Here is a 111,139-nt window from a genome sequence, read left to right on the forward strand (position 1 = left end):
GCGGGTTCGGTGCCAAGAGGGGCGGAAAAGACGGGTTCTGGTCCGATATGTGACGAATTCGGCCGCAAATGCCGGTTTCCGGAATCGCCAAATCCTGCAGTTCAGCCGCACTTTTTTATTTATCGACTGTGGTCAAAGGGCCGCACTTGACTTAAGTCATTGAAAACGCTGCAAACATGCTTCTTCCTGTTGCCGTTTAGGCAGTTGATAGGTCGCATCCGCTCTGCTAGACCCACGCTGATTTCAACGCCCCGCTGCCAATGGGGGATGACTCACGCCCCCGGACGCCGCCTGTGGCCGGGTACGCCAACCGGGGCCAATAACATATCGGAAGGGTGGACGTGTCCGAACCAGCTTCGATTTCTGCAGGCATTGCCGCGCGCTATGCCACGGCGGTGTTCGACATCGCGCAAGAAAACAAGGCGCTCGACAGCCTTGAAACCAGCATCAATGACCTGGCAGCCGCGCTGGCTGACAGCGACGATCTCAACAGCCTGATCCAGTCGCCGCTGGTGTCGCGCGACGAGCAGGGCGCCGCAATCACTGCGGTGGCTGACAAGATGGGCCTGGATCCCGTCCTGCGCAATACCCTGGCTCTGATGGCCGACAAGCGCCGCCTGTTTGTGGTGCCCGCGCTGATCGACGCGCTGCGCGCCCGCCTGGCTGAAGCCCGCGGCGAAATCACCGCCGAGGTGGTGTCCGCCAAGGCGCTGACCAAGACCCAAAGCGAAAAGCTGGCCAAGACCCTGGCCGAGCGCGTGGGCAAGAAAGTTACCATCAATGCTTCCGTCGATGCCTCCATCATCGGCGGACTTGTCGTTAAAGTGGGCTCGAAGATGATCGACAGCTCGATCCGCTCCAAGCTCAACTCCCTACAGAATGCAATGAAAGAGGTCGGATAAATGGGTATCCAAGCAGCAGAGATTTCTGCGATCCTGAAAGACCAGATCAAGAATTTTGGTCAAGAAGCAGAAGTGGCTGAAATCGGCCGCGTGCTGTCCGTCGGTGACGGTATTGCCCGCGTTTACGGCCTCGACAATGTTCAGGCCGGTGAAATGGTCGAATTCCCCGGCGGCATCATGGGCATGGCGCTGAACCTGGAAAGCGACAACGTCGGTATCGTGATCTTCGGCTCCGACCGCGACATTAAAGAAGGCGACACCGTCAAGCGCACCAACTCCATCGTGGACGTGCCGATCGGCAACGGCCTGTTGGGCCGCGTTGTGGACGGTCTTGGCAACCCGCTGGACGGCAAGGGCCCGATCGAAGACGTGACCCGCGGCGTTGCGGACGTGAAGGCGCCGGGCATCATCCCGCGTAAGTCGGTGCATGAGCCGATGGCGACCGGCCTCAAGTCCGTTGACGCGATGATCCCGATCGGCCGCGGCCAGCGCGAGCTGATCATCGGTGACCGTCAGACCGGTAAAACCGCCGTGGCTCTGGACGCGATCCTGAACCAGAAATCCTACAACGACGCCGCCGGCGACGATGAGAGCAAGAAGCTGTACTGCGTTTACGTCGCGGTCGGCCAGAAGCGTTCCACCGTGGCCCAGCTGGTGAAGAAGCTGGAAGAAACCGGCGCGATGGAATACTCCATCGTTGTGGCTGCAACCGCATCCGACCCGGCACCTCTGCAGTTCCTGGCGCCTTATGCCGCGACCGCAATGGCGGAATTCTTCCGCGACAACGGCCGCCACGCGCTGATCATCTATGATGACCTGTCCAAGCAGGCTGTTGCTTACCGCCAGATGTCGCTGCTGCTGCGCCGTCCGCCGGGCCGTGAAGCCTATCCGGGCGACGTTTTCTACCTGCACTCCCGCCTGCTGGAGCGTTCGGCCAAGCTGAACGAAGACTTCGGTGCCGGTTCGCTGACCGCGCTGCCGATCATTGAAACCCAGGGCGGCGACGTGTCGGCGTTTATTCCGACCAACGTGATTTCGATCACCGACGGCCAGATCTTCCTGGAAACCGAACTGTTCTACCAGGGCATCCGCCCCGCCGTGAACACCGGTCTGTCGGTTTCGCGCGTTGGCTCCTCGGCCCAGACCAAGGCGATGTCCTCGGTGGCAGGCCCGGTGAAACTGTCGCTGGCCCAGTACCGCGAAATGGCTGCATTCGCGCAGTTCGGCTCCGACCTGGACGCCGCCACCCAGCAGCTGCTGGCCCGTGGCGCCCGTCTGACCGAGCTGATGAAGCAGGCCCAGTACTCGCCGCTGACCAACGCCGAAATCGTCTGTGTGATCTTTGCCGGCACCAACGGCTACCTTGACAAGGTCGACGTCAAGGAAGTCGGCCGCTACGAGGAAGGCCTGCTCAGCCACCTGCGCGGCAAACATGCCGACCTGCTGGCGGACATCACCAACAACGACCGTAAGGTGAAGGACGAGCTGGCGGACAAAGTGAAAGCTGCGCTGGACGAGTTCGCCGCTAGCTTCGCTTAAGGGGGATCCCAGGCAATGCCGAACCTTAAGGACCTTAAAACCAGGATCGCGTCGGTCAAGTCGACCCGCAAGATCACAAAAGCCATGCAGATGGTGGCCGCGGCGAAACTTCGCCGCGCCCAGGAAGCTGCCGAGGATTCCCGTCCCTATACCAAGCGGTTCAATGCCGTGATGGCAGGGCTGGCGGCCTCGGTCGGCGGCAGCGAGTCAGCGCCCAAGCTGCTTCGCGGCACCGGCAGCGACCAGACCCATCTGCTGGTCGTCATGACCGCCGAGCGCGGTCTGTGCGGCGGCTTCAACTCGAACATCGCCAAGCTTGCCCGCCAAAAAGCGGCTGAGCTGAAGGCTGCGGGCAAGACGGTCAAAGTTCTGACCGTCGGCAAAAAGGGCCGTGATGCCCTGAAACGCGACCTTGGCGGCGATTTCGTCGGTCATGTGGACCTCAGCGAAGTCAAGCGCGTCGGCTATGCCAATGCGCAGGGCGTCGCCAAGGACATCCTGACCCGTTTCGATGCTGGCGAGTTCGATGTTGCCACGATCTTCTTTGCGGAGTTCGTCAACGTCGTGACCCAGATCCCGACCGCCCAGCAGATTATCCCGGCCTCTTACGAGGGCGGCGAAGCTGAAGGCAGCTCTGCGGTTTATGACTACGAGCCCGGCGAAGAGCAGATCCTTGCGGACCTGCTGCCGCGCGGCGTGGCTACGCAGATCTTCTCGGCGCTGCTGGAAAACGGTGCATCCGAACAGGGTGCCCGGATGAGCGCGATGGACAACGCCACCCGCAACGCGGGCGACATGATCGACAAGCTGACGATCCAGTACAACCGCTCGCGCCAGGCCGTGATCACCAACGAGCTGATTGAAATCATTTCGGGCGCTGAGGCGCTCTAAGAGACAACCGGAGACCAACAAATGGCACAAGCAAAAGGTAAGGTGACCCAGATCATCGGCGCCGTTGTGGACGTCCAGTTTGACGACCACCTGCCCGCAATTCTGAACGCCCTGAACACTGAAAACGACGGTAAGACCCTGGTTCTGGAAGTATCCCAGCACCTCGGCGAAAACACCGTCCGCTGCATCGCAATGGACGCGACCGAAGGTCTGGTCCGCGGCCGCGAAGTAACCGACACCGGCGCACCGATCTCGATCCCGGTCGGCAACGCCACCCTGGGCCGCATCCTGAACGTCGTCGGTGAACCCGTCGACGAAAAGGGCCCGGTGAATGCAACCGAGACCCGCGCCATCCACCAGCCCGCGCCCGAGTTCAACGAACAGTCGACCGAGTCGGAAGTTCTGGTGACCGGCATCAAGGTTATCGACCTGCTGGCGCCTTACTCCAAAGGCGGCAAGATCGGCCTGTTCGGCGGCGCCGGCGTGGGCAAGACCGTTCTGATCATGGAACTGATCAACAACATCGCCAAAGTGCACTCGGGCTATTCCGTGTTCGCCGGTGTTGGCGAGCGGACCCGTGAAGGCAACGACCTGTACTGGGAAATGATCGAATCCAACGTGATCAAGCCGGACAACCTGGAAGAATCGCAGGTTGCCCTGGTCTACGGTCAGATGAACGAGCCTCCGGGTGCGCGTGCCCGTGTTGCACTGACCGGCCTGACCCTGGCCGAACAGTTCCGCGACCAGTCCGGCACCGACGTTCTGTTCTTCGTGGACAACATCTTCCGCTTCACCCAGGCGGGTTCCGAAGTGTCCGCGCTTCTGGGCCGTATCCCGTCCGCTGTGGGCTACCAGCCGACGCTGGCAACCGACATGGGTGCGATGCAGGAACGCATCACCTCCACCAAGAACGGCTCGATCACCTCGATCCAGGCCGTCTACGTTCCTGCGGACGACCTTACCGACCCGGCACCGGCAACCACCTTTGCCCACCTGGACGCGACCACCGTTCTTAACCGTGCGATCTCGGAACTCGGCATCTACCCCGCTGTGGACCCGCTCGACTCCTCCTCGCGCCTGATGGACCCGCAGATCGTTGGCGAAGAGCACTATGCTGTGGCGTCCGACGTTCAGCAGATCCTCCAGCGCTACAAGTCGCTGCAGGACATCATCGCGATCCTCGGCATGGACGAACTGTCGGAAGAGGACAAGCTGACCGTTGCGCGTGCGCGTAAGATCCAGCGTTTCCTCTCGCAGCCGTTCGACGTGGCAAAAGTCTTCACCGGCTCTGACGGCGTTCAGGTTCCGCTGGAAGACACCATCTCGTCGTTCAAGGCTGTTGTGGCCGGCGAATACGACCACCTGCCCGAAGGCGCCTTCTACATGGTTGGCGGCATCGACGAAGTGATCGCCAAAGCCGAGAAGATGGCTGCGGAAGCCGCCTAAGACTGGAACTCCCCTGCGCGCAGCCCGTGCAGGGGAACCCTGAAAGGAGGCCCCAATGGCACAAACGATGCAATTCGACCTCGTGAGCCCCGAGCGGAGCCTGGCTTCGCTGCAGGCCAGCGCGGTCCAGATCCCCGGTGCGGAAGGCGACATGACGGCAATGCCGGCCCATGCGCCCACCATCACCACCCTGCGCCCCGGCGTGCTGAAGGTCGAAAGCCCGGAAGGCAACGCGGAGTATGTGGTGACCGGCGGCTTTGCGGAAATCGGCGGCGACAGCCTGTCGGTTCTGGCCGAGCGTGCGATCCCGATGGCGGAAATGACCCGCGATCAGATGACCACGCTGATCGAAGACGCCCGCGAGATGTACAAGACCGCAAAAGAGGAAGACCAGCCGCACGGCCTGGTCGAGGACGCAGCCAAACTGCTCGCCGACATGGAAGCCCTGGGCACCCATATGTCCCTCTGATCCAACCCGCGGATTGGACGATTTAGAAACCGGCTCCCCTTGGGGGCCGGTTTTTTTGGGGAATGCTGTTTGGATAGGGTTGCCTGCAGTGGGAAATCGCACGCCGGAAAGGCAATTCAACCTAGCCAACTATTGAAAAACGGTTCTACCGCTGCCCGAGCGGTATACAAGGACGAAACCTGCACGCGGTATTGGCGCTTGAGGCGTGTGGTGCGCACTGATTTGATCTGTGGATTAGGCGGATGGGCGTGCCTGTCTGACGATTGGGACTTTCTTAATCTGATGACAGGAGGTTTCGATGTCAGATCAATATGTTCCTGCGCTGCGCCAGCAGTTTCCCGAAGATATGCGGATCAAGGGTCTGCAGCAGGAGACGATGCATCTGCGGGCGAAGCGTGCGGTGCTGAGCGTTGAGGAGGCCGCGGGCATTCACAAAGCGGCACCCGGTCCCGGGCTGAGATACCGGGCGGTGTTCAGTGTGGCCTATGGCGGCGGACTCCGGGCGAGCGAGGTCACGCATCTGAATGCCGGTGATATCGTGCCGGAGGCGCGTCTCCGGCACGACGCTGGAAGCGCGCCTCCGGCACGACAGTGACCGCATGCTGATCCGGGTGGACCAGGGCAAAGGCCGAAAGGTCCGCCACGTGATGTTGTCGCCGGGCTTGCTGGATCTGCTGCGCGGCTAATACCGCGAAACGCGCCCGGCCGGATGGTTGTTTCCGGGGCGCGACCGGGTCGATCCGATCCCGACGCGGCAATTCAACCGGGCGTTCGGGGCGGCTGGCGACTTTGCCGGGATCAAGAAAAGGTCTCGCCCTGCACGCCGTGTCGAAGACGCGCCGGCGGCTTGCCGGCGGATGGCACCCGCTGGATCGCTTGCCGCCCCGGTTTTTTGCTGCCGGTGAAGGTTCTGCCGCATCTGTTCCGGCGTTTGTTCCTCGAAGGGCTGGCCAGGCTGCACAAGGCGGGGAAACTGACGTTCTTCGGCAATCTGTCAGCGCGGGATGGGCCGTGTCTGCCAAACCACCCTTCGGCGGACCCGAAACCGTGCCGCCCTGTCTCAGCCGCTGCCCCCGCCGGGCCGTCATCTCCAGCCACCGGCTGATCAGCACCGAAGGCGGCATCGCGGCGTTCCGATGGAAAGACGGCCGGATCAAGCGCGGCGATCCGCTGCCCGGCAGCGGTTTGCCTGCAAACCATGAGAGGGGGATGAAGATCATGCGCCTGCCCACGGCCGCGTTCACTCGCAGGTTTCTGATCCGCGTCCTGCCACCTGGATTCCATCGCATCCGCCACGCCCGGCTCCTCGCCGGTCACTGCCCGGCAGGGCATTGCAAAGCAATGTCCCGAGGGGTGCATCCGCCGCCGCAGGATCGGGACGATCCGGTGCCTAGTCGATGCAGAGCCAGAACCTGGCACTGCGCCGGGTGCAGGGGAACGTGGCAATCCCGCTGATCCGGTTGCCCGCAAGCCTAGCCCGAAGTGCGGCGGTGCCATGATCATCATCAAGACCTTCAGCCGCGGCCAAACGCCCAAATCCCGCGCCCCGCCATGGCAGGGGGCGGCATGATCCAACCATCACACCCGGCCCAGCCATCCCGAGGCGCCGGACCAGTCATTGCGGCCAGTCCACCAAACCCGGCGCAGCAACAGGCCCAAGGCGCCGGAGAAAAGGGCTGACCGGCGGTATCGGACCGGAAAAACCAGCCTGCCCGCGCTGATCGGCGCCGCAGGCTTCGCAGCTCAGCCCATCGGCTTTCCAAGCCCTGAACCGCAATCCCCAAAGCACCGGAATCCGCTCGCGCATTCCTTATTGTCAGATTTATCGCCGCTGCAGCTCACGCTGACAGCAGCCACAAACCTTAGACACGGACGAAACCGCTCACGCGGTCTTGGCGTTTGTGGCGGTTGGATCGCGCTGATTTGTACTGTGGATTTGGCGGGTAGGCGTGCCTGTCTGACGATTTGGATCTTCTCAATCTGATGACAGGAGGTTTCGATGTGAAACCAATATGTTCCCAAACTACGCCAGCGGTTTGCCGAAGACGTGCAGATCAAGGGGCTTCAGCCCAAAACACAGAAGATGTATCTGCGTGCGATGCCTGACTTCACGCGGTTTCCGAGGCGCGCGCCTGATAGCGCAACGCCGGAGGAATTGCGCGCCTTTCAGCTGGATATGAAGGAGCGCGGCGCCGGCCCGGCGGCCTTCAACAACCGCCTGACGGTTCTGAGCTTCTTCTTCGCGACCGCGCCCGGAGATGAAGCGGCACATGCGCTATCAGCGGGCGGCGAAGAAGTTCCCCGTGGCGCTGAGCGCTGAGGAGGTCGCGCGCATTCTTCAAACGGCACCTGGTCCCGGGCGGAGATACCGGGCCGCGTTCAGCGTGGCCTATGGCGGCGGGTTGCGCACCAGCGAGGTCACGCATTTGAAGGTCGGTGACATTGACAGCGACCGGATGCTGATCCGGATCGAGCAAGGGAAGGTTCGCAAGGACCGCCATGTGATGCTGTCGCCGAGCTTGCTCCACCTACTCCGCAACTACTACCGTTAGGCACAGCTAAAAGGATGGATGTTCCCAGGCCGCAACCGGATCGAGCCGATCTCGACGTCAGTTCAACCGGGCTTTTTGGGGCGGCATGCGATTTTTCTGAAACCGGTAAAAAGGTCTCGCCCCATACACTGCGGCATAGCTTTGCCACCCATCTGCGGGAAGGCGGAACCGGCATACCCATGATCCAATGACCGGCAGCCGGTTGCGATGCAATCGGCGAGAGGGGAGGTGTTGCTTGAGCACGCCAAATTAGAAACGACGACGGTCTGCACGAAGGTGGCAACCAAGACGATCCAGGACGTGACCAGCCCGCTTGAACTGCTGGTGAGCCGGGAGGCCGGGGCCGGACAAACCCGGCTCCGATGTCCCTCCCCGGACTGGAGGTCGCGGATATCTTCCGCGCGCATGGGCCTGCCTATCGCAGGGACCATACCGGGCATTTTAACCTGCCGCAGTTCAAAGTGATGTCCGCGATTGAGAACTGTCGAACGGCCACGCTCGGCGGGCATGTCGCGGCTTGCGGCAAATGCGGCCACGTGCACATCGCCTACAATTCTTGCCGCAACCGGCATTGCCCGAAGTGCCAGGGTGCCGTGGCTCGGGACTGGATGCAGGCGCGGATGGAATATCTTTTGCTAGTGGAGTACTTCCATGTGGTCTTCACCCTTCCAGCCCAGATCGCCGGCATTGCTTATCAAAACAAGTCAGCGGTTTATGGCCAGCTGGTTATGTTGTCAGCACAGATGCTGCTGACCATTGCCGCCGACCCCCGGCGGATGGGCGCGCGGATCGGCATGACATCGGTCTTGCACACATGGGGGGCTGCGGTGACCCATCGCCCGCATGTCCATGTCATCGTGCCGGGCAGTGGGTTATCGTCGGCCGGCAATTGCTGGGTCGATTGCCACCAAGGTTCTTCCTGCCCGTGAAAGTCCTATCCCGGCTGTTCCGGCGATTGTTCCTCGAAGGGCTGGGCAAACTGCACAAGGCAGGCAAACTGCGCTTCTTCGGAAATCTGGTGAAGATGAAGCGCTTGCCCGCGGCTGAGTTCATTCGCCGGGTCCTGATCCATGTCCTGCCCTCCGGCTTCCACCGTATCCGCCACGCGGGCTTCCTCACAAATGGCATCCGGCGCGACAGGATCGCACAGATCAGACAGTTGCTGAGTGCCGGGCCAGAGCCCGATCAAACGCCGGATGAGGAAACCAGCGCCGAATGCGGCGATCCGCACGTGCAACAGCCTTGCCTCAAATGCGGAGGTGCGATGGTCATCGTTGAGGCCATCCTGCGCGGCCAAACCCCGAAGTCCCGTGCTCCACCATGGGAGGATGCCACATGTTAAAACGCGAAAAACCGACCCTGTCTTGTGCAGACGCCGGGCCATTCAGTGCGGCCTTTTCAGACAATCCTGCGCCACATCAGGTCTATAACAGTATGATCGAAAGCCAGTCAGCCATGCCGTGCCAGGAAAACCAGCATGTTTGCACTGCCTGTCGTCACACAGTCATTCGGATTGCCCATCACGCGATGCAGCCCTGAACTGCAATCCCCATAGTGCCCAGACCAGCCCGCGCTTTCCTCCTTGTCGGATTTGTCGCCGCTGCATCTCACGATGACCGCAGCCACTAACATTAGACGGAGCCGCCGTTTCATCCTCCGGCAGACACATTCGTCCTTCAGGAACCGCCGTAACCGCTCAACCGTCCGGTTGCCGATCCAACGGCCCCGGCGCATCCACTGCCCGGCAGGCGATTGCAAAGCAATCTGCCGAAAGGGGGATACAGCTGATACCGGCGCACCAGACCTGGCTGGGGCGGCTGATGGCCAGCACCTTCAAAAGCTACGGCCAGATCTTGTGCTGCGGGTGCTTCCTGCTGGTCTTCGGCGTCTTACAGACCGGAGCAAGGCGCATGAGCCGCATCAGGCGGCGCGCAGGGTGACGGCCGCATTATTGGCCCTGCCGCTGCAAATAGCGGGCCATCTGGCGGGAGCCGTACCACGGCGTCTCAAGAAATGGCCTGTCCCTCCCGGCGGATTTGCGGCAGCAAACCGCCTGCCGGGCAGCGGATGATTGCCATGAACCGCAGGTTCCCGGCGCTCTCGCCCTTTGGCGTGTGATACAGGTTCGAACAGGCCGGCGACAGTATCTGGCACTGACACTGACGGCGAACGCTGATCTTCGGATGGTCATTTTCAATGCACATCCGCCTGCGATCCTTGCTTAACGATCCCGGGCGCGTTTCAAAAAACCGCGTTCAGCCACAGGCTGGCCGGTCTTGGAATGCAGCTTGCCGATCTCAGCCCCGTTGGATTTGGCCGCAGCGCCGGTCCTCTTGGAAAAGGCCCAGGCCATGTTCTTGACCGCCGCCCGTTTCCAGCCGCTGGCCATGTTCGGATGCGCGCCGGACGTCTTCGATAACTCTGCCAGTATCCTCTCCTCGCGGATCGCCTCAAGCGCAACTTTGGCTTTGAGTTCGGGAGAAGGGTTCTTGCGTTTCGTCATTTTGGATCGTCACTTTCATCATGCGATCCATATTGGCAACTGGTCTGAATTCCCGCGACCACCTCTGACGGTGCCGGGCCGATTGCAGCTCTGACCTTCAAGGCCGCTGTCGGTGACTCCACGCGGTTCAAAAGGTCGCGGACTGCTGGCGCGCCTTTTGGCCTGACGCCGAGACGGTATCGGTCATGTGAGCACGGCAATCCCGGCCGAAAATCAAAAGCAGGCGATCGGGGATGTTCGCGCAACATTATACGCAACCGCCAACGCTTTGCTCAGGCGAACAATGGCAGGGTCGCAGATCAAATCGCGGGGCATGCGGGTGATGCGCGTAAAAGGGCGTCGTCGCGCTGTTGCCGCTGTCGCGCGCAAACTCGCCGTCTTGCTGCACCGCATGTGGACAGACAGCACTGAATTCCGTCAGGAACCAGTGGAGGGCACTGCATGATCTAAACGCCCGATACTTGACCCAAACACCCACTTAGAGAAATCGCCTTTACCCAAGCCGCAGCCAACACTATGGGCCTCAACACTGGCCGCGCCGCCGGGGTATTATTTCAGCAGAGCAGGCATTCACCTTCCCGTGAATTACCCCCGATCTGCGCCCTATTAACCCTATTCTCATTAAATTTTCCGAAATTGCCCTGCATGACATGTTCCTAACCAGCAGGATTCCCCGTGACCGATTGGACCTCCGGCTATGTGGCCGGCATCGACTATACCCATGATTTCCACAGCCAGCTGACGCCCGCCCTGCTGGGTTTCGGCGTGATGAGCCAGGGCCACCGGCACAGCTTGCAGGGCGACGGCAGCACCTATTGCGAACTCGGTTGCGGCCAGGGGTTTTCCGCCAATCTGCTGGCGGCGGCCAACCCGCATGTTGAATTCCACGCGATGGACTTCAGCCCGTCGCATATTGCCGGCGCCAGGGAACTGACGCAGGAAGCGGCTCTGGACAACATGCATTTCCACGAACGCTCCTTTGAGGATTTCGACACCGCGCCGGGCCTGCCCGAGGTGTTTGACATCATCGCCCTGCACGGTGTCTTCAGCTGGGTTTCCGCGGAAAACCGCCAGCATATCATCCGGTTTATTTCGCAGCGGCTGCGGCCGGGCGGCCTGGTCTATGTCAGCTATAACGCCCAGCCCGGCTGGGCTGCAGCGATGCCTCTGCGCCGCCTTCTTGCGGGCCGGGCAGAGCAGGGCAGCGGGCCGCTGACAGACCGGATTGGCGATGCGATGGCCTTTGCGCACCAGCTGGGCGCAGCGGGTGCGGCGTACTTCGGCAAGAACCCGGCTGCAGCCAAGCGTCTGGATCATATGAAATCAATGCCGGCCAATTACCTGGCGCATGAGTATTTCAACAAGGATTGGACCCCGTTTTATTTCGAGGATCTGGCGGGCGAACTGGCCGGGGCCAAGCTGGATTTTGCAGGCTCCGTGCATCCGCTGGACAATCTGGACTGCATCCGCTTCACGCCGGAACAGCAGGCCCTGCTGAAAAGCGAGGGGGACCCCGGCTGCCGCGAAGGCCTTCGCGATGTTCTGCTGAACGAGCATTTCCGCACCGATATTTTTGTGAAGGGCAAGCTGTCCCATACCCCGCGCGGCGAAATCGGCGCCTGGTTTGCGACCCCTTTTGCTTTGACCCGTCCCTATAGCGGCGGGACCTTGAAATTCCACCACCGGGGCAGGGAGGTGCCTTTGGAGCAGGAGCAGTACGCGCCTGTGCTGAAGGCGCTGGCCGAGGGGCCAGCAACAGTGCGCAGCCTGCTGGATCACGGGGTGTTCGGCGCCATGGACTGGGGCAGCATCGCCCGGATGCTGACGATACTTGCCGGCACCGGCTGCGTCACCCCCTGTCTGCCGCAGGAAGGGCTGGCACAGCGGGCGGCTGCTTGCCGTGCCTTCAATCTGGCGGTTTGCAAACGGGCCGAGGACAGCGATACACTGCGCTTCCTAGCCTCGCCTGTCACCGGCGGCGGAGTTGAGGCGGACCGGTTCGAACAGCTGTTCCTGCTGGCCCGCAGCGAAGGCCAAGAGACACCCGCCGGCTGGGCCGAGCTAGCCTGGCGCATCCTGGCGCCGCAGGGACAGCGGCTGCAGCACGAGGGCCGGGTGCTGGAAACCGAGGAGGAGAACCTCGCCCTGCTGGGGGCCAGGGCCGGCAATTTCGCGGCCCGCCGCCTGCCGCTGTTTGAAAGCCTGGGCCTGACGCTGGAGGACACCAGGACGGGCACCGGGCAGGACACTGGAAAGGACCAGACAGGGGCCTTGGCACAGGGCACTGCGGCGTGATCCCGCCGCTTTCGGGGGGGCGGGCGGCCGGGCCGGGCCGGCAGCTTGGAAAACCGCTCTCTTGTGTCGCCCCATTAGCAATTTGAAAAGCTGTGCCGCTTAAACAGAAAGCGGCCCCTTACCCTCACTGACAGGAACTCACACGTGTCCTTTGAAGACCGCACGCTGACCGCTCCAACCAGGGGCAGAGAAGCTCCCTTTGCCCTGGACGAAGTGTTTTTTTCCCGCACCGACTCCCGCGGTGTGATTCAGGCCGGCAATGCTGTGTTCAGCCGTGTCGCCAAATACGCGATGGAAGATCTGCTGGGGGCACCGCACAAGGTGATCCGCCACCCGGACATGCCACGCGCGGTGTTCCAGCTGCTGTGGGACACGATCAAGGGCGGCGGCACCGTTGGCGCCTATGTCAAGAACCGGGCCAGCGATGGCAGCTATTACTGGGTTTTTGCAGTCGTCACCCCCTGCGAGGGCGGTTATCTTTCGGCGCGGATCAAACCGACCAGCCCGCTGCGCAAGACGGTCGAGCGGGAATACGCCCTTCTGCGCCAGGCCGAACGCGACGAAGGGCTAGACCCCGAAGCCAGCGCGGCGTTGCTGCTGGCCCGCCTGCAAGGGCTTGGCTTTGCCACCTACAACGATTTTGCCGGCCACGCCCTGGCAGAAGAGCTCATGGCACGCGATGCAGGCTTGAAACGCCCCGCGGACGCCCGTCTGGCGGAACGCCGGGCAATGCATTCCGCAGCCGGGGATCTGGTGCAGGAGACCGAGGCGCTGGTGCAGGAATTCGAATCCATGCGCACCATCCCGCATAACCTGCGCGTCATCGCCTCGCGGATCGAACCGGCCGGCGGGCCGGTCACCGTTCTGTCCGAAAACTACAACTCCATGTCGCGCGATATGTCCAATTGGTTCGAGGCCCATGTCTGGGGTAAGAACAGCAATTTCCGCGCCATCAAGGGCACCGTGACAGCTGCCATTTTTGTCGAAGGGCTGGCGCGCATCCTCACCGAATGCGGTCATCAGCTCAATCAGGAAGACGGCGCTGCGGCCATTGATATCAATCGCGAACAGGCGATCCTGACGCAGTTGACCGAGGATCAGTTCACCAAGGCCAGGGCCAGCCTGCAGGACGTCCGGTTCGAGGCCGACCGCATTCTCAAGGCCTGCCTGACCCTGCACCGCCACTTCATGGCGCTGACCACAACCCGGGTGCTGTGCAAGATCGAATGCGCCCGGCTGGGGAGTGCCGGGGAATCGCTGAATTCGATCATTGATGAGCTGGGCCAGTTCCAGGACCGGATTTCCGTCCGTCTGGAAAAGATCACGGAACTCAGCAAAGCACTTGCATCCGAGGGGAAGTAACCCGTGTTCCGGCCTATTCCCTTGCCGCCGTTTCCGTCCAGCTTTTGCGAAAGGACGCAGGCGACTGGCCGTAACGTTTCTTGAAACGGATCGACAGCTGCGTGGCACTGCTGAAACCGGTGGCGGCGGAAATCTCTGCCACCGTCATATTGGTCTCGTTCAGCAGGGCCAGCGCCCGGCCCACCCGCAGTTCAATGTAAAACTGCACCGGCGAGGTGCCGACATAGCGCTGGAACAGCCGTTCCAGCTGGCGCCGCGAGATCTGCGCCCGGTCCGCCAGCACGCCGATTTCCACCGGCTCCTCGATGGTGTCATGCATGAACTGCATGGCGTTGATCAGATGCTGATTGCGGCTGCTCAGCGCAACGGAATAGGCTGATTTCTGCAGCGCTTCGCGGTTGTTGGAGCGGAAGTGGATGCACATGTCGGATACAATCACCGCCAGGTCCTTGCCATGGTCGGTCTCGATCATCTCCAGCATCATGTCAGTGGCCGCATTGCCGCCGCCGCAGGTCATCAGACCTTTGTCGATCTCATACAGGTTTGCCGAGGGTTCCAGTCCCGGAAAATACTCCGAGAACGACGGCTGGTTCTCCCAATGCAGAGTAAAGCGCTGGTCTTGCAGGATGCCGGCCTGCGCCAGCGCAAAAGCTCCGGTGCAGATGCCGCCGAACCGGCCGCCATGGGCGTTCTGCCGCCGGATCCAGGCGAGGGTGCGGGGATTGGCACTGTCCGAGGGTTCAATGCCGGAACAGACAAAGGCATAACTGCCGCGGGGCAGGTCTTCCAGCGGAAGATCGGTGTTGATGCCGATGCCGTTGGAACAGCCCACCGGTGCGCCGTCCTCGCTCATCAGGAACCAGCGGTACAGCTCCTTGCCGGTGACCTGATTGGCAACCCGCAAGGGTTCCACCGCCGCGCTGAAGGCCAGCATGGTCAGCTTCGGCAGAAGCACAAAATAGATGTCTTTAGGCGGCCCGTCGTAATCAACCCGGAAACTGGCCGCACCCTTCGGGACAAAGCTGCGGAGATTCATGATCTTACCCTAACAGATGGGATGGTTACTGCAAAATGCGCGCCGCAGGCCGTTGCCCGCGGCGCGCTGTTTTCTCAGGCGGTCAGCTTGGCCACCGGCTCGCCGCTGTCTTCCCAGGCGGCGATTTCTTCCTCGCTGGCCTTAGGCGAGAACAGCCCGGTCATCGCATAGAAGATACCGATCAGCGGCGACAGCCAGCAGGCAAAGGCCAGCGGGATGTACAGCAGGTTCTCGAAATTGCCATCCGATATCCCCAGCGCCAGCGCCGAGATCACAAAAGCACCGCCTGCGTTCCAGGGGATCAGCGGTGACACCAGCGTGCCGCCTTCCTCAATCGCGCGCGACAGGTTCAGGGGCGAATATTTCATGCCGCGATAGACAGGCGCATACATCCGGCCGGGCAGGGCGATGGACAGATAGGGATCGCCGGCCACGGTATTGGTCGCAATCGAGGTCAGGATTGCAGAGGTCTGGATGCCGGCAAACGACTTCACCCGCGCAATGATCACCTCGATGATGGCCTGCAGGCAGCCGGTCCGCTCCAGCGCGCCGCCAAAACCCAGCGCCAGCAGCACCAGTGAAATGGTCCACATCATCGACTGGATGCCGCCGCGGTTCAGCAGCGGGTCGATTTCCGGCACGCCGGTTTCAATCGCATAACCGCTGTTGGCAAAGGTAAAGGTCTCATGCAGGCCTGCGCCCTGGCACGCTATCGCCATGATGCCGCCGACGACAGCACCGGCAAACAGCGACGGGATCGGTGGCTGTTTCTTTACCGCCAGCGCGATGACCAGCAGCGTCGGCAGCAGCATCAGCGGCGAGATCCAGAATGCGCCATCCAGTGCCGCGGTGATCGCGTCAATCCGCTCAAACGACACTTGCGAGGTATCGATCAGGGTGAAGCCCACAACCAGATAGATCACCAGCGCAATCAGCATCGACGGCACGGTGGTCGGCAGCATGTTGCGGATGTGGTCGAACAGGTTGGTCCCGGTGACGGCAGGGGCCAGGTTGGTGGTGTCCGACAAAGGTGAGATCTTGTCACCGAAGAACGCACCGGACACCACGGCGCCCGCGGTCCAGTACATCGGAATGCCAAAGCCCGCGCCAATGCCCATCAGCGCCAGGCCAACGGTGCCAACAGTGCCCCAGGAGGTGCCCAGCGACACCGACACGATGGAACACAGCACCATGCCCGCAGCCAGGAACAGCTCGGGCGACAGGATTTTCAGCCCGTAATAGATCAGCGTCGGCACGGTGCCGCTGGCAATCCAGATACCGACGATCATGCCGACAGTGATCAGGATCGACACCGACGGCAGTGAGATGTTGATGACGTGGAACACGCCCTCTTCGATGTTGTCCCACTTGTGGCCCAGCTTCAGCCCCACCAGCGAAGTGATGGCGATGCCGATGGCCAGCGGGATATGCGGGGTGAAGTCCCCGAAATAGAACAGCTGGACGCCTAGAACACCCAGCGTCAGCACGATGGGCAACAGCGCCATCGCCAGGCCGGGCTTTAGGATATGCGGATCATTTGGTGACACGGGTATCTCCTCCCTAGGGTCAAATCGCCTGTCAAAGGCGGATGCGGATACACACCAGAAATCGGCCCCGGGGACTCGTCGCCGCCGCGCCGGAATGCACAGCGTTTGCGACAATCGGGGAAATATCCCCGTTCGGGGAAAGGTAGGGCCTTCGGGGGATTTCTCCCCGCTCGTGAAGGCCGGACAAGCCTGCCAGGCCTTCAGAAATGGCAGCTTGCCAAGCCAGTGCCGCCTTGCCTAAAGGCAACAGCCGCCGGGTCTTTATGGCTGGTTTCTGGATAATCCTGCTGTATGGCTTAATCTCAACACTGACTAACCGCTTGGGAACCGGAATGAAAAGACTGCGCAACCCCCGTACAGGGGTAGATCAGGGGGATGCCGAGGTCTTTTCGGATTTCGAGGACAACGGCGAGATGTGGACCGGCTCCGGCCCGCGCGAGCGGCGCCGGGCCGTAAGTTTCAGCGCGGCATTTGCCAGCCCGCCATCGGTGCAAGTGTCGGTGTCGCTTTGGGATATGGACACTTCCGCCGCGATCCGGGCCGAGCTGGTGGCGGAAAACATCACCTGCGAAGGGTTCGAGATCGTCTTTCGCACCTGGGCCGACAGCCGCGCCGCCCGGTTGCGCGCGGGCTGGCTGGCCATTGGTGATCTGCCCCATGCCGACGACTGGGATGTTGATTAAGCCGTGGCGCTAGACTGGGACAGTCAGGCTTCCGGCCCGCAGCAGTTTTTGAAATTTGGGACACTCCAGATGGCTGGGCGCCGGGCAGTCCGCCACATGCCGCAGCGCGTCCTTCAGCGTGGTCAGCTCACGGATCTGCGCCTCCAGCGCGTCGGCGCGGGCGTGCAATTGGCTGCGCGGCAGATCCGGCTGGCCGTCCTTGCCGAACATGCCGGCAATCTCCTGCAGCGAAAACCCCGCCGCCTTGCCCAGCGTGATCAGCGATAGCTGCAACAAAACCTCCCGCCCGAACTGCCGCCGCAGCCCCTTGCGCCCGGCTGAGGTGATCAGCCCGATTTCCTCGTAGTACCGCAGGGCCGAGGCGGCGACGCCCGAGCGTTCGGCAACGTCGCCGATATCCAGAAGTTTCATTCTTGACCTTAAGCTGACTTGAATTGGCAGGTTGCCAGTCCGGAACAGTTTGAACAAGGAAATTCCCGGATGAACACGGAAAAAACACCCCTTTGGCAAGAGCCTAAGGCCATCGCGCTGTTGATGGCCGCCAGTCTCACAGTGATGGCCAATGCCACCATCAGCCCGGCGCTGGCGGGGTTGGAACAGGAATTTGCAGGCGTGCCCGATGCGGGCTTTCTGGTACGCCTGCTGGTCACCGCGCCGTCGCTGGGGGTGATGCTGACCGCGCCGCTGGCGGGCTGGCTGACAGACCGCGCCGGGCGGCGGGGCGTGCTGCTGGCGGGGATCTGGCTGTTCATGCTCTGCGGCACGGCCGGTTTTTACCTGCCGGATTTGCAGCTGATGCTTGTCAGCCGCTTTGGCCTGGGGATCGCTGTGGCGCTGATCATGACCGCGCAAACCGCGCTGATCGGCGACTATTTCACCGGCGCGCGGCGCCAGGCATTGACCGGGCTGCAGATCTCGGCCCGAAACTTCGGCGGGCTGGTCTTCATCGGCTTTGCCGGGCTGGCCGCCACCCTGTCACCGCGGCTGCCGTTTCTGATCTACGGGCTGGCTGTCCTGTGCCTGTACGCCGCCTGGCGCCATGCGCCCGAACCGGCCCGGCCCCAGGCGGGGCAAGCCCAAGCTGAGGGGGCAGGGCACCCGGCCTGGCTGGTGCTGGTAATCGCAGTTTCGGCCTTGCAGATGCTGACCAACGGGCTGTTCTTCATGATGCCCACCCAGCTGCCGTTCTTCTTTGCGTCCCAGGGCCTCAACAGCGCGCTGATGACGGGGGCCGGGCTGGGGCTGCTGTCGCTTTGCGGCGGGATCACTGCGCTGCTGTATGCCCGTTTCAAAGGCGCGTTGCCGCATGCCGCCATCTTTGCCCTGGGTTATGGCGCGCTGGCGCTTGGCTTTGCGGTTCTGGCGCTGGAGGGCAGCGCGGCGCTGTCCTTGGCGGGCGCCATGGCGGTTGGCATTGGCTATGCCACGGTCTCGCCTGGCTTCGTCGCTATCACGCTGGCACTGGCCCCGTCCGGGCGGCGCGGAACAGCAGGCGCGATCCTGACAGCATCAGTGTTCTGCGGCCAGTTCCTGTCGCCCTTTGCCAGCACGCCTGCCATCAGCCAATGGGGCTATGGCGCAACGTTCGGCGCCGCAGCAGCAGGTCTGGCGCTGATGGCTTGCATGGCGCTGCTGACGGCCCTGCTCACAGTGCGCCGCCGCCGTGCCGCCCTGTAAAAGGCAAAAGCCCCGCCGTGTGGCGGGGCTTTTCAACTTGCGGAAAACAGCGGGTTCAGCTGCCGCTTGAGGTCAGGCTCTCGTAGATCGGCACCAGGGTCTTGTCCTCGAACAGCGACGACACTGATGTGCCGTGCCAGATGTTCAGAATGGCTTGCGTGAACAGCGGCGCAGTCGGCAGGATGCGGATATTGGGTGCGGCGGCGACGGCCTCGGTCGGCTGGATCGAGTCGGTCAGTACCAGCGACTTCATCACCGAATTGGTCACCCGCTCCACCGCCGGGCCGCTCATCACACCGTGGGTGATATAGGCGTGGACTTCCCTGGCGCCGTTGTCCAGCAGCACCTGGGCTGCCTTGCACAGGGTGCCCGCGGTGTCGCACATGTCGTCGATGATCAGGCAGATCTTGTCTTTGACATCGCCGATCACGGTCATCTCGGCCACTTCACCGGCCTTCTCGCGGCGCTTGTCGACGATCGACAGCGGTGCATTGATCCGCTTGGCCAGCTCCCGCGCACGGGCCACACCGCCCACGTCCGGAGACACCACCATCAGCTCGTCCATGTTGTCCTTGAACTGGTTCTTCACATCCAGCGCAAAGATCGGCGAGGCATAAAGGTTGTCCACCGGGATATCAAAGAAGCCCTGAATCTGCGCGGCGTGCAGGTCCATGGTCAGAACCCGCTCAATGCCGGCACCGGTCAGCATATTGGCCACCAGCTTGGCCGAGATCGGCGTGCGCGCCTTGGTGCGGCGGTCCTGGCGGGCATAGCCGAAATAGGGGATCACTGCAGTAATCCGCTGTGCCGATGACCGGCGCAGCGCATCAGATATGATCAACAGTTCCATCAGGTTGTCATTGGCCGGGTTCGAGGTCGGCTGAATGATGAACATGTCCTCGCCGCGGACGTTCTCATAGACTTCGACGAAAATCTCGCCGTCATTGAACCGCTCGACGCGGGCGTCCACCAGCCCCTGGTCAACACCGCGGTGCATGCTCATCCGGCGGGTGATGGCTTGGGCAAGAGGGAGGTTGGCGTTCCCAGCGATAAGCTTGGGTTCGTTCAAAGTCGGCATTGGCTGATATCCCCAGGCAGCAATGGCAATGTGTCAGATTCGTGATATTGAACCCCGCTTAGCATGCACTTACCCTCGCGCAAAGTTCTAAGCGGGAGATACAGCCTATGGCAGCGTTCGATTTCTACTTCTCAACTTTATCGCCCTTTACCTACCTGGCCGGCACAAAGCCGTGGGAGATTGCCGCCCGTCACGGGGCCGAAGTGATTTGCAAGCCTTTGGACATCCTGGCGCTGTTTGGCCGCACCGGCGGCACCCCTCCGGGCGAACGCCATCCCGCACGCCAGGAATACCGCCTGGTTGAGCTGGAGCGGCAGGCGGCCAGGCTGGGTATGCCCGTCAATCTGAAACCGGCGTTTTGGCCGGCCAATGCCGCGCCGTCCTCATACGCCATTATCGCTGCGCAAACCGCAGGCGGCGGCGATCTGGGGCAGCTGGTGCATTCGATCCTGCGCGCCTGCTGGGCCGAGGAGAAGAACATCGCCGAGGATGCGGTGATCCGCGCCTGTCTCGACGGCGCCGGCTTCGACCCCGCGTTGGCGGACAGCGGTCTTCTGGCCGGCGCGGAGACCTATGCGCAGAACCTCGAGGACGCAGTCAATGCCGGTGTGTTCGGCGCGCCGTTCTGGCTGACCGCAGATGGGGCAAAGTTCTGGGGGCAGGACCGGCTGGATGACCTGGACGCGCATCTGGCGGGGCAGGCTGCGTGACAGGCGACCAGACCGGCTGGCCCGAGGGGATCTTTTCGCGCAGCTTCGGCCAGGGCCCGCGCAATGTGCTGGCGGTGCATTGCTCGCTGGCCCATTCCGGCGCCTGGCGCCGTCTGGCCGGGGAGATGGCCGAGGGCATCTCCCTGACCGCTTTCGATATGCTCAGCCATGGGCGCAGCCCGGATTGGGACGGCACCGGCAATTATCAGCTGCTGAACGTTGACGCAGGCCTTGCCTTGCTGACCGAACCCGTGGATCTGATCGGGCACTCCTTCGGCGCCACTGTGGCCCTGCGCATGGCAATGGCTCGGCCGCATCTGGTGCGCAGCCTGACGCTGATCGAACCGGTGCTGTTTGCCGTGGCCAAATCCGACGCCCCGGCGGCATTCGCCACCCTCGAAGCCGCCAGCCGGCCAATCGATGCGGCCTGGGCAGCCGGGGATCTCGCACTGATGGCGCGGCTGTTCAACCGGATGTGGGGGCCGGGAGAGCCAAAGTGGACCGACCTGCCCGAACAGGCCCGTGCTGCTATGATACGCGCAATTCCTGTGGTGCCGGCCTGCCACCCGACGCTTTTTGACGACGAAAACGGCACCCTTGCCCCCGGCGCTCTGGATCCTGTTGCCATGCCTGTGCTGCTGCTTCACGGCAGTGAAAGCCCGGGCGTGATCGGGGAAATTGTCCGAGGGTTCAACCGCCGGCTGGCCAATGCCCGTGCCGGATCCGTGCCAGGCGCGGGCCATATGCTGCCAGTGACACACCCGCAGCAAACGGCGCAGCTGCTGCGGCAGTTCTGGCAGGCCTGCAACTGACAGGCCCCAGACCCGCGGCTGGCCCGCCCCTGACCCGCCCGTGACCAGCCATTGGCCCGCTCTTGACCTGCGGCTGGCCTTGTGCGGTCCAGTTGCGTTTCGCTTGCACCGCAGGTCTGATGCGCCGCCGGGAGGTCAGATTTCCGTCACTGTTGTCACCACCTCGCGGAAGAAATCCATCTTCCCGTCTTCCTGATGGGTGGTGATAAAAGTGACGCTCTCTGCCATTGCTGCACTCCGGGCATAGAAGAACCGCTGCTCGAACCGGGTCAGAAACCAGCCATTGCCAAGGTCCTGCGTGTCCGCCGCAAGGATCTGCGTGCCCTGCGGAAACACTTCCTGGCCCAGCCGGGTCAGCACCTGGGCAAAACCTTCGATATCCGTGGCGCTCTGCCAGGCGATATCGGCGTCATCCTTGTAGTGATCAATGCGGAAATCGATATCCGCAGCAATCAGCCCCATGATCGCCGGATCCCCGGCTTCGAAATGTTTCAGAACCTGCGCGATGACGGGGTCCGTGGTCCCGGCCCCTTGCGTAATGCCCGCGTCCTTCATGGTGTTGTCCTTCTGTGCTTCTGTTTTCGCAGACATCTAGCCACGCAGAAGTACCAAAGTTAATTGCTTTGATGCCTATTAATGGCATAGTCTTTGGCTATGATGGACCTTGCCCCGCTCCGCTATTTTCAATCCGCCTATGACACCGGCACCTTCAGCGCCTCGGCCCGGATGAACGGGGTCAGCCAGCCGTCGGTCTCGGCGGCGGTCTCAAAACTTGAAGAACACTATGGCGGCGCCCTGTTCCTGCGCCGCCGTGACGGGCTTGCGCCAACTGCGCTGGGGCACGAGCTGTACCGCCAGTCGGGCGCCGTGCTGGCGCAGCTCAGTCTGCTGGAGCAGCGGATGACCGGACGGGCACCGCAGGCGGTGCGGGTGCATTGCCAGCCGGATATTCTGGTGGCGTCCTTTCAGGCCGCATTGTCCGGCCTGCGCCGGGACAATGCGGCGCTGACGTTCCAGTTCACCAACAGCCGCGAGGATGCGGATATTCTGTTCTGCTCCGATGGCTGCGTGCCGCGGGGCTGCACGTTCCAGGCCTTGTGGCAGGAAACCTATGGCGCCGCATTGCCCCGCGATCACCCCCTGGCCGCGCAGGCGGCGCTGACCCTGGCCGATCTGGCGGGCGAGCCGCTGATCGCAAGGCCCTATTGCCCCGGAGCGGATCAGTTGCTGTTGCAGGAGCAGGCGCTACCCGCCATCGTCGCCGAAGCCGCGCATGACGCCCAGCTGCTGGATCTGGTGGCCGCCGGATTGGGCGTGGCGCTGGTGCCCATGGGCCATGCCCGCGCGCAACAGGGGATCACGGTGCGGCCGCTCAGCACGGACACCCCCGTGCAGCGCCAGGTCGGGGTGGCCCACCGCAAAACCCAGTTTGCGGCCGCCATCGCCAAAAGCCTATGCGCCTTCTGGCAGCACCCGGCTGATTTCGTTGAAAAACTCCTCTTTGATCGGATGCCCATTCGCTGATTCAATTTCCCAATTGGTCGGGGGGTGAGCGATGATGGAACCGAAGCAGGAAGCGCAGGCGGCGCTGTTCAACGAGTTCTCTTTGGAAGATCATATCCCGCAAGACCATCTTCTGCGCTCGATTGACCGGTTCGTCGACCTGGATGACATCAGGCAGTATTTGGCAGGCGCTTACAGTCATACGGGCCGCCCCTCCATTGATCCTGAGCTGCTGATCCACTGCCCGGCAGGGCATTGCACAGCAATGTCCCAAGAGGGAGGATGCTGTTGGTTGGCTATTGCTTCGGTATCAGATCAGAGCGCCGTTTGTGCGATGAATGCATCTGAACCTCGTATACCGCTGGTTTTGCCGCCTTGATTTGTCCGATCCGGTGCCAAACCATTCATCCTTTTCCAAGAACCGGCATGGGCGTTTCCGTGAGAGCAACTGTTGCGGCATCTGTTCGAGAAGTCTGTCGTACGGTGCATTACGGATGGCTTGGTGAGCGGCCAGCGCCTTGCGGCAGATGCCAGTCTGATCGAGGCTGATGCGACCAAACAGAACTCCACACCGAAGGAAGATTGGGATCACAGTGCCATCGATCCAAGCGATGCACCGCGCGCCGTGAAGGAGTATCTGGATGTCTTGGATGACGCGGCATTCGGTGCTGCGTCCACCGTGGAACCTAAGTTTACGTCCCATTCGGATCCATCCAGTCTGTGGATAGCGGCTCGTAAAGGACCAGCGTTCTTTAGCCATTCCACCAATTACCTAATTGATACCGATCGCAGCGTGATCGTCGATGCGGAGGGCACATGATCGATCCGACAAGCAGAAGCTGTGCGCACAATGTTGGACCGGATCAAGGAACAGCATGATATTGACCCAGAATAGCTTATTGCAGACAGCGCTTATGGATCAGGGCCAATGCTGGGATGGCTCGTAGATCGTGACATCAACCCCCACTTACCAGTGCTGGACAAAGCAGGCCGAACTGACGGCACATGGAGCCGCACCGAATTCGAATGGGACCCAGAGAACAACCAATACATCTGCCCTGAAGGTGAGCCGCTCAAACAGTTCCGCCACAACTGTTCTGATCCCAATCGCAGCCCCAGCGGCAAGGGTGCCGCCAAGTGCCAAGCTTTGAAACACACCTGCCAAGCCTGCCCGTCAAAGATGAATTGCTGCCTGAACGTAGATGCGCGCAAGATCACCCGCGAAGAACATGAAGACGCCCGTCAGGTCGCCCGCGACATCGCCAAGACCAAACAATATGCGATCTCGATGCGTCTGCGGAAGAAGGTTGAGATGCTCTTCGCCCATCTCAAACGCATCCTCGCGTTGGGTTGGCTGCGATTACGTGGTCCGTGCGGAGCAAACGACGAATTCCCTCTCGCCGCAACCGCTCAAAAGCTCCGCAATCTAGCAAAGATCTTTCCTGCACCGCAGCAAATGCGCAAAGCCCGACACGAAAGGCACCCGCGCCGCTTTCAGGGCGTCACTTTCTGCGCTCGCAGCACGCTGTTTTTCCACAGAACCAGCCCCATAACGAAGCCTGCTGCACTCCAGCTCTTTACAGCAGGTTGAGGAAGGCGCTGATCTGCTCTTCGGTTACGGACCAGTCGCAGACAAACCGGGCGGTGACCAGCTCTTGCTCCGGCCCGTGCAACGGCCCGTCCCACAGATGATAGACTGCGCCCGCTGCAAACAGCCGCTGATGGGTGCTGCGGGGCAGGGCGGCAAAGATCATATTGGCCTGGGCTGGATGGGTGAACCGGGCGCCCGCGGCCTGCAGCCCTTTGGCCAGCATCGCGCAATTTGAGTTGGCTGTGCGGGCGTTGTCCAGCCACAGGTCATTGGTCAGATAGGCCAGCATCTGCGCCGACAGATAGCGGTGCTTGGAAAACAGATGCGCGCCGCGCTTGCGGCGGTACTCGAACTCCTGCGCGTGGCCGGGATCAAAGAAAATCACCGCTTCCACTCCCAGGCAGCCGTTCTTGGTGCCGCCAAAGGACAGTGCCGACACGCCGGCCTTCCAGGTCATCTCAGCCGGGGTGCAGCCTAGCGGGATCAGCGCATTGGTGAACCGGGCGCCGTCCATATGAACCGGGAGCGCGAATTCGCGGGCCACCGCTCCCAGTGCTTCAATTTCCGGAACTGAATAGACCGTGCCGAATTCAGTGACCTGCGACAGCGACACCGGTCCCCGCTGCGGCCCGTGGACACCGCGGACTTCCTCGCCTTCAATCGCGGCACGTAAAGTTTCCGGTGTCATCTTGTCCGCATCCGTCACCGGCGTCAGCTTGGCGCCGCCGGTATAGAATTCCGGTCCGTTGCACTCATCCTGCAGGATATGCGCCGGGCGGGTGCAGAACACCGTCTGCCAGGGCTGCGTCAGGGTCGACAGCGCCAGCACATTGGCTGCCGTGCCGGTGGCAACCAGATGCACCGATGCCTCCGGCGCCTCGAAAATCGCGCGGATCTTTGCCGTCACTTCGGCCATTTCCGCATCCGCGCCATAGCCCATGGCATAGCCCTGGTTGGCCTTGGCCAGGGCATCCAGGATCTGCTGCGGCACCGGGCCGGAATTGTCAGAGGCAAAGTGCATAAGCGGGATCCTTCTTTCTGCGGAGCGGGCATTGCAATTCCTGCCCGGCCTGCGCGGCCCTCCAGGCTGCCGTCAGCCCAGCGGCTCTTCGATGATGTGGTCTTCCCACTCGTCTTCGGAAATCTCAAATTCGGACACTGTCCAGCCGCGCACCGACACGCCGGCCTCATGCACGCTGTCGGGCGTGCCGGTCAGCAGCGGGTGCCATTCCGGCAGCGGCTTGCCCTGCCACAGCAGCCGGTAGGCGCAGGTTTCCGGCATCCAATAGGCGTGGGTATCCAGGTTCTCCGGCTTCAGCACGATGCATTCGGGCACAAACTGATGGCGGATCGGATATTGGGCGCAGCGGCAGCTGTCATCATCCAGCAAGCGGCAGGCGACACGGGTCAGGGCGACCTCGCCGCTCTCCTCGTCCTCCAGCTTGTTCAGGCAGCATTTGCCGCAGCCGTCGCACAGCGCTTCCCATTCCTTTTGGTTCAGCTTGGCCAGCGGTTTCTTCTCCCAGAAACGCTTGCCCAGACCCGAACGGTCAATCACGTCTTTCTCAGGTTTCATAGCGCCACCAGGATTTCGCGGGACGTGGTGCAATCCGCGTCCATCTGTTCAATCAGCGCCTCCAGCCCGTCAAACTTCAGCTCGGGCCGCAAAAAGGCCACCAGCGCAACCGACAGCGTCGCGCCATAAAGATCGCCCGAGAAATCAAACAGGAAGGTTTCGATGTTGGGCACCACACCGTCAAACATCGGCCTGACCCCGATCGAGGCGGCACCCAGATAGCTGCCCGCATGCGGCCCGTCCAGCACATCCACCAGCACCGCATAGACACCAAACCGCGGCTGGTGCAGCCCCTCAATCGACATGTTCGCGGTCGGAAAACCCAGTTCCCGCCCGCGCTGCTCGCCGCCGATCACCACGCCCTCAATGCGGTGCCAGTGGCCCAGCATCTCCTTGGCATCCGCCGGCCGGCCCTCGCTTAGCGCGTTGCGGATCGCGGTCGAAGACACCGCGTGTTCAGAATACTCCATTAAAGGCGCAATAGTAACGCCAAAGCCGTGCACCGCGCCGAACCGCTGCAGGTCATCCGCATTGCCCGCACGACCCTTGCCAAAGCAGAAATCGGCGCCCACCACCACATGTGCCAGCCCCAGTCCGCCGGCAATCACGTCACGGGCAAACTCTTCCGGTGTCAGGCTGGACAGCGCGGTGTTGAAGTTCAGCTCATACAGCCGCGTAACCCCCAGCTTCTCCAGCCGGTGGGCGCGGGTCTCGGCCCGCATCAGCCGGAAGGGCGGCGCCTCGGGCGCAAAATACTCGCGCGGGTGCGGCTCAAACGTCATCACCCCCAAGGGCGCCCCGGGGGCTGCCCTGCGGGCCAGTTCGATCACCGACTGATGGCCCAGATGCACGCCGTCGAAATTGCCGATGGCGACAGTGGCGCCCCGGTCCTGGTCTTCGACGAATTCATAATCTCTGACGATACGCATGGCGCATCCGTAGCGCCATGCGCCGGGCGGTTCAAGCGGCCAGTGGCGGCGGAGGGAACCGGCTGGCCGGGCGCCTGCCCGTGGGGGGGCGCAACAACAGGCCGGTGCCTGCCGTTTTATCCGGGCAAAGCATTTTCCCAGTTGCGGGGGACTGTGCCAGATCCAAAGCGCCGGCCCGCCAGGACGGGCAGGCGCTTGCCCTGCTGCGCGCAAGGGCCAATCGGCTGCCAATGCGCTTCTTTCTGGTCTGAAATACCCTGGGGGTGAGGGGCGTCCCGGAAATAATCCGGAGGATCATTTCAGACCCGAACGGGCGAAGCCCGGCCCGGCAGGCGCCGAAGGGGCAATGCCCCTTCTACCGCGGACCCGTCTGAGCCCGCGGCGCCAGCTTGCCTGCCGCAGCTTGCGGTGTCAGTCGAATTTGCGCGACGGCGCCATCACCATGGCCTCGCCGACCAGCACCTTCTTGCCGTCGACGATGCAGCGGCACTCCAGCTTGACCCGGCGCTTGTCGATCACGATGTCGGTCACCTCGACCTCGGCCAGCACCATGTCGCCGGGGCGCACCGGGGCCAGGAATTTCAGCGACTGGCTCATGTAGATGGTGCCATGGCCGGGCAGCTGCTCGCCGATCACTGCCGAAATCAGCCCCGCGGTCAGCATCCCATGGGCAATGCGGCCCTCGAAAATGGTGTCCTGGGCGTATTCGTCATCCAGATGCACCGGATTGCGGTCGGTCGAGACCTCGGCGAACTTCTCGATGTCCTCATCGGTGATGACCTTGCGCAGGTAACGCACCATCCCCATTTCGATGTCTTCAATGCAAATGGTTCCGCGCGGCAGGTTATCCAACATCTCATCCTCCGTTCGCCTGGTCCTGATCTTCTTGCCCGATCATCTATCCTGATCGCGTTGCTTGACCGTCTGGCGTTGTAACTTTTGCGCGCCGGATTGGCCGCTTGCGCAACTTTATTACTTTGCAACTGCAGAAAATCAAGACATTTCTCACATAACAAAACCCCGCCGGTTCGGGCGGGGTTTGTTCAAAACACAGGGTGCTCCGTGCCGGGCAAGGGGCTGACGAAGGCAGGTTTACCGCAAAAAACCAATGGCATAGCTGGGTGCGGACTGCTCCTGCGCCAGATAGGCCTCAAGCGCGTCCGGGTCCGGCTGGACCGATGTCTTTGTCTCTCTGGCCGCAAGCCCGCCGGTGATGAACAGGGAATCGATGCTTTCGCCCATGGCGCCGGCAATATCCGTATGCGGCCCGTCGCCGATCGCCAGAATCTCGGAATCGGCAAAATCATGCCCCAGTTCGGTCAGGCGCCGCCGTGCCAGATCATAAATCGGCGGATGCGGCTTGCCGAAATACAGGCTCTCGCCGCCCATCTCAGTATAAAGCCGCGCCAGCGCCCCGGCGCACCATTCGCGCGTCTCGCCGCGGTCGACCACGACATCCGGGTTGGCGCAGAGCAGCTTCATGCCCATCTGCTTGGCGTAAAGGAAATCCGCCCGGTTCACCTCCGGATCCGCCATAGTGTCAAACGGGCCGCAGCAGACAATGCCCTCGGCCTCGCGCAGCGGCACCCTTGTGATCTCCACCGGTTCATGGATCACATGCAGCGGCTCGAAAAACCCCGCATCCCGCTCCCATTCGCCCATGAAATAGACCGATGTGCCGACAGCACCCGTGAACATCGCCGCCCGGGCGCTGTCACCGCTGGTCGAGATGGTGTCATAGGCATCATCCGGCACGTTGAACTGCCCCAGCTGCGCCGCCACGCCTGCGCGCGGTTTCGGTGAATTGGTCACCAGCACCACGATGCCGCCCTGCTTCCGGTAGGCTTGCAGCGCCGCAACGGCCTCGGGGAATGCGGTGATCCCGTTATGCACACAGCCCCAAAGATCGACAAACAGCGCTTTGTAGCGGCTGGAGACTTCGGACAGGGAGGAGATGATCTGGGTCATGGCCGGGCCTTCGCGCGTGTGAATGTATGCGCCACAGCTATGGCAGAGGCCGCAGGAAATGGCCAGCGGCGCAACGGCTGGAAACAACCCGTCGTCAGCAGTTGACGGTGCAGCGGTTTTCTCAATGATACCTTTCTCAATTGAACGGAGATTACATGAAACCGATTTTTCGAACCCTGGCGGCATTGGCTTTTGCAGCCGGATTGGGCGCTTGCGGCACCACTTTTCAGTTGCCTGAACCGGGCCAGGCGCAATCCCAGGCGGCAACCCGGATGTTCGCTGACGCCCGCAGCCAAGGCCCGCGTAAAACCCTGTCAGCCGCCGCCGCAGAACGCCGGTTCAAGCGGGTCGCGGCCCGGATCAGCCCGGTGGGCCGGAAATACTGCGAAACCCTGACCGCCGAGCGCAGCAACTTCGATTGCAACGTCAATATCGGCATTGACCGCAAGATGGAGCAGCGCAACGCCTATTTCACTTATCGCGAAGACAAGCCGGTCATCCGCATCTCGATGCCGATGCTGCGGGATTCCGCCAGCGATGACGAGGTGGCCTTTATACTCAGCCATGAATACGGCCACTTGCTGGGCCGCCATATCGAGAAACAAAAGCAGCAGGCGCTGGCCGGGGCGCTGATTCTGGGGGTGATAACAGCTGCCGCCACGGCGGACTCCGGCTATTATGATCCTTCGCTGGTGAGCACCAGCATGGATGTCGGCGCAGCGGCCGGCTCCACTGCATATTCCCAGACCTATGAATTGGAGAGCGATACTCTGGGCACAAGAATTGCCCATGCATCCGGCTATGACCCGGTTGAGGGCGCCAGATTCTTTGCCCGGCCAGAAGCCGCGCGCACCGAAGCGGGCAGGCTGTCCTTCTGGGGCACGCATCCGCCTGATGCCAAGCGTCTGGCAACGGTTCTGGCCACGATGGAGCAGATCGACGCCAAAGTCGAACTTCAAAAAGTGCAGTAAATCCCGTAACCTAAGGTCATTTTGAGCGCCTGCCGCCAGGGGCGGCCTGCGGGGTGGTTCCTTTTCGTTCCGCCCCGCACCGGCGCCGCCGCATCTGCTGCGCAAGGGTCCCGGATCCATTTTGGTGCCACCCGTTGGGCTCGCGCTGCTGAGTGTCCAAGGCTTTTTTAACGACTCTCTCATAGGGTGAATGGAAAGCAACTCAATGGTGTGTTAGCGATGTTCCGTAATCTTCCGATAAAAACACGGCTGGTCATTTCCGGTGTGGTTTCCACTGTTTCAGTCCTGGTGCTTGCGGCGATGTCCGTCTACAGCCTGTGGCAAAGCGAGCTTGAACTGGAACGGCAAATCAATGCCACGGCGGTCATCCGCCATGAGCTGATGGCCGACAAGATGCACGATGCGATTGAGGCCGGCGCGGTCCACGCCCTGCTGGTCGGACCGGACGGGCCCGCCGCCAAAAAGGAGCATTTGCAGGCCAAGCTTGCCCGCGACATCCAGAGCCTCCGGGATGCAGTCGCGGCCTTGCAAAAGGTCGAAATGTCCGATGCAATCCGCCAGAAAGTGGCAGAGCTTGCTCCGGCGGCAGAGACTTTCATCCAGGCGGCTCAAGCTGTTGAAGGGCTGGCCTATACGGATCAAGCCGCCGCTGAGGCCGCGCTGCCGCCGCTGCAAGAGCAGTATGAGGCTCTCAACCGGCTGCTGGCGCCGCTGGGTAAAGAGATAAAAGCGTTTGCTGAGCAGACTGCGCAGCAGGCGCGGGCACATGACATGCAGCTGCTGTATATGCTGATCGGGTTCTCAGTGGCGGCACTGCTGGTGATTGCTCGCAACGCGCGGCAAGTCACCCTGACGATTGTGCGCCCGATTGCCCGGCTGCGCGGGGCTCTGCGGGAAGTGGCCGAGGGCGATCTGGGGCTTAAGGTTGCTGACCGGATGCGCGCCGATGACTTCGGCGAAATTGCCAAGGACATCGATGCGGTGTCGGGCCGGGTTATTTCCGCGCTGGACGAGCAGAACGCCCTGCGTGAGGAAAGCGAAAAGGTCATCGACCGGTTGCGCAGCGGTCTTAAACGGTTGTCCGAGGGCGATCTCAGCGACCGGATTTCTGAACAGTTCAGCGCTGATTACGATCCGCTGCGGGTGAACTTTAATGAAACCGTCGACAAGCTGAATGAGCTGATGGCCGACGTGGTCCGGGCTGGCGCGCGCATTCAGCGGCAGTCCAATGAAATCCAGACCGCCTCTGAGGATCTGTCGGGCCGCACTGAAAGCCAGGCTGCCACACTGGAAGAAACCGCAGCAGCGCTGGAAGAAATGACCGCGAGTGTCAATTCATCGGCGCGCAACGCGCAGGAGGTGCAATCCGCGGTGGAAACCGCGCGTGCGGATGTCGAACACAGCGGCCGTGTGGTCGAAGGTGCAATTGCCGCTATGAACGAGATTGAAAACTCGTCCATCCAGATCTCGCAGATCATCGGCGTGATTGACGACATTGCCTTCCAGACCAACCTGCTGGCGCTGAACGCCGGGGTTGAGGCCGCGCGGGCAGGCGAGGTCGGGCGCGGCTTTGCGGTGGTTGCCTCCGAAGTGCGGGCGCTGGCGCAGCGGTCCTCGGACGCGGCCAATGAAATCAAGACGCTGATCGGCGCCAGCACGGCGCATGTGAAGGACGGGGTGCAAAAGGTGGACGGCGCGGGCAAGGCGCTGACGACCGTCGTCAGCCAGGTGACCAATATTGCCGATCTGGTGTCTGGTATCTCCAGCGAGTCCGCCGAACAGGCGCAGGGGCTGAACGAGATCAACATCGGCGTTTCCCAGCTGGATTCGGTGACGCAGCAGAATGCCTCCATGGTTGAGGAATCCGGATCCGCGATCCGCGCCATGAACAATGAGACCGTGGGGCTGAATCAGGTGGTCGGCCAGTTTGTCCTGCGCGACGGCCCGCCGGCGGCGCAACCGGCTCGCCCGGCGGATCAGCCTGCTGCCGTGGAACGGGCGCCAGCGGATCCGCCGCAGCCGGTATGGGAAGCCAAGGACACCGGCATTGACGGTGCGCGCTGGGAAGACTTTAACGACGGCAGCGAGGCTTGGCCCCCGGCCGGGGACGCGTCTCAGGCGCAATCTGCCTGAACCCGGTCCAGGCTCCGCCGCGGCCGCTGCCTTTGGGCCGCCGGCGCCATGTATTGAGTGCCCGCCCGCCAGGGCCGGAGTTACAGCGGGACCGAAGTTGCGCAAAGGTTGGGCCGCTGTTTAAGGACAGGCCGCTGTTTCCGGCAGGTGCGCAGGTAAAGGAGTGAGTGGTGGCAGCGCCGTTTCGACGGGGCACCGCAGCCGGAGAGGGTCCTGCCGCAATGAAAAAAGGCGCCCTGCGGGCCAGCCCCTGACGGAAAATGTTGATCCCGCTATTTCGATGGCGGGATCATTTTTCATTCTATTCCTTGAACCAATTTCCTGGGCCTGCACAATAGAAGGTTGTGATGAATCGGTTTGATGCAGTTCTTGAAGATTGGCCGGCAAATGGGGAAGTCCCTACATGCGAAGGGTTCTTCCCTTATCTGTGTTTTCAGCTATGGGGGCTTTCGGAGAAAGGTCATGCCAGAGCTCAGGGAGCTGAGTATATGTTTCTCTGTGAGAGCGTTTGCTTTCACCGGGACGAGAAAGTCCTCCATGTCGAAGTAAAAGGGAAATCGGTCCCTGCTTATGAAACTGGGCGATGGATACTTTTTTCCGGTTTGACGACATCGCTTGGATCGAGGTTCGGAACTACAAAAACCTCCCCAAGTAACGCTGATACAGGCTTACAAAAAGTCCCTTTCATAGATGCGCCCGCGAGCAAGCCCGAGCTTCATCGCGGGCGTTTCTTTTGAACCGTATCCAACCGGGGTCATCCCCCCGATCTTAAGGGGATGCGGAAGTAGAATTTTCTCGGCAGGGTGAACGAGGGGCTTCCGATGAAGAAGACACGTTTCACAGAAGCCCGGATCTTGGGTGTGCTGCGCCAAATGGAGGGCGGTGTGCCTGCCGCCGAGCTGTGCCGTGAGCACGGGAGTGAGGCGGAAACGGAATTGATCCAGTGGATCAATTCCCCGCCGAACCGGCGCCACGCTGTACAAGTGGCGGGCGAAGTATGGCGGCATGGACGCCAGTCTCATAAGTGAGAGCGAGCTATTGTCCGCCATTGGTCCGAGGGCAATGGCGAGCGGCGCTGGCCGAGGAGAACCGGCGGCTGAAGCGCATGCACGCTGACGTCAGCATGCAGAACGATCTCCTGAAGGAGGCGCTCGGAAAAAATGATCCGGCCACCCACTGCCCGGCAGGGCATTGCGCAGCAATGTCCCGAGAGGGTCAGCGCCGGGAGTTGGCTGTGAAGGCGGTGGCGATGAAGGGCGTCAGCATAGCGCTGGCCTGCCGGGCATTCGATGTCAGTGAGACATGCTACCGGTACAGCCCGAAGCTGGACGGGGAGAACGAGCAAATCGCCGACCTGCTCCTCGGCCTGACGGCGGCAAGGAAGACCTGGGGCTTTGGCCTGTGTTTCCTGTATCTGCGCAACGTGCAGGGTCATAGGTGGATCCACAAGCGGATTTACCGGATCTGCCGCGAGCTGGAGCTGAACCTGCGGAGTGAGCCATTGAGGCGCCATTGGTTCAAGCCCATTGGCGAACGCCGCGCAAGCGTCTGAAGCGGGAAAAGCCGGACGAACTGGCTGTGCCTGAGGTCCCGAGGTCTGGTCGATCCCTGCCCGGCAGGCGATGCCAGCATCGCCGATAGGGGACTTCATGGCCGACAGGCTGGGGGTTGGACGGCAATTCCGGCTGCTGAACGTTCTGGACGACTTCAACCGCGAAGGACTGGGCATTGAGATCGGCTTCTCACTGCCTGCGGAACGGGTTGTTCGAGCCCTAACCAGATCATCGAATGGCGTGGTGCCCCTGCAACAATTCGAGTCGACAACGGCCCGGAATACGTCAGCGGCACCCTCATGGAACGGGCCGGGAACCGGGGCATTGCCTTGGCATATACCCAGCCCGGAAAGCCTCAGCAGAACGCCTATGTCGAGCGCAACAACCGGACGGTCAGGCACGAATGGCTGGACTTGGACATTTTCGAAAGTATCGAGGAGGTCCAGCAGATTGCCACCGAGTGGCTCTGGTCCTACAACCATGAACGCCCCAACATGGGCAACGGCGGGATGACGCCTGCACAGAAACTGAAGATGGCCGCGTAAATTCTACGACCATGCCCCCGCAAAAACGGGGGGGGGTACCAACCCCGTTGTGGCGGAAGCGGCAGATCTCGGTGAGCTTCACCATGATCTCGGGTTTGTAGAGATAATACTTGTTCCAGGCCTTTCGGGTGTTGGTTTCCTAGACCTGCGGCCTGGTTGCGAACCGGAGGTTGCTCCGGAACTTGTTGAAGTAGGAATCCACGCTGCGCAGAGTGGCCAAACGAAGCAGCCGGGCGGTTGCTCTATAGTTCCGCCCAGGAAGGTCTGTGAGGAGCTCTATGTGTCGGTCTGGCTCTGATTTGGTGTGGTATGGCCAATGGAATCCCATCCTGAGATCCTGGCCGTTGATTGAAGCAGCAATCTCGGCGTCCACCAGGTCGGCATAGTCCTCATCGGAGAGCTTGTTGATCTGCGAGACGCTCAGGCCCGTCTAACCAGCCAGAATGCTGCGCCCGGTTGACCATGCGGCATTCCGAAGGTCGTTGTTCATCTTCTTGTTGAAGAACACCAGGGCGATGTCAGCCCTGTCCTGCTTGATCAAATCCGCCATCACCGCACAGAACGCAGCCTTCAGCCCGGCATCACCATCCGTCACGAACACGAACTTGCCCTCTGCGTCTCCGAACATGTCTCGAAGGCGGAAGGCATGTGCAAACTGCATGATGTCGTAGCGCACCAAAGCCCCGCTGTGCGGGAGCTGGAAGAGTTCTTCTTCCTTGATCCGCTTCTGCTTCTGGAGCTTCGAAATGTAATCCTCGAACTCGGTCTTGGACCAAAGCCTGCCATGTTCCCGGAAGCACTTTGACAGCAGGTCCTCGCCGGCCAATACCATCTGGGCTTCGACCTTGTCATGACTGGCTTTGTCGTCAGATTGCAGGGCGGCCTCCATGATGTATCCGCTTCGGGCATGGGCGGTCCAGAGATGCTGAACGATGATCTGGGTGCGCTCCCGTTGGGTGGGCCGATTCATCTTGAGCGACTGGGAGTCTGTTGCGAAACGCGAACTGGCTTTCATCCAGTCGATGCCACCGAAGGCCTCACGCTCAGCCCGGAAGGCGCGGACTTGGTCGTAGATGAAGTCGATCTTCCGGTAGATGTCGTGATACGACATCTGAGCGATGGAACACATCTTCAGGAATGGCCCCCCCTTGACCATCATGCGATAGTGAAGAGGGTTCTTGTCACTGCGCTTCTGGCGTCTCGTTGCCCGGCCGATGGAAAAGGTTTTCTTGCAGCATTTGCATTGGTATCTGGGGTCGCCGCCAGCGGTCTTTCCGAAGCTGCGGTATTGATCCGGGTGCACCGCCAGCGATTACCCCAGATTCTCGCACTCAGGATTCCTGCACCCCGGTGCAATCGGATAGACCCGTTGCAAATCCTTGATTCTGTTTTGTTATTCGGTAATCGCCTTGTTGTTTTTCAGGCGGTGATTGGTGCTGCATGTCGAACAGGTGAAAAACTCACTGTGGCGACTGCCGGCCACTACGCCGCGAATTTCTCCGGGCGGTGCCGCTGGGCTACCCAAAGGCCGCTTGTATGGATCTGGAGAAAGTCCCAGCCCTGAGCACTGCGGGTTCCGGCGGAAATTGACATCAACACCCTCGAAGGGGAGAGGCAGCCGGCGCTCAAGGCCGAGGTCTCTCGAAGATATCTTCGAGAGGTCGTTCATGTGGAAACCCTCCAAAATCCCCCAAGGAGACGTTCAAGAGAGTTTCTAAGAGGTAGATTGGCCATTTTGTGGCCAACCGAGGTCTTTTTTTCAACATTTACCGTCAGGGGCTGGGCCCTACGGGGCGCCTTTTGCGGTCCGGGCCGGCAGCGGCGCTTAGACTTTCAGGTTCGGGATGATCTGCTTTTTGCGCGACATGATGCCCGGCAGCACCACGGTGTCGCCTGCCGCATCGGCGCCAAAGCTTTTGGCGGCCACGGTCTTCACCAGATCGTTCGGCACCAGAAGGGTGGCTTCCTCGTTCAGGATGTCCACGACGAACAGCAGCACCTGGTCAACACCGTCCTCTGCCGCGACGGAGGTCATGGTCTCCATCAGCGAGGCCTTGCGGTCCAGCACCACGCCCGGCGCGGTGGTTTCCAGCACGGAGACGCGGAATTTGGTGCCCTCGACGGCGTATTCCTTGGAGTCCATGCGGAGCAGTTCCGCGTCCGAGAAAGAAGAGACGTCGGATTTGGCGGCAAACATTTCAGCGGCGTAGTCCGCGATATTGATGTTCAGATCGGCGGCCAGCTTTTCGGCCACGGCCTTGTCATGCGCGGTGGTGGTCGGCGAGCGGAATTCCAGCGTGTCGGACAGGATGCAGGTCAGCGCTGCACCCTTGATCGCGTCCGGCATCTTGGCGGCGTCATCGCCCATCAGGTCGTGCATGATGGTGGCGGTGCAGGCCAGCGGACGGATGGTGATGTCGATCGGGCCTTTGGTTTCCAGGCCGCCGACCAGCTTGTGGTGGTCGATGATCGCTTGCACATCGGCGCCGTTGATATTGGCAGGCAGCTCGGCGGGGTTGTTGGTGTCAACAATGACCACAGCCGCGTCATCGGCCACGTCGGCGATGATCGCGGGCTTCTCGAAACCCCAGCGCTGCAGCATGAAGGCCGCTTCGGTGTTCGGTTCGCCCAGCAGTTTGGGCTCGGCTGCGGCACCCTTTACCTCGTTCAGATACCAGGCCCAGATGATCGGGGAACCGGTGGAATCGGTGTCGGGGGATTTATGGCCGAAAACTTGGATGGTCATGGGGCAGTCCTGTTCACTCAAGAGGTCCGAAGGGAGATTTGCGCGCCTTATAGGGCTGGCGCGCAGGCTTGTCACCCCGCAGCCGCTGCAATGCGGCGTTGTGCCTAGAACGGGGCGCGTTCCAGCCTGTAGCCCTCTTGCCGCAGAAGGTTCAGCAGGCCGGCCCTGCCTGGCAGATGCAAGGCGCCGGCGGCCACCACGATGCGGTCGCCCCTGGCCGCTTCGATCACCGGGATCCAGTTGCGGTTGCGCTGGTCGAGCAGCCCGTCCATCGCCTCTGCCCACAGGGTTTCGCGCTCTGCCCTGGTCAGGGCGCCGCTTTGCAGGAAGTCCCATTCGCTCAGGAAAAGCGCGCTCAGCGCTTGCTGGTCGAAATAGGCCTCAACCGTGGTGATGAAACTGTCCTGGCCGCCGCCCATCATGGCGGTAAAGGCGCGCAGCTGACGGACCTGCTCTTCCAGCGGATCGGCGTCCATCATCCGGATAACGCTCATCGGATCTTCGAGCGACTGCAGGGCAACACCGGCGTCTTCGGCCAGCTTGCTGAGCCGTACATCAAGGCCCCGTTTGATGTCCTTGTCCTGGCGCAGGCAGGGCGGGAATGACATTGCCATCGCCAGGAACCAGGGCCGCATCTTGGCTGCCATCCAGGGGGCCATGCCATGGCTGCGGACCTTGGCGGCCAGGGCCTCCCACTCATCGGCGGGCAGGCGGTCGATCAGGCTGGGGCCGTCGGTGATCAGCATCAGCGAGGGCGTGCGGCCCAGTTCGGCCTCGAACGCCGTCTTGTCGGCGGGGCTGGCCTCCATCAGCAGAAGGTCTGCCTGGCGTACCAAGGGGGCCAGCCGGGCGGTGATGGCCTCCATCCGCGGATCGTTGATGTGCAGGGTGCCGATCACATGCAGCGTGCGGGTGCCGCGCCGGGCGATCCAGTGGTTGCCTTCGGCAAAGGGCACAGCGGCGGTGCGCGCCTCGATGCGGGCGCGGTCCGGTGCGGCGAGGGCGGTGCGCAGGTCGGTGCCGGTGCAGGCCGCCCACAATGAGGCGGGCAGCAAGAGGAAGAACAGGCAAAGGAAAAGCCGCATAACGGGAGGGTCCTAAGATCTGAGTGCGGGCGGGAGCCGCCTTACCACGGCGCCGGAGCGAGGCTGAAGCCCTTGGCTTTCAGCAGGTTCAGAACACCGTTTTTGCCGGGCAGATGGGCAGCCCCGACGGCGACGGCAATCCGGTCCTGCCGGGCGGCCAGGATGGGTGTCATCCAGCGTTGGTTGCGCTGATCCAGCAGGCGGCGGTTGTACTGCCGCCATAGCCGCGCGGTTTCGGCGCCGGAGAAGCTGCTGTACTGGGCACTGATCCAGGGGGCGAGGACAAAGGAAGTCCAGACACTTTGGTCGAAATAGGCTTCAACCGGGGTGGCATCCTCGGGCTTGCCGGATTGCACCAGTTCCAGTTCCAGCGCCAGCATCCGGGCCTGATCGCTGAGCGGCAGGCTGGCAATTGCTGCCAGCGCCTGTTCCGGGGTTTCCAGCGCCCCCAGCGGGATCCGTTTGCGCCGGGCAAAATCGGATATCCGGTCATCCAGCCCGCGCCGCAGGCCAAAACCGTAGGGGCGGCAGCCGCTTTGCACCACAAACATAGAAATCGCCCAGGGCTGCATCCGGTTCATGGTCTCTGGATTGACGCCGGTCACCTGGGCCGTCAGCTGGAACCGCTCCCAAGCGTCGCGGGGCAGCAGGTGCCGCAATTCCTGGCCTTTAGGCAGCAGGAAACTGCGGGCCAGCTCATCAGGCATCCGGTCCAGGCGTTCCAGATCGGAGTCGGAGGTTTCCAGATAAATGGCGCCTGCTTGCGCCAGCACCGGGCGCAGGGTGCGCATCACCTTGGCCATGCGGGCATCGCCGCCATGCATAGTGCCGATCACATGTATGGTGCGGTTCCCCTTGGTGGCGACCCAGTGGTTGCCGCGCGAATACGGGGTGGCGGCCATCTCGCGCTCCAGCCGTGCCTCGGTGGCGGCGGGCAGATGGTCGCGGTAGTCGATGCCGCGGCAGGCGGCCATGGCGGCAGGGGCCTGCAGGGCCAGGCCAAGTACCAGCCCAACTGCCAGGGCGCGTGCAAGTGCTATCGGTTTCATTCTAAGCCCTCTCACCGGTTCCGGAACAGCAGCCTGGATGTATGACCCTAGGGTGCGGCGCCGGGGGCGGCAATGCAAAACCCTGCGTCTGGGCCGCAAATTCGTGCCGCGGATTGCCATCGGCAGCGCGACCTGCCAGTCATGGGCGATGGAACGCGAGGATCAGCTGTATGCGCCGGTAAAGGCGCTGCTGGAAGGGCAGGGCTATGAGGTGAAGGGTGAGGTGGGCGCCGCCGATGTGGTGGGTGTCCGCGGCGCGGAGCCAATGGTGATTGTCGAACTGAAGCTGAAGTTTTCGCTGTCGCTGTTTCACCAGGCGGTGGCCCGGCTGGCGGTCAGCGACCTTGTCTATATCGCGGTGCCGCGGCCCGGAGGGCGGCAGGCGCGGCGGATGATGAAGGACAATCTGGCGCTGTGCCGGCGGCTGGGACTGGGGCTGATCACGGTACTGGCGGACGGCCGGGCCGAGGTGCATTGCGACCCCGGCCCTTATGCCCCGCGAAAGTCGAAGAAGAAGCAGGCGCGGCTTTTGCGCGAGTTTCAGACATTGCGCGGCGATCCCAATGCGGGCGGCGCCACCCGGCATGGCATAGTTACGGCCTACCGCCAGGATGCGCTCGCCTGTGCGGCGCATCTGGCCGATGCGGGCGCCTGCAAGGGGGCCGTTGTTGCCAAAGCCACCGGTGTTGCGCGCGCGACGCAATTGATGGCCAGCAACCATTACGGCTGGTTCGAGCGGGTGGCGACCGGCATCTATCAGCTGACGGATGCGGGCCGTGCGGGACTGGTGCATTGGGCCGGCAGCTGGGAGGATGAGGCGCCGAAAGAGTCATCAAGGTGAATTCTATCCTCGCATCTAAGCCTAATACCGCCTTTATTGCATCGCTTGTTACGCGGTTCAGATGAATTGAGGTCAACTCAGTTGTGATTTTTCCCTGTTGAGCCTGCGCGCCTCTAGGCCGATGACAGGCCCAGCTTTGCATGAGGGGGAGACAGCAATGGCACATCAGGACATCGACCGGCTGCAGGACCGGCTGCGGGCGCAGCGGCAATCCTTCGACAAGATCCCGGTGATCGACATCAGCGCGCTGAACAGCGGCGGCAGCCTGTTCGAGGTGGCCAAGGAAATCCGCTGGGCGCTGACCAATGCAGGATTTTTTTACGTCAGGAACCACGGGGTACCCGAGGCAGTGGTGAACGGCGCCTTTGATGAGACACGGGCGTTCTTTGATCTGCCGCTGGCGGACAAAATGGACCTGCATATCTCCAAATCCGGGCTGGCGTTGCGCGGCTACATCGAGATCTTCGGCGAAAACACCGACCCCAAGAAGACCAAGGATCTGAAGGAATGCTTTGACATCGGGCCGGAATGCCCCGGCGGTACCGCGCCGTTTTTCGGCGCCAACCTGTGGCCGGCGGCGCGGCCTGCATTCGAATGGGCGGTCTATGGCTACCATCAGGAGATGAAAGGCCTGGCAGAACGGCTGATGCGGGCAATTGCGGTCAGCCTGGATCTGAAGGCGGATTTCTTTGCGCCCAGGATGCAGGACCCGATCACCATCCAACGGTTGCTGCATTACCCGCCGCAAGAGGGGCAGATTGATGAGAGCGTGATGGGCATCGGCGCCCATACAGACTACGGCAGCCTGACAATTCTGGCGCAGGATGACGTGGGCGGGTTGCAGGTGATGAACCGTGATGGGGATTGGGTCGAAGGTCCGCCGATCGCCGGGACTTTTGTGATCAACATCGGCGATCTGATCCAGCGGCTGACCAATGATCTGTATCTCGCGAACCTGCACCGGGTGGTGAATGCCTCGGGGCGGGAGCGCTATTCGATCCCGTTCTTCATTGATGCGGATGCAGATGCCGTGATCCAGCCGCTGGACAGCTGCGTCAGCGCGGAAAACCCGGCACGGTATCAGCCGGTGACCTGCGGCGCGCATAAGTTCAGCCGCTTCAAGGACAGCTTTGCGCATTTGAAAGACAAGGCGGCTTAAGCGGAATTTCCGAAGACAGCAGAGGGCGCGCCGGCGCCCTCATTTTTTTGCCGATTCCGTGTTGACAAGGGAGGGGGGCATTCCTAGCTTCCCCTCGTTAGCACTCAGCAGATGTGAGTGATAACTGCCCTGCCAGGGAGCGGGGCAAAGGATAACAACCTTTGAGCCTTTAAGGAGCTGCAAAGATGGCATTGAAACCGCTTCATGACCGCGTACTGGTGCGTCGCACCGAAAGCGAAGAAAAAACCGCGGGCGGTCTGATCATCCCCGAAAGCGCAAAAGAAAAGCCGAGCGAAGGCCAAGTCGTCTCGACCGGCGAAGGCGCGCGCAAGGACAGCGGCGAGCTGATTGCGATGGCTGTTTCGGCTGGCGACAAGATCCTGTTCGGCAAGTGGTCCGGCACCGAGGTCACCGTCGACGGCGAAGAGCTGCTGATGATGAAAGAAAGCGACATCATGGGGATCATCGAGTAAGCCGCCCGGCTTCTCTGACCCCCTATTATCGCTGCCAAACAGAAATTCTCGAGGAGAATGAAATATGTCTGCTAAGGACGTCAAATTCGCAACCGACGCACGCAACCGCATGCTGAACGGTGTCAACATTCTGGCTGACGCCGTGAAAGTGACCCTGGGCCCCAAAGGCCGCAACGTGGTTCTGGACAAATCCTTTGGCGCGCCGCGCATCACCAAAGACGGTGTGTCGGTTGCCAAGGAAATCGAACTTGAAGACAAGTTCGAGAACATGGGCGCCCAGATGGTGAAGGAAGTTGCTTCCCGCACCAACGACGAAGCCGGCGACGGCACCACCACCGCCACCGTGCTGGCCCAGGCCATCGTCAAAGAAGGCCTGAAGCAGGTTGCAGCGGGCCTGAACCCGATGGACCTGAAGCGCGGCATCGACCTGGCGACCTCGACCGTTGTTGCCGGCATCAAAGAGATGGCCCGCGAAGTCAAAGACTCCGCTGAAGTTGCCCAGGTCGGCACCATCTCTGCCAACGGCGAAGCTGAAATCGGCCAGCAGATTGCTGACGCGATGCAGAAAGTCGGCAACGAAGGCGTGATCACTGTCGAAGAAAACAAGGGTCTGGAAACCGAGACCACTGTTGTCGAAGGCATGCAGTTCGACCGCGGCTACCTGTCGCCCTATTTCGTGACCAACGCCGACAAGATGATTGCAGATCTCGAAGACTGCATGATCCTGCTGCACGAAAAGAAACTGTCCTCGCTGCAGGCCATGGTGCCGCTGCTGGAGCAGGTGATCCAGTCGCAGAAGCCGCTGCTGATCATTGCAGAAGACGTCGAAGGCGAAGCGCTGGCAACCCTGGTTGTCAACAAGCTGCGCGGCGGCCTGAAAATTGCTGCTGTCAAGGCACCGGGCTTCGGCGACCGCCGCAAGGCCATGCTGCAGGACATCGCAATCCTGACCGGCGGCCAGGTGATCTCCGAAGATCTGGGCATGAAGCTTGAGTCCGTGACCATGGACATGCTGGGTTCGGCCAAGAAGATCGAAATCACCAAAGACGAAACCACCATCGTCGACGGTGCAGGCCAGAAAGCCGAGATCGAAGCCCGCGTTGGCCAGATCCGCGCTCAGATCGAAGAAACCACATCTGACTACGACCGTGAGAAACTGCAGGAACGCGTTGCCAAACTGGCAGGCGGTGTTGCCGTGATCCGCGTCGGCGGCATGACCGAAGTCGAAGTGAAAGAGCGCAAAGACCGTGTGGACGATGCTCTGAACGCAACCCGCGCAGCTGTGCAGGAAGGCGTGATCGTCGGCGGCGGTGTTGCTCTGGTTCAGGCCGGCAAGGCGCTGGAAGGCCTGGAAGGCGCCAACGCCGACCAGAACGCCGGTATCGTGATCGTGCGCAAAGCGATTGAGGCGCCGCTGCGCCAGATCGCCGAAAACGCCGGTGTTGACGGTGCTGTTGTGGCCGGCAAGGTCCGCGAAAGCTCCGACAAGAACTTTGGCTTCAACGCTCAGACCGAAGAATACGGCGACATGTTTGCCTTTGGTGTGATCGATCCGGCCAAAGTGGCGCGTACCGCTCTGGAAGACGCCGCATCGGTTGCCGGTCTGCTGATCACCACCGAAGCCATGGTTGCCGACAAGCCCGCCAAAGAAGGCGCAGGCGCCGGCGGCGGCATGCCCGACATGGGCGGCATGGGCGGCATGGGCGGCATGATGTAATCACAGATCCCATCGGGATTTGTGATGAGGCGACAGGCGATTGACCGTTAAGGCCAAGCTGCCGGAAGCTGCACCGCTTATGACTGCAAGAATTTGGGGCTGCCTTTGGGCGGCCCCTTTTTGTTTTGGCGGGTACAGAAGGCCCGCCTTGCGGGCCTGCCTCCGGCGGGAGTATTTGTGCAAAGGTGAATGCGGGAGGATTGGAGTGGTTGTCGGGCCGGATACGTTGAACGAGGTGAAGGAAGAGCATTTTGATGAGGTCGAGGCGGTTTTGCTGACCGCCTTTCCCACTGATGCCGAAGCGCGGCTGGTGCGGCAGCTACGGGCGGACGGCGACATGCTGTATGAGTTCCAGACACCCTGGAAGGGCAGGATCGGCGGCTATTTCGCGCTGAGCCGGATGCAGGCGCCTGCGGACTGGGCCTGTCTGGCGCCGATGGCGGTGCTGCCCGAGTGGCAGGGGGGCAGGCTGGCCGAGCGTAATCCGAACATGGAGGCAGGCGGGCCGCAGGAAGAGGCCTATCGTCGGCCGTGGCGGTTCGGCTCTCGGATGCTGCAGCATTTGCAGAGTTACTATGAGGTCTTTCCTGCTGGTGTGCAGGAACGATTGCCCGAAACTATCGTGGTGCTGGGCAAGCCCTCCTTCTATGGGCGCTATGGCTTCAGCCTGCAGCGGGCGCAAAAGCTCAGCAGCCCCTATCCGCTGGAATACACTCTGATCCTGCGGCGGGGCGATGATGTGCCGGTGGCGGAGCTGATCTATCCGCAGGCGTTCCTGGGCGGCTCCGGTTGACACGATATTTTCATTGGCCGGACATATGTTTGCGGGCTAGCCTTCAGAATTGCTGAAGTGGAGCGCGCAAAAGGGAGGGACCGGCGGATGGCGATACTGTCAGGGCGGATAGTGGTCCGGCTCTTACTGGCGCTGCTGATTGCGGGCTGCGGGGTGTCGCCGGTGGACCGGCTGGCCAAGCCGCCGAACCTTTACTCAACAGGGCGCAATTACCAGGCGGAGCGGGTTCCAGAGGCGCAGCGCACGGTCGTGCCCAGGCTGCTTTATGTCACCAACCGGTCGCAGCGGTTGAATGGCGACGGGTCGGTCACCTATCTGGCGGAGCGGTCGGATTCGATGGCCTTCGGCACCGCAGAGGTGCAGTTCACACGGGTCGATGACTGGCCGGAATTGGTGGCGCTGACCCATGCAAATACAAGCGGGCGGCTGCCGCGGCTGAAAGTGACAGAATTCCGCGACGGGATCCGTTTCTCCAAGACGCCGTTGCCGGCCGAGCGGCGCGGCGGCAGGGTGGTGACCGAGACACAGGCGGAAAGAGATTATGCCGCCTATGCTGCAGAATTCCGCAAGGCGGTGGCGGCTGAGGTCCGGCGCGCGGGTAGCGGGCGCATTCTGCTGTTTGTGCACGGGTTCAACAATGATTTTGATGAGGCGCTGACCACCCTGGCCAATATCTGGCATTACTCCGGGCGGCGTTCGGTGCCGATGGCGTTTTCCTGGCCTGCGGGCAGTTCCGGCCTGTTCAAGTATTTCCGCGACCGGGAGGCGGGGGATTTTTCGGTCTTTCATCTGAAGGAAACGCTGGATTTGCTGGCCTCGGTTCCGGAGGTGGAGGATATCGACATCGTTGCCCATTCCCGCGGTTCGGATGTGGCGGCCACGGCGCTGCGGGAGCTGGTGATCCGCGAGCGCGGGCGGGGCGTGCGCCCCAAGATCACGCTGAAGACCGGCACGCTGGTGCTGGCGGCGCCGGATTTGGATGTGGGCATCGTGCGGCAGCGGCTGATGAGCGAACGGGTCTTTGCGGCCTTTGAGCAGGTCAATGTGTACATCAACCCGGATGATCAAGCGCTGGCCATTGCCTCGATCCTGACCCGGGAGGCGCGGTTCGGGCGGCTGGATGCATCGGATTTCGCCCCCGGTGAACTGGCCGCGCTGAAGAAGGTGGGGCTGGTGCATTTCATCCGGGTGGAAGGGGCAGGCGGATCGGGCCATTCCTATTTCCGCGACAATCCCGGCGCGATGTCGGACATTGCGCTGGTGCTGCGCACGCGGGCGTTTCCGGGCGGCACGCTGCGCCCCCTGGAGCTGGATCACGACAATATCTGGACCCTGCATCCGGATTACCCGCTGGAGCGGTTGCCGGATTTGGATCTGGACTTTGTTCAGGACCGCCGCTGAAGACCCGCAGGGCGGGCCTGCCTCCGGCGGAAGTATTTTTGACCAGAAGGAAGAGTGTCTGCCGCCGGGCTGCTGCTGACACGGAAAAATCACTGGCCCGGCAGGCGGCTCCATTGTAGCTGGCATCTTATGCGATTGTTTCTGCTTGTCTCTCTCACCATGCTGGCCTTTGCCGCAAATTCGATCCTGGGCCGGGCCGCGGTTGGCGGCGGCTATATGGATGCCACGGGTTTCGGCCTGTGGCGGCTGGTGTCCGGGGCGCTGATCCTGGCGGCTTTGTGCCGGATCCGGCGGCTGGAGACCTGGAGCCGGGAGCGCATCCTGCGTCCTTCCAGCCTGTGGGGCGGAGCGGCGCTGACGCTGTATATGGCGGGATTTACCCTGGCGTATCAGGATCTTGATGCAGGACTGGGGGCGCTGGTGCTGTTCGGGGTGGTGCAGATGTCCATGTTCCTATGGGGGGCTGTGCGCGGCAGCCGGCCGGGGCCGGCCCAGACCGCCGGGGCGGTGGCGGCCTTTTTCGGGCTGGCCTATGTGGTTTGGCCTGCGGATGGCGCCGGAGTGCCGTTAACCGCGTCTTTGATGATGGCCGCGAGCGGGCTGGGCTGGGGCATCTACAGTCTGTTGGGTCGCGGTGCGCAGGCGCCGCTGGTGTCCACGGCGGTAAATTTCGCCTGGTCCAGCGTGATGATGCTGCCGGTTCTGCTGCTGGCGGGCGGCGGCACGGTGGTGAGCCTGTACGGGGTGTTTTTGGCAATTTTGTCCGGCGCGGTGACCTCGGGGCTTGGGTATGCGCTGTGGTACCGGGTGCTGCCGCAATTGCTGCCCGCGGTGGCGGCCACCGTGCAGCTGAGCGTGCCGGTGATTGCAATCCTTGCGGGGGCGGTGCTGCTGGGCGAGAGCGTCGGGCTGCGGCTGGTGTTCGGCTCGGTTGCGGTGCTGGGGGGGATTGCGCTGGTGGTGCGGGGCGGGCCGGGGCAGGCCGCGCGGCAGGAGCCGGGCAAGGCCGGCTGAGGGGCTTTCACCACCCGCCGTTTGCGCTTATCTGGTCTCTATGCGTATTTCGATGAAATCCCTGATAGCCGCTGCTGCGGCGCTGCTGCCGCTGCCCGCTGCGGCTGATTGTGTGATCCTGCTGCACGGGCTGGCCCGCAGCGAGACGTCGTTTGTGGTGCTCGGGGAGGTCTTGCAGTCGCGCGGCTACAGCGTTGTGCGGCCCGGCTATGCCTCCACCGAGGAGACCATCCAGGTGCTGGCGGAGGAGGCCTTGCCACAGGCCTTTGCTGCCTGCGGCGAAGAGACAGCCCATGTGGTGACCCACTCGATGGGCGGTATCCTGCTGCGCTACTGGCTGCAGGGCAACCATCCGCAGAACTTGGGCCGGGTGGTGATGATGGGCCCGCCGAATCAGGGCAGCGAACTGGTGGATGAACTGGGCGATTGGGAGGTTTTCGGCCTGCTGAACGGCCCTGCGGGCCTGCAGCTTGGCACCGGGGCGGAGAGCCTGCCGAAACAACTGCCGCCGGTTGATTTTCAACTGGGGGTGATTGCTGGCAGCGAGACGCTGAACCCGCTGTTCTCCGCCCTTATACCGGGGGCGGATGACGGCAAGGTCTCGGTCGCGAGCACCAAGGCGGATGGCATGGCGGCGCATCTGACGCTGCCGGTCACCCACACCTATATGATGAACAGCCCGCAGGTGATGGCGCAGACGCTGCATTTCCTGGAGGAAGGGCGGTTTGAGCCGTCGCTGACCTGGCTGGCGGCGGTGGAAGAGATCATCGCTGAGGCTTGCCAGCTGAATGGCGGTTGCGCAGAGGCAGAGAAATGACATTGGAACTGACGCTGCAAGGCGGTGATGTGCTGCGCCCCGGCGGGTTGGAGCACGGCGGCGAAATTGCCATCGAAGGCGGCCTGGTATCGGAGACAGCGGCAGGGCGCGTTGCGGACATGACAGGCTATCTGGTGCTGCCGGGGATCGTGGATCTGCACGGCGACGGGTTTGAGCGCCATTTGGCGCCGCGCCGGGGCGCGATGAAGCAGATGGCCGAAGGTGTCGTCGCGGCGGAGGCGGAGCTGGCCGCCAATGGTATCACCACCGCTGTGATGGCGCAGTTCTATTCCTGGGAAGGCGGCCTGCGCGGCCCGGAGTTTGCCGGTCAGGTGTTTGAGGGTATCAAGGATGTGCGCGGTTCGCTGGTCACGGACCTGTTGCCGCAGCTGCGGTTTGAGATCCACATGCTGGAGGAGTACGCCGGGCTGGCTGCCAAAGTGGCAGACTGGCAGGTGCCTTATGTGGTGTTTAACGACCACCTGCCGCATGACCGGCTGGCACAGGGCAGGAAGCCGCCGCGCCTCACCGGCCAGGCGCTGAAGGCGGGGCGCAACCCGGAGGTTCACTGGCAGATGCTGAAGGACATGCACGCGCGCCGGGATGAGGTGCCGGGCAGGCTGGATGCGCTGTGCCGTGAACTGGCGGCGCTGGACGTGCGCCTTGGCAGCCATGACGACCAAACCGCCGAAGACCGCGCTGTCTGGCGCGAACGCGGCGCGCGGATTGCCGAGTTTCCGGAAACGCTTGAGGCGGCAGAGGCCGCGCGGGCGGCAGGTGATCCCGTCATTCTCGGCTCGCCCAATGTGGTGCGCGGCGGCTCGCATAAGGGCAATGCCTCCGCCGTTGAGCTGATCGCCATGGGGCTGTGCGATGCGCTGGCTTCCGACTATCACTATCCCAGCCCGCGCCGCGCGGCGCTGATGCTGGAACGCTCTGGCCTGATGGATTTAGCCAGCGCCTGGCGGCTGGTCTCGGACGGGCCTGCGCAGGTGCTGGGACTGACCGACCGCGGGCGGTTGGAGACGGGCAAGAGGGCTGACATTGTGGTGCTGAACAAGGAAACCCAGCGGGTGGCGGCGACGCTGTCGGGCGGCCGGGTCAGCTATATGTCGGGGGATGTTGCCGTCCGCTTCCTGGCCTGAGGGGGAGCGCCGCGCATCAGGCCGGATGGCCCTCTTTGCGGCGCGTGAAACCGGCGGGGCCGCTTTCACTGCCCTGTCTTGCCGCCTGGGTGCACTGCGGATAGGCTGCGTCGAATGACATTTCCATCAAACGAAATTTTCTGACATGACCTGAAAATACGGCCGCACATTTCACCTGCCGCAATCGCCCGGCGCCGCCAGTGATGACAAGATCATGCTGGATACTTCTGTCCTGCTGGCCGAGCCGGAGGTGATCATCACCGAGAAGATGGATGGGGAAAACACCACGGTCCACAGCGGCGGCTGCCATCCGCGCAGCCCGGATGCGCGGTATCACCCGTCGCGGGACTGGATGAAGGCCTTTGCTGCGGGCATCTCGCCGGGTTTGGCGCAAGGGGAACGGATTGTCGGGGAGTATCTTTATGCACGCCACGCCATCGCCTACGAGGCACTGCCCAGCTATTTCCTGGGGTTCGCCTGGATCTTGAACGGCGTGATCCAGCCTTGGGAAGAAACCCTGGCCCGGTTCGCAGAGTTGGGCATTGTGAGCGTGCCGGTGCTGTACCGCGGACCGCCATCCGGGCAGGTGCTGCGCGAGACCATATCCGGCATGGATCTGGAGAGGCAGGAAGGCTGTGTGATCCGGACAGCCAGAGGGTTTGCCGAGGCGGACATGCAGAGGCTGCTGGCCAAATACGTTCGCGCCGATCATGTGCAGACTGATGTGCATTGGATGAACGCGGAAATCATTAGAAACGGTCTCATCTGAGACCGCCGCCTGTTTCTTTCTGGTCTTAAATACTCCCGGGGTTTGGGGCAGCGCCCCAATCCTTCAGTCCTGCGCTTTCACCACCCGGTTCACATGACCCATCTTGCGGCCTGGCTTGGCTTCGGCCTTACCGTAGAGGTGGAGGGCGCAATCGGGTTCTTTTGCGAGCTCGGGGATGCGGGCCACATCATCTCCGATCAGGTTTTCCATCACCACGTCGGAATGGCGCCGGCCGTCGCCCAGCGGCCAGCCCGCGACGGCGCGGATGTGCTGTTCGAACTGATCGACGGTGCAGCCGTTCTGGGTCCAGTGGCCGGAATTGTGGACGCGCGGGGCGATCTCGTTGACGATCAGGCCTTGCGGCGTCGCGAACAGCTCTACCCCCAGGACGCCGACATAATCAAGCGCATTCAGGATCTTGCCCGCCATTAGCACCGCGTCCATGCGCTGGCCTTTGCTGAGGCGCGCAGGCACGGTGGTGCTGTGCAGGATGCCGTCGCGGTGGACGTTCTCGCCGGGGTCGAAACAGGCGATCTCACCGCTCACACCGCGGGCGGCGATGACCGAGACCTCGTGGGTGAAAGTTACAAACCCTTCGAGGACCGACGGCGCGCCTGCCATGGCAGCGAGCGCCCCGGCAGCGTCTTCAGGCGCCTTGATGCGGGCCTGGCCCTTGCCGTCATAGCCGAAACGGCGGGTCTTCAGGATCGAGGGCGCGCCGATCTCAGCCAGGGCGGCGTCGAGGCTGGCCTGGTCGGTGATGCCGGCGAAAGGGGCGGTTGTGAGGCCGAGATCCTGCAGGAAAGCCTTTTCCGTCAGCCGGTCTTGGCTGATGCGCAGCGCTTCGCGGCCCGGACGGATCGGTTTTTGCGACTCCAGCAGGTCCAACGCCGAAGTGGGGATGTTCTCGAACTCATAGGTGATCACATCGACGGCAGCGGCAAAGGCGGCCAACGCCTCAGCGTCTTCATAACCGGCGGTGGCCACCTGATCGGCGACATGGCCTGCGGGCGGGTTGGCGCCTGGTTCAAAGATATGCGTCTTGAAGCCGAGGCGGGAGGCTGCAACCGAGAGCATCCGGCCAAGCTGGCCGCCGCCGAGAATGCCGATGGTGGCGCCGGGCTGCAGGGCTTCAGTCATCGGAGGGCTCCTCGGGGATGGAGGCGGAGAGCGCCTCGCGCCAATCATCCAGGCGCTGGGCAAGATCTGCGTCCTGCAGCGCCAGGATGCCTGCGGCCATCAGACCTGCGTTGGCAGCACCGGCGGCACCGATGGCCATGGTGGCAACCGGGAAGCCCTTGGGCATCTGCACGATGGAATACAGCGAGTCGACGCCTGAAAGGGCGCGGGTCTGCACCGGCACGCCCACAACGGGGACGCGGGTTTTGGAAGCGACCATGCCGGGCAGATGGGCAGCACCGCCGGCACCTGCGATGATCACCTGCAACCCGCGGTCCGCCGCGGATTTGCCGTAGCTCCACAGCCGGTCCGGGGTCCGGTGGGCGGAGACGATTTTGGCCTCATACTCAACACCCAGTTCATCCAGGATAGTGGCGGCTTCCTTCATGGTGGGCCAGTCGGATTGGCTGCCCATGATGATGCCTACTTTGATGTCGGCCATGGCTTGGTGGCTCCTGTCGCGGCTTATGGAGCGCGCACTATAGGGAAACTAGGGTTTGGCGCAATCCGGCTTGTCGCGGAAAACGGGCGGAATTGCCCCGTTTCAGGGGCTCTGGCGCTATGCCGCAGGCGGCAAGCTCCCGCCCGCGCGGGGATGCAGGCAAGCTGCACCGCCTTGCGGTTGGGCGTGGCGCCGCGCGGCGGCGCGGCGCGGCAGGCTTGTGCAGGGCCAGATCCGGGGGCAGGGTGGCGGCCTGACAAGGAGAGCACGATGCTGGAGCTACGCCCCAATTGCGAGCTGTGTGACAAGGATCTGCCGCCGGATGCACCGGACGCGCGGATCTGCAGTTATGAATGCACCTATTGCGCGGACTGTGCAGGGCAGGTGCTGCACAATGTCTGCCCCACCTGCGGTGGTGGCTTTGCGCCGCGGCCGATCCGGCCAAAGCGGGCCTGGCGGGCAGAGTTGAAGCTGGGGTTGGGCAACCATCCGGCCTCGGCAGAACGGGTGCATTCGAAGTTCACCCGCGAGGATATTACCAAGCACGTGGCACGGATCCGGGATATAAAACCGGAGAAGCGGTGAGCGGAGCCGCCCGGCAGGCGGCTCCGGTTGTTTTCGGGATCAGTCCCGCTGTTTCGGCAGGATCAGGTTCAGCAAGAGGCCCGCAACGCCGGAGAGACCGATGCCCGCGAGGGTAAAGCCTTCGCCGAATTGCAGCGTCAGCCCGCCCAGACCGATGATCAGCACGGTGGAGATGATCACCATGTTGCGGGCCTCGGACAGGGCGTCGCCCAGCTTGGCCAGCACGCTGAGGCCGACCACGGTGACCATGCCGAAAAGCAGGATCATGATGCCGCCCATCACCGGCATCGGGATGGTGGCAAGCGCGCCCGACAGCTTGCCCGCGAAGGAGAGCGCGATGGCGAAGAGCGCTGCCCAGGTCATGATCGCCGGGTTGAAGGCATGGGTCAGGGTGACGGCGCCGGTGACCTCGGAATAGGTGGTGTTGGGCGGGCCGCCTAAGATACCCGCGGCGGCAGTGGCCAGGCCGTCGCCCAGCATGGTGTTCTGGATGCCGGGTTTCTCCATGTAGTCGCGCTTGGTCACATTGGAGATCGCCATGATGTCGCCGAAATGTTCAATCGCGGGCGCAATGGCGACGGGCAGAATGAACAGGATAGCGGCCAGATTGAACTCGGGCGCGACGAAATCCGGGACCGCGAACCAGGCGGCGCTGGCCAGCGGGGCGGTATCCACCAGGTTTTGCCCGGTGACGGCGCCGAGGACCAGCGCGGCACCATAGCCGGCAGCGACGCCGGCCAGGATCGGCACGACGCGCATGATCCCACGGCCCAGAATAGCGGTCAGCATGGTGGTGCCGAGGGCAACAGCGGCAAGCAGAAGAGCGGTGTTTTTCTGCATCACCTGGGTGTCGCCGGCCAGGCCGGTGGCCATGTTGACCGCCACCGGCGCCAGCGACAGGCCGATCACCATGATCACCGGGCCGACCACCACGGGCGGCAGCAGCCGGTGCATGAAGCCCGCGCCAAAGGCGCGGATGGCAAAGCTGAGCACCACATACAGCAGGCCCGCCGACGCCAGCCCGCCGGTGGTCGCCGCCATGCCCCAGGTCTGCACGCCGTAGATGATCGGCGCGATGAAGGCAAAGGAGGACGCCAGGAACACCGGCACCTGGCCGCGGGTGACGATCTGGAAGATCAGCGTTCCAAGTCCTGCGGTGAACAGGGCGACACTGGGGTCCAGCCCGGTCAAAAGCGGCACCAGCACTAGCGCGCCGAAGGCGACAAACAGCATCTGGGCGCCGGTCAGCGCCTGTTTCGGGGAGAATTTGTAGTCGGTGTCCTGGGTTTCAGGCACCGGAGTGCGGTCGCTGGTGGCGGTCATGGTGATGCTCGTTCATTGGTTCAGCTGCTTGTGCGGAGGGGGCACCGGAATGGAGGCCGGGCACAAAATCCGGCTGCTGGTAAACGGAAAATCCGGCTTTGACCATCCGGTCAGACGGAGATTCCGCCAACCGCGGGCAAGGTGTCGCAACGGGGCCGGGAAATTGCCGGTTTTCTGCAAGCCGGATGGTGACCGGACCGGGCCTGCTGCACGTGGCAGCATTAAATGGACCGCGACCTATGACCTTGGACAATGACCCTCTCCTTCAGCCGCTGCAAATCCGGCATCTAAGTTTACGCAACCGGATCATGAGCACAGCCCATGCGCCGTCGTTCCAGGAGGGCGGCCATCCGCGCGACCGCTACCGGCTGTATCATGAAGAGAAGGCGCGCGGCGGCATTGCGCTGACGATGATCGGCGGCTCGACCAATATCGCGCCGGACAGCCCATCGGTCTTCGGGCAGCTCTATGCGGGCGATGACAGTATCATCCCGTGGTTCAAGAAACTGACCGATGGGGTGCGCAAGCATGGCGCGGCGGTGATGTGCCAGATCACCCATATGGGCCGGCGTACTGCCTGGGATGACGGGCACTGGCTGCCGGTGCTGGGGCCGTCGGGGCGGCGGGAACGGGCGCACCGGGCTTTTCCAAAGGTGATGGAGCAGGAGGATATCTCCCGTATTATCAACGATTTTGCCGCCGCGGCACTGCGTTGCCGGGAAGGCGGGTTCGATGGGATTGAGCTGCTGTCGCATTCACATCTGCTGGGGCAGTTCCTGTCGCCGCTGGTGAACACCCGCGAGGATGACTACGGCGGTTCACTCGATAACCGGCTGCGGCTGACGCTGCAGGTGCTGGAAGCGGTGCGGGAGGCGGTGGGGCCGGATCTGATCCTGGGGATGCGGGTCACGGGGGATGAGCTGGCGGAGGGCGGGCTGAGTGCCGCGGAATGCATCGCGGCGGCGCAGAAGATTGCCGCCACCGGCGCGGTGGATTTCCTGAACGTGCTGGCGGGCGCGCCTTATGATGACCTCGGCCTCGCGGGCTGGGTGGCGCCGATGGGGATGCCCGCGGCGCCGGATCTGAATGTGGCGGGCGCGATCCGCGCGGCTGTGGATCTGCCGGTGTTCCATGCCGGGGGCGTGGCCGATATTGCTACCGCCCGCCATGCCATCCGCGAAGGCCAGGCCGATATGATCGGCATGACCCGGGCGCATATGGCGGACCCCTATCTGGTGGCAAAGCTGCAGCGCGGCGCAGAGGAGCGTATCCGCCCCTGCGTGGCGCTGGGCTATTGCGTGGACCGGGTGAACCAGGGCAAGCCCGCGGTCTGCGGCCATAACGCCGCAACCGGGCGCGAGGCTGTGATGCCGCATGTGATCGGCGCGGCGCCGGAGCGGCGCAAGGTGGTGGTGATCGGCGGCGGCCCTGCGGGGCTGGAGGCGGCACGTGTTGCGGCAGAGCGCGGCCACAGGGTGGTGCTGCTTGAGGCGGGCGGGCGGCTTGGCGGGCAGATCGTCTTGGCGGCCAAGGGCATGACCCGGCGCCAGATTTGGGGTGTAGCGGACTGGCTGATCTCGGATGCGGAGCGGCTGGGTGTGGAGGTGCGGCTGAATACTTACGCCGAGGCAGGCGACGTGCTGGCCGAAAACCCGGACGCAGTGATCGTGGCCACCGGCGGCTGGCCGGAGCCCCGGGAGATCCCCGGCGGTGATCTGATCACCTCCAGCTGGGAGGTGCTGGGCGGCGAGGCGCGGGTTGCGGGCGCGGTGCTGCTGCTGGATGAATGCGGCGATCACGCGGCCCTGGTCTGCGCGGATGCAATGGCCAAGGCCGGCTGCAAGGTGACGCTGGTCACGCCTGACCGGATGGCAGCGCATGATCTGGGGCCGGTCAATTCGGCGGTGGTGCTGCGTGATCTGGCGCGGCAGGGCGTCACGTTTGAGTGCTTTCTGGAGGTGGTTGCCGTGGCTACGGCAGGCAGCCGTAAATGCATCACCCTGCGCCATGTCCTGACCGGGGAAGTGACCGAGCGTGTGGCGGATCATGTGGTCAGCGAACATGGTATCACTCCGGCGGATGAACTTTACCATGCGCTGAAGCCGCTGTCGCGCAACCTGGGTCAGTTGGACCACCAGGCAATGATTGCCGGAACCAGCCCTTTTGCCGCCATCAATCCGCAGGGCAGCTTCTGGCTGGCGCGGGCCGGTGATGCGGTGTCAGGGCGCAATATGCACGCCGCCATCTATGATGCGCTGAGACTTTGCAAGGATCTGTAACCTGCAATCAAGCGGAACCGCAGCGCGCCGTCAGGCGCGCTGCCACGCCCAACACCTTCCGGTGCAGCCGGCTGCGCGGAGAAGGGGGCGGGAGGCCCTGTTGAAACTGTTAAGGCACTGCGTTCTGCAGTTTTGGTCCGGCGGTTTGGGCGCGGGCCTGCCTGGTGCCGGCGGCACTGTCAGGCGATAATATCCGGGGTCAGCCGGTCTTCGATCAAGGCGATCTTGTCCTTGAGGATGAGCTTTTGTTTCTTCAGGCGGCGGATTGTCAGCTGGTCGCTGGTCGGGCGCTCTTCCAGCGCGCCGATTGCTTCGTCCAGATCACGGTGCTGCCTGCGGAAAACCTCCAGCTCAACCTTGAGGACCTCATCTGTCTTCATCGACACATCTGTGGGTGCGTTCATTGGCGACTCAGTAAAGCTTAGGAAAGAAGTGAGGCTGAAGATACTTCCTTAACCGCTTTTCCGCTAGACCTATGGGCACATGCTCTTGTGAAACCAGCAAGAACTTCCCATATTCTTCTGGAAGCGGCCGCCTGTTACGGGGCCGCGCGCATCCGTCGCTTTGGCATAAAGGACGAACACCGTGTCGAAACTTACCTTGGGCTCTTACCCGCATATGCTGGGGTTTGAGCAGCTGGAACGCCTGCTGGAACGCTCGGCGAAATCGGGCAACGAAGGCTATCCTCCCTATAATATCGAACAGACTTCCGACCATTCCTACCGCATCACCCTGGCCGTGGCCGGGTTCGCCGAAGAGGACCTGGCGATTACCGTCGAGGACCGCCAGCTGGTGATCCGCGGCCGCCAGCGCGACGACAGCGAGGGACGGGTGTTCCTGCACCGCGGCATCGCGGCGCGCCAGTTTCAGCGCATGTATGTGCTGGCCGATGGCGTCGAAGTGGGCGAGGCGGTGATGGAAAACGGGTTGCTGCATGTGGATCTGACCCGTGCCCGGCCCGAAACCGTGGTTCAGACGATCAACATCAAAAAGGGGTAAGAGCAATGCATACACCGTTTGATTTCAGCCAGGGCGCAGACCGGACCGTCTATGTAAAGGCGGTTGCGGTGGCAGATCTTCCCAAAGACGTGCAGGACAGCGCGGGCGGCCATGCGCAGCTTTATGCGGTGCATGACGCGGAAGGCGGCCAGCTGGCGCTGGTGGCCGATCGGCAACTGGCCTATGTGCTGGCGCGGCAGAACGACATGACACCGGTTTCGGTGCATTGACGTCCGGGTAACCGGGGCGCATCCACCCGAAAGCGCTTGATTTTTTCAACAGCAGGCTCCCATTTTGGGGGCCTGAGTTGTTTTGAGGCCACCCCTGATGTTTTCGTTGCAAGGAGACCTTTTCATGTGCCTGAGACTCCGGCTGTTTGCCGCCGCGCTGGGTTTTGCCGTGCTGGCAGCCCCGGCTGCTGCTGACCCATTTGTGGAATGCGTGCAACGGCAGCTGGCCGGGTTGGGGTTGGAACCAGGGTCCGCCGATGGGCTTATGGGACCCAAAACCCGCCAGGCCTGGCGGCAAATGAAAGAGGAACAGGGAGAAAGAATGCCGGTTGCCCTGCAATCCCTGCCACCGCTGAGCAGGGCGGAGGCAGTCCATTGGTGCCGCGAGCTGCCAGTGCTGCGGTATTCTTTGAAACAGTATTTGCCTAGCCGCCAAGCTCCGGTGGTTCAGGCTCAGGACAGTCTGGTCGAAGCGGCGCTGCTGATCAACCATCGCAAGGTTATGACCTTTTTGACCCGTGACATGGGGATGCCGATGGCGACCCGGCCTGGCATCGCAGCGGCCGGCAGTGCCAGCGCCATGACCCGGCAGATGAAGCAACTGGTCCGGAAGCTTGGCTGGCGTCCGGTGAGGTTCACGAAACCGATCCAGAGTGCGTGCAATATTGAGCGCGGGTACTCGGCCAAGGCATTTCCGGGGATGTTCTTTATTTGTTGGGCGCAAGAGAGTGCCTACGATGAGGATTGGCTAAAAAGCAGCTATCGCTGGCTTGGTCCTGTCATCGCCCATGAGTATGTGCACTTATGGCAGGCAGAGGTTTCTGGAGAATATGGATTGCGCAAGTGGCATCCTGCTGTCTGGGGCAAGGAAGGCGTTTTGTGGCTGGATGAAGGTGTCGCAGAGCTGGTGCGCGAAAAATTTCTGGATGCTTATGGCTATGCAAAGCCGGAGCGGATGGAGGTGCTTCGCTGGAAAGCCAGAGCTTCGGGGAGCAGGCTTCGGGACCTTCGTGAAGAGAGAAAAAACCTGTCCTATGTGGCCTATGACCTGGCACATTTTGCGGCGCGGGTGCTGGCTGTGCGCCACGGGGAAGACGTGGTATTTGGTTATTGGCGGAAACAGGGGGAGGGCCTGTCCTGGCGGCGCGCGTTTGAGGAGAGTTTCGGGTTGCCGGTTGAACAGTTCGAAGATGAAATCGGGGAAATGCTTGGGCTGGGAGATGCCCGTCCCAGCAAGGAAACTTCCAAAGGGAAGAAACTATGAACAGGTTTGATTTCGACTGGGTGGATGCCTTCTCGGGCCGCGCTTTTGGCGGCAATGGCTGCGCGGTGGTGCATGGGGCGGCACATCTGCCCGAGGCTGTCTGCACCGCTTTCGTGCGGGAGACCTCGCTGGTGGAATGCACCTTTACCGGCCCGTCCGAGGCGGCGGATGTGAAGGTGCGCTATTTCCTGGCCAGCCGCGAGATCCCCTTTGCCGGCCATCCGACCATTGCCACGGTGGCGGCGATGCGGGACCGGGGGCTGGTGGCCGGGGACAGCATCACGCTGGAAACCGGGGCGGGGATTGTGCCGGTGACCCTGGAGGGTGATCTGATTTCGATGACCCAGGTGGCGCCCCAATTCGGCCCCTTTGCCGATCCCGCGCTGGTGGCGGCGGCGGTGTCGCTGCCGGTTGAGGCGATCGTGGGCCGCCCGCAGAAGGTCTCGACCGGGCTGCCGTTCTGCGTGACGGTCCTGCGCGACCGTGCGGCCCTGGAGGCGGCAGAGCTGAACCTGGAGGCGCTGGCTTTGCTGGGTAATTCCCTGGGTGCCGACGGCATCGACATGATGGAGCCGTTTCTGGTGGTGCTGGAGGGCGCGACAGAGGCCGGTGATACGTTTTCGCGCCTGCTTATGGCGCCGCCGAGCCCGCCGGAAGACCCGTTCACCGGGTCCGCGACCGGCGCCATGGCGTCGTATCTGTGGCGTCACGGGCTGATGGAAAGGTCTGAGTTTACCGCCGAGCAGGGCCATGGCCTTGGCCGACCCGGCCAGGCACGGGTGGCGCGGATCGGGTCTGCGGATGCGATTGAGGGCGTACAGGTGGCGGGCGAAGGCTTTGTGCTGATGCGCGGCACGGTGGATTTGCCGGACAGCGTTTAGGTTTCAGGGGATCTGCGGCAGCGTCCTGGCAGATCGTGCTGCGGGTAATAGGGTAATTTGAACGCGGAGGGCGCGGGGGCTGCTTTTTTTCCAAGGGGGCGGCGGCCCGCGCTATTCCTTTACCGAATTTTAGAGGCGCATGGCGGATAGTCTCAAAAAACCGCATTTGCCTCAAAATAGGGAAAGTAAGAATTGCTTCAAAATCAGACGCCCCAACCGCCTCAATTGCGCCGGTATCCGGACACGCAAGAAGCAGAGAGACTGGTCCGGCTGGCAAAATCCGAATCCCTGGGCGATGGCGGCATCCGGACCTCGCAGATCCTATCGGACGCGCTGGCGGCAGACCCCTGCCACCACGAAGCGCAGGTGCTGCAGGAGCGGCTGCATCAGGCGTTTGTGCCGCGCTGGCATTTCCCGATGCTCGCCGACAAGGCCCGCAACCGGGCCTATGCCCAGGCCATCGCGGCCAAGGTGCGGCCGGGCGATGTGGTGCTGGATATCGGCTGCGGTGCGGGTCTGACGGCAATGCTGGCAGCACGGGCCGGTGCAAAACATGTCTACACCTGCGAGCAGCAACCGCTGATTGCCGAGGCCGCAACCCGTGTCATCGCGCAGAACGGTTTGAGCGGCCGCATAACGGTCATTCCGAAATGGTCCCACGATATTGTCATAGGCAAGGATATGCCGGAACAAGCGGATGTGGTGATCTCAGAGATCGTCGATACAGTTTTGCTGGGCGAGGGGGCGCTGGCGACACTGACCCATGCCATGGGCGCGCTGGCCAAACCGGATGCGCGGGCGGTGCCTGAACGGGGAACGCTGAAGGCGCAACCGGTGGAAAGCGGTGATTTGCTGGACCTTTGGCGTCCGCAGGAGGCGGAAGGGTTTGATCTGAGCGCCTTTCACCCCTTTGCGCGCATGGCCCAGCTGACGCCGAATGATCTGGAAACCTGTGCGCTGCGGCCTTTGGGGATGGCAACGGATCTGTTTCAATTTGATTTCACCCGGCCGGACATTAACCCGGCGCGGGCCGCCAAGGATCTCGTCTGTGCCGGCGCCGGCACCATTCATGCGGTCTTTGTCAGTTTTGAGATGGAACTGGCCCCCGGCATTCTGGTGGCAAACGGTTTGCAGTCCGGCGGCCATTGGGGGCGGACGGCGTTTCTGCTGGATCAGCCGGTGTTTGCGGAGGCCGGCGCGCAGTTGCGGGTGACCGCGCAGCATGACGCGTCGCAGCTGAGCCTGTCGGTGCACGGATTGGCACCCCGCGCCGGGGATGCGGAATCTGCTGCCCTGTGGATGACCGGGGCACGCAAAGGCGGGTACACTCTGCGTGTCCGCGACCGGCTTACTCCAGTGGAAAGTGCGGTCTGGGCTCCGCAGATTGCCAAAGGTTCCGGCAATCAGGCGCAGTCTTTCCACTAAGCAGGCTGACGGGAAACGGAAGCGGCCCGCCAAATGGCGGGCCGCTTTCTTGTTTCTTTAGGCTGTCCGGATCAGCCGGAGATCAGACCCATGCTTTCCAGCTTGAGCAGTACCTGGTGGGCGCAGTTGTCGACGTCGACGTTTTCAGTCTCGACCGACAGTTCGGGGTTCTGCGGCACGTCGTAGGGGTCGGAAATGCCGGTGAACTCCTTGATCTTGCCTTCACGCGCCAGTTTGTACAGGCCCTTGCGGTCGCGGCGTTCGCATTCCTCGATCGCGGTGGCAACATGTACTTCGACAAAGGCGCCGAAGGATTCCACGTCTTCGCGCACGGCGCGGCGGGTGGTGGCATAAGGCGCGATCGGGGCACAGATTGCGATGCCGCCGTTCTTGGTGATCTCAGACGCCACATAGCCGATGCGGCGGATGTTGAGATCGCGGTGCTCTTTCGAGAAACCCAGCTCAGACGACAGGTTTTTCCGCACGATGTCGCCATCCAGCAGGGTCACGGGACGGCCGCCCATTTCCATCAGCTTGACCATCAGCGCGTTGGCAATGGTGGATTTGCCGGAGCCGGAGAAGCCGGTGAAGAACACGGTGAAACCCTGCTTGGAGCGCGGCGGCTTGGTGCGGCGCAGTTCCTTGACCACCTCGGGGAAGGAGAACCACTCGGGGATTTCCAGGCCTTCGGCCAGGCGGCGGCGCAGTTCGGTGCCGGAGATGTTCAGGATGGTGACGTTGTCGCGGTCTTCGATTTCATCGTTCGGTTCGTACTGGGCGCGCTCCTGCACATAGACCATATGCTTGAAATCAACCATTTCGCAGCCGATTTCGGACTGGTTGGCGCGGTACAGTTCCTGGGCGTCGTAGGGACCGTAGAAGTCTTCGCCAGCCGAGTTTTTGCCGGGGCCTGCGTGGTCGCGGCCAACGATGAAATGGGTGCAGCCGTGGTTGGCGCGGATCAGGCCGTGCCAGACAGCCTCGCGCGGGCCGGCCATGCGCATCGCCAGGTTCAACAGTGACATCGAGGTGGTGGCGGCCGGGTATTTGTCCAGCACCGCCTCGTAGCAGCGCACGCGGGTGAAGTGGTCGACGTCGCCCGGTTTGGTCATGCCGACAACCGGGTGGATCAGCAGGTTGGCCTGGGCTTCCTTGGCGGCGCGGAAGGTCAGCTCCTGGTGGGCGCGGTGCAGCGGGTTGCGGGTCTGGAACGCAACCACTTTGCGCCAGCCGACTTTGCGGAAATAGGCGCGCAGCTCGTTCGGGGTGTCGCGGCGGCCGCGGAAGTCATAATGCACGGGCTGCTGGATGCCGGTGACCGGACCGCCGAGATAGATCTTGCCGGCCTGGTTGTGCAGGTAGTTGACAGCCGGGTGCGCATCGTCGTCGGCGCCGAACACCTTTTCCGCTTCGCGCGATTTGTTCGGCTCCCAGCGGTCAGTGACGGTCATGGTGCCCAGGATCACGCCTTCCTGGTCGCGCAGGGCGATGTCCTGGCCGATTTCGATGCTGCCGGCAAAATCTTCGGACACATCCAGGGTGACCGGCATCGGCCACAGAGAGCCGTCGGCCAGGCGCATGTTTTCGACAACACCGTTGTAGTCGTCTTCCGACAGGAAGCCTTTGAGCGGGTTGAAGCCGCCGTTCATCAAAAGTTCCAGGTCGCAGATCTGGCGCGGGGACAGATCCCAGCTGGTCAGGCCGGCTGCTTCGATCTTCAGTTTCTGCGCGCTTTCGTAGGAAACATAGAGCTCTGGAATGGGAGCCAGGTTGCTTTGCATAGGATGAGTCCTGTGTTTGAGAGGGGGCAGGCCGCTTGCCGCGCCTGTAAGTTCCGCGTGCAGCGCGTTGTATTCTGCGAGCTTGCGGGCGAGGAATTGATCGGTGAGACGCATTTTTTCCACCGCGCCCCGGGTGGTCAGTGAATAAGCAAACCGCTGGCGCTTGTCGGGGCCGGAACGGCTGCTGATGGTGATCAGCCCGGTCTCTGCAGCGCTGCGCAATTGCGTGTTCAGCCCGCCTAGCGAAATTCCGAGCGCCGCAGCCGTTGCCCGCTGCGATGCATCCGGCGCCGCATCAAGCTGGCGCAGGAGCCGGAAGAGCAGGTCTTCCTCGTCAGGGGTGGATATGGTCTGGGTTTCTGGCACGGCTCAACGGATCAAAGTGTGTTCACGCGTGAACGCATTGCATGGTTTGTCCGCAAAGCAAAGTGCAAATTCCGAAGGATTGGCGATTTTCTGCTGCGTTGTTTTGCTGCAACGGGGCAGGGCGGGCGGCAGGTTATCCGCCTTCGGCAGGCCGATACGGGCAGTCTGTCCGGCAGGGCAGACAGTGAGGGACAGGTGTTTTGCGCAGGGCGCAGCGGGCTTAACGCTGTTCTGCGGCCAGGGTCCGCGGCAGGGCAGCAGCAAAGGCCACGGGCAGGGCCCGGAGCGGTTCGGCAACGCCGCGCAGCTCAAAGGTCTCAAGCGCCAGATGGCCGGAATCGTATCCGGCGGCCTCCAGCACGCGGGCCGAGATCAGCAGCTCGACGCCCAGATCCTTGGTCTTGGCCTCCAGCCGGCTGGCGGTGTTGACACTGCCGCCGATGATGGTGCGCGGGGCATGGCCGGCGCTGCCGATTTCGCCCAGAACCAGCTCGCCCAGGTGGATGCCGATACCAATGCGGATCTCGGGTTCGCCATCCGCTGCCAGCTGGGCATTGAAGTCCTGCAGCGCATGGCCGATGGCGGTGGCGGCGTCCAATGCCGCCCGGGCCGAGCGGGCGGGGGAGCGGGCCTCGAACAAGGCCAGCAGGCCGTCGCCAAGGTATTTGTCCACGGTGCCGCCGGCGCCGGTGACGGCGGGCACGATGGCGTCAAAGAAGCGATTGAGCAGGAACACCACATCATAGGGCAGCTGGCCGGCGGTGCGGGCGGTAAATCCGCGCATGTCCAGAAACAGGATGGCAAGCTGCTGCTCACTGCCCTGGCTGGCATGGGCGCGGCCCTTTTGCCCGTCGGGGCGGAACATGCGGGTGACGGTCAGCGGCGCCTCTGGCCGGATCTGGCAGGCCAGCCGCATGTTGGCGGGGGCCTTGACCCGTTCCAGGCTGCGGGCCTCGGGCGGGGCGGGCGGCGGCAGGTGATCGCCGCCTTCGTCCACCACCACCCGGCAAGTGGTGCAGCGCCCCTTGCCGCCGCAGAGCGAAGTATGCTGGATCCCGTTGGCCTGGGACATCTGCAGCAGGGTCAGGCCGCGCTCGGCGCGGATTTCGGGACCGAAGGCATAGCGGATCTGCACCGCCCGGCGGCGGCGCAGCAGGCGGGCCAGAAGATGGGCCGCCGCAGTCAGCCCCAAAAGGATGAGGAAACCGGTGAACCAGCGGCTGTCAGTCTGGAACAGTTCGGCAAAAACCTCGCGGCTGGGCCAGTTGAAATCCGCCATCAGTTCGGCACGCCGGCTGCCTTCGACAAACAGGTCATAAATACGGCGGCCTTCGGTCAGGAGGCCGGCCAGGGCAAAGCCGGGAATAAAGACCGCCAGCCCGGCCATCCAGGGGATCAGCGGCCGCCACCAGCGGGTCAGGCGCAGCCAGTAGTGCAGGCCCATGCAGCCGTGAATCCACACCGCCAGCAGAAGCGCGCTTTGCTGCCAGACCTCGGGCGAGGCCCACATCAGCACGATTTGATAGGGGTATTCATCATTGACGCCGTAAATTTCGTGCGAATAGCGGGTGAATACCAGATGGCTGAGCAGCTGCAGCGGGATCAACAGGCCCAGCAGGGTTTGCAACCCCTCGCCAAAACGCATCCTGAGGCTGCGGCGGCGGGCCAGGTTCCACAGGGCAAGGCCCGCGTGCAGGATCAGCGAGGTATAAAGGATCAGGCCGCCGGCCCGGCTGCGGGTGATCAGCTGGCGGATGTCCTGGAAGTCATCCATCCATTCGGGCGACAACAGCCCCAGGCCGATGTTTATGAAATGGAAGAAGGCATAGGTAAGCAGCACCAGCCCGGTGATGATCCGGGTGCGGCTGATCCAATTGCCTTGCCAGAGTGCGCTTGCCACCCCGGTCCTCCTGTTTCGCGGTTTCCGGGGTGCAGACTGCGGCGGGCAGGCGCGCCGGTCAAGGCAGCACGGCGTTTACGCCGGGGGCCGGTCTGCCAGCAGGCGGCTTTCCTTTTGTTTCAAAACCCTGCGGGCGGCAGGGTAGCTGCTGCCGTCGTCCAGTGCGAGACCGGGGAACAGCTCCAGGATTTCCTGCCGGGCGGCGGCACCGCCGCCGTCCAGAAGCTGGCTGCCAGGCTGGAAACTTTCGGTCCAGAGACCATTGGAGAACACCGCCTGATGGCGCTCGAACAGCAGGTGCACATAGGTGGTCCGGGCAACCGGCTGCCGGGTCACGCCGGGATGCGCCTGCAGGTGGGCGGCGGCAGAGAGCACCTCGGGTTCCTCAAACAGCATCTGGCAGGCGGCGCCTTTCAGCAGCAGCCGGTGCTGCGGCGAGATCCAAAGGTCCTGGGCCGGCTGGCCGGGGCCAAAGGCATCGGCCGCAACCCGCACTGGCTGCAGATGCGGGCAGGCCTGCATCCAGTCAGGCCCGACCTGACGGATGCCAACCCAAAGAACCGGTTGAAAACCGTTGTCGCGGGTCAGCACCCGGTCGCCGGGGCGCAGCCGATCCACCGGGCGCAAGCCCTGATCGGTGCAGATGGCGGTGCCGGTCACGAAACAAGGGACAAAGCTGTCGTATTGGGAGGTGCCGGTATTGCTGCCAGAGGTTTTCTGGTACCGCGCGCCGTCCTTCAGCGGGGTATCGGTGGAAAACCCCCAGACATCCTGTGTGACGCCGTTCCGGGAAAACACGGTGATGGTGATGACCGGGCCGAACGGATTGCCGCCGGCATCAAGCTGTTGCACGTAGTGGTGCGATTCGGCCTCGACCGGGGTGCCGCTGGCCACCATGGAGCCGCCATCGACGATGGTATGGCCGCCTGACTGGTCATCCTCCATCGTATCAGCATCGCCGGCAGTGTCGTCGAGAGTGACCTGTTCAATGGCGTAGCTGGAATCATAGGTAAAGATCGTGTCGGCCGGGGTGTCCGAATTGTTGATGATCGAACTGCCCGCAGTCATATGGGGGGAGCCGTCATCGACGGTAAAAGCGGCCGCATTGAACGCGCTTAAAGTTCGTATCGCCATTTCGGCCCCCCGGCAGAACGATCTGATGTGCAGTCGCTTTCGCGAGGGTTTTGCGGTGTTTTGTCTAATGCCGGGTTAAGGCGCCGCAGAAAGGCGGATGAATTTTTTCTGATGCCTGTTTGGCTAAGTGCAGCCGCGTGTGAAGTTCTGTTTAAATAATGTATTTCAGAGGCTTGACTGATTGGTGGTGGCCTGCGGCGAACCAGCGCAGAGGCGCAGGCGGCCCCGCCGCATGGCTGCGTGGGGCCTGCGGTCCTGATTGCCGGCCAAAGGTAAAACAAAACGGGCTGGCTGAGTTTCAACCTTGTGCAGGCAGGCTCAGCCCTCCAGCCCCCAGCCGTCCGGTGCGAACCCGTGGGACAGGGCTGCGCGGGTGGCCACTTCCTCGCCGATCCAGATGCCGGTGGCGGAAATGATCTGCTCCGGCAGTGTGGCGATCAGATAGGGCGCGCCGTCTTCGCTGTCCTCTGCGCTGACCCAGCTGCAGCTGTAGCCCTCGCGGCTGAGTTCCTCGGCCAGGGGCTGCCAGTCGGCGCCGTCGCGGGCGGGGACAAAGAAGTAATCAACGTCCGCCGCCTCGGGCAGGCCGTGTTCGGCCTGCAGATCGTTGAATGCCGCAACAGTTCCGGCCCGCTGGGTTTCGAAATCATGCGGCATCCGGGATCAGTCCTGCTCAGCCAGGAAACGTTCGGCGTCGAGTGCTGCCATACAGCCCATGCCGGCCGACGTCACCGCCTGGCGGTACTTGTGGTCGGTGAGGTCCCCCGCGGCAAAAACACCGGGAACCGAGGTCTCAGTCGAGCCGGGTTTGACCTGGACATAACCGCCGTTGTGCAGCTCCAGCACATCCTTGACCAGTTCATTGGCGGGCGCGTGGCCGATGGCGACAAAGACGCCTTTGCAGGGGATTTCCTTCAACTCGCCGGTCTGGACGTTCTTGACCACGATGCCCTCAACCCCCAGCGGGTTTTCGGTGCCCACGACCTCTTCCAGCGTGTGGAACCACAGCGGCTCGATCTTGTCGTTCTTCATCAGGCGGTCGATCAGGATCTTCTCGGCGCGCAGCTCATCCCGGCGGTGAACCAGGGTCACCTTGGAGGCGAAATTGGTCAGAAACAGCGCCTCTTCCACGGCGGTGTTGCCGCCACCAATCACCACGATCTCCTGGCCGCGGTAGAAAAAGCCGTCGCAGGTGGCGCAGGCGGAGACGCCGAAACCCTTGAACTTCTCTTCCGATTCCAGACCCAGCCATTTGGCACGGGCACCTGTCGCCAGGATCACCGCATCGGCAGTGAAGGTTGTGCCGCTGTCGGCCTTGGCCACAAACGGGCGCGCGGAAGTGTCGAGCGAGGTGATATAGTCGCCGATGACCTCGCAGCCCATCGCCTGGGCGTGCTCCTGCATCTTGATCATCAGGTCTGGGCCCTGCACCTCGGTGAAGCCGGGGTAATTCTCAACCTCGGTGGTAGTGGTCAGCTGGCCGCCGGGCTCAATGCCCTGAACCAGAACCGGCTCCAGCATGGCACGGGCGGCATAAACCCCTGCGGTATAGCCTGCAGGCCCGGAGCCGATGATCAGAACCTTGGTGTGGCGCGTCTCGCTCATGTGTGTTCCCCACGTAATGCAGCCTGGCGGGCGTGCCGCCGTCAGGCAATGCATATAGCGGCAGGACCCGCGGGCTTAAACCCCCTAGGCTTGGCATGCGGCAGGGTGCAAATTTGCCGGGGACGGGCGCATTGCGGCTTGCGCCTTTGGGGCGCAAAGAATATTGCGCGGCGATGAAACATTATTGCGCGGCCCGGCGGCGGTGCTATAAGAAACGCAAATTCCACAGGAGCTTTGAACATGGTCACAACCCGCCTTGATCCGATCGATCGCAAGATTTTGTCGGAGCTTCAGGCCGATGGGCGGATGACCAATGTGGAGCTGGCCAAGCGGGTCGGCATTTCGGCGCCGCCCTGTCTGCGCCGGGTGCGCGCATTGGAGGAGGCCGGGTTGATTCACGGCTACCACGCCGATGTGAATTCCCGCGAGCTGGGGTTTGAGGTGCAGGTCTTTGCCATGGTGGGGCTGGAAAGCCAGGCCGAGGTGGAGCTGAGCGCGTTTGAGGAGAAATGCCGCAGCTGGCCGCTGGTGCGCGAGTGCCACATGCTGAACGGCGAGGTGGATTTTATCCTGAAATGCGTTTCTCCGGATCTGAGCACCTTCCAAAGCTTCCTGACCGGCGATCTGCTGACCACGCCGAATGTGGCCAGCGTCAAGACCTCGCTGGTGATCCGCGGCGCTAAGGATGAGCCGGGCGTGCCGTTTGAGGTGCTGGAAGAGCGGCTGGCCCGCGAGGCATAAGGCGCGAACACGCAGCGGTTTGACATGAAAAAGCCGGGCAAAGGCGTGCCCGGCTTAGGTGTATATGCGGGGCTGGGTGCCCCTTCAGCTTACAGAATGGCCGGGCTGGACCTGTTGCTGCCGGCCCTGGAGTAAGCCAGCGGGCCAAAGTCCCGGATGCTGTCGGCATGGGCAAACATGTTCAGAAACAATGTCTTGATCGCGTAACTGGCCAGTTTCAGCGCATCCGGTCCCGGATGGTAGGTCTCAAATTCCAGCCCGCCGATGGTGATTGCTGCGTGGCGCGGCAGGCAGAGGTGGTACATGTCCACCGGTGTCGGCGGGGCGGTTTCAAAGATGCTCATTCCGTCCTGAAACTCTGCAACCGGGGTCAGCAGCTGTCCGCTGTCCGCGCTCTGTAGATGCGGCGGGGTGCGCAGCAGCCGTGCTGCAGGTCCGGCCACAAGGCTGGAGGCCGGTTTTTGCAGGCCCAGGCTGTCGGCCATGAAACTGGTCAGGCGGTGGCTGCGGCCGCGGCTGCCGGGGCGTGCGGGCAGAATGCTGGTGCGGCCGATCCAGACCAGCGGCTGGCTGCCGCCGCCCTGGGTCAGGATGTCATCGCCGGGCAACAGGTCTTCGATGGCAACCGGGCCGTTGGCGGTTTCAACCAATGAGCCGCGGGAAAATGCGCAATAGGCGTCTTCGAACAGCGGCAGGGCAGGCGCAATGTGGCGGGTTTCGGAAATCGCACCGCTGGGCAGGAGGCTGCTGACCTCATAGCGCCGCAATTGCGGCTTGGTTGCACTGCGCAGCGCTGCCGGATCCTGCAGGAACGCATTGGCTTCAATTGCATTGGCTGCAGCTTTCTGCAGCGAGTGGGCGATGGTCATGCTGCCACCTTTCCTTTCAAACTGCCCGTTTGCATCGGCCCCCACCGGCAACACAGACGTGCTTGAACGTTATGTATGTGCTCTAAATGGCGGGATTTAATTCTAATTGTCAAAAAATCTGAGGCAAACTGGTTAACATCAGGCCGGTCCTGACACCGTTGCGGGCGGGTTCCGGCGGCAGGCCGGACCGGGGTTAGGACGATTCGGCTAAGGAAGCGTCAAGCGGCCGCTGGAGTTTGCATAGACCGGTTGGATGCCCTGACGGCGGCTGGCCGGGCTGGCGCGTTTGCACCAGGGGAGGCCGCCGGCAGGGCACCCGTCCCCGGCGTTAACCCAGTTTCTGCTTTGCGGCCTGGCTGCGGGGCTGGCTGCAGGTCTGGCCATCGCGGCGGCGCGCGGCGGCCCAAGGCAGAGTCACGGTCTCGCTCTTGGCGGAGCGGATGATGGAGGCAATAAAACGCTTGTTCATCTTCATGGTCTGGTCTGTCCTTCGCCCGGCAGCCGGCCTGGATGCGGGGCCGCTGCTGTTTGTGTTTTTCTGATCTGTTTATGGGTAACATTTGCGCCGCGAATATGACCGGATACGGGCAATTTTACCCTGGCACCGCAGCGGCGCACGGCAGGGGGGCGCCTGGTGAGGTTTTGGTTAAGATATTGGAAAGGCTGAAAAAATTTCCATCTTGCTGCGAGGGTGCCGCAGCGGAAGGTAAGAAATGCGGCGGAATTTAATAAAATTCGCCACAATTTCCCTGGTTAACGGGGCCTTAAAGCCGGATGCAGGAGATCAGGCGGCCGTAGTCGGCCTCTTTCGCGTGGGTCGCGCGGCGGTAGGAGTAGAATTTCTCAGGCTCGGAATAGGTGCAGTGACGGGTCCATTCGGCCGCGCCTGCACCGGCCTGGCGCAGCTTGTGCAGGCCCAGGCCCGGCAGGTCGAACAGGTAGCGGCCGCCTTCGCCATTGGCAAAGAACCGGGCGTAGCCGTCGTCCTGCATCACGAAATCTTCAAAGAACTCCGGGCCGACCTCGTAAGCGCGCTGCGATATCGCGGGGCCGATCACTGCCGTCGTGTCCTCGCGCCGGGCGCCGAGGCCCTCCATCGCGTCCAGCGTGGCCTCCAGCACCCCGTCCAGAGTGCCGCGCCAGCCCGCATGGGCGGCGCCGATGACCCCGGCCTCTGGGTCGCAAAACAGCACCGGCTGGCAGTCAGCAGTCAGAATGGACAGCGCCAAACCCGGTATATTGGTGACCATGGCATCGGCGCGGGGGCGGTCCTGCGAGGGTTCTGCGACCACCAGCACATCGGCGCTGTGGACCTGATGCACGGCGCTGAGGTTTCCGGCGGGCACCTCCATCGCGGCGGCCACGCGGGCGCGGTTGATCTGCACTGCTTCGCGCTGATCGGTAGAGCCCAGGCCGCAGTTCAGCCCGTGGTAGATACCCGAGGAGGCGCCGCCCCTGCGGGTGAAAAAGCCGTGCCGCACCGGGCCAAGCAGATCGGACGTGAGAATTTCAAGCGTCATGGGTTCAATCCTGGCAAAGGAGCGGCCGTCGAGGGATAGAGGCCGAGCACTTTGAACAGGTTTCCCATTTCATCGGGGTGCGTCAACCGCCGATGTGCGGCGATCAGGGAGTCCAGCGGCTCCCCCTGCAGCGGCGCGGCCAGGGCGCGGGCGCGGTCAGTGATGCCGAGACGCTCCAGAAACACTCCCTGCGGGGTGAGGCGTGTATAGGCGCAACCGGCGGTTTTGGCGGCTGTTGCCAGCACCTCGAAATCCACATGGGCGGTCAGGTCGGCCTCGCCGGGGGCCTGCAGCGGATCAGCGGGTTTATGCGCGCGCAAGGCTTGCAGGGTATCGCCAAGGGCGCGCCAGTCGCCATAATCCACGATCAGAGCCGCGCCGCCATGGGCAGCGATTCGGGATGCGATGGCCTGGGTGACAGGGGCGGCGGCGTCGCAGATCTCAACCAGATCGCCCTCCTGGGTGTCTGGCAGGCGGTGATCCAGGGCGGGCTGCGGCGCGGCGGGGCTGAGGCCGAAGGCCAGCCTGCCGTCTGTCAGGCCGATGCGGCGTTCGCTCCAGTGACCGCCGCTGCGGATGAATTGGCGGATGGGCAGGGCGTCATAGAATTCGTTGGCCACCAGCAGTAGCGGCTGGTCCGGGAGGGCGTCCGCAGAGTTCAGCCATTCGGGGGCGTATGCCTCCAGTGTATTGGCTTGGGTGCTGCGCAGCTTTGGTGAAGCCTCGATCAGTTTGATTTGCATCGCCGCATGGAACCCCGGCACGCCGCGGGTGGCGCGCAGCAGATCCGCCATCAGGGTGCCGCGGCCCGGTCCCAGTTCAGCAAGCGTGAACGGGGCCGGGGCGCCTTGGTCAAGCCAGCATTGGGCCAGGACAAGGCCGATCAGCTCGCCGAACATCTGGCTGATTTCCGGCGCGGTGGTGAAATCCCCCTGTGCGCCCAGCGGGTCACGGGTGGTGTAATAGCCATACTGCGGGTGCAGCAGGCACTCCCCCATATAGGCGGCAACAGACATCGGGCCATCCGCCTGGATGCGGGCGGCAAGGTGATCTGCCAGGCTCATGCCGGGCTCCGGGCGGCATGGCGGGCGCGCAGCAGGAACCAGAGGCCGATGGCGATCATCGGCAGCGACAGCGCCTGACCCTGGGTGATCCCGAATCCGTCCATATGCCAAGCAAACCCCAGCGGGTTGCCGGGAGAGACGAACTGCGCATCCGGCTGGCGGAAGAACTCAACTATGAAACGGGCGAGGCCGTAGCCCGCGAGGAACACGCCCAGCAGGCGGCCCGGGGTGTGAAACGCATTGCGGCGCCAGGCGAGGTACAAGAGCAGGGCGCCGAGGATCAGCCCCTCCATCAGTGCCTCATACAGCTGCGAGGGGTGGCGGGCGCAGAGTTCCCCCAGCGCCTGGCCGCAGTCCTGTGCGGTGGGGCCGGGGAAGGCGACGCCCCAGGGCAGATCGGTGGGACGGCCCCAAAGCTCGGCATTGATGAAGTTGGCCAGCCGTCCCAGCAGCAGGCCCGGTGCCACGGTATGGGCAACCAGATCGGCGATCTGCAGTTTCGGGATATTGTGGCGCGCGGCATAGATCAGCGTTGCCAGAACCACGCCGAGCAGGCCGCCGTGAAAGGCCATGCCGCCCTGCCAGATCTTCAGGATTTCGGCGGAGTTCGCCAGATAATAGGCGGGCTGGTAGAACAGCACAAAGCCCAAGCGCCCGCCCAGGATCACGCCGAGGATGATCCAGGTCAGCAGATCCTCGACCTGCTCGGGCCGCATCGGCGGCTGCTGCGCGGGCCACAGCGCGGGGCGGCGCAGGGCGGCCACCGCCAGCCGCCAGGCAATGACGATGCCTGCAATGTAGGCCAGCGCATACCAGCGCAGGGCGAACTCAAATGAGCCGAGGGAGATCGAGAAAATCTCGGGCGAAAGGTCGGGGAATTGGATCATGGCCTGCATATGCGTCTGAATGCCTCTGGTCTTCGGGGGAAGTCAACGGCTTGCAGCCGCGCGCCCGCTTCCCCATATAGGAGTCAGCCCCGAGACGGAGAAGAGCATGCAGACCCGCAACAAGATCCTGGACGATATTTCCCAGCTGATGACCAATGCGATGGGCGTGGCCCAGGGCGCCAAGGACGAGGCGGACACCGCGCTGAAAAGCATGATCGACCGCTGGCTGGCGGACCGTGATTTTGTCACCCGCGAGGAGTTTGACGCGGTGCGCGCCATGGCACAGAAAGCGCGCGAAGAGAATGAGGCGCTGAAGGCGCGGTTGGATGCGCTGGAGACCGCGCAGAAATAACCGGGCGGCGCTGGCCTGAGAATGAGCCTGCTGCGGCGAGATGCTGCGGCGGGTTTTTTTGTGCCATGGTGTGAGCGCATGGCAGCATTGCGGTGCCGCAGGGGAAAATACGTCGCTTTCCGCATACCAGGTCGAAAACCGCGCAGTGTTTGCTGCTGCGGTCTGCGCATGCTGCCGCTGCTGCAACAAAAGGATGGTGGCATGGTGTCGGTTTATTCAGTTCCCAATGCGTTCAGTACACAGGAATGTGCGGAGATTTTGCGGAAGGTAAAGGACGAGCCGGACAGCGAAGCACGGCTGGTAGGACGGGCCCGGGATCACAACCTGCGCCGGGCCAGTGTCGTCTGGCTGGACGATGTGCCGGGGACCGGCTGGGTGATGGAACGGCTGATCTCGCTGGTGCGCCGGGCCAACAAGGAACGCTTCGGATTTGATGTCCGTGAGTTCGGCGAGAGCCCGCAGACAGCCAGTTACAAGGCGCACGACGGCGGCCATTTCGCCTGGCATTCAGACATCGGCGACGGGCCGGTGGCGGGTAAGCGCAAGCTGACCTTGACTGTCCAGCTGAGCAAGCCGGGTGCCTATGACGGCGGCGATCTGGAGATTATGCCGGGGGCCCATGTGGTGGCCGCCAGCCGGGCGCAGGGCAGTGCCGCAGTATTCCCCAGCTTTCTGCTGCATCAGGTGACGCCGGTCACCCGCGGTGAACGCCAGTCGCTGACCGTCTGGGCGCATGGGCCCGCGTTTAGGTAAACATTCGGCCGGGCCGCGGGTGAAGCGGTTATTGATGCTTCGCGTTCTGCGGCCCGGTCATATTGGATACAGAAACCCGGCGGCGTTTTCACGATAGACCGCGTGCGGCGCGATCAGACTGCAATGATCCAGACAGCAATCAGGCTGACGGTCAGGTAGACAAGCGTATTGACCATCCAGCGTATCAGGCCGGCTTCGCCCTCCGGGTCGACGCCCAGGCGTTCACAGACTTTGGTTCCAGGCCATAGAAAAGCTTCTGACAGTGTCATAGGGCGGCTCCTTGATGGGTAAGCGGGGTGCATTGGAAGACACGTAGATGATAAAATGCGCATTGTAAATGCTTAATTAAAGCTTTGGGCTGGAAGCGTCGGTATGACCCGCGCATTGGTGTCAGGATGACAACCGGTGACTGACCCAGCCGGAGACAGTGCAGGAAGCGGTTTCAATGCCGGGCTGCAAATGCTACGCAGGGCCGGCATCTAGGGGGCTGTGGATAGTTCATCCACAAGTTATTGCAGATATCCCCAAAATAAAGGTTGCCAGATCATCAATTCAGCCCCACCATATCTTGTATGGGAGCGGGGATGCGTCCCCGGCCCGTAGCAAAGTACGCTAGCTATAGGGAGACTCTGCGCCCGGTAAGCTAGGCAAAGAGAGAGGTGGCAAAATGGCACTATCCGAGCTTCACTTGGAAGAAGACATCCACCCCATCGACATCGTCGAGCATTTGGCGTCGCACCATGATTGGGACTTTGACCGGGTTGGCGATGACCAGATTGCCATGTCGGTCGAAGGGCAGTGGCGCACCTATTCGCTGACGCTGGCCTGGTCGGGCTATGAGGAATGCCTGCGGCTGGTCTGCAGCTTTGAAATGGAACCGCCGGAGGCTGAGCTGCCGCGGCTGTATGAGCTGATCAACAGCATGAACGATCAGTGCTGGGAAGGCTCCTTTACCTATTGGGCGGATCACAAGCTGATGCTGTTCCGCTATGGGCTGATGCTGTCCGGCGGCCAGATGGCCAGCCCGCAGCAGATTGATGCGATGCTGAAAGCTGCGGTAGCCAATGCCGAGCGCTATTACCCGGCGATCCAGCTGGCGGTCTGGGGAAAGCGCAGCACCCAGGACGCGATGCAGGTCGCCATTGCAGAGGCATACGGGCGGGCGTAAACCTTGCCCTGAACCTGGGATTTAGGGGAGGGGCTTAAGATGGATATGCAAGAGATTGCCGCGCGCGGGCTGGTGCTGCTGGGCTGCGGCAAGATGGGATCGGCGATGCTGGCCGGATGGCTGGAGGGCGGATTGCCCGCGGCGTCGGTCTGGGTGATTGACCCGCATCCTTCTGACTGGCTGCAGGGCACCGGCGTTCAGATCAACGCAGAACTGCCCGCGGCGCCGGGAATCGTGCTGATTGCCGTCAAGCCGCAGATGATGGGCGCGGCGCTTCCCACGCTGCAAAGCTACGGCAACGGCGCCACCCTGTTCATTTCCGTGGCCGCCGGCACTTCGATCGCAACCTTTGAGGATGTTCTGGGCGCGCAATCGCCGATCGTGCGGGCGATGCCGAATACACCGGCAGCAGTCGGGCGCGGTATCACTGCGATTATTGGCAATACCCATACCAGCGATGAGGATCTGGACCGTGCCGAGGGGCTGCTGCAAGCCGTCGGGCAGGTTGTGCGGTTGGACAACGAGGGCCAGATGGATGCCGTCACCGGCGTCAGCGGCTCGGGCCCCGCCTATGTGTTCCACCTGATCGAGACCCTGGCCGCCGCGGGCGAGGCGCAGGGGCTGCCGGCGGAACTGGCGATGCAGCTGGCCAAGGCGACTGTTGCGGGCGCCGGTGCGCTGGCGGAGGCGGCAGGGGAAAGCCCCGGCCAACTGCGCATCAATGTGACCAGCCCGAACGGCACCACCCAGGCAGCTTTGGAGGTTCTGATGGATGATGATGATGGCTTCCCGGCGCTGCTGAACCGGGCTGTGGCTGCGGCCACGGAACGTTCAAAGGAGTTGTCGCGTGGCTGAGATCACTTTTGACGAGTTCCTGAAGGTCGACGTCCGCGCCGGTGAAATCATCCGTGCAGAGCCGTTTCCCGAGGCGCGCAAGCCGGCAATCAAGCTTTGGGTCGATTTCGGGCCGGAAATCGGCGTAAAAAAGAGCTCAGCGCAGATTACGGCGCATTACATGCCGGAAACGCTGGTGGGCAAGCAGGTTCTGGCCGTCGTAAACTTCCCGCCGCGGCAGATCGGCACGTTCATGTCAGAGATCCTTGTTCTGGGCCTGCCGGATGAAAACGGAGAGATATTCCTGGCCGGGCCTGATGGAAAGGTCCCGCTGGGCGGGAGGATGCACTGAAATGAAAATCTGGATTGCGCGGCCGATGACGGCAGCGGTCACGGCACGGGCGCGGGAGGCGTTTGGTGATCTGGAAATCCGTGAGACCAACGCGGTGATGAATGAGGCGGAGATGCTGCGCGCGCTCCAGGAGTTCGACATCGTCGTGCCGACGCTGGGCGACAAGTTCACGGCTGAGATCTTTGCCAAGGCGGGCACGCCTCGCTGCAAGCTCTTGGCCAATTTCGGTGTTGGCTACAACCATATCGACGTGGCGGCCGCGCGCGCCGCGGGTGTCGAGGTGACCAACACGCCGGGGGCAGTGACTGATGCCACCGCCGATATTGCGATGACGCTGATCCTGATGTCGGCGCGCCGTGCCTCGGAAGGCGAGCGGATGCTGCGAAGCGGCGATTGGGCAGGCTGGCACCCGACCCAGATGCTGGGGCTGCATGCCACCGGCAAGCGGGTTGGCATCGCGGGCATGGGCCGCATCGGCCAGGCGATTGCGCGGCGCTGCCATTTCGGCTTTGGCATGGATGTATCTTATGTGGCGCGTTCAGCGAAGGATCTGGACTTTCCGGCGGACCGGGCCGGCAGCTTGATTGATCTGGCGGGGCAGGTGGATTTTCTGGTGGTGGCGGTGCCGGGCGGCGCCGAGACCACGCATCTGATCAACGCCGAGGTTCTGGGTGCGATGCAATCCCATGCGCATCTGATCAACATCGCCCGCGGCGAGGTGGTCGAGGAGGCGGCGCTGATCAACGCGCTGCAGAACCGCCAAATCGGCGGTGCCGGGCTGGATGTATATGAGTTCGAACCCAAAGTGCCGCAGGCGCTGATCGATCTGGATAACGCCACTCTGCTGCCGCATCTGGGCACCGCCACCGAGGAAGTGCGCAGCGATATGGGCCATATGGCGCTGGACAATGTCGCAGCCTATCTGAGTGGCGCGGCGCTGCCCAACCGGGTCTGAAACATGTCATCCTGAGCCGTGCCCCGGCTCAGGCGTCTTTGGGCTTGTCCCGGCGGTGGTCCCAGGCGGGATCGTCGCGCTTGATCCTGCGGGTGGCATAGGTGCCTGCCGGCCAGGCCAGGATTGCACCAATGGCGGCGCAGACCAGAATGGCCCTGACTGAGTAGTACCCGAGCACAAATGCGGTGATGACGGCTGCTCCGGCGATGCAGGCGCCAATCATGATGGACAGGTGAAAGCGCAGCTTGCCGGCCAGCGGGTCGCCCAGAGGGGCGTGGTTTGTCATGACGGCCTCCTTTGGAAGTGGTCCAAAGGAGTATAGCACAAATCGCGGTGGATTGTTTCAGCCGGATTGTTCGGGACGGCTTACTCTGCCGTCTTACCGCTGCGCAGATCGCCTGCCGCCTCGCGCCAGTGGCGGCGGCACAGCGACACATAGGTCTCATTGCCGCCGATCTGCACCTGGTCGCCCTCGGTCAGCACCCGGCCCTGATTGTCCTGGCGGACCACCATGGTGGCTTTCTTGCCACAGTGGCAGATGGTGCGCACCTCGCGCATTTCATCCGCCAGCGCCAGCAGGGTGGCGGAGCCGGGGAACAGCTTGCCCTGGAAATCCACCCTTAGGCCGTAGGCCAGCACCGGCACCCGCAGGTCATCGACAACGCGGGCCAGCTGCCAGACCTGATCGGGCGTCAGGAACTGCGCTTCATCGACAAAGATCGCCGCCACCGGGCCGCGCGCCAGACGCTGTTCAATGCGGCCATAAAGGTCGTCGCCCGCGGCAAACATATCCGCCGCTTCGCCGATGCCGATGCGCGAGGCGATTCTGCCGGTCCCTGCGCGGTCATCCAGCCGGGCGGTCAGCAGGTAGGTATCCATATGGTTTTCGCGGTAGTTATGCGACGCCTGCAACAGCACCGTCGATTTTCCCGCGTTCATGGTGGAGTAATTGAAATAGAGCTTGGCCATGGGGCCGGGGTTTATCCGTCCCGGCCTGCGGGGAAAACCGGATTCGTGTTGGTTTTTCGGGGGGGAGGCAAAGCCGTGCCAGGAAGGCTCACCGGGGCGGGTATGGCCAGGGAGGAACAAATCCCTAAAACGGCCACGCCGAATGCCCCGGAGAGCCCAAGTGCCGGGCAGACCAATTACCCAAACCGCCGAACGTCACTCACCCCGTTCCGCATTGCACTGGACAACAGATGCCAATTGCATCATTCCACTCGCTAAATCCCTGAAAACCTGAGGGATGGATAAGGTATCGCAATTCCTCTACAAGTCAGAAATGGGAAATTAACCGGTTCGTTCCCCCATGGGGGCGACGGTCAAGCCAGGTAGGATATAAATGGCTGAAATCGGGTCGTATCTGAAGAAACACACCGAAGCGCTGGTCAAGGATGTCGGCATCGAAGCCGCCTGCCAGATCACGGGGAAGTCCAAGGCAACACTGGGGCGCTATTACTCGGACAATGCCGAGCACACGGACCGGTTCATGCCGGTGGATGCAGTGGCCAAGCTGGAAAGTGCTGCGTCCTATCCGCATGTGACCTCGGCGCTGGCGGAGCTGAAGAACATCACCCTGTCTTACAACGGCAACGGCTCTGCCGAGGAGACCGGGCGCAGCGGCGGTGTGAATGCGGATGTGATTGCGCTGAGCCAGCGGTTTGCCCAGCTGATGAGCGAATACCAGGAAGCGATGGAAGATGGCATTATCACCGTGAACGAGGCCAAGCGGCTGCTCAGGGAAACGGTGCTGTTGCAGCAGGTTCTGCTGGATATGAAGCTGCACCTGGAGGAAGACAGTGCCTGAGACCGGTGACGGGGGCAGCCTGCCTGCCATTGTAGAAGCTGAGTTGCATCCGATTGATGTGGACGCGCTGGCGGCACCTGGCGATCCGCGCCACGCGCCGCGCATTCTGCTGCTGTACGGCTCCCTGCGCGAGGTGAGCTATTCCCGCAAGGCGGCTGAGGAGGCGGCGCAGGTGCTGCGCGCCCTGGGCTGCGAGACGCGGATCTTTGATCCCTCCGGCTTACCGTTGCCTGATGATACAGGTGCGGCGGAGCACCCCAAGGTGGCAGAGCTGCGCGAGCTGGCGGTCTGGTCCGAGGGCATGGTCTGGTCCAGCCCGGAGCGCCATGGCGCGATGACCGGCATCATGAAGCTGCAGATCGACTGGCTGCCGCTGTCGCTGCAGGGCGGCATCCGCACCACGCAAGGCAAGACGCTGGCGGTAATGCAGGTCTCGGGCGGCTCGCAAAGCTTTAACGCAGTCAACCAGATGCGGATTCTGGGCCGCTGGATGCGGATGGTGACGATTCCGAACCAAAGCTCGATTCCCAGGGCCTGGCTGGAATTCGGGGAGGGCGGGCGCCTGCCCGAAGGCCCGTTCTACCGCCGTCTGGTGGATGTGATGGAAGAGCTGGTGAAATTCACCTGGCTGGTGCGGGGCCGCAAGGCATATCTGACCGACCGCTATTCGGAGCGGCTGGAGAGCGCCGAAGAAGTGCATCAGCGGGTCTCGCAGAAGTAGCCTTGGCGGGGCGGCGCCCCTTGCACACAGCAGAAAACACAATCCCAAGCCCCGGCACTTCCGCCGGGGCTTTTTGTTTCAGATCAGCGGTATCACCGGCACGTCGCAAGCAGCCTGGGTCAGAAGGGCGGTCAGAAACAGCGTCAGGCGCATTCAACGGCTCCAGTGTCGGCAATCGGGCCGGGCCACCCTGCAGCGGCAAATCTGCCGCTGCAAGTCTTAATGGCTACAGGCAATGCGGACATTGGGAAACGAACTTCCCGCAATGGGTGTGGCGCGCAGTTAAGCAATTGGGCGGCCTTCAACCCGGTGTTTAGGCGTTTGTTAAGGCTCATTTCCGCCGTAATTGCGCCGTGAAGTTACCGCCAAAGCTGGGTTTTGCGCGAAAACAGGGGGAATCCCGAATTTTTCTCCTAACGAAACCCGGCGGATTTTCCCTTGTTTTTAAGGGATTTTTTCGAAAATCGCAGGGGTCCGTTAAGAAAATAAGGGGTTTGAGTGCCTCGGCCCAGGCAGAACTGCCTCGCGTTAAGGTTTTGTTAATTCTGTCTCATTCTGCCCATGTTTCTGCCTGCGCGGCACCGCAGCAAGCCGCATTCCAGCCTCAGGGCTCACCGACCATAGCAGTGTGGGAACATGGAGTGGGTTATGAGACGATTACTGGCAATTGCAGCTTCCGTATTCATCGGCATAAGCGCCGGACCCGGTTCAGCCGGGCAGCCTGCGCCTGCGCAGTCGGTGCAAGGATGGGAGGCGGTAGGACGCCTGAACATAGGCGGCAGGGCCATGTGCACAGCCAGTCTGATCGCACCGGATCTGGTGCTGACGGCGGCCCATTGCATGTATGACATCCGCAATGGCCGGGCCGTGAACCCGCGGAGTATCAAATTTGAAGCAGGGCTGAACGGCCGCCGCGCCAAGGCGTCGCGCCAAGTGGTCAAGGCTGTTGTCCATCCGGGCTACCGGCATGGCCGGACCGGACAGTTTCAGACCGGAACAGACATTGCTGTGCTGCGCCTGGACAGCCCGATCAGTGCAAATGTGATCCGCCCGCTGGTGCTGGCCGCGGCGCCGGAGCGCGGCATGCGGGTGGATGTGATGTCTTACTCGCACCGCAATGCGACCTCGCCCCGGCTGCAAAGCGCCTGCCAGGTGATTGCGGCGCGGCAAAGCTCGCTGATCACCACCTGCCGGGTCGATTTCGGGGCGTCCGGTTCACCCGTGCTGCAAAAGCGTCCGGGCAGGGCGCCGCAGCTGGTCTCGGTGATCTCTTCCAAGGCCCGGATGGGGGGCAGAGGGGTTTCGCTGGCCGCACCGCTGGGGGATGCGCTGCAGGCGCTGATGCGGCAGGCGGGGTGACCGCAGCCGCCGCTGCGGCCCTATAGCCTGCTGCTGAATAAGAGCGGCAGGACGCGAAGCAGCCCCGTTTGGTTCCCCGGGGCTGTTTCCTTTTGCAGCACGCCGTCCTGCGGTTACTGGCCGCTGAGGCGGACCTCTTCCAACGGATAGGCCAGACTGTCTTGGTCCTCCCAATTCATGTGGCAGCCTGCGCAAAAGCTTTGTTTGATCTTCATTTCCTTGCCGCTTGGCAGAAGGGCTGCATAGAGCCAGTCACCGGCCTCGGGCGCGCCGCCATCGGCCAGCTTGGTCATAATGAACAGCGGACCGGGAACGGCGTTGCCCTTCTTGACCTTGAAACTTTCCTTGGCCAGAACCGACCCCGCGGGCATCACAAAGCCTTCTTCTGCGAACTTCAGGTATTGTTCAGCGGCAATGTCGTTTGCAAAGGTCTGCAGGAACCGCTCGCCATGCGGGCCGGCAAGGGCCGGCCGGGTTGATGTCACCTGCCAGGAGCGGAAGTCAGCGCCGACCGGATCGCCGTTGCTGGCATATCCTTCGGCCATTTTGGCCTCGATGCATTCGTAGACCTTAACAACGGCCTCTGCTGCCAGTTCAGAGGGATCGCCATCCACAGGGCAGTCCTGGGCAATTGCGCCGGCCGGTACAAGCGCCAAAAGTCCTGCGGCAATCTTTGTCGGTAGTTTCATGGCCTTTCTCCCTGAGTTGCAAAGCTGCGGGTCGTGTTGTGGCGTTCACGGTCGCACATTTCCGGAATTTGCCGGGTCACAACTCTACACGGCTGTGTGAAAGCACAGCACGCAAAGGAAAAGCCCCGGGCGTTGCCGGGGCTTTAAAACATAGCGTTGAAACGTCCGGGCAGAGGGCGCTTAGCCCTGCAGCGACTTCACTTCGACGTCCCCTTCGGCCTGGGCTTTGATTGCCCGTGCAGCGGCATTGGCGCCGGCTGCGGTGGTGAAGTAGGGGATCTTGTCATAAAGCGCGACAGAGCGCATTTCCTTGCTGTCTTCAACGGCTTGCGCGCCCTCAGTCGTGTTCATCAGCAGCTGGACGCCGCCGTCCTTGAGCATGTCCACAACGTGGGGGCGGCCTTCATAGACCTTGTTCACCAGCTCGCACGCCACGCCTTGGGCCTCCAGCCAGGTCTGGGTGCCGCGGGTGGCGACCAGGGTAAAGCCCTGCTCTACCAGGATCTGCGCCGCTTCCAGCATCAGCCGGCCCTTGTCGGCATCCTTGATCGAGACGAAAGCGCGACCCTGGGACGGCAGCACCATGCCGGCCCCCATCTGCGCCTTGAGGAAGGCGCGGGCAAAGGAACGGTCCCAGCCCATGACTTCACCGGTGGAACGCATTTCCGGGCCAAGGATGGTATCGACGCCGGGGAAGCGGGCAAAGGGCAGCACCGCTTCCTTGACCGAGAACCAGGGCATATCCGGGTCGGCCAGGGTCATCGGGTCGGCCATCGGCGTGTTCACGTCATAGCCCGCGTCCGGCTTATAAGGCGCGCGCATCGGGAAGTTCGACAGCGGCTCGCCGGCCATCACACGGGCCGAGATCGAGGCAATGGCGCTGTCGGTGGCCTTGGCCACAAACGGCACCGTGCGCGACGCGCGCGGGTTCACCTCGATCAGGTAGATTTCCTCTTCGCCGGCGTCATTGGGTTTGATCGCAAACTGGATGTTCATCAGGCCAACCACATTCAGCGCTTTGGCCAATGCGAATGTCTGTTCCTTGATCTGTTCGATCACCGGTTTGTCGAGCGAGTAGGGCGGCAGGCTGCAGGCGCTGTCGCCGGAGTGCACGCCGGCCTCCTCAATGTGCTGCATGATGCCTGCCACATGCACGTCTTTGCCGTCGCAGATCGCGTCCACGTCCAACTCAACCGCGCCGGCCAGGTAGCTGTCGAGCAGCACCGGGCTGTCGCCGGAGACCACCACCGCCTCGGCGATGTAGCGCTTCAGCTGGTCCATGTCGCGGACGATTTCCATCGCCCGGCCACCCAGCACATAAGACGGGCGGATCACCAGCGGGAAACCGATTTTCCCTGCGATTTCCAGCGCTTGCGCGTCGGTGGAGGCGATGCCGTTGTTCGGCTGCTTAAGGCCCAGATTGTTGACCAGCGCCTGGAAGCGTTCGCGGTCTTCGGCCAGGTCGATGGCGTCGGGCGAGGTGCCGAGGATCGGGATGCCTTCCTCTTCCAGCGCGTTTGCCAGCTTCAGCGGTGTCTGGCCGCCGAACTGAACGATGACGCCGTGCAGGGTGCCGTTGTCCTGCTCGACCCGCAGGATTTCCATCACATGTTCAAACGTCAGCGGTTCGAAATACAACCGGTCCGAGGTGTCATAGTCGGTCGACACGGTCTCAGGGTTGCAGTTGATCATGATGGTCTCATAGCCTGCGTCGGTCAGCGCAAAGCAGGCGTGGCAGCAGCAGTAGTCGAACTCGATGCCCTGGCCGATCCGGTTCGGGCCGCCGCCGAGGATGACCACTTTCTTGCGGTCAGAGGGGCGCGCCTCGCATTCCACGTCGCCAAAGGCGGGCGCTTCATAGGTCGAGTACATGTAGGGGGTTTGGGCTTCGAATTCGGCGGCGCAGGTGTCGATCCGCTTGAATACAGCGTTGACGCCGGCGGCGCGGCGGGCCTTGCGGATCTCGGTCTCTTTCCGGCCGGTCAGCTTGGCAAGGCGGGCATCGGTGAAGCCCAGCATCTTGAGCGCGCGCAGGCCTTTTTCGTCGGTGGGCAGGCCGCCGTCGCGGACTTCATCTTCGGCCTCGACGATTTCGCGGATGCGGGCCAGGAACCAGGGGTCGAATTTGGTGACGCCAAAGATTTCATCATCCGTCAGCCCGTGGCGCATCGCCTGGGCGATGGTGCGCATCCGGTCGGGGGTCTGCAGGCTGATCGCCTTGAACACCGCGGCTTTGTCGGGCGCGCCGGGGATCTCCACCTCATCAAAGCCGGTGAGGCCGGATTCCATCGACGCCAGCGCTTTTTGCAATGACTCATGGATGGTGCGGCCGATCGCCATGGCCTCGCCCACCGATTTCATCGCGGTGGTCAGGTAAGGTTCAGAGCCGGGGAATTTCTCAAACGCGAATTTCGGGATTTTTGTCACGACATAGTCGATGCTCGGCTCGAACGATGCCGGCGTCACCTTGGTGATGTCATTGTCCAGCTCGTCCAGGGTGTAACCCACCGCCAGCTTGGCCGCGATCTTGGCAATCGGGAAGCCGGTCGCCTTGGACGCCAGCGCGGACGACCGCGACACCCGCGGGTTCATCTCGATCACCACCATACGGCCGTCGGCGGGGTTCACCGCCCATTGCACGTTGGAGCCGCCGGTTTCCACGCCGATCTCGCGCAACACGTTGATCGAGTGGGTGCGCATGATCTGGTATTCTTTGTCGGTCAGCGTCAGCGCCGGGGCCACGGTGATCGAATCGCCAGTGTGGACGCCCATCGGGTCGATGTTCTCAATCGAGCAGACGATGATCGCATTGTCCGCCTTGTCGCGGACCACTTCCATTTCGAACTCTTTCCAGCCCAGCAGGCTTTCATCGACCAGGATCTGGTTCACCGGGGACGCGTCCATGCCGGTGCGGCAGAAGTGGATGTAATCTTCTCGGTTGTACGCAACGCCGCCGCCGGTGCCGCCCATGGTAAAGGCCGGGCGGATGATCGCGGGCAGGCCGATGTCGTCCAGTGCCTCCAGCGCGATGCGGATACCTTCGTCCAGGTCCGCTTTGCCGTCTTCCAGCTTGGGTGCGGTGACGATTGTGGCGCGCGGGTTCTCAATCCCGAGGCGGTCCATCGCTTCGCGGAACAGCTTGCGGTCTTCAGCCATTTCAATGGCATCGCGGGTGGCGCCGATCATCTCGACGCCGAATTCCTCCAGCACGCCCATTTCTTCCAGCGCCAGCGAAGTGTTGAGTCCAGTCTGCCCGCCCATGGTCGGCAGCAGCGCGTCAGGGCGTTCTTTCTCGATGATCTTGGCGACCACTTCCGGGGTAATCGGTTCGATATAGGTGGCATCGGCCAGGCCCGGATCGGTCATGATGGTGGCGGGGTTGGAGTTCACCAGGATCACCCGGTAACCCTCTTCGCGCAAGGCTTTGCAGGCCTGGGCGCCGGAGTAGTCGAACTCGCAGGCTTGCCCGATGACGATCGGACCGGCTCCGATGATCATGATCGACTGGATGTCGGTTCTTTTGGGCATGGCCATATTCCTTTGATTGACGTGCGGGCAGCTTTGAATCAGGGGCACTGGCGAGTGCCCAAATTGTCCTGCGTTATAGGGACCGCGCTGAAAGGTTCAAGGGGGATCGGAAACGGAATTGGAAATGCCGCATCCACCCCTTTTGTTCGCATAGCGAACGGATATATGTGGAGGCCAAGACCTCGGGGAGTCAATTCCGGTGCGTATTCGCTTTGATCAGGGGCCCAAGGGGGCCGGCACATGTTTCGACCAGCCGCTGCGCGTGATCCGCGCGGACGGGGCCGAAGAGGTGCCTGCTGCGCTGGCGGCGCTGGATGCGGCGCGGGGCGCGGGGCATTGGCTGGCGGGTTATGCCTCTTATGAGCTGGGCTACGCGCTGGAGCCGAAGCTGGCAGGGCGGATGCCAAAGGCGCGGCGGCTGCCGCTGATCTGCTTTGGGGTTTATGACGAACCGCTGCCGCAAGACGCAGAGGGCAGCGCCCGGCCCTGGGAAGGAGCGAAAGCGCCCTCCCGTGGGGAGGGCCGGGCGCTGCCTGGCCTTCAGCCGGACGGCGCAGGTTTGGAAGGCATTACCCCGCGCTGGACCTCTGAGCGCTACACTGAGGCGTTCACTGAGGTGAACCGCAATATCGGCAAGGGCGACATCTATCAGGCCAACCTGACCTTCCCGATTGATGCCGGGGCCTATGGCACCGCAGAAGAACTCTATGCCGCCTTGCAGGCCAAACAGGCGGTGGGCCATGGCGTTCTGGTCGAACAGGACGGCCTGCCGGACCTTCTGTCGCGCTCGCCGGAGCTGTTTTTCCGCACCGATGCGGAGGGCATGATTGAGACCCGCCCGATGAAAGGCACCCAGCCGCGCAGCGATGATCCGGTCGAGGACGCCCGCCGCCGCGATTTCCTGCGCCAGGATGAGAAAAACCGCGCCGAGAACCTGATGATCGTGGATCTGTTGCGCAACGATATCTCCCGCGTGGCGCAGACCGGTTCGGTGCATGTACCAGAGCTGTTTGCCGTCGAAAGCTATGCCACAGTACACCAGATGGTTTCCACGGTGCGGGCAAGGCTGCGGCCTGATGCCGGGCTGGCAGAGGTTTTTGGGGCGCTGTTTCCCTGCGGCTCCATAACCGGCGCGCCCAAGATCCGGTCGATGGAGATCCTGGCGGATCTTGAACCTTGGCCGCGCGACATCTATTGCGGCACCATCGGCTGGGCAGCACCGGACGGGTCGTCGGAATTCAACGTGGCGATCCGCACGCTGATGCTGGAAAAAGGCCGCGCGACGCTTAACGTTGGCGGCGGCGTGGTCTGGGACAGCACCGCCGAGTCCGAATATGAGGAAGCGCTATGGAAAGCCCGGTTCGCCCGCGTGACACCCTCCAGAACGATCCCGCTTTCCGCCTGATCGAGACGCTGGGCTGGCACCCGGGAGAGGGGTTCCGGCATCTGGAGCAGCATCTGGCCCGGATGGCGCGCAGCGCGGCTGAATTTGGTATTCCCTTTGAGCCAGAGCAGGCGCGGCGTGTGCTGGCGGCGGCTGCCGGCGACGTACCGCTGCGCTGCCGTCTTACTTTGGACGCGGGCGGGCAGCTGGAGCTGACGGCGCCGCCGCTGGGCAGCAGCCCTGCGGAATGGCGGTTGGGCATCGCTGAAGTAAGGCTGGATCCGGCGGATGTCTGGCTGCAGCACAAGACCACCCGCCGCGCGCTTTATGACGCCGCACGGACAAAGCTGCCGGACGGCATGGATGAGCTGCTGTTTCTGAACCAGCGCGGGGAGCTGTGCGAGGGCACCATCACCAATTTGTTTGTGACCCGCGCGGACGGGCAGGTGGTGACGCCGCCGCTGTCCTGCGGTCTGCTGCCGGGCATTCTGCGGCAAGTGCTGCTGGAACGGGGCGATTGCTGCGAGGCGGTTCTTGGCTTGCAGGACCTTAAGGCGGCGCAGGCCGTCCGCATGGGCAATTCGCTGCGCGGTTTGATCCCGGCAAAGTTGGTCTGAGGGGGGGCGCTCCCGCAGACAAGAGCCCCCTGCCTGGCGCCAGCGGGCCATTGCCCTTTGGGCCCGGCAGCGCACCTTTGGTGCGCTGCGCGCCGCGCCGCAGGCGGGGCGCCCTGCCCAACGCTTGCCGCCCTGTCGCGTCAGCGATGGGGCGTGGAAGGGGCGGGAGCCTGTCTGCACAGAGCGCAGCCTGCGGAAAGGGAGGGTGGGAGGCGCTGAAATTGCCCTGTTTGCTTGACAACCACGCTGCAAACTTGTGTACCACCCCGGACGAATTCCGCGCTTATCAGGCGCATCTCCCGAATGACGGTCCACCCGGACAGACGACCCGAGACACGAAAGGTCCCGCCATGCACGCCTATCGCAGCCACACCTGCGCCGAACTGAACAAATCCAACGTCGGTGATACCGTCCGCCTGTCGGGCTGGGTTCACCGTGTGCGCGACCACGGCGGATTGCTGTTCATCGACCTGCGCGACCACTACGGCGTCACGCAAGTTATGGCCGACCCGGACAGCCCGGTTTTTGCTGAGATTGAAAAGGTCCGCAGCGAGTGGTGCATCCGCATTGACGGCAACGTCAAGGCGCGCGATGAGAGCCTGGTGAACGCCAAAATCCCGACCGGCGAGATCGAAGTATTCATCCGTGATATCGAAGTGCTTGGTAAATCCGAAGAGCTGCCGCTGATGGTGTTTGGCGAGCAGGAATACCCGGAAGAAACCCGCTTGCGCTACCGCTATCTGGACCTGCGCCGCGAGAAGATGCAGCGTAATATGCTGCTGCGCTCCAACATGGTCCAATCGATCCGCAAGCGTATGTGGGACAAGGGCTTCAACGAGTACCAGACCCCGATCATCACCGCCTCCAGCCCCGAAGGCGCGCGTGACTTCCTGGTGCCGTCGCGTCTGCATCCGGGCAAATTCTACGCCCTGCCGCAGGCGCCGCAGCAGTTCAAGCAGCTGATGATGGTGTCGGGCTTTGACAAATACTTCCAGATCGCGCCCTGTTTCCGCGATGAGGACCCGCGCGCCGACCGCTCGCCCACCGATTTCTATCAGCTCGACCTGGAGATGTCCTTTGTCACCCAGCAGGATGTGTTCGACACCATCCAGCCGGTGATGCAGGGCGTGTTTGAGGAATTCGGGAAGGGCCGCAAGGTCGACAGCGAATGGCCGCAGATTTCCTATAAGGATGCCGCCAAATGGTACGGCACCGACAAGCCGGACCTGCGCAACCCGATCAAGATGCAGGATTGCTCCGAGCATTTCCGTGGCTCCGGCTTTGCCATCTTCGCCAGCCTGCTGGAGAACGAAGGCACCGAAATCCGCGCCATCCCGGCGCCGTCTGGCGGCAGCCGCAAGTTCTGCGACCGGATGAACAAATTTGCCCAGGGTGAAGGCCTGCCGGGTATGGGTTATATCTTCTGGCGCAAGCAATCGGCGGATTCCATCGCTCAGGAGCGCGGGATCACCGTTAAAGACGTCAACGCCATGATCAAATCGGGCGAGATTGTCCTTGGCAATGAGGCCGCTGGCCCGCTGGCCAAGAACATCGGCCCCGAGCGCACTGAAGCGATCCGCCAGCAGCTGGGCCTGGATGTGGGCGACGCGGCTTTCTTCCTGGGCGGTAAGCCGAAGGCGTTTGAAAGCGTTGCAGGCCGCGCCCGCACCGTGATCGGCGAAGAGCTGGGCCTGACTGACAAAGACCGCTTTGCCTTCTGCTGGATCGTGGATTTCCCGATCTACGAGAAGGACGAGGAAACCGGCAAGATCGATTTCGAGCACAACCCCTTCTCGATGCCGCAGGGCGGCATGGACGCGCTGCTGTCCGATCCGCTGGCCGTCAAAGGCTACCAATACGACCTTGCCTGCAACGGCTATGAGCTGGTCTCGGGCGCGATCCGGAATCACAAGCCGGAGATCATGTTCAAGGCCTTCGAGATTGCCGGCTATGGCAAGGATGAGGTCGAGAAGCGCTTTGGCGGCATGGTCAACGCCTTCCAATACGGCGCCCCGCCGCACGGTGGCTGCGCGGCTGGCATCGACCGTATGGTGATGCTGCTGGCGGATGAAGCCAACATCCGCGAGGTCATCATGTTCCCGATGAACCAGCGCGCCGAGGACCTGATGATGTCGGCCCCCTCCGAGCCGATGAGCGATCAGCTGATGGAACTGGGCCTGCGCGTGATCCCGCAGGATCAGTAAACCGCATTTTGATGTCGAAAGAAGGCCCGGGCGACTGTCCGGGCTTTTTTCGTTGGGGCGAAGGCGGAATTTTTGCAGAGTAACGGTGGTCCGAAAATCTGCAGAACAGGCGACGGAACGCGCGGAGATCTGCGTATCACTTGAAAATCAGCTGTGGACCCGGGCGTGGATGATCTAATCTGCAACCAAGCCAGGCCGTCCGGGGAGATCAGGCCGTCCAGGGAGAACAGGGCGATGCAGTTTGACGGAGAATTGGCGGAGATCCGCTTTGGGGCAGGGTTGTCGCCGCAGGTGCCGCCGCCAGCTTCGGCAGAGGCAATGCTGAGCCGCCTGCAAGGCGCCGATGAGATGGCTCTTAGATTTCCGGTCAGCGGTTTTGACCAAGCCTTTGCGCGCGCCAAGGAATTCCGGCGGCTGAGGCGAAACCGCAAGCGGCAGGAAGGCGAGCAAGGGTACGAGGCTGCGGACAAGGCCTTTAAAGCCTACCGCCGCGCGCATAATGCGGCCCGCTATAAGTGGCATGGCCAAAGGTTGCTGCGGCATGTCTTTACCCGCGATGCCTTTCGCGAACGGCTGGTGCTGTTCTGGGCCGATCATTTTACCGCGCAAGGCAAAAACGGTGCGCTGCGCATACTGGCCGCGCCCTATGCCGAAACTGTCATCCGGCCGCATGTGGCGGGCCGTTTCGAGGATATGCTGATCGCCGCAGCCACCAGCCCCTTGATGCTGCATTACCTGGATCAGAACCGCTCGGCCGGGCCGGGCAGCCGGGCTGTGAAGCGGCGCAAGCGGCTGAGCGGGCTGAATGAAAACCTCGCCCGCGAAGTGCTGGAACTGCATACGCTGGGCGTCGATGGGCCTTATGGTCAGGCGGATGTGCGGCAATTGGCCGAGCTGTTCACCGGCTTGACCGCCGCGCAGGACAAGGGATTTGTGTTCCGCCCCGGAATGGCTGAACCGGGGGCGGAAACCGTGCTTGGGCAAACCTATGGCGGCGGCAAGCCGGAGCTGGGCCAGGTGCTGGCGGCGTTGCGAGATCTGGCACGCCATCCTGCCACTGCGCAGCATCTGGCGTGGAAGCTTGCGGTGCATTTCACCTCTGATCAGCCGGCGCCGGGGTTGGTGTCGCACCTGGCGGCACGCTATCAGGACAGCGGCGGCGATCTGGTGCAGGTCTATGCCGCACTGCTGGAACACCCCGCGGCCTGGCAGCCGGATTTGCAAAATGTTAAACCGCCGTTTGATTATGTGGCTTCTGCCTGCCGCGCACTTGCGGTGCCTGAGGCGCGGTTTTCCGCATTGAAGCCAGGGCAGCTGAACCGGCTGCTGCTGGCACCGCTGACGCCGATGGGGCAACGCTGGGAATTCTCCGGCGGGCCGGATGGCTGGCCGGAAGAGGATATGTTCTGGATCACGCCGCAAGCGCTGGCCGCGCGGCTGCGCTGGGCAATGGCAGCGCCGCGGCGGCTGGCGCGGCCGCTGCCGGATCCGCGTGTCTTTGCCATTGCTGCGCTGGGCCGGTTTGCCAATGAACGGGTCCGGTTTGCGGCCCGCACCGCTGAAACCCAGACCGAGGCGGTCGGGCTGATCCTGACCTCTCCGGCCTTTCAACGCCGCTAACAGGAGGTTTGCTTCATGCAGCTGACACGCCGATCCCTGCTGACCCGTTCTGCCATGCTGGGCTGTTCTCTGGCGGCCAGCCCGCTGGTCACGCCAGTCAGCTTTGCCGCGGCCCCCTGGGACACGCGGCTGGTGGTGATCATTCTGCGCGGCGGCATGGATGCGCTGGATGCGGTGCAGCCTTACGGCGACCCCGCTTTGGCCGGCTTGCGGCAGACCCTGTCGGGCGGACCGCAGACCGGGGCGGCTGATCTTGACGGGTTCTATGCCCTGCATCCAGGCTTGGCGCCGTTGCTGCCGTTGTGGCGTGCAGGTGAATTGGGGTTTGTGCAGGCGGTGTCCACCCCCTACCGCGACCGGCGCAGCCATTTTGACGGCCAGGATATTCTGGAAGCGGGCACCGCGGCATTGGGCGACGTAAGAGGCGGCTGGCTGAACCGTTTGCTGCAGCAGATGCCCGGAGTGGAGGCGCGCACCGCCTTTGCCATCGGTCAGGAGCGGATGCTGCTGCTGGACGGGGCGGCGCCGGTCTCGCAATGGGCGCCGGGGGCGGGGCTGGCGCTGAGCCCGCAGGCCGAGCGGCTGGCAGGCTTGCTGATGGAAGAGGATCCGCTGTTCCACAGGGCATTGAATGAGGCGCTGGAGCTGACCCGGCAGGATCTGTCTTTGGGGTCCGAAGAGGCCGGCGGCGGGGACAGCGGCATGATGCAGGCCGCGCCGAAGGGGAGAGCACATACCGAGATTGCCGCTTATGCTGCGGAGCAGCTGCGCGGCGATACCAGGATTGCGGCGTTTTCGATCAATGGCTGGGATACGCATTACCGCCAGGCAAACGGCCTGAAGTCCGCGCTGGGGCGGCTGTCGGAGACCGTCCTGAAGCTGCGCAGCGGCCTGGGGGACGGGATCTGGGGTAAGACGGCGGTGGCGGCTGTGACCGAGTTCGGGCGCACCGTGCGCGAGAACGGCACTGGCGGCACTGATCATGGCACCGGCGGTGCGATGCTGCTGGCAGGCGGTGCGATCCGCGGCGGCAGGGTGCTGGGGCGCTGGCCGGGACTGGCGGAGGCTGATCTTTATGACCGCCGGGATCTGATGCCGACAGCGGATGTGCGCCGGCATCTTGCCTGGCTAATGCATGGATTGGCAGGTGCCCGGAAAAGCGATCTGGAAACAAGCGTGTTTCCAGGGCTGGCGATGGCAAAGGATCCCGGTTTGCTATTGTAAGAGCCGTGATTCTCCCGTCCGCTCAACCCGTTCAGGGAACGGTCTGAGCCGTTGGGCCCGGCACCGCCTGAAAGGCGGTGCCGGGCCCAAGGCCGCCAAGCGGTGCGGCGCAAGCCGCTGAGCTGCGGGCGCGGGAGAACGCCCGAAGAATGTGCGGTATGGGGGAGATTTGCTGATCTGGCTTAACAAGACGCCGATAGCCGCCCGGCTGGTCCGCAGACGTTTAGCAGGTTGGCGTTTCCCAAACTGCAAACAGCGCGTTGTTGCCCGCCGGGGGAAACACATCCTCCGGCTGGGTTCAGCTGGACAAGCGGAGTACCGTCAGCTTTCCACAGAAGGAGTGCAGGCGGTTACGACACCAGTGGCGGGCCACCCTGTCCAATCGGATGCGGCCAAGACCGGCAGGCGGCTATGGTGGCGCGCAGGGCCTACTGATTGCGTGATGAAAGGATCAATGCGCGGCTGCCAGTGCCCCCGCGGTTACGGCGGATGGCGCGGGCTTCCAGGCGGGTTTGGCCGTAAAGCACAATGACGAGCGTGGCGAGGGCGATGAGAAAAGCTTCGGCCATGTCAGATCGCCGCGCGGCGTTCCAGCCGTTCCTGTACAAGGCCGGCCAGGGTTGCAGCATCCTGGGTCAGCGGTTTGCCCTTGCGCCGGGAACGGGCCAGGCGGTCGGCGGCCTCGGCAAGCGGGTTGTCGCCGGCGCTGCGGGCAACGCCGCCCAGAAACTGCGCCAGATATGCCAGCGTCTTTTCTTCCTGGTTCATGTTCAGCACATCGGCGGCATGGGCCATGTCATCGCGGTAGGCAAGGAAATCGGGTTCCACTGTTTCGTCATCCAGCGCGCGCGGGCCGGACAGTTGGCGGTCGGGCGGTAGATTTGACAGGATTTTCTGCTGGAAAGCGGCAAGCGAGGTAATCGGTTTCTCCAGAAAACCACCAGCCCCTGCTTCAAGCGCGGCCTCTTCAAGCGTTGGATCGCCCGAGGTGGCCAGGATCACGCCGGGGCGCGGGCTGGCCTCAGCCAGTTCGCGGATCAGATCGAGGCCGGAACCGTCCGGCAGACCGACATCGGCAATCAGCACCGATGGGCGGTAGACCTGCAGATGGCGGCGGGCGGATTTCAGGCAATCGGCCCGGCGGATGCGGGCACCGCTGCGCAGACAGAGCAGGCGCAGCGCCTCGCAGGCAAAGCGGCTGTCCTCGACCACCAGGATAGTCAGCCCCAATAGCGGGCGCCGGGTGGTGGGCAGGCGTTGAGCGGCAGCAAACAGTTCCGAATCGTCCATAACGTATCCTCCTTGCGGGATATGCTCCGACGCTAGGGATTCGAGGCTAATTACTCGTTAACAGCGCGTGCTCTGCCGTTGTGGCAGGCTGCCGTGCGGATTGGCGCACTTGCCGCGGCGCAGCGTCCACCCCATAAGCGGGGCGGAGGAATGTCTGTGAGAGGAGCACATCCGATATGATTGGCCGCTTGAACCATGTTGCCATTGCCGTCCCCGATCTGGAGGCCGCATCCGCCCAGTACTGCAACGCGCTCGGCGCCAAAGTGGGCGAGCCGCAGGACGAGCCGGATCACGGCGTCACTGTGGTGTTTATCGAATTGCCCAATACCAAGATCGAGCTGCTGCATCCCTTGGGGGAGAACTCGCCGATCAACGGCTTCCTGGAGAAGAACCCGGCCGGCGGCATCCACCATGTCTGCTATGAGGTGGAGGACATCCTGGCGGCACGTGACCACCTGCTGGCCGAAGGCGCCCGGGTGCTGGGGTCAGGCGAGCCGAAGACCGGCGCCCACGGCAAGCCGGTGCTGTTCCTGCACCCCAAGGATTTCAACGGCTGCCTGGTGGAACTCGAAGAAGTTTGACGTTATGAGCACCCTGCCCCGGATCCGGGGCAGGGCAAAAACGGAAGGCCGGAGCTATGGGCGTTACATCTGCAATCGTGCTTTATGCAGTAATCTGGTTCCTGACCTTTCTGGTGATCATCCCGATCCGGCTGGAGACCCAGGGCGACAAGGGCGATGTGGTGCCCGGCACCCACGCGGGCGCGCCGGAAAAGCATTTTCTTAAAGAGAAGGCCTGGATCACCACCGGCGTGGCTGCGGTGATTTGGGGCATTACTGCCGGGATTATCCTGTCCGAGCTGATCAGCGTGCGTGATTTCGACTGGATGGGAATGCTGCCTGAGCGGGACTGAACCGCGGGTATCTGTTTCAACAGCACAGGCTCTCCCGCCCGGCTGGGACGCATTGAAATGCGCCGCAGCCCGTTGGGCATGGCGCCGCGCGGATGCGCGGCGCGGTGGCGGCCAGCCCATGCCGGGCTGGAGCAGGCTGCAACGCATTGTGAAAATAGGAAGTGTTATTGCTGAGAAGCGCTTGAAAGGCAGGTCTGCCTCTCAAGACGCCGTTTCCTTTTTTTAACCCGCGGCAACCGCATCAAGGCTGAACCGCGCTGCCGCGCGGCGGCTGCGCCGGCCTTGACCCGGCTGCCGCGGGGGCGGCTGCCTATCTGCGGGACAGCGCGTGGTAGATATGGGTGAAAGTGGCGGCGCCCAGGATCGGGATCACCAGGTTCACCAGCGGCACCGAAAGCGGCATCGCCATCAGCGTGCCGGCGGCCCAGATCGTGGTGGCATGTTTGCGACGCAGTTTCTTGGCCTCTGCCGTGCCAATGCGGCGGGCGGCGGCGAGGGTAAAGTATTCGCGGCCCAAGAGGAACCCGTTGAGGCCCCAGAAGATGAACAGTGCAGCGGGCGGGAACAGCACATAAAGAAACAGCGCCAGGATGTTGGCGGCAATCAGCAGGCCGAGGAAGTTCACCGTGTCCCTGACCGCATCCCAGAACGGCACCTTGGCGGCCGGGGGCAGGGCGGGGTAGTGTTTGTCCTCTACCGCCTGGGCGACCTCCTCCAGGAACATCGAGGTGATGGCTGAGGCAACCGGCACCATCAGGAATACCGACAGCACCAGCATGAAGAACAGGGAGCCGATAGACAGCAGATCATCGACCCAGGTGACGTCACCCAGCAGCGGCAGGGTGGCTTCGGGGCCGACCAGCCATTGGATCAGCATCAAAAAGCCTGCATAGGCGGCAATCAGCAGGGCAATGGTGAGGCCAAGCCCCAGAAACAGCACCTTGCGGAAGCGCGGGTCGCCGGTCTGGCCAAGCGTTTTGAAGAAGGCGGTGAAGATCATGCGCTCACCCAGGTTGTAATGGAGTCCAGGTCCGGGCGCGGGCGTTCAGGCGGGGCGGAGCTTTCGGTGGCGATATGGATGATGCCGGCGATGTGCTCGTTTTCCGCCAGATCAAAAGCCGCCTGGCAGAAACCGCGGTCATGGCTGGCCCAGCCGCTGAGCCAGTTGGCGCCCCAGCCCGAGGCCAGGGCGGCATTCAGCAGCGCCAGGCAGGCAGCACCGGCGGAGTAGGTCTGTTCCCGCGCCGGGATCTTGGTGCTGTGTTTTTGCACCTCGACCACCACCACGGCCAGCTGGCCCTGGTCGAATTGGCTGCGGCCCTTGGCAATGTCCTCGGGGCATTTGCCCAAGCGCGCACCCGCCGCCTCGGCCAGGGCGGCCAGCCGCGCCATGGCGGGTTGCTCCACCACGATAAAGCGCCAGGGTTCCAGCTTGCCATGGTCAGGCGTGCGGGCGGCGGCGGTCAGGATCGGCAGCAGCTCTTCGCGCGACGGCGCAGGCGCCACCAGCGTTTTGGCCGGGCGTGAGCGGCGCGACAGCAGGAATTCAAGGGCAGCGTCATTGCGTGCGGGCATATGTGAAACCTTCTTACATCTGTTGCCGCCTATTTCGGCAAGCAGTGGCGTTTTTTCAAGATCCAACGGGCCTTGCGTGCTGCACCTGTGCTGCAAAGGCAGCAGGCGGCGGGGCTGGGCTTCGTTGACCCGGTGGTAGCTGCGGGGCAGCGGAAAAGTCTATGGTTTTTGCCGCCCGCACAGGGCAAATGTGGTGCTATGGGAAAGCCGAAGAAGAAAGACCTGCCGGATCTGAGCCAACTGTGTGTTCCGGGGATGGAAATCGCGGTGCGGGCCGCGCCCAAGGCGGCGCGCAATGCGATTGTGCCGGCAGAGGGCGTGCTTAAGATTTCGGTTACCGCGGCACCGGAGAACGGCAAGGCCAACGACGCCGTCCGCAGCCTGCTGGCCGCGGCAATGGGCACTACGGCGACCAATCTGGTCCTGCGCCGCGGTGCAACCTCGCGCGACAAGGTTTTTGTCTACAACGGCCCGGCCTGACGCCTAGTCATCACCTGGCACAAGCCTGTAGACGCCCTCCGGCAGGTCCAACGCTGCGGCCAGATCCCGCACCTGCAAATGGGACAGGGTGATTGTCTGCACTTTGTCGGTGCGCGGGTCGTATTGTTCGACCGTCACGCATTCGGTGAAGGAATTGATGGTCACATCCTCGGTGAGCGGGGTTCCGTCCTCATCCACCAGGGTAATAACCGTCGAGTCGAATTCATGCTCTATGGTAAACATAAGTCCAGCCTGCACTGCCGCCTGGCTGCTGGCAAGGCCTTGCAATCACAGACTATCACATGGATCTGGCAGCAAGGGTCCGCTGCCGGGCGATTGCCTTCCGACATCCTTGCGCGATAAAGTAGCCCGGAACTGCAAAAGGAAGTGCCATGCGCCGTTTTCTGTGTCTCATTGCTCTTGCCGTCGGCGCCTGTGATGTGGCGATTGAGCCTGCGCCGCAATCTGCGCCGGTTGCTCGGACACCGCGGGTGCAGGGGATGGCGCCAGGGGAGGCGCGCACCGCCTTTGCGTCGGTGTCCCGGCGGGTGGAGCCGGTGGCTGAACGCGCATGCCGCAGCCGGACCCAGGGGCTGAACTGCGATTTTCTGATCCGCATCGATCCGAACCCCAACGCGGCCCCCAATGCTTATCAAAGCCTCGACCGTTCCGGCCGGCCCATCATAACCTTCACACAACGGATGCTGGGGCAGATCGCCAACCAGGACGAGCTGGCCTTTGTGATGTCGCATGAGGCCGCCCACCACATTCGCGGCCATCTGGCGCGGCAGGCGCAGAATTCGGCGCTGGTCAGCGCCGGTGCAGGGCTGATCACAGCCCTTGCGGGCGGCAGCGCGGCAACAGTTTCCACCGCACAGGATGTGGGCGGTTATGTCGGCGCGCGCACCTATTCCAAGGATTTTGAGCTGGAGGCCGATGAACTGGGCACCCTTATCACCCATCAGTCCGGTTACCGGCCCAGCATCGGCGTGCGCTTCTTCAACCGGCTGCCGGATCCCGGCGACCGTTTCCTGGGCACCCATCCCGCCAACCCGGACCGGGTGCGGGTGGTGCAGGCCACCATCGACCGCCACGGGCTGAACTGAGCATGACTGCCAAGGATCAGGCTGCGCCCGCGCTGGAGATGCTGGGTGTGGTGCTGACCGACCGCGGCTCGCGCTATGCAGTGACGGGGGCGCGGGTCGCCTCACGCGCGGAGGTCGACGCGGTGCTGGCTGAGCTGAAGTCTGACCGCGCCTATGCCAAGGCGACCCACAACACCTGGGCTGCGATGCTGCCCTCGGGCGGTCTTAAGGCTGATGACGGCGAGAGCGGCGCGGGCATGGTGATCCTGCGGATGATGGAGCGCGAAGGCCTGAAGGATCATGTGATCATCGTTACCCGCTGGTATGGCGGCAAGAAACTGGGCGGCGACCGGTTCCGCCGGGTGCAGGATGCGGTGCGGGCGTATCTCGGCCACCTGGGCGGGAAATCCGCCTGAACCCGGTCCCGTTTGACCTGCATCAAATCGGCGTCTGCGCCCTGCCGCTAAGCTGTACCCGAAATGAATGATTCCGGGGACCGCGCGATGACCACCCATGCCGATCTGAAAAAGCACGCCGAACTGTTTGACCGGATGGCCGGCACTGTCGGGCTGGATCTTGAGGAAGCGGCCGTTGCCGGAACTCTGCGCTTTGACGAGATCGCCGAGGCAGTGCTGCGCTGCAGCCGTTGCGGCGGTGTCGGGGCTTGCCGCAAGTGGCTGGCCGAAGGGCCGCGCCCCGGTGCCGAGGCGCCTGATTTCTGCCGCAACCGCGATCTGCTTGGCTATTTGAACGAGCAGCAGGCCTGATGGCTCCGGATTTCTTCCGGTCTCTTTAAGGAGTTCGAACATGCGGCCATTGGGAGACCCCTTGTGTCATTTGCGGCTGATGGCCCGGATGGGCCAGGCTGTGGGGGCGGATCTTACATCTGCCTTTGCCGCGGGGGATATCAGCCACGCGGACTGGGCCGCGATGATCACCCGCTGCCGCGGCTGCGGCGCGACGGATCAATGCGAGGCTTTTCTGTCCGCCCATGACCACGCTGAAGCACCGATGCCCGGCTGCCGCAATGCGGACCAGCTTCTGCAGCTGAAGGGCCGCAGCGCGTGAAGGACATGGATGCGGAGGCCCGGAGCCTTGGCAATATTTTCCGCCACCTGTGGCTGTTGCGCGCCGTGGCCAAGGCCGCGGGCGTCGATCTCGATCATGCGGTGAAAACCGGGCAACTCAACGGTTTGGACTATGCCCGGATGGTGACCGCCTGCCGCGGTGCGGGCTGCAGCCAGTCCTGCGCGCTGTGGATCTCCACCCGCCGCGATGACTGCACCCCTGCGGTTCCAGAGTTTTGTCCCGCCGGGGGTGTATTCCAACGGCTGATGCCTTAGGCCGCAGCGTGGCCTGCCAGGCGTGATCTGCCCGGCGGGCTTGGCAGGCCTGGCGTTCTTGGCGTGCGGGATGGTCTGTTACAGCTTTGAGTGGCTGCCGTCGCATAAGGGCTTTTTGCCTGAGTGCTTGCAGCCGCAAAAGAACAGCTTGCCGTCCTTTTCTGCTTTGTATTTCACCGGCTCGAACGCCGTGCCCTTGTGCGAGCCATCGCAGAACGGCTGCTTTTGCGACTTGCCGCAGGCGCACCAGAAATAGGTCTTTCCCTCAGTCACTTCGACGGGGAAGGGGGCTTTCTGGGCGATTTCCGGAGTGTCTGTCATGGCTGGGCGCTCTCCCTGGCTGGTTGCGGTTGGGGGAGAGAGTAGCAGGGAATTGGCGCGAGGGGAGGGAAAACCCAAAGCCCGCGCAAAGCGCGGGTAGCGCCCGCCCCTCCCCACGGGAGGGCGCTTCGGATAATGGAGCTTCCTGACTTTTTCAGATTTCATCGAACAGTAGTTCTTGTTTGGCAAAGTTAAGGGCATTCTCGAAGCGATCATCAAAACCTGAAGGGAAATCGAAGACCATCGTATGTTTGAAGTCCAAACTCCTTGCTTCTTCGTGGGTGTTAACAGATTGAATAACTTCTGCAACAAGGTCTTGTACTTTCTCAATCTGCTTGAAGTTATGGTTGCCGCATCCTTTGAGAACTTCGTTGGTCTCGAGGAAAACCTCACGTTCGAAAAAAACGGAGTGAACTTCCTCCTCCCACGTTGCAAAGGCGTTGGACAGATTTTGTATTAGTGAGCCAATATGGAGGATGGCAGTTTCATCCCCCGAATGCCCATCTTCTCCCCAAGAGGTAAACAGTTGGGCTGTAAATATTTGCTTTGACGAAGCGATCAGTTTGTTAAGTTCAAAGAATTTACGTTGAAAGAAAGTTGCTTCATGCCCATTCGAGATGGTTTTGAACTGAGGGACATAGGCGCCCGACAATAGGTCAGCCATTTTCAACTTTGGATCACTAATAGCTGATCTTAGCAACTCAAGGGTTAAAAGACCTTCCCAAAATTCTGGTTTGTCGGCGAGAATGCGACGCGCCGCCGGTGTTAAATTAGGGTGAGTGTCGAAGAACTCTTTTTGAACTTCAAGCCGAGCCCAGGAACCGGCTTTTTCTAATTGCGAGGCTGTAAATTCGTCATGCACCTCACGCCACTTGAAAAGTAGTTCAGGCGGATATCGCTTTACGTCATCGTCGATCAATTTGTGGCAAGATCGGCAGAGCCAAATACCGTTCGTTTCTTGAGCGCGCTCTAAATCGCTCATTTGGTCCGAGTATCTGGCAGCCTTTGGCCGCGCGCCGTAAATGTGAGCGGCTTCGCCAACTATCGAAGCTTTTTGATCGCGTGTTGCGCCAACAGTAATACGGCGACAGTCAGGATTGGAGCATGTGTAGGAGGCTCTTTTCCCTAGTGTTTCTACCGTTGGCTTCGAAAAATCTGGTGGCGCCATGCAATCACTTTTGGGTTTTGTATTAGCTAGGTGTTCTACCCCACAGATCATACTCCCCGGCTTCATCAACTTCAACGGTCACCAGATCACCCGCCTGCAACCCGTCGGCTCCCTCATCAATGAACAGGTTGCCGTCGATCTCAGGCGCGTCGGCCTTGGTGCGGCAGGTGGCGATGCCGTCTGCGTCGATGTCGTCGACAATCACCTGCAGGGTCTGGCCGACCTTGGCCGCCAGCTTGGCCTCGGAGATCGCCTGGGCCTTCTCCATAAACCGCTCCCAGCGCTCCTGCTTCACTTCTTCGGGCACGTGATCGGCCAGATCATTTGACCGCGCGCCCTCGACGTTTTCGTATTTGAAGCAGCCGACGCGGTCCAGTTGTGCCTCGTCCATCCAATCCAGCAGGTGCTGGAACTCCGCCTCGGTTTCGCCGGGGAAGCCAACGATGAAGGTGGAGCGCAGGGTGATATCCGGGCAGGCCGCGCGCCAGGCGCGGATTTCGTCCAGCGTCTTGGCTGCCGCCGCGGGGCGGGCCATGCGGCGCAGCACGTCCGGGTGGGCGTGCTGGAAGGGGATGTCCAGATAGGGCAGCAGCGCATTCCCGGGGTCCGCCATCAGCGGGATCAGGTCGCGCACAAAGGGGTAGGGGTAGACATAATGCAGCCGCACCCACAGGTCCTCTGCCGGGGCCAGCCTGCCCAGCTCGCGGGAGAGGTCGAGGATATGGCTGCGCACCTCCTCCCCTTTCCAGGGGTGGCTGGAATACTTGCGGTCCAGCCCGTAGGCGGAGGTGTCCTGGCTGATCACCAGCAGTTCACGGACGCCGGCCCCGACCAGCTTTTCCGCCTCGCGCAGCACCGCGTGGACGGGGCGGGAGGCCAGCTTGCCGCGCATATCCGGGATGATGCAGAACTTGCACTTGTGGTTGCAGCCCTCGGAAATCTTCAGATAGCTGAAGTGCCGCGGGGTGAGCTTGACGCCCGCCGCAGGCAGCAGGTCCACGTAAGGGTTCGGGGAAGGCGGCACTGCGGAATGCACCGCGTCCAGCACCTGTTCGTACTGATGCGGGCCGGTGACCGCGTGGATGCGCGGGTGGTGCTCGCGGATATAGTCCGGCTCGGCGCCGAGGCAGCCGGTGACGATGACTTTACCGTTTTCCTTCAGCGCCTCGCCGATCGCCTCAAGGCTTTCCGCCTTGGCGCTGTCCAGGAAGCCGCAAGTGTTGACGATTACCGCGTCGGCGCCGGCGTAGTCGGGCGAGATGCCGTAGCCTTCGGCGCGCAGCCGGGTCAGGATGCGCTCACTGTCCACCAGCGCTTTGGGGCAGCCGAGCGACACCATGCCGAGGGTCGGCTGGTCCGGGCGCGGCGCATCACCGAACTGTGGGCGGGGGGCAAGGTCGGGGCGGAGGCTGGGCGGGTTGCTGGACGGGGTACTGATCATTCGCGCGCATATATCAGGAATGCGGCAAGAGGCAAGGAAAACGGGGGTGTCAGGTGTGAACCCCCTCTGTACACCTCCTGTGTACCCGGCGGCTGCATTTTCCCTTTGCACGGCCGCAAGGCCGGGCAACGCCTGCCCTTCGTTTGGTGTTGAAGGCGGAGCGCCAAAGCCCGTAGCCAGCGGGCGCAAAGTTTCTGCAGCAACGCCAATGTAGCGTTTGAAGGTGCCGCCGGTTTCCGGGGTTTCGTGTGTCCTGGTGCATATCCGGTATTTTCTGGAACTGTGTCTGCCAAGGTTGCTCTCTGCACCGCTGAGGCGAAGAAGTGGCGGTCTCAAGCCAAGCAGATTCTTCTAACCGCGCGCGAAGCCTGCACCACCGTCCGCCATATCCTCACCAAACAAGGCCTCCCCGTGGACGAGCACTTCTTTTTCCGCCGGGAGATGCATTTTGCCGGAAAGATCGGCTCCATCTGGCAGCGGCTGCCCTATCTGCTGTTCGGCCTGTTCTCCGGATACGGCTATCCTGCGGTCAAAACGCGCGAAGCTTTGATGCAGGAAGCGGCTTCCTGCATTGCACCCGCTCCACCAGACGGTAAGCTGGCAAAAAGACCCTTGGACTACAGGGGGACAAGACATGAGGAGTGGGCTGATGAAGCTGATAATCCGGGTTGTGACCGCGCTGGTGCTGACGGTGGTGGTGCTGGCGGGGCTGGTGCTGCTGCTGCCGGGCGAGAAAATCGCGCGGCTGGCGGCTGATCAGCTGGAGACGCAGACGGGCCGCAAGCTGGCGTTCGGCGGCAAGGTGCGCTTTACTTTCTGGCCGACGCTGGGGGTCAAGGCGGACGCGGTGACGCTGTCCAATGCAGACTGGGCGGGACCCGAGCCGATGCTGCAGGCCGAGCGTCTGACCATCGGCGTGGCGGCGGCAGAGCTGCTGCAGGGCGACGTGCGGGTCACGGAAATTTCGGCGATCCTGCCGCATCTGAACCTGGCCACCAACGAGGACGGTATCGGCAACTGGGTCTTTGGCAGCGGCGCGCCAGCCTCTGGCGGTCCGGCCGCAAGCAGCAGCGGAGCGCTGCCGCTCAGGATTGAAGCGGTCGATCTGACCGGGGCCTCGCTGCGCTACGCAGCATATGGCGAAGCGCCGGTGGAGATGAACAACATCGACCTTAGCCTGCTGTGGCCGGAACCCGATGGCACCGTGAACGCCAGGGCGACCCTGCGCCCGGCGGGGGAGCCGGTGGAGGTGCATGCCGAGATCGGCACCTTTGCAGCGTTTCTGGCCGGTAAGGTGTCCTCGATCGGGGCGACGGTGACGGCACCGGGCGGCAAGGGGCGGTTTGACGGCCATGCCGATATCAACGGCCAGGCCAGCGGGCGGCTGACCTTTGGCGCTGATGATGCGTTGCAAACGGGTGTCGCGCTGGGGCTGGTCCTGCCGGATGCCTTGGCGCAAAAGACCGTGTTCGGCGCCGATGTGACCTATACCGCCGACGGTCGGCTGTCGATGCGCGATCTGGCGGTTGAGCTGGGCGGCAACAAGCTGACCGGCGCCGCGGATGCAGAATTCAACAAGCGGCCGGAGATTACTGCGCAACTGCGCGGCGGCGCGCTGGATTTCTCCGCGTTGGCTGGCGGGACGGGCAGCTCTGGCAGCGGCGGGGCAGCCGCGGCGGGCTGGCCGAAGGGCGCGATTGATGCCTCGGCGCTGGGGCTGGCGGATGCTGTCATTGACCTGTCCTTTGACAGCTTGAATACCGGCGGTGTGATCCTGGGAGCCAGCACGCTGAACCTGACGATCGAGCGCAGCCGCGCGGTGCTGAAGTTCCTGCCGGCCTCCATGTTTGGCGGCCAGGTGCGGGGGCAGGTGGTTGCCAACAACCGCAATGGCCTGTCGGTGGGCGGCAAGCTTTCGTTCAACGGCATCAGGCTGGAGCGGGCCCTGGGCGAAACCGCAGGCTACAGCCGGCTGAACGGCGAGGCGCTGGGGGAGCTGGAGTTCCTGGGGGCCGGAAACTCAGTAGACGCTATTATGCGCTCGCTCAACGGCAAGGGCTGGCTGGAAGCGGGCAAGGGGTTCTTTACCGGTTTCGATCTGGAGCAGCTGATGCGCTCGGGCGGTAATGGCGGCAGCACAGTGTTTGATCAGATGACAGCCAGCTACACAATTGACGGCGGCAACCTGCGCAACCAGGATCTTCTGGTTCTGCTCAAGGGGTTCCGGGCCGAAGGCAAGGGCCGGATCGGGCTGGGCGCGCGGGATCTGGATTATCTGTTTATTCCCCAGTTGGTGCGGGCAGGCAGTGATCAGGTGCTGACCATTCCGGTGCGGATCACCGGCCCTTGGGAAAACCCGGACATCCGTCCGGACCTGAGCCAGGCGCTGCAGCCGAAAATCGACGAGATCGAGCAGGAAGCCAAGGACCGGGTGCGTCAGAAGCTGAGTGAAGAGCTGAACACAGAGATTGCGCCGGAGCAGGACCTGAACGACGTGCTGAAACAGCGCATCGAACAAGAAGCGCGGGACCAGTTGCTGAAACTCCTGGGTGGCGATTGATCTGACCCGGCTGCAGGCGCCTTACACTCGAATTGGCGCATGTAAGGGCAGACTTGCACTTAGACCGCTTCTCAGCAGAAAGAAGCGCCCGCCGAAGGCGGGCGCCGGTCGCCTGCGTCAGCAGGCGAAACCACTCTTTCCCATCTGATTAGATGGTCTGATCGTAATCGCCGACCAGCGGCTCGGTGCGGATCACCGCGTCGATATCCGCGAAAATCGCCCGCATCTCGTCTTCGCTTTCGGAGCTTTCGCAGACCACCACCAGGTTCGGCGTGTTGGACGACGCGCGCACCAGCCCCCAGGAGCCATTGTCCAGGATCACCCGCGCACCGTTCACGGTGACAACTTCTTTGATCGCCCGGCCGGCAAGGCTGTCGCCTGCCTCATGCTTGGCCACCAGTTTCTGCACCAGCCGCTCCAGAACGCCGTATTTTTCGGTATCTGCGCAATAGGGCGACATGGTCGGGGTGGACCAGGTCTTGGGCAGGGCCTTGCGCAGGTCCGACATCGACTGATCCGGATTGCGGTCCAGCATCTTGCAGACTTCAACCGCCACCCGCATGCCGCAGTCATAGCCGCGGCCGATGGGTTCTGCCAGAAAGTAGTGGCCGGATTTCTCGAACCCGGCCAGCGCGCCGATTTCCTTGACCCGCCGCTTCATGTGGCTGTGGCCGGTTTTCCAGTAATCCGCCGTCACACCGTTCTTTTGCAGCTCGGGGTCAGAGGCAAACAATCCGGTGGATTTCACATCTGCCACAAAGGTGGAGTTCGGATAGATCTTGGAAAGGTCGCGAGCCATGATCACGCCCACCTTGTCGGCAAAGATCTCCTCGCCCTCGTCATCCACCACGCCGCAGCGGTCGCCGTCGCCGTCAAAGCCAAGTGCCAGATCGGCACCCGAGGCCTTTACGCTGGCAGACATGTCATGCAGCATTTCCATCGCTTCGGGGTTGGGGTTGTAATGCGGGAAGGTGTAGTCCAGCTCGTTGTGGCTCTCAACCACTTCAACACCAAGGCGCTTGAACAGCTCGGGCGCAAAGGCCGAGGCGGTGCCGTTGCCGGTGGCGCAAACCACCTTCAGCGGGCGGGACATTTTGAAATCTCCTACCAGATCGTCAAGGTAGGCCTCTTTCACGCCATCCACGAACTCGTAAGAGCCGCCCGGAGCGGGCTGGCCTTCGCCGTTCAGCACGATGTCACGCAGCTCGTCCATCTCGTCCGGGCCGTGGGTCAGCGGGCGCTCAAAGCCCATCTTGACGCCGGTCCAGCCGTTGGGGTTGTGCGAGGCGGTGACCATGGCGACGGCAGGCACATCCAGGTGGAACTGCGCGAAATAGGCCATTGGCGACACGGCGGGGCCGATGTCCTTCACTTGGATACCGGCCTGCATCAGGCCCAGGATCAGGGCGTTTTTGATCGCCAGCGAATAATCCCGGTAATCGTTGCCGACCGCAATCACTGGCTCGATCCCGCGCTTGCGCATCTGGGTGCCCAGCCCCAGGCCCAGTGCGGTCATGCCGGGGAGGTTGATCTCCTCCGGGTACTTCCAGCGTGCGTCATATTCGCGGAAACCCGTGGGCTTGATCATCGCGTCGCGCAGAAAGCTCCAGGTGTTCGGGGTCACCTCGGACTGGGGTTTTGTCATTTCTGAAAACTCTTTGCTTGTTCAAATACGGATGGGATCGGCCTTGGCCAGCGCATCAAAGCGCATCAGGCTGCCGATAAGCTGCGGCATCTGATCCAGGTAGATCATGTTCGGCCCGTCGGACGGCGCGGTGTCCGGGTCCTCATGGGTTTCGATGAACACCGCTGAAATACCGAGAGAGACAGCCGCGCGCGCCATCAGCGGCGCAAACTCGCGCTGGCCGCCGGTGGAGCCGCCCTTGCCGCCGGGCTGCTGAACCGAATGGGTGGCGTCCATCACCACCGGGTAGCCGCCCTGCGCCATCTGCGGCAGCGACCGCATGTCGGCGACCAGGGTGTTGTAGCCAAAGGAGGTGCCGCGTTCGGTCAGCAGGATATTGGTGTTGCCGGTGCTTTCCACCTTGGCCACCACATTGGCCATGTCCCAGGGCGCCAGGAACTGGCCCTTTTTGATGTTCACCGCCTTGCCGGTGTTGCCTGCCGCCAGCAGCATGTCGGTCTGGCGGCAAAGAAAGGCGGGGATTTGCAGGATATCAACGGCCTCTGCCGCCACGGCGCATTGCGCTTCGGTGTGCACGTCGGTCAGCACCGGCACGCCGAATTCGCGGCGGATGGTGTCCAGCACCTTCAGTCCTTCGTCCAGCCCCAGGCCGCGCTTGCCGGACAGCGAGGTCCGGTTGGCCTTGTCATAGGAGGCTTTGAACACAAACTGGGCGCCGGCCTTGTCGCAGGCTTCTTTCAGCTGCCCGGCAATCATCCGGGCATGGTCTGCGGTTTCCAGCTGGCAGGGGCCGGCGATGAATGTCAGCGGACAATCATTGCCGATAGTGAGGCCGGCGATATCGATGTTTTTCATGAGCTTCCGATGGCTTTATGATGAGACCTGTTCCCGCAGGATAGACGCGGTAAGCGAGCACATCAGATAAATACCGGAAAAGATCAGGAAAGCCAAAACGGTATTCTCGAACTTGCGCGGATAAGACGGTTCCTGGCTGGGAACAGGCTCCACCGCGGTGGTCAGATAGCGGACCTGGCGATTGGCCTCCAGACGGGTGGTTTCCACTTGCTGCAAGGCCGATTGCAGCATCAGATCGCGGGTCGCCAGATCGGCCTGGGCCATCTGAATCTGGATCCGCAGATTGGCCAGCGAGTTTTCGCCGGCCGAGGCGTCGACCATCCGGTTGTTGAGGCTTGCGATCACTGCTTGCAGCCGCCGGATGTCGGCCTCGGCGCCGGACACCTTTGCCCGGTTGGGCCGGGCATTGTCCTGAAGGGCGGCCAGTTCCAGCCGTTTTTCCTCCAGCTGGATTTCAAAGGTGCTGATCTGCTGGCGCAGCGATACCACCACCCCTTCGGGGTCCAGAACCGAGCCTTGCTGCTGCAGCAGCACAAGCTGTTCCTGCGCTGCCCGGCGCTGGCCTTCGGCGTCTGACAGGGCGGATGCGGCTTCCGACATCTGGTCGGCGCGCTTTTGCTGCGACAGGTTGTTCACCTTCTCCTGCGCATAGGAAATCAGCTTGCTCGAAAACTCTGCCGCGGCTTCGGGATCGGCGGCAGAGACTTCCATCCGCACCACGCCCTCGGTCGGGTCATAGCCGATCTTCACGTTGCGGCTGTAGGTGGCATAGGCTTCCTCGTTTGTCGGGTCGCTCTGCAGCCGCTGGATCGGGTCCAGCCAGGCTTGCGTGAAATGCGCCTTAAAGCCGGCCTCGCGGTCCAGCCGCAGCATCGCCTCCTTGGACATCAGGTAGCTTTGCACTGCAATCGAATCCTGGCTGGTGGCGAACTGAGTGCCCGACAGCAAGCCGCCGACACCGCCACCCGCGCTGTCGGCCTTAAGCACCAGGAACTCGGATTTGGAGGAATACATCGGCGTCGCCACCGAATAGAAGTAAAACCCTGCGGCCAGTGTCGGCAGCAGCACGAAAAAGGCCAGCCGGGCTGCCAGCAAGGTCAGTTTGCGGCGGCGGCGGCGGGCGATATCGCGCTGGATTTCCTGGATTTCACGGGTGCGCCGCTCTGCCGGGCTCAGCTCGGTCGAGGGCAGGGTGGTTTTGCCCGCGGGCACTGTCTGCGGCAGCTGGACCGATCCGGGCGCAGGCGGGGTGCCCGCGGGCTGCGCCTTGTTTTGCGGCACCACCAGTTCCAGCATATTGGCGCGCTTGAACGGGTCGATGCCGCGTTCGCGCAGCATCTGCACGGCTTCAAAATCCGAGGTAGGGGCAAGATTGTGTTTCTGCGCCATCCGGCGGGCCAGGCGCAATTGACGGCCGGTCAGGCCTTCGTGGCGGATCGCATTGATATCGGTTTCCTGCTGGGTCTCGCGGGCCGAGCTGACCATGCCGGACAGCGGCGCGGCGCGGGTCTGCGTTTCAGCCGGATGTGCTGCGCCCGGATTTGCCGGGGCTGCCTGGGCAGCCGATGCTGCTGCAGGCGCCGCGGGCCGGGCGGCGGCGGCAGCGGCTGTTCGGGGCTGGGAATGCCCGGCCGCCGGGCTTGCAGCTGCGCCGGCCGCCTGAGGCTGATCCCCGGCGCCGCTGGCTCCGGCTGCAGCGGGACTGCGGCGGATGCGGAACTTTTTAGCTCTCGGTTTCGTAGTCATAGAGCTGTTTCGCTTCTTCCAAAGTGTCAAAAATGTGCAACTGGCCCTGCAGCAGGACCGCAGCTGAACGGGCAAATTTCTCCAGCGTCTTGGCTTGGTGGGAGACGATGATGATTGTGGTTGTCTCCAGCCGCTCCTGCAGGATTTCGCCGGCCTTGCGGTTGAACTCCACATCTGTGGTGCTGGGCATGCCTTCATCGATCAAGTAGATGTCAAAGTCCAGCGCCAGCATCAGCGAAAAGCTGAACCGTGCCCGCATCCCCGAAGAATAAGTGCCGATCGGCTGGTCGAAATATTCGCCCAGACCGCACAGCCAGCGGCAATAGGCCTCCACATAGTCGGGATCCAGGCCATACAGTTTGGCGATGTAGCGGCAGTTTTCCATTGCGGACAGGCGGCTGATCACCCCGCCCATGAATCCCAGCGGAAAGGAAATCTTGCAATTGCGGCGGATCTCGCCCTCATCCGGTTTTTCCAGGCCGGCCATCATGTTGATCAGCGTGGTCTTGCCGGTGCCGTTCGGAGCCAGCACGCCCAGCGATTTGCCCGGTTCGACGCGGAACGACACGCGGTCAAGGATCACCTTGCGCTGGGTCCCTGTCCAGAAGGACTTGCTGACGTTTTCAAACTCAAGCATTGCTGGTTCCGGTGCTGCTCGTGCGGCCCTCTTGCGGGCTCTGTCTGCCTCATGTCCACAATGGCGCACTGACGCGCCCGTGGCTCTTTGGTATCAAAAGAGTGTTAATGGCCTACGCCGCGAATTTGGCTTTATTATGTCGAATTGTACCATAATTGATCAATGAAGTTTTAACCAATTCAGCCCCGATCCGGGGTGCGGGACGGGTTTTTTGGCGGCAGGATGGCAAGGCGGGGCGAGAGATGACTATTTCCAAGTGCGGGACAATGAAGTCCGGGCAGCAATTGAAGGCGGAGATTCGGGGCTGCCGGATCTGTGCAGACCGCTTTGCCGCCACCGCCACCGCGCATGAGCCGCGCCCGGTTGTGTGGTTCCGTCCCTCAGCGCGGATCCTGATTGCCGGTCAGGCGCCGGGTGCGCGGGTGCATGAAAGCGGCCGGCCCTTTACCGATCCGTCCGGTGACCGGCTGCGGGCCTGGCTGGGCCTCACTGAGGCGGAATTCTATGACAAGGACCGGGTGGCGGTGGTGCCGATGGGGTTCTGTTTTCCCGGCTACAACGGCAAAAAGGCGGATCTGCCGCCGCCTGCCATTTGCAGTAAAACCTGGCATGCCCAAGTGATGGCGCAACTGCCGCATGTCCGCCTCAAGGTGCTGGTCGGCGCGCATGCGCAGCGCTATCACCTGGGGGTAAAGGGGCCGGTGACACCGCTGGTTCAGGGCTGGCGGGATCATGCGCCGCAGGTCTTCCCCTTGCCGCATCCGTCCTGGCGTAATACCGGATGGCTGAAGAAGAACCCCTGGTTCGAGGCCGAACTGCTGCCGGTGCTGCAGGCCCGGGTGAAGGAGCTGATGCGATGACAGAAGAAACCCCGCTGGATCTGGCCCATGCGGCGATGGAGGCGGCCCCCGCGGATGATGCCGCCCGGCTGCGGTTCTACGAGCGGCTGGCTGACAGCGAACTGTTCCTGATGCTGACCGAAGAAGCCGCCGGCGGGCAGATCTCGCCTGAGCTGTTTGAGACACCTGAGGGCGCCTTTGTGCTGGTGTTCGACCGCGAAGAGCGCTTGGTGCAGTTTGCGGGCCGGGCGGTGCCTTATGCGGGGCTTTCCGGCCGCGTCATCACGCAGATGCTCGCCGGGCAGGGGATCGGGCTGGGCCTGAACCTGGAGGTGGCGCCCTCTGCCATTCTGATCCCGGCCGGCGCGGTCGGCTGGCTGCATCAGACGCTTGGCCACACCCCGGACGAGGTGGAAGCCGGCATTGCGGAGTTTACACCGCCAACCGGGTTGCCGGAGGTGCTGCTGACGTCGCTGGACGCCAAGCTGGCTACTGCCGGCGGGCTGGCGGCAGCGGCCTATCTGGCGGGGGTGCGGTATGCCGGCGGGGGGCAGGGGCATCTCCTGGGGTTTGTCGGTGCCAAGGAAGCTGCGCAACCGTCGCTGGCCAAGGCCGCGGGCGAAGCGCTGACCTTTTCCGGAATTGAGGCGGGGGCGATGGATGTGGCCTTTTTTGCGGCAGAGGATCCGGTGGCGGCCAGCCTGGCCCGGGTCGGGTTGCGGTTCGATCTGCCGCAGCCGCCGGAACCGGACGCCCTCCAGCCGGAGATCCCGGGCAGCAACCCGGACAAGCCGCCGCGGCTGGTCTGACTGCAGCTGTCACGGTAGGCTCCCGCCTGCTCCGGCACATTTTGCAAATGTGCCTCACAGTTGGGGGTGGCGCTGTGCTGTGCACAGCGCGGCCCTTTCTGCTGTTAAGCGCTTGTTCGGGAGTATGCCAGCCCTTGACCCGGCAAAGGGTGGAATGCTGCTTGCAATCGGTGGCGCGCCGCGCGTGAGCGCGGCGCCGGGCCCAAGGCCGCAAAGGGAAGCCCAGGCATTGCCTGGGCTTTCGCGGGCGCGGGAGGGCTTGGCTGGCGGTTACTCCGCTGCCGGTTCCAGCTTGTCCTGAGTGCGGGTGTCGAAATCGCTTGCGTCGTGGCGCTCGTGCAGCTGCATGTGCAAATCGCCGAATGACCGGTTCACCATACGGCCGCGCTGCACAGCCGGGCGGGCGTCGATCACCTTGGCCCAGCGGACCACATTGGTGTAGCTTTCCACGTCCAGGAACTCTGCCGCATCATAAAGACGGCCCAGAACCAGCTGGCCGTACCAGGACCAGATTGCCATATCGGCAATGGTGTATTCCTCACCCGCAATGTAAGTCCGCTCCGCCAGCTGCCGGTCCAGCACGTCAAGCTGGCGTTTGCTCTCCATCGCAAAGCGGTCGATCGGATACTCCCACTTTTCCGGGGCATAGGCATAGAAATGGCCAAAGCCGCCACCCAGATACGGGGCGCTGCCCATCTGCCAGAACAGCCAGCTCAGGGTCTCGGTGCGCTCAGTGCCGTCCTTGGCCAGGAACTCTCCGAATTTCTCGGCCAGATGCATCAGGATCGAACCGCTTTCGAACACCCGCACCGGTTCATCGCCGCTGCGGTCCAGCAGCGCCGGGATCTTGGAGTTCGGGTTGATCCCAACAAAGCCGGAACCGAACTGGTCGCCGTCGCCGATCTTGATAATCCAGGCGTCATATTCGGCGCCCGCATGGCCCTTGGCCAGAAGCTCCTCCAGCATCACTGTGACCTTTACCCCGTTCGGGGTCGCCAGAGAGTAGAGCTGCAGCGGGTGCTTGCCAGCCGGCAGTTCCTTGTCATGGGTCGCGCCGGCAACGGGGCGGTTGGTGGAGGCAAACTCGCCGCCGTTTTCTTGCTCCCACTTC

The 111,139-nt window shown here is 62.7% G+C and carries 110 protein-coding genes and 4 pseudogenes (1 of these 114 cut by a window edge); 66 read left to right on the top strand and 48 right to left on the bottom strand.

Annotation, left to right across the window (positions count from 1 at the left end):
- Positions 1-341: 341 nt before the first annotated feature.
- The 10 genes and pseudogenes from K3557_RS03930 to K3557_RS03970 all read left to right on the top strand — a co-directional run bounded on the left by K3557_RS03930 (position 342) and on the right by K3557_RS03970 (position 9,141).
- Positions 342-902 carry a F0F1 ATP synthase subunit delta gene (locus K3557_RS03930; RefSeq protein WP_129370168.1) on the top strand — a complete coding sequence of 187 codons (561 nt, stop codon included), beginning with the start codon at positions 342-344 and terminating at the stop codon, positions 900-902.
- Positions 903-2,441, top strand: coding sequence for a F0F1 ATP synthase subunit alpha (gene atpA, locus K3557_RS03935; RefSeq protein ID WP_259990823.1), 1,539 nt, complete (start codon positions 903-905; stop codon positions 2,439-2,441).
- A 15-nt stretch (positions 2,442-2,456) separates the two neighbouring features.
- A complete protein-coding gene (locus tag K3557_RS03940; protein WP_259990825.1) occupies positions 2,457-3,332 on the top strand; it encodes a F0F1 ATP synthase subunit gamma in 876 nt (291 codons plus the stop codon).
- Positions 3,333-3,353: 21 nt separating this feature from the next.
- The gene (atpD, locus tag K3557_RS03945; RefSeq protein ID WP_259990827.1) at positions 3,354-4,778 is read left to right on the top strand and encodes a F0F1 ATP synthase subunit beta; all 1,425 of its coding nucleotides are present in this window, start codon (positions 3,354-3,356) and stop codon (positions 4,776-4,778) included.
- A 55-nt stretch (positions 4,779-4,833) separates the two neighbouring features.
- On the top strand, positions 4,834-5,247 hold the full coding sequence (locus K3557_RS03950; RefSeq protein WP_259990829.1) for a F0F1 ATP synthase subunit epsilon: 414 nt from the start codon (positions 4,834-4,836) through the stop codon (positions 5,245-5,247).
- Positions 5,248-5,545: 298 nt separating this feature from the next.
- The gene (locus K3557_RS20455) at positions 5,546-5,842 is read left to right on the top strand and encodes a hypothetical protein (RefSeq protein WP_311198489.1); all 297 of its coding nucleotides are present in this window, start codon (positions 5,546-5,548) and stop codon (positions 5,840-5,842) included.
- Positions 5,843-5,956: 114 nt separating this feature from the next.
- A pseudogene (locus tag K3557_RS20565) lies at positions 5,957-6,702 on the top strand (transposase).
- A gap of 592 nt (positions 6,703-7,294) precedes the next feature.
- Positions 7,295-7,567, top strand: a complete 273-nt coding sequence (locus K3557_RS03960) for a phage integrase N-terminal SAM-like domain-containing protein (RefSeq protein WP_259997803.1) — start codon at positions 7,295-7,297, stop codon at positions 7,565-7,567.
- Positions 7,518-7,799, top strand: coding sequence for a tyrosine-type recombinase/integrase (locus tag K3557_RS03965; RefSeq protein ID WP_259997805.1), 282 nt, complete (start codon positions 7,518-7,520; stop codon positions 7,797-7,799). The genes K3557_RS03960 and K3557_RS03965 overlap by 50 nt, the downstream gene beginning before the upstream one ends.
- A gap of 362 nt (positions 7,800-8,161) precedes the next feature.
- Positions 8,162-9,141 (top strand): annotated as a pseudogene (locus K3557_RS03970) (transposase zinc-binding domain-containing protein).
- Positions 9,142-10,020: 879 nt separating this feature from the next.
- Here the strand turns inward: K3557_RS03970 and K3557_RS03975 are convergent.
- Positions 10,021-10,302 carry a hypothetical protein gene (locus K3557_RS03975; protein WP_259997807.1) on the bottom strand — a complete coding sequence of 94 codons (282 nt, stop codon included), beginning with the start codon at positions 10,300-10,302 and terminating at the stop codon, positions 10,021-10,023.
- Between the two features lie 90 nt (positions 10,303-10,392).
- Between K3557_RS03975 and K3557_RS03980 the strand changes: the two genes are divergently transcribed.
- The 3 genes from K3557_RS03980 (at position 10,393) to K3557_RS03990 (ending at position 13,959) form a co-directional block, all read left to right on the top strand.
- Positions 10,393-10,713: an IS110 family transposase gene (locus K3557_RS03980; RefSeq protein ID WP_259992567.1), complete on the top strand. Its 321-nt coding sequence runs from the start codon at positions 10,393-10,395 to the stop codon at positions 10,711-10,713.
- Between the two features lie 264 nt (positions 10,714-10,977).
- Positions 10,978-12,597: a class I SAM-dependent methyltransferase gene (locus K3557_RS03985; protein WP_259997809.1), complete on the top strand. Its 1,620-nt coding sequence runs from the start codon at positions 10,978-10,980 to the stop codon at positions 12,595-12,597.
- 144 nt (positions 12,598-12,741) lie between these two features.
- Entirely contained in the window at positions 12,742-13,959 is a 1,218-nt protein-coding gene (locus tag K3557_RS03990; RefSeq protein ID WP_259997810.1) for a PAS domain-containing protein, read from the top strand.
- Positions 13,960-13,972: 13 nt separating this feature from the next.
- Here the strand turns inward: K3557_RS03990 and K3557_RS03995 are convergent, their stop codons facing one another.
- On the bottom strand, positions 13,973-14,995 hold the full coding sequence (locus K3557_RS03995; RefSeq protein WP_259997812.1) for a GlxA family transcriptional regulator: 1,023 nt from the start codon (positions 14,993-14,995) through the stop codon (positions 13,973-13,975).
- Positions 14,996-15,069: 74 nt separating this feature from the next.
- Positions 15,070-16,500, bottom strand: coding sequence for a Na+/H+ antiporter NhaC (gene nhaC, locus K3557_RS04000; RefSeq protein ID WP_259999543.1), 1,431 nt, complete (start codon positions 16,498-16,500; stop codon positions 15,070-15,072).
- 374 nt (positions 16,501-16,874) lie between these two features.
- Here nhaC and K3557_RS04005 point away from each other — a divergent pair, with 374 nt between their 5' ends.
- Entirely contained in the window at positions 16,875-17,225 is a 351-nt protein-coding gene (locus tag K3557_RS04005; RefSeq protein ID WP_259997814.1) for an H-type lectin domain-containing protein, read from the top strand.
- A 9-nt stretch (positions 17,226-17,234) separates the two neighbouring features.
- On the opposite strand, the gene K3557_RS04010 is transcribed toward K3557_RS04005, so the two are convergent.
- Entirely contained in the window at positions 17,235-17,636 is a 402-nt protein-coding gene (locus tag K3557_RS04010) for a helix-turn-helix domain-containing protein (RefSeq protein WP_259997816.1), read from the bottom strand.
- 69 nt (positions 17,637-17,705) lie between these two features.
- Between K3557_RS04010 and K3557_RS04015 the strand changes: the two genes are divergently transcribed.
- Complete coding sequence (locus K3557_RS04015) at positions 17,706-18,902, top strand: MFS transporter (protein ID WP_259997818.1); 1,197 nt, start codon at positions 17,706-17,708, stop codon at positions 18,900-18,902.
- A gap of 55 nt (positions 18,903-18,957) precedes the next feature.
- On the opposite strand, the gene K3557_RS04020 is transcribed toward K3557_RS04015, so the two are convergent.
- Positions 18,958-19,980, bottom strand: a complete 1,023-nt coding sequence (locus K3557_RS04020) for a ribose-phosphate pyrophosphokinase (RefSeq protein ID WP_259997820.1) — start codon at positions 19,978-19,980, stop codon at positions 18,958-18,960.
- Positions 19,981-20,087: 107 nt separating this feature from the next.
- Here K3557_RS04020 and K3557_RS04025 point away from each other — a divergent pair, with 107 nt between their 5' ends.
- Together K3557_RS04025 and K3557_RS04030 are read left to right on the top strand one after the other, a co-directional pair.
- Positions 20,088-20,690, top strand: a complete 603-nt coding sequence (locus K3557_RS04025; protein WP_259997822.1) for a 2-hydroxychromene-2-carboxylate isomerase — start codon at positions 20,088-20,090, stop codon at positions 20,688-20,690.
- Complete coding sequence (locus tag K3557_RS04030; protein WP_259997824.1) at positions 20,687-21,502, top strand: alpha/beta fold hydrolase; 816 nt, start codon at positions 20,687-20,689, stop codon at positions 21,500-21,502. Before K3557_RS04025 ends, K3557_RS04030 begins: the two co-directional genes overlap by 4 nt.
- 135 nt (positions 21,503-21,637) lie before the next feature.
- Here the strand turns inward: K3557_RS04030 and K3557_RS04035 are convergent, their stop codons facing one another.
- On the bottom strand, positions 21,638-22,093 hold the full coding sequence (locus tag K3557_RS04035; protein WP_259997826.1) for a hypothetical protein: 456 nt from the start codon (positions 22,091-22,093) through the stop codon (positions 21,638-21,640).
- Between the two features lie 63 nt (positions 22,094-22,156).
- On the opposite strand from K3557_RS04035, the gene K3557_RS04040 reads away from it, so the two are divergent.
- Together K3557_RS04040 and K3557_RS04045 are read left to right on the top strand one after the other, a co-directional pair.
- Positions 22,157-23,026 (top strand): LysR family transcriptional regulator, encoded by an 870-nt coding sequence (locus K3557_RS04040; RefSeq protein WP_259997828.1) that lies wholly within the window; start codon positions 22,157-22,159, stop codon positions 23,024-23,026.
- Between the two features lie 31 nt (positions 23,027-23,057).
- Positions 23,058-24,473, top strand: a pseudogene (locus K3557_RS04045) (transposase); the annotation flags it as partial.
- A 109-nt stretch (positions 24,474-24,582) separates the two neighbouring features.
- Here the strand turns inward: K3557_RS04045 and K3557_RS04050 are convergent.
- The 5 genes from K3557_RS04050 to K3557_RS04070 all read right to left on the bottom strand — a co-directional run bounded on the left by K3557_RS04050 (position 24,583) and on the right by K3557_RS04070 (position 29,069).
- Complete coding sequence (locus tag K3557_RS04050; RefSeq protein ID WP_259997830.1) at positions 24,583-25,617, bottom strand: low specificity L-threonine aldolase; 1,035 nt, start codon at positions 25,615-25,617, stop codon at positions 24,583-24,585.
- A gap of 72 nt (positions 25,618-25,689) precedes the next feature.
- Positions 25,690-26,172, bottom strand: a complete 483-nt coding sequence (locus K3557_RS04055) for a YcgN family cysteine cluster protein (protein ID WP_259997832.1) — start codon at positions 26,170-26,172, stop codon at positions 25,690-25,692.
- On the bottom strand, positions 26,169-27,101 hold the full coding sequence (locus K3557_RS04060; protein WP_259997834.1) for a bifunctional riboflavin kinase/FAD synthetase: 933 nt from the start codon (positions 27,099-27,101) through the stop codon (positions 26,169-26,171). The genes K3557_RS04055 and K3557_RS04060 overlap by 4 nt, the downstream gene beginning before the upstream one ends.
- A 411-nt stretch (positions 27,102-27,512) precedes the next feature.
- On the bottom strand, positions 27,513-27,956 hold the full coding sequence (locus K3557_RS04065) for a MaoC family dehydratase (protein WP_259990862.1): 444 nt from the start codon (positions 27,954-27,956) through the stop codon (positions 27,513-27,515).
- A gap of 237 nt (positions 27,957-28,193) precedes the next feature.
- A complete protein-coding gene (locus K3557_RS04070; protein WP_259997835.1) occupies positions 28,194-29,069 on the bottom strand; it encodes a TIGR01459 family HAD-type hydrolase in 876 nt (291 codons plus the stop codon).
- A gap of 155 nt (positions 29,070-29,224) precedes the next feature.
- On the opposite strand from K3557_RS04070, the gene K3557_RS04075 reads away from it, so the two are divergent.
- From K3557_RS04075 to K3557_RS04085, 3 genes and pseudogenes are all read left to right on the top strand, one after another.
- On the top strand, positions 29,225-30,040 hold the full coding sequence (locus K3557_RS04075) for a M48 family metalloprotease (protein WP_259997836.1): 816 nt from the start codon (positions 29,225-29,227) through the stop codon (positions 30,038-30,040).
- Between the two features lie 219 nt (positions 30,041-30,259).
- On the top strand, positions 30,260-32,173 hold the full coding sequence (locus tag K3557_RS04080; RefSeq protein ID WP_259997837.1) for a methyl-accepting chemotaxis protein: 1,914 nt from the start codon (positions 30,260-30,262) through the stop codon (positions 32,171-32,173).
- Between the two features lie 821 nt (positions 32,174-32,994).
- Positions 32,995-34,271 (top strand): annotated as a pseudogene (locus tag K3557_RS04085) (IS3 family transposase).
- Between the two features lie 430 nt (positions 34,272-34,701).
- Here K3557_RS04085 and K3557_RS04090 read toward each other — a convergent pair.
- From K3557_RS04090 to K3557_RS04110, 5 genes are all read right to left on the bottom strand, one after another.
- Positions 34,702-35,430, bottom strand: coding sequence for a hypothetical protein (locus K3557_RS04090; protein ID WP_259997838.1), 729 nt, complete (start codon positions 35,428-35,430; stop codon positions 34,702-34,704).
- A 234-nt stretch (positions 35,431-35,664) separates the two neighbouring features.
- Positions 35,665-35,940 carry a hypothetical protein gene (locus K3557_RS04095; protein WP_259997839.1) on the bottom strand — a complete coding sequence of 92 codons (276 nt, stop codon included), beginning with the start codon at positions 35,938-35,940 and terminating at the stop codon, positions 35,665-35,667.
- A gap of 156 nt (positions 35,941-36,096) precedes the next feature.
- Positions 36,097-37,017 carry a manganese-dependent inorganic pyrophosphatase gene (locus K3557_RS04100; RefSeq protein WP_259997840.1) on the bottom strand — a complete coding sequence of 307 codons (921 nt, stop codon included), beginning with the start codon at positions 37,015-37,017 and terminating at the stop codon, positions 36,097-36,099.
- Between the two features lie 104 nt (positions 37,018-37,121).
- Entirely contained in the window at positions 37,122-38,102 is a 981-nt protein-coding gene (locus tag K3557_RS04105) for a TraB/GumN family protein (protein ID WP_259997841.1), read from the bottom strand.
- 41 nt (positions 38,103-38,143) lie between these two features.
- Positions 38,144-39,151: a TraB/GumN family protein gene (locus K3557_RS04110; protein WP_259997842.1), complete on the bottom strand. Its 1,008-nt coding sequence runs from the start codon at positions 39,149-39,151 to the stop codon at positions 38,144-38,146.
- A 148-nt stretch (positions 39,152-39,299) separates the two neighbouring features.
- Between K3557_RS04110 and K3557_RS04115 the strand changes: the two genes are divergently transcribed.
- The 10 genes from K3557_RS04115 (at position 39,300) to K3557_RS04160 (ending at position 49,280) form a co-directional block, all read left to right on the top strand.
- Positions 39,300-39,992 (top strand): DUF2161 domain-containing phosphodiesterase, encoded by a 693-nt coding sequence (locus tag K3557_RS04115; RefSeq protein WP_259999545.1) that lies wholly within the window; start codon positions 39,300-39,302, stop codon positions 39,990-39,992.
- Between the two features lie 157 nt (positions 39,993-40,149).
- Positions 40,150-41,151, top strand: a complete 1,002-nt coding sequence (locus tag K3557_RS04120; protein WP_259997843.1) for an isopenicillin N synthase family oxygenase — start codon at positions 40,150-40,152, stop codon at positions 41,149-41,151.
- 185 nt (positions 41,152-41,336) lie between these two features.
- The gene (locus K3557_RS04125) at positions 41,337-41,624 is read left to right on the top strand and encodes a co-chaperone GroES (protein ID WP_027258120.1); all 288 of its coding nucleotides are present in this window, start codon (positions 41,337-41,339) and stop codon (positions 41,622-41,624) included.
- 64 nt (positions 41,625-41,688) lie between these two features.
- Positions 41,689-43,341, top strand: a complete 1,653-nt coding sequence (gene groL / locus K3557_RS04130; protein WP_259990879.1) for a chaperonin GroEL — start codon at positions 41,689-41,691, stop codon at positions 43,339-43,341.
- A 205-nt stretch (positions 43,342-43,546) separates the two neighbouring features.
- Positions 43,547-44,134: a GNAT family N-acetyltransferase gene (locus tag K3557_RS04135; protein ID WP_259997845.1), complete on the top strand. Its 588-nt coding sequence runs from the start codon at positions 43,547-43,549 to the stop codon at positions 44,132-44,134.
- 87 nt (positions 44,135-44,221) lie between these two features.
- Positions 44,222-45,535: an alpha/beta hydrolase gene (locus tag K3557_RS04140; protein WP_259997847.1), complete on the top strand. Its 1,314-nt coding sequence runs from the start codon at positions 44,222-44,224 to the stop codon at positions 45,533-45,535.
- A 129-nt stretch (positions 45,536-45,664) separates the two neighbouring features.
- On the top strand, positions 45,665-46,549 hold the full coding sequence (locus K3557_RS04145) for a DMT family transporter (RefSeq protein WP_259997849.1): 885 nt from the start codon (positions 45,665-45,667) through the stop codon (positions 46,547-46,549).
- 40 nt (positions 46,550-46,589) lie between these two features.
- Positions 46,590-47,366, top strand: coding sequence for an alpha/beta fold hydrolase (locus K3557_RS04150; protein WP_259990886.1), 777 nt, complete (start codon positions 46,590-46,592; stop codon positions 47,364-47,366).
- Complete coding sequence (locus tag K3557_RS04155) at positions 47,363-48,511, top strand: alpha-D-ribose 1-methylphosphonate 5-triphosphate diphosphatase (RefSeq protein WP_259997850.1); 1,149 nt, start codon at positions 47,363-47,365, stop codon at positions 48,509-48,511. The genes K3557_RS04150 and K3557_RS04155 overlap by 4 nt, the downstream gene beginning before the upstream one ends.
- A gap of 214 nt (positions 48,512-48,725) precedes the next feature.
- Positions 48,726-49,280, top strand: a complete 555-nt coding sequence (locus K3557_RS04160) for an RNA ligase family protein (protein ID WP_259997852.1) — start codon at positions 48,726-48,728, stop codon at positions 49,278-49,280.
- A 63-nt stretch (positions 49,281-49,343) separates the two neighbouring features.
- On the opposite strand, the gene K3557_RS04165 is transcribed toward K3557_RS04160, so the two are convergent.
- Both K3557_RS04165 and purE read right to left on the bottom strand, forming a co-directional pair.
- Positions 49,344-50,420, bottom strand: a complete 1,077-nt coding sequence (locus K3557_RS04165) for a 5-(carboxyamino)imidazole ribonucleotide synthase (RefSeq protein ID WP_259997854.1) — start codon at positions 50,418-50,420, stop codon at positions 49,344-49,346.
- Complete coding sequence (purE, locus tag K3557_RS04170; RefSeq protein ID WP_259997856.1) at positions 50,413-50,901, bottom strand: 5-(carboxyamino)imidazole ribonucleotide mutase; 489 nt, start codon at positions 50,899-50,901, stop codon at positions 50,413-50,415. The genes K3557_RS04165 and purE overlap by 8 nt, the downstream gene beginning before the upstream one ends.
- Positions 50,902-51,171: 270 nt before the next feature.
- On the opposite strand from purE, the gene K3557_RS04175 reads away from it, so the two are divergent.
- On the top strand, positions 51,172-51,486 hold the full coding sequence (locus tag K3557_RS04175) for a DUF1272 domain-containing protein (RefSeq protein ID WP_259997858.1): 315 nt from the start codon (positions 51,172-51,174) through the stop codon (positions 51,484-51,486).
- A 39-nt stretch (positions 51,487-51,525) separates the two neighbouring features.
- Here the strand turns inward: K3557_RS04175 and K3557_RS04180 are convergent, their stop codons facing one another.
- On the bottom strand, positions 51,526-52,809 hold the full coding sequence (locus tag K3557_RS04180) for a uracil-xanthine permease family protein (RefSeq protein WP_259997860.1): 1,284 nt from the start codon (positions 52,807-52,809) through the stop codon (positions 51,526-51,528).
- A 308-nt stretch (positions 52,810-53,117) separates the two neighbouring features.
- Between K3557_RS04180 and K3557_RS04185 the strand changes: the two genes are divergently transcribed.
- Entirely contained in the window at positions 53,118-55,088 is a 1,971-nt protein-coding gene (locus tag K3557_RS04185; RefSeq protein WP_311198490.1) for an FAD-dependent oxidoreductase, read from the top strand.
- Positions 55,089-55,267: 179 nt separating this feature from the next.
- Here the strand turns inward: K3557_RS04185 and K3557_RS04190 are convergent, their stop codons facing one another.
- Positions 55,268-55,492 carry a YdcH family protein gene (locus tag K3557_RS04190; protein WP_129370208.1) on the bottom strand — a complete coding sequence of 75 codons (225 nt, stop codon included), beginning with the start codon at positions 55,490-55,492 and terminating at the stop codon, positions 55,268-55,270.
- A 181-nt stretch (positions 55,493-55,673) separates the two neighbouring features.
- Here K3557_RS04190 and K3557_RS04195 point away from each other — a divergent pair, with 181 nt between their 5' ends.
- The 5 genes from K3557_RS04195 to K3557_RS04215 all read left to right on the top strand — a co-directional run bounded on the left by K3557_RS04195 (position 55,674) and on the right by K3557_RS04215 (position 59,887).
- Positions 55,674-56,087: an Hsp20 family protein gene (locus K3557_RS04195; protein ID WP_205877370.1), complete on the top strand. Its 414-nt coding sequence runs from the start codon at positions 55,674-55,676 to the stop codon at positions 56,085-56,087.
- Positions 56,088-56,092: 5 nt separating this feature from the next.
- Complete coding sequence (locus tag K3557_RS04200; RefSeq protein ID WP_259997861.1) at positions 56,093-56,317, top strand: DUF1150 domain-containing protein; 225 nt, start codon at positions 56,093-56,095, stop codon at positions 56,315-56,317.
- Between the two features lie 298 nt (positions 56,318-56,615).
- Entirely contained in the window at positions 56,616-57,581 is a 966-nt protein-coding gene (locus K3557_RS04205; RefSeq protein ID WP_259997863.1) for a hypothetical protein, read from the top strand.
- The gene (locus K3557_RS04210) at positions 57,578-58,462 is read left to right on the top strand and encodes a PhzF family phenazine biosynthesis protein (protein ID WP_259997865.1); all 885 of its coding nucleotides are present in this window, start codon (positions 57,578-57,580) and stop codon (positions 58,460-58,462) included. The genes K3557_RS04205 and K3557_RS04210 overlap by 4 nt, the downstream gene beginning before the upstream one ends.
- A 192-nt stretch (positions 58,463-58,654) precedes the next feature.
- Complete coding sequence (locus tag K3557_RS04215; RefSeq protein ID WP_409201199.1) at positions 58,655-59,887, top strand: 50S ribosomal protein L11 methyltransferase; 1,233 nt, start codon at positions 58,655-58,657, stop codon at positions 59,885-59,887.
- Between the two features lie 71 nt (positions 59,888-59,958).
- Here K3557_RS04215 and K3557_RS04220 read toward each other — a convergent pair whose 3' ends face one another.
- From K3557_RS04220 to trxB, 5 genes are all read right to left on the bottom strand, one after another.
- Entirely contained in the window at positions 59,959-62,034 is a 2,076-nt protein-coding gene (locus K3557_RS04220; protein ID WP_259997869.1) for a bifunctional sulfate adenylyltransferase/adenylylsulfate kinase, read from the bottom strand.
- A 220-nt stretch (positions 62,035-62,254) separates the two neighbouring features.
- Entirely contained in the window at positions 62,255-63,934 is a 1,680-nt protein-coding gene (locus tag K3557_RS04225) for an adenylate/guanylate cyclase domain-containing protein (RefSeq protein ID WP_259997871.1), read from the bottom strand.
- Positions 63,935-64,009: 75 nt separating this feature from the next.
- Positions 64,010-65,068 carry a Hint domain-containing protein gene (locus tag K3557_RS04230; RefSeq protein ID WP_259997873.1) on the bottom strand — a complete coding sequence of 353 codons (1,059 nt, stop codon included), beginning with the start codon at positions 65,066-65,068 and terminating at the stop codon, positions 64,010-64,012.
- Between the two features lie 318 nt (positions 65,069-65,386).
- Positions 65,387-65,725: a ribonuclease E inhibitor RraB gene (locus K3557_RS04235; protein ID WP_259997875.1), complete on the bottom strand. Its 339-nt coding sequence runs from the start codon at positions 65,723-65,725 to the stop codon at positions 65,387-65,389.
- A 6-nt stretch (positions 65,726-65,731) separates the two neighbouring features.
- On the bottom strand, positions 65,732-66,673 hold the full coding sequence (trxB, locus tag K3557_RS04240) for a thioredoxin-disulfide reductase (protein WP_259997877.1): 942 nt from the start codon (positions 66,671-66,673) through the stop codon (positions 65,732-65,734).
- 240 nt (positions 66,674-66,913) lie between these two features.
- Here trxB and K3557_RS04245 point away from each other — a divergent pair, with 240 nt between their 5' ends.
- Positions 66,914-67,414: an Lrp/AsnC family transcriptional regulator gene (locus K3557_RS04245; RefSeq protein WP_027258143.1), complete on the top strand. Its 501-nt coding sequence runs from the start codon at positions 66,914-66,916 to the stop codon at positions 67,412-67,414.
- Between the two features lie 89 nt (positions 67,415-67,503).
- Here the strand turns inward: K3557_RS04245 and K3557_RS04250 are convergent, their stop codons facing one another.
- From K3557_RS04250 to lgt, 5 genes are all read right to left on the bottom strand, one after another.
- The gene (locus K3557_RS04250) at positions 67,504-68,283 is read right to left on the bottom strand and encodes a Hint domain-containing protein (RefSeq protein WP_259997879.1); all 780 of its coding nucleotides are present in this window, start codon (positions 68,281-68,283) and stop codon (positions 67,504-67,506) included.
- Between the two features lie 328 nt (positions 68,284-68,611).
- Positions 68,612-68,752, bottom strand: coding sequence for a hypothetical protein (locus K3557_RS04255; RefSeq protein WP_259997882.1), 141 nt, complete (start codon positions 68,750-68,752; stop codon positions 68,612-68,614).
- A 295-nt stretch (positions 68,753-69,047) separates the two neighbouring features.
- Complete coding sequence (gene pgeF / locus K3557_RS04260) at positions 69,048-69,803, bottom strand: peptidoglycan editing factor PgeF (protein WP_259997884.1); 756 nt, start codon at positions 69,801-69,803, stop codon at positions 69,048-69,050.
- A complete protein-coding gene (locus tag K3557_RS04265) occupies positions 69,800-70,867 on the bottom strand; it encodes a class I SAM-dependent methyltransferase (protein WP_259997886.1) in 1,068 nt (355 codons plus the stop codon). Before K3557_RS04265 ends, pgeF begins: the two co-directional genes overlap by 4 nt.
- Positions 70,864-71,763 (bottom strand): prolipoprotein diacylglyceryl transferase, encoded by a 900-nt coding sequence (lgt, locus tag K3557_RS04270; RefSeq protein WP_259997889.1) that lies wholly within the window; start codon positions 71,761-71,763, stop codon positions 70,864-70,866. The genes K3557_RS04265 and lgt overlap by 4 nt, the downstream gene beginning before the upstream one ends.
- A 97-nt stretch (positions 71,764-71,860) precedes the next feature.
- Between lgt and K3557_RS04275 the strand changes: the two genes are divergently transcribed.
- On the top strand, positions 71,861-72,106 hold the full coding sequence (locus tag K3557_RS04275) for an accessory factor UbiK family protein (protein WP_259990929.1): 246 nt from the start codon (positions 71,861-71,863) through the stop codon (positions 72,104-72,106).
- 201 nt (positions 72,107-72,307) lie between these two features.
- Positions 72,308-72,859 carry a 2OG-Fe(II) oxygenase gene (locus tag K3557_RS04280; RefSeq protein ID WP_259997891.1) on the top strand — a complete coding sequence of 184 codons (552 nt, stop codon included), beginning with the start codon at positions 72,308-72,310 and terminating at the stop codon, positions 72,857-72,859.
- 113 nt (positions 72,860-72,972) lie between these two features.
- On the opposite strand, the gene K3557_RS04285 is transcribed toward K3557_RS04280, so the two are convergent.
- Positions 72,973-73,128 (bottom strand): hypothetical protein, encoded by a 156-nt coding sequence (locus tag K3557_RS04285; protein ID WP_169730796.1) that lies wholly within the window; start codon positions 73,126-73,128, stop codon positions 72,973-72,975.
- A gap of 398 nt (positions 73,129-73,526) precedes the next feature.
- Here K3557_RS04285 and K3557_RS04290 point away from each other — a divergent pair, with 398 nt between their 5' ends.
- Genes K3557_RS04290 through K3557_RS04305 form a run of 4 tightly spaced genes read left to right on the top strand, consistent with a single transcriptional unit; the run spans position 73,527 to position 76,168 of the window.
- The gene (locus K3557_RS04290; RefSeq protein WP_129370222.1) at positions 73,527-74,027 is read left to right on the top strand and encodes a YbjN domain-containing protein; all 501 of its coding nucleotides are present in this window, start codon (positions 73,527-73,529) and stop codon (positions 74,025-74,027) included.
- A 39-nt stretch (positions 74,028-74,066) separates the two neighbouring features.
- Positions 74,067-74,882 (top strand): pyrroline-5-carboxylate reductase, encoded by an 816-nt coding sequence (gene proC, locus K3557_RS04295; RefSeq protein ID WP_259997892.1) that lies wholly within the window; start codon positions 74,067-74,069, stop codon positions 74,880-74,882.
- Positions 74,875-75,213, top strand: a complete 339-nt coding sequence (locus K3557_RS04300; RefSeq protein ID WP_259997894.1) for a tRNA-binding protein — start codon at positions 74,875-74,877, stop codon at positions 75,211-75,213. Before proC ends, K3557_RS04300 begins: the two co-directional genes overlap by 8 nt.
- Before the next feature lies 1 nt (position 75,214).
- Positions 75,215-76,168, top strand: coding sequence for a D-glycerate dehydrogenase (locus K3557_RS04305; RefSeq protein ID WP_259997895.1), 954 nt, complete (start codon positions 75,215-75,217; stop codon positions 76,166-76,168).
- Positions 76,169-76,196: 28 nt separating this feature from the next.
- Here the strand turns inward: K3557_RS04305 and K3557_RS04310 are convergent, their stop codons facing one another.
- The gene (locus K3557_RS04310) at positions 76,197-76,454 is read right to left on the bottom strand and encodes a hypothetical protein (protein ID WP_237456217.1); all 258 of its coding nucleotides are present in this window, start codon (positions 76,452-76,454) and stop codon (positions 76,197-76,199) included.
- An 80-nt stretch (positions 76,455-76,534) separates the two neighbouring features.
- On the bottom strand, positions 76,535-77,137 hold the full coding sequence (locus K3557_RS04315) for a thymidine kinase (protein ID WP_259990942.1): 603 nt from the start codon (positions 77,135-77,137) through the stop codon (positions 76,535-76,537).
- A 373-nt stretch (positions 77,138-77,510) separates the two neighbouring features.
- Here K3557_RS04315 and K3557_RS04320 point away from each other — a divergent pair, with 373 nt between their 5' ends.
- The 3 genes from K3557_RS04320 (at position 77,511) to K3557_RS04330 (ending at position 80,055) form a co-directional block, all read left to right on the top strand.
- A complete protein-coding gene (locus tag K3557_RS04320; protein WP_129370227.1) occupies positions 77,511-77,975 on the top strand; it encodes a hypothetical protein in 465 nt (154 codons plus the stop codon).
- Positions 77,968-78,696, top strand: coding sequence for an arsenical resistance protein ArsH (arsH, locus tag K3557_RS04325; RefSeq protein WP_311198491.1), 729 nt, complete (start codon positions 77,968-77,970; stop codon positions 78,694-78,696). Before K3557_RS04320 ends, arsH begins: the two co-directional genes overlap by 8 nt.
- Positions 78,697-79,344: 648 nt before the next feature.
- Positions 79,345-80,055, top strand: a complete 711-nt coding sequence (locus K3557_RS04330; RefSeq protein WP_259997896.1) for a serine protease — start codon at positions 79,345-79,347, stop codon at positions 80,053-80,055.
- A gap of 113 nt (positions 80,056-80,168) precedes the next feature.
- On the opposite strand, the gene K3557_RS04335 is transcribed toward K3557_RS04330, so the two are convergent.
- Together K3557_RS04335 and carB are read right to left on the bottom strand one after the other, a co-directional pair.
- The gene (locus K3557_RS04335; RefSeq protein WP_259997897.1) at positions 80,169-80,744 is read right to left on the bottom strand and encodes a cytochrome P460 family protein; all 576 of its coding nucleotides are present in this window, start codon (positions 80,742-80,744) and stop codon (positions 80,169-80,171) included.
- Between the two features lie 180 nt (positions 80,745-80,924).
- Positions 80,925-84,272: a carbamoyl-phosphate synthase large subunit gene (gene carB / locus K3557_RS04340; RefSeq protein WP_259997898.1), complete on the bottom strand. Its 3,348-nt coding sequence runs from the start codon at positions 84,270-84,272 to the stop codon at positions 80,925-80,927.
- A 199-nt stretch (positions 84,273-84,471) separates the two neighbouring features.
- Here carB and K3557_RS04345 point away from each other — a divergent pair, with 199 nt between their 5' ends.
- The 5 genes from K3557_RS04345 (at position 84,472) to K3557_RS04365 (ending at position 91,321) form a co-directional block, all read left to right on the top strand.
- Positions 84,472-85,677, top strand: a complete 1,206-nt coding sequence (locus tag K3557_RS04345) for an aminodeoxychorismate synthase component I (RefSeq protein ID WP_259997900.1) — start codon at positions 84,472-84,474, stop codon at positions 85,675-85,677.
- Positions 85,620-86,273 carry an aminotransferase class IV family protein gene (locus tag K3557_RS04350; protein ID WP_259997901.1) on the top strand — a complete coding sequence of 218 codons (654 nt, stop codon included), beginning with the start codon at positions 85,620-85,622 and terminating at the stop codon, positions 86,271-86,273. The genes K3557_RS04345 and K3557_RS04350 overlap by 58 nt, the downstream gene beginning before the upstream one ends.
- A 350-nt stretch (positions 86,274-86,623) precedes the next feature.
- Positions 86,624-88,477 carry an aspartate--tRNA ligase gene (gene aspS / locus K3557_RS04355; protein ID WP_259997903.1) on the top strand — a complete coding sequence of 618 codons (1,854 nt, stop codon included), beginning with the start codon at positions 86,624-86,626 and terminating at the stop codon, positions 88,475-88,477.
- A gap of 234 nt (positions 88,478-88,711) precedes the next feature.
- On the top strand, positions 88,712-90,097 hold the full coding sequence (locus K3557_RS04360; RefSeq protein WP_259997904.1) for a DUF1800 family protein: 1,386 nt from the start codon (positions 88,712-88,714) through the stop codon (positions 90,095-90,097).
- A 15-nt stretch (positions 90,098-90,112) separates the two neighbouring features.
- A complete protein-coding gene (locus K3557_RS04365; protein WP_259997908.1) occupies positions 90,113-91,321 on the top strand; it encodes a DUF1501 domain-containing protein in 1,209 nt (402 codons plus the stop codon).
- A 428-nt stretch (positions 91,322-91,749) separates the two neighbouring features.
- Here the strand turns inward: K3557_RS04365 and K3557_RS04370 are convergent, their stop codons facing one another.
- Positions 91,750-91,890, bottom strand: coding sequence for a hypothetical protein (locus K3557_RS04370; RefSeq protein WP_259990957.1), 141 nt, complete (start codon positions 91,888-91,890; stop codon positions 91,750-91,752).
- 1 nt (position 91,891) lies between these two features.
- Positions 91,892-92,611 (bottom strand): response regulator, encoded by a 720-nt coding sequence (locus K3557_RS04375; RefSeq protein WP_259990959.1) that lies wholly within the window; start codon positions 92,609-92,611, stop codon positions 91,892-91,894.
- A gap of 176 nt (positions 92,612-92,787) precedes the next feature.
- On the opposite strand from K3557_RS04375, the gene mce reads away from it, so the two are divergent.
- Both mce and K3557_RS04385 read left to right on the top strand, forming a co-directional pair.
- Complete coding sequence (gene mce, locus K3557_RS04380; protein WP_259997910.1) at positions 92,788-93,192, top strand: methylmalonyl-CoA epimerase; 405 nt, start codon at positions 92,788-92,790, stop codon at positions 93,190-93,192.
- A gap of 56 nt (positions 93,193-93,248) precedes the next feature.
- Positions 93,249-93,524, top strand: coding sequence for a DUF1467 family protein (locus K3557_RS04385; protein ID WP_259997913.1), 276 nt, complete (start codon positions 93,249-93,251; stop codon positions 93,522-93,524).
- A gap of 310 nt (positions 93,525-93,834) precedes the next feature.
- Here K3557_RS04385 and K3557_RS04390 read toward each other — a convergent pair whose 3' ends face one another.
- Both K3557_RS04390 and K3557_RS04395 read right to left on the bottom strand, forming a co-directional pair.
- On the bottom strand, positions 93,835-94,524 hold the full coding sequence (locus K3557_RS04390) for an EI24 domain-containing protein (RefSeq protein ID WP_259990964.1): 690 nt from the start codon (positions 94,522-94,524) through the stop codon (positions 93,835-93,837).
- The gene (locus K3557_RS04395) at positions 94,521-95,099 is read right to left on the bottom strand and encodes a nitroreductase family protein (protein WP_259997915.1); all 579 of its coding nucleotides are present in this window, start codon (positions 95,097-95,099) and stop codon (positions 94,521-94,523) included. Before K3557_RS04395 ends, K3557_RS04390 begins: the two co-directional genes overlap by 4 nt.
- Positions 95,100-95,297: 198 nt before the next feature.
- Between K3557_RS04395 and K3557_RS04400 the strand changes: the two genes are divergently transcribed.
- On the top strand, positions 95,298-95,579 hold the full coding sequence (locus K3557_RS04400; RefSeq protein WP_259997918.1) for a DUF167 domain-containing protein: 282 nt from the start codon (positions 95,298-95,300) through the stop codon (positions 95,577-95,579).
- 3 nt (positions 95,580-95,582) lie between these two features.
- Here K3557_RS04400 and K3557_RS04405 read toward each other — a convergent pair whose 3' ends face one another.
- Positions 95,583-95,822: a hypothetical protein gene (locus tag K3557_RS04405; RefSeq protein ID WP_129370243.1), complete on the bottom strand. Its 240-nt coding sequence runs from the start codon at positions 95,820-95,822 to the stop codon at positions 95,583-95,585.
- A gap of 149 nt (positions 95,823-95,971) precedes the next feature.
- Between K3557_RS04405 and K3557_RS04410 the strand changes: the two genes are divergently transcribed.
- The 5 genes from K3557_RS04410 (at position 95,972) to K3557_RS04430 (ending at position 98,007) form a co-directional block, all read left to right on the top strand.
- Complete coding sequence (locus tag K3557_RS04410; RefSeq protein ID WP_134830277.1) at positions 95,972-96,685, top strand: M48 family metalloprotease; 714 nt, start codon at positions 95,972-95,974, stop codon at positions 96,683-96,685.
- A 2-nt stretch (positions 96,686-96,687) separates the two neighbouring features.
- Positions 96,688-97,080, top strand: a complete 393-nt coding sequence (locus K3557_RS04415; protein WP_259997920.1) for a YigZ family protein — start codon at positions 96,688-96,690, stop codon at positions 97,078-97,080.
- Positions 97,081-97,167: 87 nt separating this feature from the next.
- Positions 97,168-97,431 (top strand): DUF6455 family protein, encoded by a 264-nt coding sequence (locus K3557_RS04420; protein WP_259999551.1) that lies wholly within the window; start codon positions 97,168-97,170, stop codon positions 97,429-97,431.
- A gap of 40 nt (positions 97,432-97,471) precedes the next feature.
- Entirely contained in the window at positions 97,472-97,732 is a 261-nt protein-coding gene (locus K3557_RS04425; RefSeq protein ID WP_259997924.1) for a DUF6455 family protein, read from the top strand.
- A 5-nt stretch (positions 97,733-97,737) separates the two neighbouring features.
- Positions 97,738-98,007, top strand: coding sequence for a DUF6455 family protein (locus K3557_RS04430; protein ID WP_259999553.1), 270 nt, complete (start codon positions 97,738-97,740; stop codon positions 98,005-98,007).
- A 78-nt stretch (positions 98,008-98,085) separates the two neighbouring features.
- On the opposite strand, the gene K3557_RS04435 is transcribed toward K3557_RS04430, so the two are convergent.
- From K3557_RS04435 to rimO, 3 genes are all read right to left on the bottom strand, one after another.
- Positions 98,086-98,328 (bottom strand): CDGSH iron-sulfur domain-containing protein, encoded by a 243-nt coding sequence (locus K3557_RS04435; RefSeq protein WP_129370247.1) that lies wholly within the window; start codon positions 98,326-98,328, stop codon positions 98,086-98,088.
- Positions 98,329-98,482: 154 nt separating this feature from the next.
- Positions 98,483-99,247, bottom strand: a complete 765-nt coding sequence (locus K3557_RS04440) for a hypothetical protein (RefSeq protein WP_259997928.1) — start codon at positions 99,245-99,247, stop codon at positions 98,483-98,485.
- 271 nt (positions 99,248-99,518) lie between these two features.
- Complete coding sequence (gene rimO / locus K3557_RS04445) at positions 99,519-100,937, bottom strand: 30S ribosomal protein S12 methylthiotransferase RimO (protein ID WP_259997930.1); 1,419 nt, start codon at positions 100,935-100,937, stop codon at positions 99,519-99,521.
- Between the two features lie 282 nt (positions 100,938-101,219).
- Here rimO and K3557_RS04450 point away from each other — a divergent pair, with 282 nt between their 5' ends.
- The gene (locus K3557_RS04450; RefSeq protein ID WP_259997932.1) at positions 101,220-101,693 is read left to right on the top strand and encodes a hypothetical protein; all 474 of its coding nucleotides are present in this window, start codon (positions 101,220-101,222) and stop codon (positions 101,691-101,693) included.
- The gene (locus K3557_RS04455) at positions 101,587-103,497 is read left to right on the top strand and encodes an AsmA family protein (RefSeq protein ID WP_259997934.1); all 1,911 of its coding nucleotides are present in this window, start codon (positions 101,587-101,589) and stop codon (positions 103,495-103,497) included. Before K3557_RS04450 ends, K3557_RS04455 begins: the two co-directional genes overlap by 107 nt.
- 148 nt (positions 103,498-103,645) lie before the next feature.
- On the opposite strand, the gene K3557_RS04460 is transcribed toward K3557_RS04455, so the two are convergent.
- The 4 genes from K3557_RS04460 to K3557_RS04475 are packed head-to-tail and all read right to left on the bottom strand — an operon-like array spanning position 103,646 to position 108,380.
- On the bottom strand, positions 103,646-105,142 hold the full coding sequence (locus K3557_RS04460) for a phosphomannomutase/phosphoglucomutase (protein WP_259997936.1): 1,497 nt from the start codon (positions 105,140-105,142) through the stop codon (positions 103,646-103,648).
- Positions 105,143-105,163: 21 nt separating this feature from the next.
- Positions 105,164-105,997: a 3-deoxy-8-phosphooctulonate synthase gene (kdsA, locus tag K3557_RS04465; protein WP_129370252.1), complete on the bottom strand. Its 834-nt coding sequence runs from the start codon at positions 105,995-105,997 to the stop codon at positions 105,164-105,166.
- 15 nt (positions 105,998-106,012) lie between these two features.
- Complete coding sequence (locus K3557_RS04470) at positions 106,013-107,743, bottom strand: capsule biosynthesis protein (RefSeq protein WP_259997938.1); 1,731 nt, start codon at positions 107,741-107,743, stop codon at positions 106,013-106,015.
- Positions 107,721-108,380, bottom strand: a complete 660-nt coding sequence (locus tag K3557_RS04475) for an ABC transporter ATP-binding protein (RefSeq protein WP_129370254.1) — start codon at positions 108,378-108,380, stop codon at positions 107,721-107,723. Before K3557_RS04475 ends, K3557_RS04470 begins: the two co-directional genes overlap by 23 nt.
- A 242-nt stretch (positions 108,381-108,622) precedes the next feature.
- Between K3557_RS04475 and K3557_RS04480 the strand changes: the two genes are divergently transcribed.
- A complete protein-coding gene (locus tag K3557_RS04480; protein WP_409201200.1) occupies positions 108,623-109,240 on the top strand; it encodes a uracil-DNA glycosylase family protein in 618 nt (205 codons plus the stop codon).
- Entirely contained in the window at positions 109,237-110,028 is a 792-nt protein-coding gene (locus tag K3557_RS04485) for an SseB family protein (protein WP_259997941.1), read from the top strand. The genes K3557_RS04480 and K3557_RS04485 overlap by 4 nt, the downstream gene beginning before the upstream one ends.
- Positions 110,029-110,298: 270 nt before the next feature.
- Here K3557_RS04485 and yghU read toward each other — a convergent pair whose 3' ends face one another.
- Positions 110,299-111,139: the 3' portion of a glutathione-dependent disulfide-bond oxidoreductase gene (gene yghU / locus K3557_RS04490; protein ID WP_259997943.1), read on the bottom strand. It continues 35 nt past the right edge of the window; 841 of the gene's 876 nt are visible here — the last part of the coding sequence; its start codon lies beyond the right edge, outside the window; its stop codon occupies positions 110,299-110,301.

Source organism: Leisingera sp. M523, from assembly GCF_025141335.1.
Taxonomy (GTDB): domain Bacteria; phylum Pseudomonadota; class Alphaproteobacteria; order Rhodobacterales; family Rhodobacteraceae; genus Leisingera.

What these genes read in the sequence shown, in the direction of transcription:
- atpA (WP_259990823.1), top strand. Translation starts at nt 903, where the DNA reads ATGGGTATCCAAGCAGCAGAGATTTCTGCGATCCTGAAAGACCAGATC.
- K3557_RS03940 (WP_259990825.1), top strand. Translation starts at nt 2,457, where the DNA reads ATGCCGAACCTTAAGGACCTTAAAACCAGGATCGCGTCGGTCAAGTCG.
- atpD (WP_259990827.1), top strand. Translation starts at nt 3,354, where the DNA reads ATGGCACAAGCAAAAGGTAAGGTGACCCAGATCATCGGCGCCGTTGTG.
- K3557_RS03950 (WP_259990829.1), top strand. Translation starts at nt 4,834, where the DNA reads ATGGCACAAACGATGCAATTCGACCTCGTGAGCCCCGAGCGGAGCCTG.
- K3557_RS20455 (WP_311198489.1), top strand. Translation starts at nt 5,546, where the DNA reads ATGTCAGATCAATATGTTCCTGCGCTGCGCCAGCAGTTTCCCGAAGAT.
- K3557_RS03965 (WP_259997805.1), top strand. Translation starts at nt 7,518, where the DNA reads ATGCGCTATCAGCGGGCGGCGAAGAAGTTCCCCGTGGCGCTGAGCGCT.
- K3557_RS03975 (WP_259997807.1), bottom strand. Translation starts at nt 10,302, where the DNA reads ATGACGAAACGCAAGAACCCTTCTCCCGAACTCAAAGCCAAAGTTGCG.
- K3557_RS03995 (WP_259997812.1), bottom strand. Translation starts at nt 14,995, where the DNA reads ATGAATCTCCGCAGCTTTGTCCCGAAGGGTGCGGCCAGTTTCCGGGTT.
- nhaC (WP_259999543.1), bottom strand. Translation starts at nt 16,500, where the DNA reads ATGGCGCTGTTGCCCATCGTGCTGACGCTGGGTGTTCTAGGCGTCCAG.
- K3557_RS04005 (WP_259997814.1), top strand. Translation starts at nt 16,875, where the DNA reads ATGAAAAGACTGCGCAACCCCCGTACAGGGGTAGATCAGGGGGATGCC.
- K3557_RS04010 (WP_259997816.1), bottom strand. Translation starts at nt 17,636, where the DNA reads ATGAAACTTCTGGATATCGGCGACGTTGCCGAACGCTCGGGCGTCGCC.
- K3557_RS04015 (WP_259997818.1), top strand. Translation starts at nt 17,706, where the DNA reads ATGAACACGGAAAAAACACCCCTTTGGCAAGAGCCTAAGGCCATCGCG.
- K3557_RS04020 (WP_259997820.1), bottom strand. Translation starts at nt 19,980, where the DNA reads ATGCCGACTTTGAACGAACCCAAGCTTATCGCTGGGAACGCCAACCTC.
- K3557_RS04025 (WP_259997822.1), top strand. Translation starts at nt 20,088, where the DNA reads ATGGCAGCGTTCGATTTCTACTTCTCAACTTTATCGCCCTTTACCTAC.
- K3557_RS04035 (WP_259997826.1), bottom strand. Translation starts at nt 22,093, where the DNA reads ATGTCTGCGAAAACAGAAGCACAGAAGGACAACACCATGAAGGACGCG.
- K3557_RS04040 (WP_259997828.1), top strand. Translation starts at nt 22,157, where the DNA reads ATGATGGACCTTGCCCCGCTCCGCTATTTTCAATCCGCCTATGACACC.
- K3557_RS04050 (WP_259997830.1), bottom strand. Translation starts at nt 25,617, where the DNA reads ATGCACTTTGCCTCTGACAATTCCGGCCCGGTGCCGCAGCAGATCCTG.
- K3557_RS04055 (WP_259997832.1), bottom strand. Translation starts at nt 26,172, where the DNA reads ATGAAACCTGAGAAAGACGTGATTGACCGTTCGGGTCTGGGCAAGCGT.
- K3557_RS04060 (WP_259997834.1), bottom strand. Translation starts at nt 27,101, where the DNA reads ATGCGTATCGTCAGAGATTATGAATTCGTCGAAGACCAGGACCGGGGC.
- K3557_RS04065 (WP_259990862.1), bottom strand. Translation starts at nt 27,956, where the DNA reads ATGTTGGATAACCTGCCGCGCGGAACCATTTGCATTGAAGACATCGAA.
- K3557_RS04070 (WP_259997835.1), bottom strand. Translation starts at nt 29,069, where the DNA reads ATGACCCAGATCATCTCCTCCCTGTCCGAAGTCTCCAGCCGCTACAAA.
- K3557_RS04075 (WP_259997836.1), top strand. Translation starts at nt 29,225, where the DNA reads ATGAAACCGATTTTTCGAACCCTGGCGGCATTGGCTTTTGCAGCCGGA.
- K3557_RS04080 (WP_259997837.1), top strand. Translation starts at nt 30,260, where the DNA reads ATGTTCCGTAATCTTCCGATAAAAACACGGCTGGTCATTTCCGGTGTG.
- K3557_RS04090 (WP_259997838.1), bottom strand. Translation starts at nt 35,430, where the DNA reads ATGATGGTCAAGGGGGGGCCATTCCTGAAGATGTGTTCCATCGCTCAG.
- K3557_RS04095 (WP_259997839.1), bottom strand. Translation starts at nt 35,940, where the DNA reads ATGAACGACCTCTCGAAGATATCTTCGAGAGACCTCGGCCTTGAGCGC.
- K3557_RS04100 (WP_259997840.1), bottom strand. Translation starts at nt 37,017, where the DNA reads ATGACCATCCAAGTTTTCGGCCATAAATCCCCCGACACCGATTCCACC.
- K3557_RS04105 (WP_259997841.1), bottom strand. Translation starts at nt 38,102, where the DNA reads ATGCGGCTTTTCCTTTGCCTGTTCTTCCTCTTGCTGCCCGCCTCATTG.
- K3557_RS04110 (WP_259997842.1), bottom strand. Translation starts at nt 39,151, where the DNA reads ATGAAACCGATAGCACTTGCACGCGCCCTGGCAGTTGGGCTGGTACTT.
- K3557_RS04115 (WP_259999545.1), top strand. Translation starts at nt 39,300, where the DNA reads ATGGAACGCGAGGATCAGCTGTATGCGCCGGTAAAGGCGCTGCTGGAA.
- K3557_RS04120 (WP_259997843.1), top strand. Translation starts at nt 40,150, where the DNA reads ATGGCACATCAGGACATCGACCGGCTGCAGGACCGGCTGCGGGCGCAG.
- K3557_RS04125 (WP_027258120.1), top strand. Translation starts at nt 41,337, where the DNA reads ATGGCATTGAAACCGCTTCATGACCGCGTACTGGTGCGTCGCACCGAA.
- groL (WP_259990879.1), top strand. Translation starts at nt 41,689, where the DNA reads ATGTCTGCTAAGGACGTCAAATTCGCAACCGACGCACGCAACCGCATG.
- K3557_RS04140 (WP_259997847.1), top strand. Translation starts at nt 44,222, where the DNA reads ATGGCGATACTGTCAGGGCGGATAGTGGTCCGGCTCTTACTGGCGCTG.
- K3557_RS04145 (WP_259997849.1), top strand. Translation starts at nt 45,665, where the DNA reads ATGCGATTGTTTCTGCTTGTCTCTCTCACCATGCTGGCCTTTGCCGCA.
- K3557_RS04150 (WP_259990886.1), top strand. Translation starts at nt 46,590, where the DNA reads ATGCGTATTTCGATGAAATCCCTGATAGCCGCTGCTGCGGCGCTGCTG.
- K3557_RS04155 (WP_259997850.1), top strand. Translation starts at nt 47,363, where the DNA reads ATGACATTGGAACTGACGCTGCAAGGCGGTGATGTGCTGCGCCCCGGC.
- K3557_RS04160 (WP_259997852.1), top strand. Translation starts at nt 48,726, where the DNA reads ATGCTGGATACTTCTGTCCTGCTGGCCGAGCCGGAGGTGATCATCACC.
- K3557_RS04165 (WP_259997854.1), bottom strand. Translation starts at nt 50,420, where the DNA reads ATGACTGAAGCCCTGCAGCCCGGCGCCACCATCGGCATTCTCGGCGGC.
- purE (WP_259997856.1), bottom strand. Translation starts at nt 50,901, where the DNA reads ATGGCCGACATCAAAGTAGGCATCATCATGGGCAGCCAATCCGACTGG.
- K3557_RS04175 (WP_259997858.1), top strand. Translation starts at nt 51,172, where the DNA reads ATGCTGGAGCTACGCCCCAATTGCGAGCTGTGTGACAAGGATCTGCCG.
- K3557_RS04180 (WP_259997860.1), bottom strand. Translation starts at nt 52,809, where the DNA reads ATGACCGCCACCAGCGACCGCACTCCGGTGCCTGAAACCCAGGACACC.
- K3557_RS04185 (WP_311198490.1), top strand. Translation starts at nt 53,118, where the DNA reads ATGAGCACAGCCCATGCGCCGTCGTTCCAGGAGGGCGGCCATCCGCGC.
- K3557_RS04190 (WP_129370208.1), bottom strand. Translation starts at nt 55,492, where the DNA reads ATGAACGCACCCACAGATGTGTCGATGAAGACAGATGAGGTCCTCAAG.
- K3557_RS04200 (WP_259997861.1), top strand. Translation starts at nt 56,093, where the DNA reads ATGCATACACCGTTTGATTTCAGCCAGGGCGCAGACCGGACCGTCTAT.
- K3557_RS04205 (WP_259997863.1), top strand. Translation starts at nt 56,616, where the DNA reads ATGAAAGAGGAACAGGGAGAAAGAATGCCGGTTGCCCTGCAATCCCTG.
- K3557_RS04210 (WP_259997865.1), top strand. Translation starts at nt 57,578, where the DNA reads ATGAACAGGTTTGATTTCGACTGGGTGGATGCCTTCTCGGGCCGCGCT.
- K3557_RS04230 (WP_259997873.1), bottom strand. Translation starts at nt 65,068, where the DNA reads ATGGCGATACGAACTTTAAGCGCGTTCAATGCGGCCGCTTTTACCGTC.
- K3557_RS04235 (WP_259997875.1), bottom strand. Translation starts at nt 65,725, where the DNA reads ATGCCGCATGATTTCGAAACCCAGCGGGCCGGAACTGTTGCGGCATTC.
- trxB (WP_259997877.1), bottom strand. Translation starts at nt 66,673, where the DNA reads ATGAGCGAGACGCGCCACACCAAGGTTCTGATCATCGGCTCCGGGCCT.
- K3557_RS04245 (WP_027258143.1), top strand. Translation starts at nt 66,914, where the DNA reads ATGGTCACAACCCGCCTTGATCCGATCGATCGCAAGATTTTGTCGGAG.
- K3557_RS04250 (WP_259997879.1), bottom strand. Translation starts at nt 68,283, where the DNA reads ATGACCATCGCCCACTCGCTGCAGAAAGCTGCAGCCAATGCAATTGAA.
- K3557_RS04255 (WP_259997882.1), bottom strand. Translation starts at nt 68,752, where the DNA reads ATGAACAAGCGTTTTATTGCCTCCATCATCCGCTCCGCCAAGAGCGAG.
- pgeF (WP_259997884.1), bottom strand. Translation starts at nt 69,803, where the DNA reads ATGACGCTTGAAATTCTCACGTCCGATCTGCTTGGCCCGGTGCGGCAC.
- K3557_RS04265 (WP_259997886.1), bottom strand. Translation starts at nt 70,867, where the DNA reads ATGAGCCTGGCAGATCACCTTGCCGCCCGCATCCAGGCGGATGGCCCG.
- lgt (WP_259997889.1), bottom strand. Translation starts at nt 71,763, where the DNA reads ATGCAGGCCATGATCCAATTCCCCGACCTTTCGCCCGAGATTTTCTCG.
- K3557_RS04275 (WP_259990929.1), top strand. Translation starts at nt 71,861, where the DNA reads ATGCAGACCCGCAACAAGATCCTGGACGATATTTCCCAGCTGATGACC.
- K3557_RS04280 (WP_259997891.1), top strand. Translation starts at nt 72,308, where the DNA reads ATGGTGTCGGTTTATTCAGTTCCCAATGCGTTCAGTACACAGGAATGT.
- K3557_RS04285 (WP_169730796.1), bottom strand. Translation starts at nt 73,128, where the DNA reads ATGACACTGTCAGAAGCTTTTCTATGGCCTGGAACCAAAGTCTGTGAA.
- K3557_RS04290 (WP_129370222.1), top strand. Translation starts at nt 73,527, where the DNA reads ATGGCACTATCCGAGCTTCACTTGGAAGAAGACATCCACCCCATCGAC.
- proC (WP_259997892.1), top strand. Translation starts at nt 74,067, where the DNA reads ATGGATATGCAAGAGATTGCCGCGCGCGGGCTGGTGCTGCTGGGCTGC.
- K3557_RS04305 (WP_259997895.1), top strand. Translation starts at nt 75,215, where the DNA reads ATGAAAATCTGGATTGCGCGGCCGATGACGGCAGCGGTCACGGCACGG.
- K3557_RS04310 (WP_237456217.1), bottom strand. Translation starts at nt 76,454, where the DNA reads ATGACAAACCACGCCCCTCTGGGCGACCCGCTGGCCGGCAAGCTGCGC.
- K3557_RS04315 (WP_259990942.1), bottom strand. Translation starts at nt 77,137, where the DNA reads ATGGCCAAGCTCTATTTCAATTACTCCACCATGAACGCGGGAAAATCG.
- K3557_RS04320 (WP_129370227.1), top strand. Translation starts at nt 77,511, where the DNA reads ATGGCTGAAATCGGGTCGTATCTGAAGAAACACACCGAAGCGCTGGTC.
- K3557_RS04330 (WP_259997896.1), top strand. Translation starts at nt 79,345, where the DNA reads ATGAGACGATTACTGGCAATTGCAGCTTCCGTATTCATCGGCATAAGC.
- K3557_RS04335 (WP_259997897.1), bottom strand. Translation starts at nt 80,744, where the DNA reads ATGAAACTACCGACAAAGATTGCCGCAGGACTTTTGGCGCTTGTACCG.
- carB (WP_259997898.1), bottom strand. Translation starts at nt 84,272, where the DNA reads ATGCCCAAAAGAACCGACATCCAGTCGATCATGATCATCGGAGCCGGT.
- K3557_RS04350 (WP_259997901.1), top strand. Translation starts at nt 85,620, where the DNA reads ATGGAAAGCCCGGTTCGCCCGCGTGACACCCTCCAGAACGATCCCGCT.
- aspS (WP_259997903.1), top strand. Translation starts at nt 86,624, where the DNA reads ATGCACGCCTATCGCAGCCACACCTGCGCCGAACTGAACAAATCCAAC.
- K3557_RS04360 (WP_259997904.1), top strand. Translation starts at nt 88,712, where the DNA reads ATGCAGTTTGACGGAGAATTGGCGGAGATCCGCTTTGGGGCAGGGTTG.
- K3557_RS04365 (WP_259997908.1), top strand. Translation starts at nt 90,113, where the DNA reads ATGCAGCTGACACGCCGATCCCTGCTGACCCGTTCTGCCATGCTGGGC.
- K3557_RS04370 (WP_259990957.1), bottom strand. Translation starts at nt 91,890, where the DNA reads ATGGCCGAAGCTTTTCTCATCGCCCTCGCCACGCTCGTCATTGTGCTT.
- K3557_RS04375 (WP_259990959.1), bottom strand. Translation starts at nt 92,611, where the DNA reads ATGGACGATTCGGAACTGTTTGCTGCCGCTCAACGCCTGCCCACCACC.
- mce (WP_259997910.1), top strand. Translation starts at nt 92,788, where the DNA reads ATGATTGGCCGCTTGAACCATGTTGCCATTGCCGTCCCCGATCTGGAG.
- K3557_RS04385 (WP_259997913.1), top strand. Translation starts at nt 93,249, where the DNA reads ATGGGCGTTACATCTGCAATCGTGCTTTATGCAGTAATCTGGTTCCTG.
- K3557_RS04390 (WP_259990964.1), bottom strand. Translation starts at nt 94,524, where the DNA reads ATGATCTTCACCGCCTTCTTCAAAACGCTTGGCCAGACCGGCGACCCG.
- K3557_RS04395 (WP_259997915.1), bottom strand. Translation starts at nt 95,099, where the DNA reads ATGCCCGCACGCAATGACGCTGCCCTTGAATTCCTGCTGTCGCGCCGC.
- K3557_RS04400 (WP_259997918.1), top strand. Translation starts at nt 95,298, where the DNA reads ATGGGAAAGCCGAAGAAGAAAGACCTGCCGGATCTGAGCCAACTGTGT.
- K3557_RS04405 (WP_129370243.1), bottom strand. Translation starts at nt 95,822, where the DNA reads ATGTTTACCATAGAGCATGAATTCGACTCGACGGTTATTACCCTGGTG.
- K3557_RS04410 (WP_134830277.1), top strand. Translation starts at nt 95,972, where the DNA reads ATGCGCCGTTTTCTGTGTCTCATTGCTCTTGCCGTCGGCGCCTGTGAT.
- K3557_RS04415 (WP_259997920.1), top strand. Translation starts at nt 96,688, where the DNA reads ATGACTGCCAAGGATCAGGCTGCGCCCGCGCTGGAGATGCTGGGTGTG.
- K3557_RS04420 (WP_259999551.1), top strand. Translation starts at nt 97,168, where the DNA reads ATGACCACCCATGCCGATCTGAAAAAGCACGCCGAACTGTTTGACCGG.
- K3557_RS04425 (WP_259997924.1), top strand. Translation starts at nt 97,472, where the DNA reads ATGCGGCCATTGGGAGACCCCTTGTGTCATTTGCGGCTGATGGCCCGG.
- K3557_RS04430 (WP_259999553.1), top strand. Translation starts at nt 97,738, where the DNA reads ATGGATGCGGAGGCCCGGAGCCTTGGCAATATTTTCCGCCACCTGTGG.
- K3557_RS04435 (WP_129370247.1), bottom strand. Translation starts at nt 98,328, where the DNA reads ATGACAGACACTCCGGAAATCGCCCAGAAAGCCCCCTTCCCCGTCGAA.
- rimO (WP_259997930.1), bottom strand. Translation starts at nt 100,937, where the DNA reads ATGATCAGTACCCCGTCCAGCAACCCGCCCAGCCTCCGCCCCGACCTT.
- K3557_RS04455 (WP_259997934.1), top strand. Translation starts at nt 101,587, where the DNA reads ATGAAGCTGATAATCCGGGTTGTGACCGCGCTGGTGCTGACGGTGGTG.
- K3557_RS04460 (WP_259997936.1), bottom strand. Translation starts at nt 105,142, where the DNA reads ATGACAAAACCCCAGTCCGAGGTGACCCCGAACACCTGGAGCTTTCTG.
- kdsA (WP_129370252.1), bottom strand. Translation starts at nt 105,997, where the DNA reads ATGAAAAACATCGATATCGCCGGCCTCACTATCGGCAATGATTGTCCG.
- K3557_RS04470 (WP_259997938.1), bottom strand. Translation starts at nt 107,743, where the DNA reads ATGACTACGAAACCGAGAGCTAAAAAGTTCCGCATCCGCCGCAGTCCC.
- K3557_RS04475 (WP_129370254.1), bottom strand. Translation starts at nt 108,380, where the DNA reads ATGCTTGAGTTTGAAAACGTCAGCAAGTCCTTCTGGACAGGGACCCAG.
- K3557_RS04480 (WP_409201200.1), top strand. Translation starts at nt 108,623, where the DNA reads ATGACTATTTCCAAGTGCGGGACAATGAAGTCCGGGCAGCAATTGAAG.
- K3557_RS04485 (WP_259997941.1), top strand. Translation starts at nt 109,237, where the DNA reads ATGACAGAAGAAACCCCGCTGGATCTGGCCCATGCGGCGATGGAGGCG.